Origin of the sequence: Herbiconiux sp. VKM Ac-1786 (assembly GCF_015350805.1) — a bacterium.
Classification (GTDB): Bacteria; Actinomycetota; Actinomycetes; order Actinomycetales; family Microbacteriaceae; genus Herbiconiux.
The window spans coordinates 448,998-559,625 of sequence record NZ_JADKSG010000001.1; the positions used below are offsets into that span (position 1 = coordinate 448,998).

113 protein-coding genes, 1 tRNA gene and 1 riboswitch (2 of these 115 running past the window's edge) are annotated in these 110,628 nt (G+C 70.6%); of the genes, 26 read left to right on the top strand and 88 right to left on the bottom strand.

Annotated elements, in window-relative coordinates:
- On the top strand, positions 1-558 hold the 3' portion of the coding sequence (gene pstB / locus ITJ64_RS02165) for a phosphate ABC transporter ATP-binding protein PstB (protein ID WP_194679184.1). It extends 222 nt beyond the left edge of the window; only the last 558 of its 780 coding nucleotides appear in the window; its start codon lies beyond the left edge, outside the window; the stop codon is at positions 556-558.
- Between the two features lie 94 nt (positions 559-652).
- Here the strand turns inward: pstB and ITJ64_RS02170 are convergent, their stop codons facing one another.
- From ITJ64_RS02170 to ITJ64_RS02180, 3 genes are all read right to left on the bottom strand, one after another.
- Positions 653-1,558, bottom strand: a complete 906-nt coding sequence (locus ITJ64_RS02170; RefSeq protein WP_194679185.1) for an anti-sigma factor domain-containing protein — start codon at positions 1,556-1,558, stop codon at positions 653-655.
- Positions 1,555-2,160, bottom strand: a complete 606-nt coding sequence (sigK, locus tag ITJ64_RS02175) for an ECF RNA polymerase sigma factor SigK (protein ID WP_194679186.1) — start codon at positions 2,158-2,160, stop codon at positions 1,555-1,557. The genes ITJ64_RS02170 and sigK overlap by 4 nt, the downstream gene beginning before the upstream one ends.
- Positions 2,161-2,456: 296 nt before the next feature.
- Positions 2,457-3,086, bottom strand: coding sequence for a DNA-directed RNA polymerase subunit beta (locus tag ITJ64_RS02180; RefSeq protein WP_194679187.1), 630 nt, complete (start codon positions 3,084-3,086; stop codon positions 2,457-2,459).
- 115 nt (positions 3,087-3,201) lie between these two features.
- Here ITJ64_RS02180 and ITJ64_RS02185 point away from each other — a divergent pair.
- Positions 3,202-3,274 (top strand) — tRNA-Lys (locus tag ITJ64_RS02185).
- A 9-nt stretch (positions 3,275-3,283) separates the two neighbouring features.
- Here ITJ64_RS02185 and ITJ64_RS02190 read toward each other — a convergent pair.
- On the bottom strand, positions 3,284-3,661 hold the full coding sequence (locus ITJ64_RS02190; protein ID WP_194679188.1) for a DUF6264 family protein: 378 nt from the start codon (positions 3,659-3,661) through the stop codon (positions 3,284-3,286).
- Positions 3,662-3,745: 84 nt separating this feature from the next.
- Between ITJ64_RS02190 and ITJ64_RS02195 the strand changes: the two genes are divergently transcribed.
- Positions 3,746-4,453 carry a M50 family metallopeptidase gene (locus tag ITJ64_RS02195; RefSeq protein ID WP_194679189.1) on the top strand — a complete coding sequence of 236 codons (708 nt, stop codon included), beginning with the start codon at positions 3,746-3,748 and terminating at the stop codon, positions 4,451-4,453.
- Here the strand turns inward: ITJ64_RS02195 and ITJ64_RS02200 are convergent.
- The 6 genes from ITJ64_RS02200 to ITJ64_RS02225 all read right to left on the bottom strand — a co-directional run bounded on the left by ITJ64_RS02200 (position 4,421) and on the right by ITJ64_RS02225 (position 10,266).
- Positions 4,421-5,356: a DUF4436 family protein gene (locus tag ITJ64_RS02200; protein ID WP_194679190.1), complete on the bottom strand. Its 936-nt coding sequence runs from the start codon at positions 5,354-5,356 to the stop codon at positions 4,421-4,423. The genes ITJ64_RS02195 and ITJ64_RS02200 overlap by 33 nt on opposite strands.
- A gap of 27 nt (positions 5,357-5,383) precedes the next feature.
- Positions 5,384-5,671: a hypothetical protein gene (locus ITJ64_RS02205; RefSeq protein WP_194679191.1), complete on the bottom strand. Its 288-nt coding sequence runs from the start codon at positions 5,669-5,671 to the stop codon at positions 5,384-5,386.
- Positions 5,672-5,805: 134 nt separating this feature from the next.
- Positions 5,806-6,672 (bottom strand): aldose 1-epimerase family protein, encoded by an 867-nt coding sequence (locus ITJ64_RS02210; RefSeq protein ID WP_370544995.1) that lies wholly within the window; start codon positions 6,670-6,672, stop codon positions 5,806-5,808.
- A 77-nt stretch (positions 6,673-6,749) separates the two neighbouring features.
- Complete coding sequence (locus tag ITJ64_RS02215) at positions 6,750-7,631, bottom strand: bifunctional methylenetetrahydrofolate dehydrogenase/methenyltetrahydrofolate cyclohydrolase (RefSeq protein WP_194679192.1); 882 nt, start codon at positions 7,629-7,631, stop codon at positions 6,750-6,752.
- Positions 7,625-8,899, bottom strand: coding sequence for a serine hydroxymethyltransferase (glyA, locus tag ITJ64_RS02220; protein WP_194679193.1), 1,275 nt, complete (start codon positions 8,897-8,899; stop codon positions 7,625-7,627). The genes ITJ64_RS02215 and glyA overlap by 7 nt, the downstream gene beginning before the upstream one ends.
- 42 nt (positions 8,900-8,941) lie before the next feature.
- Positions 8,942-9,023, bottom strand: a riboswitch (ZMP/ZTP riboswitch).
- Positions 9,024-9,030: 7 nt separating this feature from the next.
- Positions 9,031-10,266, bottom strand: a complete 1,236-nt coding sequence (locus ITJ64_RS02225) for an MFS transporter (RefSeq protein WP_370544996.1) — start codon at positions 10,264-10,266, stop codon at positions 9,031-9,033.
- Between the two features lie 218 nt (positions 10,267-10,484).
- Between ITJ64_RS02225 and purU the strand changes: the two genes are divergently transcribed.
- Positions 10,485-11,342: a formyltetrahydrofolate deformylase gene (gene purU, locus ITJ64_RS02230; RefSeq protein WP_194679195.1), complete on the top strand. Its 858-nt coding sequence runs from the start codon at positions 10,485-10,487 to the stop codon at positions 11,340-11,342.
- A 37-nt stretch (positions 11,343-11,379) separates the two neighbouring features.
- Here the strand turns inward: purU and ITJ64_RS02235 are convergent, their stop codons facing one another.
- The 14 genes from ITJ64_RS02235 to ITJ64_RS02300 form a co-directional block, all read right to left on the bottom strand.
- Entirely contained in the window at positions 11,380-12,129 is a 750-nt protein-coding gene (locus tag ITJ64_RS02235) for an SDR family NAD(P)-dependent oxidoreductase (protein WP_194679196.1), read from the bottom strand.
- A complete protein-coding gene (locus ITJ64_RS02240; RefSeq protein ID WP_194679197.1) occupies positions 12,126-12,968 on the bottom strand; it encodes a fumarylacetoacetate hydrolase family protein in 843 nt (280 codons plus the stop codon). Before ITJ64_RS02240 ends, ITJ64_RS02235 begins: the two co-directional genes overlap by 4 nt.
- Positions 12,965-13,984: an aldo/keto reductase gene (locus ITJ64_RS02245; protein ID WP_194679198.1), complete on the bottom strand. Its 1,020-nt coding sequence runs from the start codon at positions 13,982-13,984 to the stop codon at positions 12,965-12,967. The genes ITJ64_RS02240 and ITJ64_RS02245 overlap by 4 nt, the downstream gene beginning before the upstream one ends.
- Positions 13,981-15,318, bottom strand: coding sequence for an L-fuconate dehydratase (locus tag ITJ64_RS02250; RefSeq protein WP_194679199.1), 1,338 nt, complete (start codon positions 15,316-15,318; stop codon positions 13,981-13,983). The genes ITJ64_RS02245 and ITJ64_RS02250 overlap by 4 nt, the downstream gene beginning before the upstream one ends.
- Before the next feature lie 49 nt (positions 15,319-15,367).
- Complete coding sequence (locus ITJ64_RS02255) at positions 15,368-15,691, bottom strand: L-rhamnose mutarotase (protein ID WP_194679200.1); 324 nt, start codon at positions 15,689-15,691, stop codon at positions 15,368-15,370.
- Complete coding sequence (locus tag ITJ64_RS02260) at positions 15,688-16,821, bottom strand: Gfo/Idh/MocA family protein (protein WP_228507624.1); 1,134 nt, start codon at positions 16,819-16,821, stop codon at positions 15,688-15,690. The genes ITJ64_RS02255 and ITJ64_RS02260 overlap by 4 nt, the downstream gene beginning before the upstream one ends.
- Positions 16,818-17,768, bottom strand: coding sequence for a carbohydrate ABC transporter permease (locus ITJ64_RS02265; RefSeq protein WP_194679201.1), 951 nt, complete (start codon positions 17,766-17,768; stop codon positions 16,818-16,820). The genes ITJ64_RS02260 and ITJ64_RS02265 overlap by 4 nt, the downstream gene beginning before the upstream one ends.
- On the bottom strand, positions 17,765-18,790 hold the full coding sequence (locus ITJ64_RS02270) for a carbohydrate ABC transporter permease (protein WP_370544998.1): 1,026 nt from the start codon (positions 18,788-18,790) through the stop codon (positions 17,765-17,767). The genes ITJ64_RS02265 and ITJ64_RS02270 overlap by 4 nt, the downstream gene beginning before the upstream one ends.
- Positions 18,791-18,848: 58 nt before the next feature.
- A complete protein-coding gene (locus tag ITJ64_RS02275) occupies positions 18,849-20,168 on the bottom strand; it encodes an ABC transporter substrate-binding protein (protein WP_194679202.1) in 1,320 nt (439 codons plus the stop codon).
- 131 nt (positions 20,169-20,299) lie between these two features.
- Positions 20,300-21,184: an amidohydrolase gene (locus ITJ64_RS02280; RefSeq protein WP_194679203.1), complete on the bottom strand. Its 885-nt coding sequence runs from the start codon at positions 21,182-21,184 to the stop codon at positions 20,300-20,302.
- Positions 21,185-21,299: 115 nt separating this feature from the next.
- On the bottom strand, positions 21,300-22,310 hold the full coding sequence (locus tag ITJ64_RS02285; protein WP_194679204.1) for a LacI family DNA-binding transcriptional regulator: 1,011 nt from the start codon (positions 22,308-22,310) through the stop codon (positions 21,300-21,302).
- A 33-nt stretch (positions 22,311-22,343) separates the two neighbouring features.
- Entirely contained in the window at positions 22,344-22,799 is a 456-nt protein-coding gene (locus ITJ64_RS02290) for a MaoC/PaaZ C-terminal domain-containing protein (protein ID WP_194679205.1), read from the bottom strand.
- Positions 22,796-23,944, bottom strand: a complete 1,149-nt coding sequence (locus ITJ64_RS02295; RefSeq protein ID WP_194679206.1) for an extracellular solute-binding protein — start codon at positions 23,942-23,944, stop codon at positions 22,796-22,798. The genes ITJ64_RS02290 and ITJ64_RS02295 overlap by 4 nt, the downstream gene beginning before the upstream one ends.
- On the bottom strand, positions 23,941-25,179 hold the full coding sequence (locus tag ITJ64_RS02300) for a CaiB/BaiF CoA-transferase family protein (protein WP_194679207.1): 1,239 nt from the start codon (positions 25,177-25,179) through the stop codon (positions 23,941-23,943). Before ITJ64_RS02300 ends, ITJ64_RS02295 begins: the two co-directional genes overlap by 4 nt.
- 137 nt (positions 25,180-25,316) lie before the next feature.
- Here ITJ64_RS02300 and ITJ64_RS02305 point away from each other — a divergent pair, with 137 nt between their 5' ends.
- From ITJ64_RS02305 to ITJ64_RS02320, 4 genes are read left to right on the top strand one after another with little or no spacing between them, the layout of a single operon-like run.
- Positions 25,317-26,342 carry a zinc-binding dehydrogenase gene (locus tag ITJ64_RS02305; RefSeq protein ID WP_370544999.1) on the top strand — a complete coding sequence of 342 codons (1,026 nt, stop codon included), beginning with the start codon at positions 25,317-25,319 and terminating at the stop codon, positions 26,340-26,342.
- On the top strand, positions 26,339-27,112 hold the full coding sequence (locus ITJ64_RS02310; RefSeq protein ID WP_228507625.1) for an SDR family oxidoreductase: 774 nt from the start codon (positions 26,339-26,341) through the stop codon (positions 27,110-27,112). Before ITJ64_RS02305 ends, ITJ64_RS02310 begins: the two co-directional genes overlap by 4 nt.
- Complete coding sequence (gene eda, locus ITJ64_RS02315) at positions 27,109-27,744, top strand: bifunctional 4-hydroxy-2-oxoglutarate aldolase/2-dehydro-3-deoxy-phosphogluconate aldolase (RefSeq protein ID WP_194679209.1); 636 nt, start codon at positions 27,109-27,111, stop codon at positions 27,742-27,744. The genes ITJ64_RS02310 and eda overlap by 4 nt, the downstream gene beginning before the upstream one ends.
- Positions 27,741-28,712 carry a sugar kinase gene (locus ITJ64_RS02320; RefSeq protein WP_194679210.1) on the top strand — a complete coding sequence of 324 codons (972 nt, stop codon included), beginning with the start codon at positions 27,741-27,743 and terminating at the stop codon, positions 28,710-28,712. Before eda ends, ITJ64_RS02320 begins: the two co-directional genes overlap by 4 nt.
- Before the next feature lie 37 nt (positions 28,713-28,749).
- Here ITJ64_RS02320 and ITJ64_RS02325 read toward each other — a convergent pair whose 3' ends face one another.
- From ITJ64_RS02325 to ITJ64_RS02355, 7 genes are all read right to left on the bottom strand, one after another.
- Entirely contained in the window at positions 28,750-29,538 is a 789-nt protein-coding gene (locus ITJ64_RS02325; RefSeq protein ID WP_194679211.1) for a glucosamine-6-phosphate deaminase, read from the bottom strand.
- Positions 29,526-30,485 (bottom strand): ROK family protein, encoded by a 960-nt coding sequence (locus ITJ64_RS02330; protein ID WP_194679212.1) that lies wholly within the window; start codon positions 30,483-30,485, stop codon positions 29,526-29,528. Before ITJ64_RS02330 ends, ITJ64_RS02325 begins: the two co-directional genes overlap by 13 nt.
- Positions 30,482-31,957: a glycoside hydrolase family 3 protein gene (locus ITJ64_RS02335; RefSeq protein WP_194679213.1), complete on the bottom strand. Its 1,476-nt coding sequence runs from the start codon at positions 31,955-31,957 to the stop codon at positions 30,482-30,484. Before ITJ64_RS02335 ends, ITJ64_RS02330 begins: the two co-directional genes overlap by 4 nt.
- Positions 31,954-32,805: a carbohydrate ABC transporter permease gene (locus ITJ64_RS02340; RefSeq protein WP_194679214.1), complete on the bottom strand. Its 852-nt coding sequence runs from the start codon at positions 32,803-32,805 to the stop codon at positions 31,954-31,956. Before ITJ64_RS02340 ends, ITJ64_RS02335 begins: the two co-directional genes overlap by 4 nt.
- Positions 32,802-33,773 (bottom strand): carbohydrate ABC transporter permease, encoded by a 972-nt coding sequence (locus ITJ64_RS02345; RefSeq protein WP_194679215.1) that lies wholly within the window; start codon positions 33,771-33,773, stop codon positions 32,802-32,804. The genes ITJ64_RS02340 and ITJ64_RS02345 overlap by 4 nt, the downstream gene beginning before the upstream one ends.
- Positions 33,774-33,906: 133 nt before the next feature.
- Positions 33,907-35,184 (bottom strand): extracellular solute-binding protein, encoded by a 1,278-nt coding sequence (locus tag ITJ64_RS02350; protein ID WP_194679216.1) that lies wholly within the window; start codon positions 35,182-35,184, stop codon positions 33,907-33,909.
- A gap of 47 nt (positions 35,185-35,231) precedes the next feature.
- Positions 35,232-36,356: an ROK family transcriptional regulator gene (locus tag ITJ64_RS02355; RefSeq protein ID WP_194679217.1), complete on the bottom strand. Its 1,125-nt coding sequence runs from the start codon at positions 36,354-36,356 to the stop codon at positions 35,232-35,234.
- Between the two features lie 99 nt (positions 36,357-36,455).
- Here ITJ64_RS02355 and ITJ64_RS02360 point away from each other — a divergent pair, with 99 nt between their 5' ends.
- Together ITJ64_RS02360 and ITJ64_RS02365 are read left to right on the top strand one after the other, a co-directional pair.
- Positions 36,456-36,809, top strand: coding sequence for a YrdB family protein (locus tag ITJ64_RS02360; RefSeq protein WP_173183408.1), 354 nt, complete (start codon positions 36,456-36,458; stop codon positions 36,807-36,809).
- Positions 36,806-38,056 carry an N-acetylglucosamine-6-phosphate deacetylase gene (locus tag ITJ64_RS02365; RefSeq protein WP_194679218.1) on the top strand — a complete coding sequence of 417 codons (1,251 nt, stop codon included), beginning with the start codon at positions 36,806-36,808 and terminating at the stop codon, positions 38,054-38,056. Before ITJ64_RS02360 ends, ITJ64_RS02365 begins: the two co-directional genes overlap by 4 nt.
- Positions 38,057-38,133: 77 nt before the next feature.
- On the opposite strand, the gene ITJ64_RS02370 is transcribed toward ITJ64_RS02365, so the two are convergent.
- A complete protein-coding gene (locus tag ITJ64_RS02370) occupies positions 38,134-39,351 on the bottom strand; it encodes an NADP-dependent isocitrate dehydrogenase (protein ID WP_173183406.1) in 1,218 nt (405 codons plus the stop codon).
- Between the two features lie 163 nt (positions 39,352-39,514).
- Between ITJ64_RS02370 and ITJ64_RS02375 the strand changes: the two genes are divergently transcribed.
- Genes ITJ64_RS02375 through ITJ64_RS02390 form a run of 4 tightly spaced genes read left to right on the top strand, consistent with a single transcriptional unit; the run spans position 39,515 to position 42,167 of the window.
- Positions 39,515-39,967 (top strand): GNAT family N-acetyltransferase, encoded by a 453-nt coding sequence (locus ITJ64_RS02375; protein WP_194679219.1) that lies wholly within the window; start codon positions 39,515-39,517, stop codon positions 39,965-39,967.
- Between the two features lie 16 nt (positions 39,968-39,983).
- Complete coding sequence (locus ITJ64_RS02380; protein ID WP_173183404.1) at positions 39,984-40,298, top strand: MGMT family protein; 315 nt, start codon at positions 39,984-39,986, stop codon at positions 40,296-40,298.
- A gap of 53 nt (positions 40,299-40,351) precedes the next feature.
- Positions 40,352-40,732 carry a hypothetical protein gene (locus ITJ64_RS02385; protein ID WP_194679220.1) on the top strand — a complete coding sequence of 127 codons (381 nt, stop codon included), beginning with the start codon at positions 40,352-40,354 and terminating at the stop codon, positions 40,730-40,732.
- Positions 40,733-40,781: 49 nt separating this feature from the next.
- Positions 40,782-42,167 (top strand): HNH endonuclease signature motif containing protein, encoded by a 1,386-nt coding sequence (locus ITJ64_RS02390; RefSeq protein WP_194679221.1) that lies wholly within the window; start codon positions 40,782-40,784, stop codon positions 42,165-42,167.
- A gap of 146 nt (positions 42,168-42,313) precedes the next feature.
- Here the strand turns inward: ITJ64_RS02390 and ITJ64_RS02395 are convergent, their stop codons facing one another.
- From ITJ64_RS02395 to sucC, 9 genes are all read right to left on the bottom strand, one after another.
- Positions 42,314-44,128: an ABC transporter ATP-binding protein gene (locus ITJ64_RS02395; RefSeq protein WP_194679222.1), complete on the bottom strand. Its 1,815-nt coding sequence runs from the start codon at positions 44,126-44,128 to the stop codon at positions 42,314-42,316.
- Positions 44,125-45,924 carry an ABC transporter ATP-binding protein gene (locus tag ITJ64_RS02400; RefSeq protein WP_194679223.1) on the bottom strand — a complete coding sequence of 600 codons (1,800 nt, stop codon included), beginning with the start codon at positions 45,922-45,924 and terminating at the stop codon, positions 44,125-44,127. Before ITJ64_RS02400 ends, ITJ64_RS02395 begins: the two co-directional genes overlap by 4 nt.
- Before the next feature lie 213 nt (positions 45,925-46,137).
- Positions 46,138-47,343: a dimethylargininase gene (gene ddaH, locus ITJ64_RS19180; RefSeq protein ID WP_194679224.1), complete on the bottom strand. Its 1,206-nt coding sequence runs from the start codon at positions 47,341-47,343 to the stop codon at positions 46,138-46,140.
- A 69-nt stretch (positions 47,344-47,412) separates the two neighbouring features.
- Positions 47,413-49,071 (bottom strand): bifunctional phosphoribosylaminoimidazolecarboxamide formyltransferase/IMP cyclohydrolase, encoded by a 1,659-nt coding sequence (gene purH / locus ITJ64_RS02410; protein ID WP_194679225.1) that lies wholly within the window; start codon positions 49,069-49,071, stop codon positions 47,413-47,415.
- Entirely contained in the window at positions 49,068-49,661 is a 594-nt protein-coding gene (purN, locus tag ITJ64_RS02415) for a phosphoribosylglycinamide formyltransferase (protein WP_194679226.1), read from the bottom strand. The genes purH and purN overlap by 4 nt, the downstream gene beginning before the upstream one ends.
- A gap of 2 nt (positions 49,662-49,663) precedes the next feature.
- On the bottom strand, positions 49,664-50,995 hold the full coding sequence (locus ITJ64_RS02420; protein WP_194679227.1) for a DUF6350 family protein: 1,332 nt from the start codon (positions 50,993-50,995) through the stop codon (positions 49,664-49,666).
- A 46-nt stretch (positions 50,996-51,041) separates the two neighbouring features.
- A complete protein-coding gene (locus ITJ64_RS02425; protein ID WP_194679228.1) occupies positions 51,042-51,575 on the bottom strand; it encodes a hypothetical protein in 534 nt (177 codons plus the stop codon).
- 110 nt (positions 51,576-51,685) lie between these two features.
- A complete protein-coding gene (sucD, locus tag ITJ64_RS02430) occupies positions 51,686-52,588 on the bottom strand; it encodes a succinate--CoA ligase subunit alpha (protein ID WP_194679229.1) in 903 nt (300 codons plus the stop codon).
- Positions 52,589-52,616: 28 nt separating this feature from the next.
- Positions 52,617-53,789, bottom strand: a complete 1,173-nt coding sequence (sucC, locus tag ITJ64_RS02435) for an ADP-forming succinate--CoA ligase subunit beta (protein WP_194679230.1) — start codon at positions 53,787-53,789, stop codon at positions 52,617-52,619.
- Positions 53,790-54,060: 271 nt separating this feature from the next.
- Between sucC and ITJ64_RS02440 the strand changes: the two genes are divergently transcribed.
- Positions 54,061-56,292: a hypothetical protein gene (locus ITJ64_RS02440; protein WP_194679231.1), complete on the top strand. Its 2,232-nt coding sequence runs from the start codon at positions 54,061-54,063 to the stop codon at positions 56,290-56,292.
- Between the two features lie 222 nt (positions 56,293-56,514).
- Here the strand turns inward: ITJ64_RS02440 and ITJ64_RS02445 are convergent, their stop codons facing one another.
- The gene (locus ITJ64_RS02445) at positions 56,515-58,977 is read right to left on the bottom strand and encodes an ATP-dependent helicase (RefSeq protein ID WP_194679232.1); all 2,463 of its coding nucleotides are present in this window, start codon (positions 58,975-58,977) and stop codon (positions 56,515-56,517) included.
- Between the two features lie 32 nt (positions 58,978-59,009).
- On the bottom strand, positions 59,010-60,068 hold the full coding sequence (locus ITJ64_RS02450) for a glycerophosphodiester phosphodiesterase family protein (protein ID WP_370545000.1): 1,059 nt from the start codon (positions 60,066-60,068) through the stop codon (positions 59,010-59,012).
- Between the two features lie 160 nt (positions 60,069-60,228).
- Between ITJ64_RS02450 and ITJ64_RS02455 the strand changes: the two genes are divergently transcribed.
- A complete protein-coding gene (locus ITJ64_RS02455; RefSeq protein WP_194679234.1) occupies positions 60,229-61,038 on the top strand; it encodes a Bax inhibitor-1/YccA family protein in 810 nt (269 codons plus the stop codon).
- A 161-nt stretch (positions 61,039-61,199) separates the two neighbouring features.
- On the top strand, positions 61,200-62,207 hold the full coding sequence (locus tag ITJ64_RS02460; protein ID WP_194679235.1) for a DUF418 domain-containing protein: 1,008 nt from the start codon (positions 61,200-61,202) through the stop codon (positions 62,205-62,207).
- A gap of 69 nt (positions 62,208-62,276) precedes the next feature.
- Here ITJ64_RS02460 and guaA read toward each other — a convergent pair whose 3' ends face one another.
- The 7 genes from guaA to ITJ64_RS02495 form a co-directional block, all read right to left on the bottom strand.
- Entirely contained in the window at positions 62,277-63,842 is a 1,566-nt protein-coding gene (guaA, locus tag ITJ64_RS02465) for a glutamine-hydrolyzing GMP synthase (RefSeq protein WP_194680686.1), read from the bottom strand.
- A gap of 73 nt (positions 63,843-63,915) precedes the next feature.
- Complete coding sequence (locus ITJ64_RS02470) at positions 63,916-64,365, bottom strand: DUF3817 domain-containing protein (protein ID WP_194679236.1); 450 nt, start codon at positions 64,363-64,365, stop codon at positions 63,916-63,918.
- Between the two features lie 9 nt (positions 64,366-64,374).
- Positions 64,375-65,226 (bottom strand): SURF1 family cytochrome oxidase biogenesis protein, encoded by an 852-nt coding sequence (locus tag ITJ64_RS02475; RefSeq protein ID WP_194679237.1) that lies wholly within the window; start codon positions 65,224-65,226, stop codon positions 64,375-64,377.
- A complete protein-coding gene (locus ITJ64_RS02480) occupies positions 65,223-66,920 on the bottom strand; it encodes a cation:proton antiporter (protein WP_370545001.1) in 1,698 nt (565 codons plus the stop codon). The genes ITJ64_RS02475 and ITJ64_RS02480 overlap by 4 nt, the downstream gene beginning before the upstream one ends.
- Positions 66,921-66,928: 8 nt before the next feature.
- Positions 66,929-67,459, bottom strand: a complete 531-nt coding sequence (locus ITJ64_RS02485; protein WP_173183386.1) for a cation:proton antiporter regulatory subunit — start codon at positions 67,457-67,459, stop codon at positions 66,929-66,931.
- A 159-nt stretch (positions 67,460-67,618) separates the two neighbouring features.
- Entirely contained in the window at positions 67,619-69,349 is a 1,731-nt protein-coding gene (locus tag ITJ64_RS02490) for a glycerol-3-phosphate dehydrogenase/oxidase (protein ID WP_194679238.1), read from the bottom strand.
- Between the two features lie 49 nt (positions 69,350-69,398).
- Positions 69,399-70,517: a GuaB3 family IMP dehydrogenase-related protein gene (locus tag ITJ64_RS02495; protein ID WP_173183384.1), complete on the bottom strand. Its 1,119-nt coding sequence runs from the start codon at positions 70,515-70,517 to the stop codon at positions 69,399-69,401.
- A 44-nt stretch (positions 70,518-70,561) separates the two neighbouring features.
- Between ITJ64_RS02495 and ITJ64_RS02500 the strand changes: the two genes are divergently transcribed.
- Positions 70,562-70,897 carry a hypothetical protein gene (locus ITJ64_RS02500; protein ID WP_194679239.1) on the top strand — a complete coding sequence of 112 codons (336 nt, stop codon included), beginning with the start codon at positions 70,562-70,564 and terminating at the stop codon, positions 70,895-70,897.
- Positions 70,898-70,927: 30 nt separating this feature from the next.
- Here ITJ64_RS02500 and guaB read toward each other — a convergent pair whose 3' ends face one another.
- Positions 70,928-72,430 (bottom strand): IMP dehydrogenase, encoded by a 1,503-nt coding sequence (gene guaB, locus ITJ64_RS02505; RefSeq protein WP_194679240.1) that lies wholly within the window; start codon positions 72,428-72,430, stop codon positions 70,928-70,930.
- Positions 72,431-72,688: 258 nt separating this feature from the next.
- Here guaB and ITJ64_RS02510 point away from each other — a divergent pair, with 258 nt between their 5' ends.
- From ITJ64_RS02510 to ITJ64_RS02530, 5 genes are read left to right on the top strand one after another with little or no spacing between them, the layout of a single operon-like run.
- Positions 72,689-73,972, top strand: coding sequence for a branched-chain amino acid ABC transporter permease (locus ITJ64_RS02510; RefSeq protein WP_370545002.1), 1,284 nt, complete (start codon positions 72,689-72,691; stop codon positions 73,970-73,972).
- 14 nt (positions 73,973-73,986) lie between these two features.
- Positions 73,987-74,964 carry a branched-chain amino acid ABC transporter permease gene (locus ITJ64_RS02515; RefSeq protein ID WP_194679242.1) on the top strand — a complete coding sequence of 326 codons (978 nt, stop codon included), beginning with the start codon at positions 73,987-73,989 and terminating at the stop codon, positions 74,962-74,964.
- Positions 74,965-74,995: 31 nt separating this feature from the next.
- Positions 74,996-75,955 (top strand): ABC transporter ATP-binding protein, encoded by a 960-nt coding sequence (locus tag ITJ64_RS02520; protein ID WP_194680687.1) that lies wholly within the window; start codon positions 74,996-74,998, stop codon positions 75,953-75,955.
- Complete coding sequence (locus ITJ64_RS02525; protein ID WP_194679243.1) at positions 75,952-76,776, top strand: ABC transporter ATP-binding protein; 825 nt, start codon at positions 75,952-75,954, stop codon at positions 76,774-76,776. Before ITJ64_RS02520 ends, ITJ64_RS02525 begins: the two co-directional genes overlap by 4 nt.
- A gap of 57 nt (positions 76,777-76,833) precedes the next feature.
- On the top strand, positions 76,834-77,304 hold the full coding sequence (locus ITJ64_RS02530) for a hypothetical protein (RefSeq protein ID WP_194679244.1): 471 nt from the start codon (positions 76,834-76,836) through the stop codon (positions 77,302-77,304).
- 100 nt (positions 77,305-77,404) lie between these two features.
- Here ITJ64_RS02530 and ITJ64_RS02535 read toward each other — a convergent pair whose 3' ends face one another.
- The 3 genes from ITJ64_RS02535 to groES form a co-directional block, all read right to left on the bottom strand.
- Positions 77,405-78,763 (bottom strand): ABC transporter substrate-binding protein, encoded by a 1,359-nt coding sequence (locus ITJ64_RS02535; protein WP_194679245.1) that lies wholly within the window; start codon positions 78,761-78,763, stop codon positions 77,405-77,407.
- 155 nt (positions 78,764-78,918) lie between these two features.
- Entirely contained in the window at positions 78,919-79,824 is a 906-nt protein-coding gene (gene rarD, locus ITJ64_RS02540; protein WP_194679246.1) for an EamA family transporter RarD, read from the bottom strand.
- 123 nt (positions 79,825-79,947) lie between these two features.
- Positions 79,948-80,244: a co-chaperone GroES gene (groES, locus tag ITJ64_RS02545; RefSeq protein WP_173183376.1), complete on the bottom strand. Its 297-nt coding sequence runs from the start codon at positions 80,242-80,244 to the stop codon at positions 79,948-79,950.
- A gap of 139 nt (positions 80,245-80,383) precedes the next feature.
- Between groES and ITJ64_RS02550 the strand changes: the two genes are divergently transcribed.
- Complete coding sequence (locus tag ITJ64_RS02550) at positions 80,384-81,571, top strand: class I SAM-dependent methyltransferase (RefSeq protein ID WP_194679247.1); 1,188 nt, start codon at positions 80,384-80,386, stop codon at positions 81,569-81,571.
- Positions 81,572-81,610: 39 nt separating this feature from the next.
- Here ITJ64_RS02550 and ITJ64_RS19240 read toward each other — a convergent pair whose 3' ends face one another.
- The 10 genes from ITJ64_RS19240 to glmS form a co-directional block, all read right to left on the bottom strand.
- Positions 81,611-82,135, bottom strand: coding sequence for a DUF4190 domain-containing protein (locus tag ITJ64_RS19240; protein ID WP_194679248.1), 525 nt, complete (start codon positions 82,133-82,135; stop codon positions 81,611-81,613).
- Between the two features lie 95 nt (positions 82,136-82,230).
- The gene (locus ITJ64_RS02560; protein ID WP_173183373.1) at positions 82,231-82,515 is read right to left on the bottom strand and encodes a DUF4190 domain-containing protein; all 285 of its coding nucleotides are present in this window, start codon (positions 82,513-82,515) and stop codon (positions 82,231-82,233) included.
- A 130-nt stretch (positions 82,516-82,645) separates the two neighbouring features.
- The gene (tsaD, locus tag ITJ64_RS02565) at positions 82,646-83,713 is read right to left on the bottom strand and encodes a tRNA (adenosine(37)-N6)-threonylcarbamoyltransferase complex transferase subunit TsaD (RefSeq protein WP_194679249.1); all 1,068 of its coding nucleotides are present in this window, start codon (positions 83,711-83,713) and stop codon (positions 82,646-82,648) included.
- A complete protein-coding gene (gene rimI, locus ITJ64_RS02570; protein ID WP_194679250.1) occupies positions 83,710-84,198 on the bottom strand; it encodes a ribosomal protein S18-alanine N-acetyltransferase in 489 nt (162 codons plus the stop codon). The genes tsaD and rimI overlap by 4 nt, the downstream gene beginning before the upstream one ends.
- Positions 84,195-84,806 (bottom strand): tRNA (adenosine(37)-N6)-threonylcarbamoyltransferase complex dimerization subunit type 1 TsaB, encoded by a 612-nt coding sequence (gene tsaB / locus ITJ64_RS02575; RefSeq protein ID WP_194679251.1) that lies wholly within the window; start codon positions 84,804-84,806, stop codon positions 84,195-84,197. Before tsaB ends, rimI begins: the two co-directional genes overlap by 4 nt.
- A gap of 65 nt (positions 84,807-84,871) precedes the next feature.
- A complete protein-coding gene (tsaE, locus tag ITJ64_RS02580; protein ID WP_228507964.1) occupies positions 84,872-85,360 on the bottom strand; it encodes a tRNA (adenosine(37)-N6)-threonylcarbamoyltransferase complex ATPase subunit type 1 TsaE in 489 nt (162 codons plus the stop codon).
- A 104-nt stretch (positions 85,361-85,464) separates the two neighbouring features.
- Entirely contained in the window at positions 85,465-86,613 is a 1,149-nt protein-coding gene (alr, locus tag ITJ64_RS02585) for an alanine racemase (RefSeq protein WP_194679253.1), read from the bottom strand.
- Positions 86,610-87,749, bottom strand: coding sequence for an alanine racemase (alr, locus tag ITJ64_RS02590; protein WP_370545003.1), 1,140 nt, complete (start codon positions 87,747-87,749; stop codon positions 86,610-86,612). The genes alr (ITJ64_RS02585) and alr (ITJ64_RS02590) overlap by 4 nt, the downstream gene beginning before the upstream one ends.
- A complete protein-coding gene (locus tag ITJ64_RS02595) occupies positions 87,746-88,105 on the bottom strand; it encodes a holo-ACP synthase (RefSeq protein WP_173183368.1) in 360 nt (119 codons plus the stop codon). Before ITJ64_RS02595 ends, alr (ITJ64_RS02590) begins: the two co-directional genes overlap by 4 nt.
- A gap of 6 nt (positions 88,106-88,111) precedes the next feature.
- A complete protein-coding gene (gene glmS, locus ITJ64_RS02600) occupies positions 88,112-89,959 on the bottom strand; it encodes a glutamine--fructose-6-phosphate transaminase (isomerizing) (RefSeq protein ID WP_194679254.1) in 1,848 nt (615 codons plus the stop codon).
- 68 nt (positions 89,960-90,027) lie between these two features.
- Between glmS and coaA the strand changes: the two genes are divergently transcribed.
- The gene (gene coaA, locus ITJ64_RS02605; protein ID WP_194679255.1) at positions 90,028-90,975 is read left to right on the top strand and encodes a type I pantothenate kinase; all 948 of its coding nucleotides are present in this window, start codon (positions 90,028-90,030) and stop codon (positions 90,973-90,975) included.
- Between the two features lie 16 nt (positions 90,976-90,991).
- Here coaA and glmM read toward each other — a convergent pair whose 3' ends face one another.
- The 16 genes from glmM to ITJ64_RS02685 form a co-directional block, all read right to left on the bottom strand.
- Positions 90,992-92,356 (bottom strand): phosphoglucosamine mutase, encoded by a 1,365-nt coding sequence (gene glmM / locus ITJ64_RS02610; RefSeq protein ID WP_194679256.1) that lies wholly within the window; start codon positions 92,354-92,356, stop codon positions 90,992-90,994.
- 26 nt (positions 92,357-92,382) lie between these two features.
- Positions 92,383-92,868: a 30S ribosomal protein S9 gene (gene rpsI, locus ITJ64_RS02615; RefSeq protein ID WP_173183364.1), complete on the bottom strand. Its 486-nt coding sequence runs from the start codon at positions 92,866-92,868 to the stop codon at positions 92,383-92,385.
- Between the two features lie 47 nt (positions 92,869-92,915).
- A complete protein-coding gene (rplM, locus tag ITJ64_RS02620; RefSeq protein WP_194679257.1) occupies positions 92,916-93,362 on the bottom strand; it encodes a 50S ribosomal protein L13 in 447 nt (148 codons plus the stop codon).
- Positions 93,363-93,525: 163 nt separating this feature from the next.
- Complete coding sequence (locus ITJ64_RS02625) at positions 93,526-94,410, bottom strand: tRNA pseudouridine synthase A (RefSeq protein WP_194679258.1); 885 nt, start codon at positions 94,408-94,410, stop codon at positions 93,526-93,528.
- A 68-nt stretch (positions 94,411-94,478) separates the two neighbouring features.
- Positions 94,479-95,039 (bottom strand): 50S ribosomal protein L17, encoded by a 561-nt coding sequence (rplQ, locus tag ITJ64_RS02630; protein WP_194679259.1) that lies wholly within the window; start codon positions 95,037-95,039, stop codon positions 94,479-94,481.
- Positions 95,040-95,098: 59 nt separating this feature from the next.
- On the bottom strand, positions 95,099-96,088 hold the full coding sequence (locus tag ITJ64_RS02635; protein ID WP_194679260.1) for a DNA-directed RNA polymerase subunit alpha: 990 nt from the start codon (positions 96,086-96,088) through the stop codon (positions 95,099-95,101).
- Positions 96,089-96,212: 124 nt separating this feature from the next.
- Complete coding sequence (gene rpsK, locus ITJ64_RS02640) at positions 96,213-96,611, bottom strand: 30S ribosomal protein S11 (RefSeq protein ID WP_173183359.1); 399 nt, start codon at positions 96,609-96,611, stop codon at positions 96,213-96,215.
- 31 nt (positions 96,612-96,642) lie between these two features.
- Positions 96,643-97,020 carry a 30S ribosomal protein S13 gene (gene rpsM, locus ITJ64_RS02645; protein WP_171703640.1) on the bottom strand — a complete coding sequence of 126 codons (378 nt, stop codon included), beginning with the start codon at positions 97,018-97,020 and terminating at the stop codon, positions 96,643-96,645.
- 162 nt (positions 97,021-97,182) lie between these two features.
- Positions 97,183-97,299 (bottom strand): 50S ribosomal protein L36, encoded by a 117-nt coding sequence (gene rpmJ / locus ITJ64_RS02650; RefSeq protein WP_066041129.1) that lies wholly within the window; start codon positions 97,297-97,299, stop codon positions 97,183-97,185.
- Positions 97,300-97,382: 83 nt separating this feature from the next.
- The gene (infA, locus tag ITJ64_RS02655; protein ID WP_022883252.1) at positions 97,383-97,604 is read right to left on the bottom strand and encodes a translation initiation factor IF-1; all 222 of its coding nucleotides are present in this window, start codon (positions 97,602-97,604) and stop codon (positions 97,383-97,385) included.
- Positions 97,605-97,721: 117 nt separating this feature from the next.
- Positions 97,722-98,882 carry a mannitol-1-phosphate 5-dehydrogenase gene (locus ITJ64_RS02660; protein ID WP_194679261.1) on the bottom strand — a complete coding sequence of 387 codons (1,161 nt, stop codon included), beginning with the start codon at positions 98,880-98,882 and terminating at the stop codon, positions 97,722-97,724.
- A gap of 18 nt (positions 98,883-98,900) precedes the next feature.
- A complete protein-coding gene (locus ITJ64_RS02665; protein ID WP_194679262.1) occupies positions 98,901-99,332 on the bottom strand; it encodes a PTS sugar transporter subunit IIA in 432 nt (143 codons plus the stop codon).
- Between the two features lie 28 nt (positions 99,333-99,360).
- Positions 99,361-100,953, bottom strand: a complete 1,593-nt coding sequence (locus ITJ64_RS02670; RefSeq protein WP_194679263.1) for a PTS mannitol transporter subunit IICB — start codon at positions 100,951-100,953, stop codon at positions 99,361-99,363.
- Between the two features lie 34 nt (positions 100,954-100,987).
- Positions 100,988-102,586, bottom strand: coding sequence for a phosphoenolpyruvate--protein phosphotransferase (gene ptsP, locus ITJ64_RS02675; RefSeq protein ID WP_370545143.1), 1,599 nt, complete (start codon positions 102,584-102,586; stop codon positions 100,988-100,990).
- Between the two features lie 62 nt (positions 102,587-102,648).
- A complete protein-coding gene (locus ITJ64_RS02680; protein ID WP_173183354.1) occupies positions 102,649-102,915 on the bottom strand; it encodes an HPr family phosphocarrier protein in 267 nt (88 codons plus the stop codon).
- Positions 102,908-103,273, bottom strand: coding sequence for a PTS sugar transporter (locus ITJ64_RS02685; RefSeq protein ID WP_194679264.1), 366 nt, complete (start codon positions 103,271-103,273; stop codon positions 102,908-102,910). The genes ITJ64_RS02680 and ITJ64_RS02685 overlap by 8 nt, the downstream gene beginning before the upstream one ends.
- Before the next feature lie 124 nt (positions 103,274-103,397).
- Between ITJ64_RS02685 and ITJ64_RS02690 the strand changes: the two genes are divergently transcribed.
- The gene (locus ITJ64_RS02690; protein WP_194679265.1) at positions 103,398-105,326 is read left to right on the top strand and encodes a transcription antiterminator; all 1,929 of its coding nucleotides are present in this window, start codon (positions 103,398-103,400) and stop codon (positions 105,324-105,326) included.
- A gap of 15 nt (positions 105,327-105,341) precedes the next feature.
- Here ITJ64_RS02690 and map read toward each other — a convergent pair whose 3' ends face one another.
- From map to rplF, 8 genes are all read right to left on the bottom strand, one after another.
- Positions 105,342-106,196, bottom strand: a complete 855-nt coding sequence (gene map / locus ITJ64_RS02695) for a type I methionyl aminopeptidase (protein WP_194679266.1) — start codon at positions 106,194-106,196, stop codon at positions 105,342-105,344.
- A 4-nt stretch (positions 106,197-106,200) separates the two neighbouring features.
- Complete coding sequence (locus ITJ64_RS02700; RefSeq protein ID WP_194679267.1) at positions 106,201-106,794, bottom strand: adenylate kinase; 594 nt, start codon at positions 106,792-106,794, stop codon at positions 106,201-106,203.
- Positions 106,791-108,113: a preprotein translocase subunit SecY gene (secY, locus tag ITJ64_RS02705; protein WP_173183349.1), complete on the bottom strand. Its 1,323-nt coding sequence runs from the start codon at positions 108,111-108,113 to the stop codon at positions 106,791-106,793. The genes ITJ64_RS02700 and secY overlap by 4 nt, the downstream gene beginning before the upstream one ends.
- Before the next feature lie 133 nt (positions 108,114-108,246).
- Positions 108,247-108,969, bottom strand: a complete 723-nt coding sequence (gene rplO / locus ITJ64_RS18770; RefSeq protein WP_228507627.1) for a 50S ribosomal protein L15 — start codon at positions 108,967-108,969, stop codon at positions 108,247-108,249.
- Positions 108,969-109,154, bottom strand: coding sequence for a 50S ribosomal protein L30 (gene rpmD, locus ITJ64_RS02715; protein WP_022897975.1), 186 nt, complete (start codon positions 109,152-109,154; stop codon positions 108,969-108,971). The genes rplO and rpmD overlap by 1 nt, the downstream gene beginning before the upstream one ends.
- Positions 109,154-109,810, bottom strand: coding sequence for a 30S ribosomal protein S5 (gene rpsE / locus ITJ64_RS02720; RefSeq protein WP_259486479.1), 657 nt, complete (start codon positions 109,808-109,810; stop codon positions 109,154-109,156). Before rpsE ends, rpmD begins: the two co-directional genes overlap by 1 nt.
- Before the next feature lie 35 nt (positions 109,811-109,845).
- Positions 109,846-110,217, bottom strand: a complete 372-nt coding sequence (gene rplR / locus ITJ64_RS02725) for a 50S ribosomal protein L18 (protein ID WP_173183347.1) — start codon at positions 110,215-110,217, stop codon at positions 109,846-109,848.
- A gap of 3 nt (positions 110,218-110,220) precedes the next feature.
- A protein-coding gene (gene rplF / locus ITJ64_RS02730) for a 50S ribosomal protein L6 (RefSeq protein ID WP_173183346.1) crosses the window boundary here: on the bottom strand, positions 110,221-110,628 show its 3' portion. 129 nt of this gene lie beyond the right edge of the window; 408 of the gene's 537 nt are visible here — the last part of the coding sequence; the start codon falls outside the window, past its right edge; the stop codon is at positions 110,221-110,223.

Below are 110,628 nucleotides of genomic sequence, written 5' to 3' on the forward strand. Positions count from 1 at the left end.
GGCCAGGGCGTCGACCCGGTGCTCGTCCGCCGCCAGGTGGGCATGGTGTTCCAGCGCCCTAACCCGTTCCCGACGATGTCGATCGGCGAGAACGTGCTGGCCGGCGTGAAGCTGAACAACAAGCGCATGTCCAAGAGCGACTCCGACGCGCTGATCGAGAAGTCGCTGCGCGGCGCCAACCTCTGGAACGAGGTCAAGGACCGCCTGAACGCCCCCGGCTCCGGCCTCTCGGGCGGCCAGCAGCAGCGCCTCTGCATCGCCCGCGCGATCGCGGTCTCCCCCGACGTCATCCTGATGGACGAGCCCTGCTCGGCCCTCGACCCGATCTCGACCCTCGCCATCGAGGACCTGATCGAGGAGCTCAAGTCGGAGTACACGGTCGTCATCGTGACCCACAACATGCAGCAGGCCTCGCGTGTCAGCGACCGCACCGCCTTCTTCAACATCGCGGGCACCGGCAAGCCCGGCAAGCTGATCGAGTACGACGACACCACGACGATCTTCTCGAACCCGACGGTCAAGGACACCGAGGACTACGTCTCGGGCCGCTTCGGTTGAGCTGACGTCGTCCCGCTTCCACGACGAAGCCCCCTCCCGATCGGATCGGGAGGGGGCTTCGTCGTGTGCGGGCCCGGTGCCGGGTGCGCGGCGGCTAGGCCGACTCGACCGCGAAGATGGGCTCGGTGGTGGGCTGCTGTGAGCCGCCGGCCGGTTCGACCGTGACGCCGACCGTGTCGCCGGCGCTCATCGTGCCCTCGAGCACGTGCCACGAGGTGCCGGACTCGGCGGCGGTGAAGGTGCCGGCCGCGACCGGGCCCTTGGCGTCGATGTACCAGGCCTCGTAGACCTTGCCCTCGGGCAGCTCGGGCAGGCCCTCGGCGAGCACGGCCGAGCGGCCCAGCTCGTTCGACCAGACCACCGTGGCGTCGCCGCCGCCGGCGACCGGCACGGAGGCCCGCTGCACGTCGGACGCCGCGGTGATGCGGGCGAGCTCGGAGGCCGAGGAGTCGGCCACGTCTGTCGTGGTGGAGCTGTTCACGAGCGCACTGCCGACGAAGCCGCCGCCCACGAAGAGGGCCGCGGCCGCGGCGACGGCCGCCACCAGGGTCGTGGGGCGGGCGAACCAGCGCAGGCGGGCCCGGTTCTCGGCCCCTCCGGCGGAGCGCGCCTCGACGGGGGCGGACTGGCCCACGGCGGTCGGCAGGCCCTCGTCGGCGCGGGCCGCGGGGGTCATCTCGGGGAGGTCGGCTCGAGCATCCGTCGCCGTCTCGGAGCGGGACGACTCGGTAGGCAGTGCGGGCAGCTGCGGGGTGAGCAGCAGCTTGGCCATGAGCTCGCGCTTGAGCTCGGGCGAGGGGTCGACGGGTGCGACCGAGAGCCCGATCAGGGCTGCGGTCTCGCGGAGCTCGTCGCTCTCCTCCCGCAGCGAGGCGGAGGAGCGGACGGCCCGCTCGAACTCGGCGGTCTCGGCGGCGGTGAGAGCATCGAGGGCGTAGGCGCCGGTAGAGACGCGGGGGTCGAAGCCCTCGCCGCTCGTGTCGTCGGTGCGGTCGGTCATGATGTCACCCCCAGGGCGTCTCGAAGTCGGATCATTCCATCGCGCAATCGTGTCTTGACCGTGCCCACGGGCACGGAGAGCAGGGCGGCGACCTCGGTGTGGCTGTAGCCGCCGTAGTAGGCGAGCGAGATGGCCTCGCGCTGGAGGGCGGTGAGCTGTGTCATGGCTCGCTTCACCCTCTCGTGCTCGATTCGGATCTCGACGGTCTCGCTGACGCTGTCGTAGTCGGCCTCGATGTCGCGGAGGCCGATCTTCTCGTCGCGGTCGTGACTGGACTGCGACGAGCGCACCCGGTCGACCGCGCGGCGGTGGGCCATCGTGAGGATCCACGACATCGCACTGCCGCGTGCCTGCTCGAAGCGCGGCGCGGTGCGCCAGACCTCGAGCAGCACCTCCTGGGTGACCTCCTCGGACTGCGAGTGGTCGATCAGGACGCGCCTGACGAGGCCGAGCACCCGGGCCGCTGTGCGGTCGTAGAGCTCGGAGAACGACTGGGCGTCGCCCTGGGCCACCTGCAGCAGCAGGCTCTCGAGGGTCGCGGCGGTCTCGACGCCTTCGGCGTCATCGCGCTGCCCTCTGTCTGTCGTCACGAGCTCAAGCATGACAGGTCACGCCTGGGTTCGTGCCGTTGGCACCTCGTCTGGTCACGATCGTTATTCGGAACCGAGCGTGCGGCGGATTGGCCGGGTCTTCTCAGGACTTCCCGGACGAGGAGGTGTCAGGCCGCAGAAACGCCTCTCGGCGGAAGGCCGCTCGTAGCGGCGAATTTTGGAGCCCGGGGTTACTGCGACCCGACGCTCCTATTTTACAACGGCCGTCCGGTGACGCGAATCGGGTCGGGTGACTCGGGCGAGTCGGGGCGGCCGGGCGGGTCGGCCGGGCGGGTCGGCCGGGCGGGTCAGTCGAGGCCGTCGTGCCGCCAGAGCGCGGCCGACTCGGCCAGCTCGTCGCCGATCGTCTCGAAGCGCAGGGCCCGCGTGGTGAGCGTGGTCGCCGTCTCGGGCGCCCCGATCTCGGCGTCGTCGGCGATGCTCACGCAGCCCTGCGCCATGATGCGGCAGAAGGCGGCGGCCCGGTCGAGCGCCACCGCGAAGTCGCCGGTGAACAGCCCGCGCAGGATGCGGTCGGCCAGCTCGGTGATCTCCTTCGGCCCGGTGGGCGACTCGGCGCCCGCGACCACCGGGTCGATGCCCTGGGTCATGGTGGTGCCGCGTTCGAAGAAGTAGCTGGCGAGCTCCGGGTCCTGCCTGATCAGCACGCGCAGCAGGTAGATGCGCCAGAGGCTGCCGGGCAGAGAATGAGCGGATGCTCGCGCCCACAGCTCGGCGATCGCATCGATCCCGTGGTCGTCGGTGAACGCCAGCAGGCGCTCGATCACCTCGGGCTGGGGGTCGTCGCGCACCCGGCTCAGCAGCGCGCCGGCCGTCTCGTGCGCCACCCGGTTCACGGTCGCGGGGTCGTCGCCGCCCTGGAAGGCCTCGAAGGCGGAGTTGCTGAAGAGCGCGGGGCGGTGGAAGTCGTCTGCCATGCGGTGATGTCCTGCCGGTCGGCGGTATGCGGTCGGAGTCTCCAACGCTAACCACCCTCCCGGCCTTCCCGCACCCGCCCGACGGCCCAGGATTTCGCGCTACCCTTGACCCCGAGGGCCTGTAGCTCAGTTGGCAGAGCATCGGACTTTTAATCCGCGGGTCGAGGGTTCGAGCCCCTCCGGGCCCACCCTCCCCCTCAGCGGCCCAGGCTGGCCATCAGGAGTCCGTAGCCGGCGCCCCACACGGCCAAGGCGGCGAGCGCCCCTACGACGGGCACCCACCACGAGCGCCGGCGGCGGGTCAGCCGCACGATCGTCCAGACGATCGCCGCGAGGTAGACGAGGGGCGGGCCCCCGAGGGCGATGAAGTAGCCGACGCCCATCAGGGTGAAGTCGCAGTCCGAGGCGAAGCCGCACCCGTCCGACACCATCGCCAGGAACAGCGACACGAAGGCGAGCATCGCGATCCCGATCGCGCCCAGCACGAGCAGCACGACCGCCGCCACGACGTCCCCCATCCGCGACGGCGCCGCCCGTCCCGTCCCGACCTCGAAGGCCGGCGGATACCCGCTCATCCCGCGCCCCTCCCCACCCGTCCGAACGCTCCGATCCTAAGACACGGGGCCGCGGCGCTCAGGGGGGCGGGGTAGCGTTCGGGGGTGGACGGGGTGTGGGAGGTCGTGGTGGCGCGGGCGGCCGCGCCGTCCGTGGTGGGGGTCGTCGTGGCGGTGGGGATCGCCGTGGGGGTCGTGGGGGTGACGCCCGCGTGGCGGGTGGCGCGGTTCGTCGTGACGTTGGCGCACGAAGGCGGGCACGCTCTGGCGGCGGTGCTGACGGGAAGGCGGCTGGCGGGCATCCGGGTGCACTCGGACACCAGCGGGCTGACCCTGTCACGCGGCCGACCGCGAGGGCCCGGGATGGTGCTGACCGCCGCCGCCGGGTACCCCGCGCCGGGGCTGCTCGGGCTGGCCGGGGTGTGGCTGACGGTCGAGGGGCACGCGGTCGCCGTGGCGGCCGGGCTCGGGGTGCTGCTGCTCGTGGCGCTGGTGCTCGTGCGCAACGTCGTCGGGGCGCTCGTGGTGCTCGGCACGGCCGCGGTGCTGGTGGGCGGCCTGCTGCTGCTCCCGAGCGGCGTCGGCTCGGCGCTGCCGCTCGTGCTGTGCCTCGTGCTCGTGGCGGGCGCTGTGCGGTCGGCCGTCGAACTGGGGGCGACCAGGCGGCGCGGGCGGGGCACGTCCGACGCGGATGCTCTGGCCCGCCTCACCCACGTGCCCGCCGCCCTCTGGGTGGCCGCCTTCGTGGCCGTCACCGCCGCCGCGGCCGTGGCGACGGCGCTAGTGCTGGGGCTGCTCGGTCTCGTGCGGTGAGCGGGGCTCGGCCCGGGTGCCCCAGCGGTTCCAGGCGAGGATGTAGATGGTCAGGCCGGTGACGAGGCCGACGATCACCCAGAGCACGACGAGATAGTCGATCCACGAGCCGACCGGCGGCGAGCCGGGGAGGAAGTTGCGGAGCGGGATCGTGGCGAAGATCATCGCGCCGATCCAGCTGGTGAGGGTGGCCTCGACCTTGCGGCGGCCGGTGTAGGCGCTGATCGCCACGAAGAGCACGAGCACGGGCACGACCGCCATCAGGCCGAGCAGCACGATGCCGAACGCCACCGTACTGGCCGAGCGGGTGGCGGTGATGACGACGGACGGGAGCGGGGTCTCCCCCTGTGCCGTGATGACGGAGTGATCGGTGTCGTCGAGGCGGTGGATCTCGAGCTGCCAGCCCGGAACCGAGTCGTGCAGGCAGACGGCCGTGGGCACGGCCACTCGCTCCGCGCCCTCGCCGGTGAACGCGAAAGTGGTCAGTTCGGAGCGGTAGCTGTCGAACGGCCACTCCTCCACCACACCCTCGGCATAGTCGGACTGCAGCGAGCTCGCCAGCGCCTCACCTTCGGCGAAGGACTGCACACGGGTGCCGTCGACCGGGAAGGTCAGGAGGCTGATCCGATGCCGGGGCGTGTAGTTGTCGTCGGACATCAGGCTGTCTGCCGGGTCGAGCGAGACCTGGAACTCCAGGCGCTGGTTCGCCGCCTGCACGGCCGCCGGCTGCAAGAGCACCGTCACGCCGTCGTCACCCTCGATCACCGTCTCGCACCCGTTGCTCGACGAGCGGAGCCCCGAGGCGTACAGCAGCACGACCACCGCATAGACCACCACGGCCACCACCGCGACGACCACCGTCAGCCACCGCCGCCGTCGCGGCCGGGGGCTCAGCTCAGTCATAGGCCGAGCATATCGATCGGCGGCGGCTCAGTTGTCCACGTCGGACGCCGGTTCGGGCATGATGCGCAGATCGCCGCGATTGGCCGCCTGCACCATCAGCTCGATCCACGCCCGGTTGATGGCGGCGGGCCGGCTGCCGTAGAAGCGGAAGCGCAGCGGGATCGACGGATGCACCCACAGCGTCTCGCGCCCGCTGCCCTGCCCGGGCTCCATCGTCCACGACAGCGAGAAGGCCTCGTGGTTGCGCATCTTCGTGAGGATCACGAGGCGCAGATGGGCGAGAAGACGGTCGTCCATCTCGATCTCCGCCGACATCGGCCCATAGATCAACAGGCCCAAGCCACGCTCCCAAACAGTTCAGGAGCCCACAGCCGTACTCCCGAAAACGAGCCTAACGCGGCGATATTTACTCCCCAAAACAGAGGGAAGGGGCTTGACAACGCCCCCGGTCATCCGATGAAACGGATTCCCCAGCTCAGCTCCCAGCGCTCCCCCGGCGCCAGCCAGCGCAGGCCCTGACCGCTGTTCAGCGCGTTCGCCGGCGCGGTCATCGGCTCGATGGCCAGGGCCCGTCGCGGCCCGTCGATCGACGCGAACGCCGGAGGGGTGAACACCTGCGCGTAGCCGAACGAGGCGTCGGCCCAGAGCTCGACCGCCCGGCCGTCGGGGGCCTCGACGCGATGGCGGCTGCGGCCATCCGTCACCCGCACCCCGCCGTACCCCTGGTCCATCGTGAGGTCGCCGATGCGCCGCCCGGCCGTCAGGTCGTGCTCGGTGCCGGCGACGGGCTCCTCCGACACGGGGATCTGCCCGTCGTCGGTGACGAAGCGCGTGCTCGCGTCGACCGTGAGGGTCAGCTCCTCGACCGGCACGTCGCCCACCCTGAGATACGGATGCGCGCCCACCGCCACGGGCGCCGCCGTCGCCGAGGCGTTCGAGAGCGTGTGCGTCACCGTCATCCCGTCGCCCGTCAGGCGGTGCCCGACCGTGGTGTCGACGAGGAACGGGTAGCCGTGCTGCGGGTGCACGGTGGCCGCCTGCAGCACCCGGTGCGCCTCCTGCTCGAGCACCCGGTACGCGGTGTTGCGCAGCAGCCCGTGGATGGCGTTGCCCGCTTTGGGCTCCGTCAGGTCGAGCTGCTGCGGCTCGCCGTCGAGCGTCCACCGGCCCTTCGCGACCCGGTTCGGCCAGGGCACCAGCACGATGCCCGCACCGCCCGGCGGGATGGCCGACTCGGCGAAGGGCTCGACCAGGTCGACGCCGTCGATCGAGAGCGAGCGGATGCCCGCTGCCACCTCGGTGACGACGCCGACCACGCGGCGCCCCTCGGCCTCGAGCGACAGGTGCTACTGCTCTCCGGTGGGTGCGCGCATGGCTCCACCCTAGGACGGCGTCAGCGCGCCCGGCGCTCCGCCTCGTCGATCACGTTCGCCAGCAGCATCGCGCGCGTCATCGGCCCGACGCCGCCGGGGACCGGCGAGAGGTGACCGGCGACCGACGCGACCCCGGGGTCGACGTCACCGATCAGCCGCGCCTTGCCCGTCTCCTCGTTCACCACGCGCGTGATGCCCACGTCGAGCACGGCGGCGCCGGGCTTCACCCAGTCGGGCTGGATGAGACCGGGCACACCCACGGCGGCGACCACCACATCCGCCCGCCGCACCTCGGCGGCCAGGTCGGTGGTGCGCGAGTGCGTGAGGGTGACGGTGGCGTCGACGCCCTTGCGGGTCAGCAGCAGCCCTAGCGGGCGCCCGACGGTGAGACCGCGGCCGACGACCACGACGTGCTTGCCCGCGAGCGGCACGTCGTAGCGGCCGAGCATCTCGACGATGCCGGCGGGCGTGCAGGGCAGGGGCGAGTCGAGCTCGCCGCCGACGCCCAGCACCAGGTGGCCGAGGTTCGTGGGGTGCAGGCCGTCGGCGTCCTTCGCGGGGTCGATCAGCTCGAGCATCGCGTTCTCGTCGATGCCGTTCGGCAGCGGGAGCTGCACGATGTAGCCCGTGACGGAATCGTCGGCGTTGAGCTGCTCGATGGCCGCGCGCACGTCGGCCTCGGTGGCCGTGTCGGGCAGGTCGACCCGCACCGACTCGATGCCGACCTCGGCGCAGTCGCGGTGCTTGCCGGCGACGTAGGAGATCGACCCGGGATCGGAGCCGACGAGCAGCGTGCCGAGCCCCGGGTGGATGCCGCGCGAGCGCAGGGCGTCGACCCGAGCGCGGATCTCGTCCTTCAGCGCGGTCGCGGTGGCGACCCCGTCGAGGCGCTCGGCTACCACTGCTCGAGGCCCGGGTAGAGCGGGAAGCCGTCGGTGAGCGTCAGCACGCGGGCGCGCAGCGACTCGACGTCGGGCTCGGGCTTCAGCGCGGTGGCGATGATGTCGGCCACCTCGGTGAACTCGACGTCGCCGAAGCCGCGGGTGGCGAGGGCGGGCGTTCCGATGCGGAGGCCTGAGGTGACCATCGGCGGGCGCGGGTCGAAGGGCACCGAGTTGCGGTTCACGGTGATGCCCACCTCGTGCAGGATGTCCTCGGCCTGCTGGCCGTTCAGCTCGGAGGTGCGGAGGTCGGCGAGCACGAGGTGCACGTCGGTGCCCCCGGTGAGCACGTCGACACCGGCACCGCGGGTGTCTTCGGCGGTGAGGCGCTCGGCCAGGATGCGCGCACCGCTGATGGTGCGCACCTGCCGGTCCTTGAACTCCGGCTCGGCCGCGAGCTTGAACGCGGTGGCCTTGGCGGCGATGACGTGCATCAGCGGGCCGCCCTGCTGGCCCGGGAAGACGTTGGAGTTGAGCTTCTTGGCCAGCTCGGTGTCGCGGCTGATGATGAAGCCGGAGCGCGGGCCGCCGATGGTCTTGTGCACGGTCGAGGAGACCACGTCGGCGAAGGGCACGGGCGACGGGTGCAGGCCCGCGGCCACGAGGCCGGCGAAGTGCGCCATGTCGACCCAGAGCTTGGCGCCGACCTCGTCGGCGATGGCGCGGAAGGCGGCGAAGTCGAGCTGACGGGGGTAGGCCGACCAGCCGGCGATGATGACCTGCGGCTTGTGCTCGAGGGCCTTGTCGCGCACCACGTTCATGTCGACCAGGAAGGTCTCGGGGTCGACGCCGTAGGAGACGGCGTTGTAGAGCTTGCCCGAGAAGTTGAGCTTCATGCCGTGGGTGAGGTGACCGCCGTGCGCGAGCTCGAGGCCGAGGATGGTGTCGCCCGGGGTCGCGATGGCCGAGAGCACGGCCGCGTTGGCGGTGGCGCCGGAGTGGGGCTGCACGTTGGCGTACTCGGCGCCGAACAGTGACTTGGCGCGGGCGATGGCCAGCTCCTCCGCGATGTCGACGAACTCGCAGCCGCCGTAGTAGCGACGGCCCGGGTAGCCCTCGGCGTACTTGTTGGTGAGCACGGAGCCCTGCGACTCGAGCACGGCGCGGGGCACGAAGTTCTCGGAGGCGATCATCTCGAGGGTGCCGCGCTGACGGCCGAGCTCGAGCTTCAGCACCTCGGCGATCTCGGGATCGACCTCGGCCAGGGGCAGGTTGAAGGTGTCGGACATGACGGGCTCCTTTTCGGCGTGACGGACTTGAAGGGGAGGATTCGTATCGACCCAGGCGCGCGGCCGAATCCCTGTCCGTCGCTTCCCGATGGTGACCATCTGAACGCCAGTTGCGACGGGGTCAGCCTACCTCAGGACCGGGCCGCGCGGCGAGTGATCATCGGGGTCGCGAGCAGCAGCGAGGCGCCGATCACGATGGCCACGAGGTCGACCCAGGGCAGCACCTCGAGCCCGAAGGTGTCGAGGAAGAGGGCTCCCGCGACGGCGCCGAGGCCGATGCCGACGTTGAAGGCGGTGGAGTAGAAGGCGCTCGAGGCGTCACGGATGGCCGGGTCGGCGACGTGCATCAACCGGGTCGCCATGAGCGTCGGGATGATGCCGAAGACGACACCCCAGATCGCGAAGGAGCCGATCGCGATGACGGGGTTCGCGGTGAAGACCGCGAGCACCAGCACCGAGGCCGCGGTGACGGCGAGCGAGACCAGCAGGCCGGTCGAGGGGCGCTTGCCGAACACCGAGCCGGCGATGACGAGACCGATGGCGCCGGCCACGCCGTAGACGAGCAGCAGCAGGCCGACGTCGCCCGCGGCGACGCCCATGCGGTCGATCATGAACGGCGCGATGTAGGTGTAGAAGGAGTAGTGCCCGACGGTGACGACGGCCGCGAAGATGCAGACCAGCGCCACGGCGGGGATGCTGTCGTTCCAGACGAAACGGCGGCGGCGGCCGGAGTCGGTGAGCCGCGCATCCTGAACCGCGTGCTTGAGGTGGTCGACCCGGGGCAGCATGAACCAGAGCAGCACGGCACCGAGGAGCGCGAGCAGGCCCACGGCGAGGAACGGGATGCGCCAGCCGAAGGCGTGACCCACGGTGGTGGCCAGCGGCACGCCGAGCACGAACGCGAGGGTGCCGCCGCCGGTGGTGAGGGCGACGGCGCGACCGATCTGCTCCTTGGGGACGAGGTGCGCGGAGTAGGCGCCGACGACGCCCCAGAACACGCCGTGCGCCATGCCGCCGATGATGCGCACGACCACGAGGAACTCGTAGCTCGGCGCCATCGAGGCGAGCACGCTGGTGACGGCGACCACGACGAGCACGCCGACGAGCAGCAGGTGCCGGGGAACGCGGCGGAAGAGGAGGCTGAGCGGCACGCTGGTGAGCACGACCGCGAAGGCGAAGAAGCTGATGAGCAGGCCGGTCTGGGACTCGGTGACGCCGAGGCTCGAGCTCATCTCGGGCAGGAGGCCCGTCGGGATCATCTCGGCGGTGACCGAGAGGAAGACGGCGGTCGCGAGGACGATCAGGCCGCCCCAGGGGAAGCGCTTGACGACCGGGATCGACCCGGTCTGCGGCAGAAATGTGGTCACAGCAGTGCGCACCATTCGAAGACTTCTCGAAATTCGGCGGACAGAGGAGGCTCGAGTGCCTGTTCCTGACGACCTGAAGCGCCGTGGCCAGGTCGAATCGGGGCGAATCGACTTCTCTCGCAGACGGCGACGACTTCGTACATGCCCGTGGCCGGACGATGACCGCGCGACCATTCACTATTCTAGCGGAGAGCCCGTTCCAGGCAAGAGGAGATCCGATGTCGATGCCGAGAAACCACTGGGTGCTGACGTTCGTCTGCGCCGACCTCCCCGGGATCGTGCACGCGGTCAGCGGCGCGGTGGTCGAGTCGGGCGGCAACATCACCGAGAGCCAGCAGTTCTCCTCCTCCGACACGGGCCGCTTCTTCATGCGCCTGCAGGTCGAGTCGGAGGCGGGCCGTGAGGTGTTCGAGGCCGCCCTCGCCCCGGTCGTCGAGCGCTACGAGATGGACTGGCGGCTCGACACGGTCGGCCGGCCGCTCCGCACCCTCGTGCTCGCGTCGACGGCGGCGCACTGCGTCAACGACCTGCTGTTCCGCCGCCGCGCGGGGCAGCTCCCCGTCGAGATCCCGCTGGTGCTGTCGAACCACGGGGTGCTGCGCGACCTGGCCGGCTTCTACGACGTGCCCTTCGAGTCGCTGCCGGTGACCTCCCCCGAGTCGAAGGCCGCCTTCGAGCGCCGGGTGCTCGAGGTCGTCGAGGAGCACGACATCGAGCTCGTCGTGCTGGCCCGCTACATGCAGATCGTCTCGCCCGAGCTCTGCGAGCAGCTGGCGGGGCGGATGATCAACATCCACCACTCCTTCCTGCCGGGCTTCAAGGGGGCGAACCCCTACAAGCAGGCGCACGCCCGCGGGGTGAAGCTCATCGGCGCCACCGCCCACTTCGTCACGAGCGACCTCGACGAGGGCCCGATCATCGAGCAGAACGTCGTGCGCGTCGACCACACCCGCACCACCGCCGAGCTGGTGGCCATCGGGCAGGACGAGGAGAGCCGCACCCTGACCACCGCGGTGACCTGGTTCGCCGAGCACCGGGTGCTGCTCGACGGCGCCCGCACCATCATCTTCCGCTAGGCGTGAGCCGGAGCGGGGACCGTGCGGGCGCCGCGGCTCAGCGGCGGACGCGGAGGTGCGTGACGCCGCCGTCGACCTCGAGGGCCGTGCCCGTCGTGGACGCCGACAGCGGGCTCGCGAGGTAGAGGATCGCCTGGGCGACCTCGTCGGGGCTCACCATGCGGCCGGTGGCCTGGCGGGCGTCGAGGGCGGCGCGCTCGGCGACCGGGTCATCGAAGCCCTGCAGCATCCGCTCGACGAACGGGGTCGCGACCGTGCCGGGGCTGACCGCGTTGACGCGCACGCCCTCGGCCACGTGGTCGGTGGCCATCGCGTAGGTGAGCGCCAGCACGGCGCCCTTCGAGGCCGCGTAGAGCGCGCGGTCGGGCAGCCCGTTGAGCGCGGCGATCGAGCAGAGGTTGACGATCGCGGCGTGCTCGGAACGGCGCAGCCACGGCAGCGCGGCCGCCGAGACGCGGGCCATGCCGACGACGTTGACGTCGAGCACGCGGGCCCACTGCTCGTCGTCATTCTGCTCCACGGTGCCCACCGCGCTGATGCCCGCGTTGTTCACCACGATGTCGATGCCCCCAAGGGCCTCGGCCGCGGCGTCGACGGCCTGCTGCACCGAGGCGCGGTCGGTGACGTCGGCGGTGACGAGCACGGCCCCTTCGGGGGCGCCCTCGGTGGCGCGGTCGAGCACGGCCACGCGGGCGCCGGCGGCGAGCAGCGCGGTCGCGGTGGCGGCCCCGATCCCGGATGCGCCTCCCGTGACGATCGCGGTCAGGCCGTCGAAGACGCCGCTCATGCCTGCACCAGCGTCTGCTCGGCGCGGCCGAGGCCGTCGATCTCGAGGGCCACGGTCGAGCCTGCGCGGAGGTACGGGTTGCCCGGGATGCCGAGGGCGACCCCGGCGGGGGTGCCGGTGTTGATCAGGTCGCCGGGGCGGAGCACCATGAACTGGCTGAGGTACCAGATGACGTGGTCGATGCCGAAGATCATGTTCGCGGTCGACCCGTTCTGGCGCTGCACGCCGTCGACCCAGAGCCGCAGACCGAGATTCTGCGGGTCGTCGACCTCGTCGGCGGTGACGAGCACCGGGCCGAGGGGGTTGAAGGTCTCGCAGCTCTTGCCCTTGTCCCACTGGCCGCCGCGCTCGAGCTGGAACTCCCGCTCGGACACGTCGTGCGAGAGCACGTAGCCGGCGATGTGGGCGCGGGCGTCGGCGGGCGAGTCGAGGTAGCGGGCGGTCTCGCCGATGACGACACCGAGCTCGACCTCCCAGTCGGTCTTGGTCGAGCCGCGCGGGATGAGCACCTCGTCGAAGGGCCCCACGATGGTCGAGGGGTCCTTCATGAACACGACGGGTTCGGCCGGGTAGGCCGCCCCGGTCTCGTCGGCGTGGTCGCGGTAGTTCAGGCCGATGCAGACGATCTTGCCGGGCGCCGCCAACGGGGCACCGACGCGGCCGCCGGCGGGCAGCTCGGGCAGCGAGCCCGCGGCCACAGCAGCGGCGGCCGCCTCGAGCCCTCCGGTGAGGAAGGCCCCGTCGATGTCACGGGTGACCGTCGAGAGGTCGTAGTGGATCCCGTCGATCTCGACCGCGGGGGTCTCGTGTCCGGGGGCGCCGATACGGCTGAATCTCATCGCGTGCTGTCCTTCGTCGTGGCGGGGGTGGTCGGTGCTGCGGGCGGGCGCGGGGCGAGCCCCGCCTCGTCGAGCTCGCTCCAGAGCTCGTCGGGGATCGTCACGGCGAAGCGCTCGGCGGTCGAGGCGGCCTGCGCTCCGGTGCGCACGCCGGCGACGACGCTGACGACGCCGGGGAAGCCGAGCGGGTACTGCAGCGCGGCGGCCGGGAGGGAGACTCCGTGCCGCGCGCAGACCTCGGCGATCTCGCGGGCCTTCTGCAGCAGCTCGGCGGGGGCCTGGGCGTAGTCGAAGGTCGCGGCCTCCGGAACCCGGTCGCTGCTGAGCAGCCCCGAGTTGAACGGGGCGGCGGCGACCACGCCCACCCCGCGCGCGACCGCGAGCGGCAGCAGCTCGTCGGCGGCGCCCTGGTCGAGCAGCGTCAGCCGGCCCGCGGCCATCACCACGTCGACGTCGGTGCGGCGCACGAACTCGGTCAGCATCGCCGAATGGTTCATGCCGGCGCCGATGGCTCCGACGACGCCCTGCTCGCGCAGCTCGACGAGGGTGTCGACGCCGGTGGTCGACGCGGCCTCCCAGTGCTCGTCGGGGTCGTGCAGGTAGGCGATGTCGAGCCGGTCGGTGCCGAGCCGGACGAGGCTCGCCTCGACCGAGCGCAGGATGCCGTCGCGGCTGTAGTCCCAGACCCGCCGGGTGGAGGCGGGCACCACGAAGCCCTCGTCGTCCAGCCGGTCGGCCGTCTCGGGGCTGTCGACGAGCAGCTTGCCGACCTTGGAGGAGAGCACGATCTCGTCGCGGGTGCCGGTGGCGGCGAGCGCCGCCCCGAGACGCCGCTCGGAGAGCCCGAGGCCGTAGTGCGGCGCGGTGTCGAAGTAGCGCACGCCGGCGGCGAAGCCGGCGTCGTAGGCGCCCGCCGCCTCCTCGTCGGTGGTCTCCTTGAACAGGTTTCCGAACTGGGCGGTGCCGAGGCCGAGCTCGGTCAGCGCGAGGCCGGTGCGGAGGGTGCGGGTCTTCACCGCACCGCCTCCACTGCCTCGGCTTCGGCCGGTGCCAGGGCGCGGCTCCAGTAGCCGCCGTCGGGGAAGGAGTACTCGGCCACGGACTGCTCGTACATCTCCGCAGAGTACCCCGGGAGGGCCGGGAGCACGTAGTTCCCGTCGACGACGATGCAGGGGTCGGTGAAGTGCTCGTGCAGGTGGTCGACGTACTCGGTCACCCGGCCCTCGAGCGAGCCCGAGACGGCGACGAAGTCGAAGATCGACAGGTGCTGCACGAGCTCGCAGAGGCCGACGCCGCCGGCGTGGGGGCAGACCGGCACCCCGAACTTCTTGGCCATCAGGTACACGGCGAGGATCTCGTTGATCGACGCCAGCCGGGCCGAGTCGAGCTGGCAGAAGTCGATGGCCTCGGCCTGGAACATCTGCTTGAACAGCACCCGGTTCATGCCGTGCTCGCCCGTGGCGACACCGATCGGGGCGACCGCGCGGCGCACGGCGGCGTGGCCGAGCACGTCGTCGGGGCTCGTGGGCTCCTCGATCCAGAGCGGCTTGAACTCGGCCAGGCGGTTCACCCACTCGATCGCCTCCGGCACGTCCCAGACCTGGTTCGCGTCGATCATCAGGTTCGCGTCCCAGCCGATCACCTCGCGGGCGATGCCGAGGCGGCGGATGTCGTCCTCGAGGTTCGCGCCGACCTTCAGCTTCAGGTGGCGGTAGCCCTCGTCGACCGACTCCTGCAGCAGACGGCGCAGCTTGTCGTCGCTGTAGCCGAGCCAGCCGGCGCTCGTGGTGTAGCACGGGTAGCCGCCACGCTGCTCGAGCTCGGCGATCCGCTGCCCGCGGGTCGACTCCATCTCGCGCAGCATCTCCAACGCCTCGTCGCGGGTCAGCGCATCCGAGAGGTACTGCAGGTCGGCGACGTCGACGAGCTCCTCGGGGCTCATCTCGGCGAGCATCCGCCACAGGGGCTTGCCCGCCTTGCGCGCCGCGAGGTCCCAGACGGCGTTCATCACGGCCGCCATCGCCAGGTGCTCGACGCCCTTCTCCGGGCCGAGCCAGCGCAGCTGCGAGTCGGACTTCAATGAGCGGTAGGTGCCGCCGAGGTCGCCCACCATCTCGTCGACGTCGCGGCCGATCAGCGGCAGGGCACGCTGGCGGGAGGCCTCGACGCAGAGGTCGTTGCCGCGGCCGATGGTGAAGGTGAAGCCGTGGCCGCGCAGATCGCCGTCGGTGCGCAGCACCACGTAGGCGGCGGAGTAGTCGCCGTCCTTGTTCATGGCGTCGGAGCCGTCCTGGCTGAGCGAGGTGGGGAAGCGGACGTCGTAGACGTCCACGCCGGTGATGATCGTCATCAGTGTGAACCGTTCGGTCGAAGGGGTGGAGAAAGTAGGGGTGTGCGGGTCAGTCGGTGTGGAAGATCTCGGGGAGCTCCTGCCACCACTCCCCCGGCGCCCGGCTCTCGAGCGGACGCTGCAGCGGCTCCTGCACGGCCCACCAGCGCTTCGTCGCCTCGTCGGCGGCGATCGCGGCCATGTCGGTCTCGTAGTCGTCGCCGGTGTACTCGAAGTAGGAGAAGAGCATCGCCCCGAAGCGGTAGATCGAGTAGTTGTGCACGTTGCTCTCCGCGAGCCGGGCGAGCACCTCGGGCCAGACGGCCGCGTGATAGGCCTCGTACTCCTCGCGGTTCTCGGGCGGCAGCCCGATCACCGACGCGACGCGCTTCACGAGGCCACCGCCACGCGGAGCGGCACGCCCTCGCGCTCGTCCGACTCGTAGGCGGCCTCGACGACCGCCATGGTGTGCAGCACGTCCTCCACCGAGGTGGGCAGCGCGTCGACCGAGCCCTCGACGTAGCGCTGAAGGGCGCCCATCGAGCCGATGAAGGCGTCGGGGAACCACGAGCCCTCGAACGGCAGCGGCGTCCAGCCCTTCTCGCCGGCGACGGCGAGCTCCAGCGCGTCCTCGCGGCCCCGCGGGTAGTCGAGCAGCAGGCCGAGCTGCGCGCGGATCGCGCCTTTCGTGCCCTCCCACTTGATGAAGCTCTCCTCGTGGGAGGGCCCGTAGTCGTGGTCGTGGTTCGTGCTCACGACGGCCCGCAGCTCGCGGCCGCGATAGCGCAGGATGATCGTGGACCGCGTCGTGGCGACGTCGGGCTTCGCGGGGTGGCGTCTCGTCACGGCGCTGACGCCGTCGGGGTCGCCGAAGAACGAGCGCACGAGGTCGAGGTAGTGCACGCTGTGCATGGTCAGCTCGAGCCGCTCCATCCCGAACACGTGCGGGAAGAGGTGCCATGGGGTGTCGACGGACACGCGCACCTCCATGTCGTGCACCTCGCCGATGGCGCCCGCGGCGATCAGCCGCCTGGCCTCGGCGACGTAGGGCGCGAAGCGGAGCTGGGTGTTGACCGCGGCCACGAGACCCTTCCGCCGGCAGAGCGCGGCGAGCGCCTCCCCCTGCTCGAGGCTGTGGCCGAGCGGCTTCTGGATGAGCACGGGGGCCCCGTCGGGCAGGGCCTCGAGGGCTGCCTCGTACTGCTCCGGCATCAGCGCGATGTCGTAGACCGCGTCGGCCGGGGCCTCGGCGACGGCCGCCTCGACGGTGCCGAAGACGTGCTCGATGCCGAACTCGGCGGCGAGGGCATCCGCTCTCTGCACCGTGCGGTTGACGATGCCCCAGACCGGGTAGCCCGCCTTGCGGTAGGCCGGGAGGTGGGCGTCCTTGACGATGCCGCCGGCGCCGATGACCACGATGGGTCTCGGATGCTCGGGCAGCCGGAGCGTGTAGGCCGCGGCCGGGTGGCGCTCGGGCAGGTCGTCGCGGTCGGGCAGGTCGCCGTGCATCCGCTCGTCGCTCATCCCTTCACCGCCCCGATGGTCTGGCCCCGCACCAGGAAGCGCTGGGCCCCGATGAACATCGCCAGCAGCGGCACCATCGAGATGACCGTCGCCAGCGCGAGCTGCGGCAGGTAGAGCTTCACGTCGAGGCCGGCCGCCACGGTGGCGTTGAACAGGGGGCTGGCGCCGATGAGCTCCTGGATGCCGATCGAGATGGTCTTGTTCTGCTGGCTCGAGGTGAGCAGCGCGAGCGGCAGGAAGAAGTTCGTCCAGTTCGCCACGAAGCTGAAGAACGCGACCAGCGCGATGGCCTGCTTCGAGATGGGCAGCGCGATCTCGAAGAAGGTGCGCAGCTCGCTCAGCCCGTCGATGCGCGCCGCCTCGACCAGCTCGTGCGGCATCGTCGTCATGAAGTGGATGTACGACAGGTAGACGCCGAACGGGTAGAAGCCCATGATCACGGCGACCGGCCAGAGCTGGCCCACCGCGTTGATGGCGTTCACCTCGAGGAAGATCGGGATGACCAGCACGGTGTTCGGCATCACCATGGCGAGCAGCGTCGCCATCAGGAAGGCCTTGCGGAAGCGGAAGCGCAGCCGGGCGAACGCGTAGCCCGCCGGGATGGCCGCGACCAGCGCGAGCGCCGCGCCGCCGACCGAGACGATGGCGGAGTTGATCATCCACTGCTGGAAGAGCCCGCCGTTGCCGGGGCCGAAGCCGGTGATCTGGTTCCAGCTGTAGACGATGTTCTCCCACGACATGCCGCCGAGGTTGAGGAAGCCGCTGGTGCCGGACTCGATGTTCTCCTGGCTGCCGAAGGCGAGGGCGATGAAGCCGATGATCGGCAGCAGGAAGGCCGCCGCGATCACGACCATCACGACGATGCGGGCGATGCGGCCGGCGTTCCACCGGTGGGAGCCGACGACGCGGGTGACGTCGCTGACGCGGTTCGGGCTGACGCGGGTCATGCGGTTCTCCTCGCCTTGCGCTGGGCGCGGGTCGTGCGGGTGCGCGCCTCGTCGCCGAACAGGCCGCTGCGGGTCACGATGATCAGGCCGATGCCGAGCGTGATCAGCAGCAGGATGATCGACAGCGCGGCCGCGGCGGGGAAGTTGCGGTTGGTGAACGCGAACGCGTAGCCCAGCTGCGTGGGCGCCCATTCGGCGACCACCGAGCCCGAGGAGATCTGCCTCAGCAGATAGGGCTCGAGGAAGAGCTGGAAGCCGTAGGCCAGGTTCATCAGGGCGGCGTAGCCGACCCAGGGGCGGATCAGCGGGAGCTTGACGTGCCAGGCGAGCTGCCAGGCGTTCGCCCCGTCGATCCGGGCCGCCTCGAGCACCTCGTCGGAGATGCCGTTCAGGCCGCCGTTGACGACCACGATCCAGGTGCCGATGCCCTGGAAGAAGAGCATCGCGGTGAGGATGAAGGGCATGTTGCCCGGGGTGATGACCTCTTTGTAGGTGCTCGCGCCGAGCCCCTGCCAGAGGAACGCGATGGGCGAGTTGACCGGGTCGATCAGGTACACCCAGAGCACGAAGTTGGCGATGCCGCCGAGGGCGCCCGGGATGTAGTAGACGAAGCGCATGGCCCCGCCGAAGCGGCCGGGGCTGGCGTGGATGAGCAGCGCCAGGGCGACGATGCCGACGATCATGATCGGCAGCCAGATCGCCATCAGCGTGAAGATGTTGATGAACGTCGACCAGAAGCGGTAGTCGCCCACCACGGTGGCGAACGACTCGAAGCCGCCGAAGCCCGAGGTCGGGTTCACCAGCGACGGTGCCCGCTGCAGGCTGATGACGAAGGCGTAGCCGATCGGGATGGCCGCGGCGACGAGGAAGAGCACGGTGTAGGGCGCCAGCAGCACCCAGGCCCCGAGGGTCTCGTCGCGGCGGAGCCACGAGCTGCGGCGGCGGCGGGCGGCCGGGCCCGCGCCGCTGGTGTCGGAGGGCGTCGCGGTTCTCGCGCGCTCCTCCAGGAGGTGATTGGTCACGTTGTTCCCCTGTGGCGGGCGCCGGCACGTGGCCGGCGCCCGCCCGCTCGGTGTTCGGCTACTCGGCCACGACCGTGTAGCCGACGGACTTGGCCTGGTTGACGAGCTCGTCGCCGAACGCCTTGATCGCCTCGGTGGCGGAACCGCCGCCGATCAGCGTCGAGGGCACCGTCTGGGTCCAGACCGAACCGGTGTCGTACAGCATGTACGAGTAGGGCTGAACCACGCCGAGGGCGCTCTTGAACGCGTCCTGGGTGGTCGCGACGTCGGCGAAGTAGGCGTCGTCGGCGATCTTCGCCAGCCAGTCCTCCTGCACCGGGCCGTAGCCGGGCAGGCCCGTGCTCAGGTCGACCTGCCAACGCGGGTCGGTGGCGACGAACTTCGCGAAGGTGAGCGTGTTCTCGAGCTGCTTGCCGGTGATGTGCGAGGAGACGCCCCAGAGGCCGCCGCCCTCGTTGCCGGTCGAGGGCTTCGAGTCGCCGTCCCACTTCAGCGGGGCGACCGCGGTCATCTGACCGGCCGGGATCTTCCAGGTGTCACGGAAGAGGTAGTTGCCCCACCACACGGCCCCGGGGCTCATCACCAGGTTGGCGCCGGCCTCGGCGGCGTCGCCGTCGAAGATGCCCTGGGTGGAGAGGGCTCCGCCGGCCTGCATCTGGTCGAGCAGCTCGGTGGCGCGCACGCAGTTCGGGTCGGAGAGGTCGATGTGCGCCTCCGACTCCGAGACGCGGTCGTTCGTGGGGCAGCCCGCGGCCTGCAGATAGCGGTTGACCGCGTAGGCGTCACCGAGGAAGCCCGAGATCTTGCCCGGGTTCTCCTGGGCGATCTTCACGGACAGCTCGCCGTACTCCTCCCACGTGGTGGGCACGGTGTAGCCCTTCTCGTCGAAGAAGGCCTTGTTGTACCAGAACACGTCGGGGGCGGCGTCGTTGCGCAGGCAGCGGATGGCTCCGTCGATGTCGCAGAACGAGATGACCGCGGGGTCGTAGCCCTCGATCGTGTCGGGCATCAGCTCGCCGAGGTCGGCGGCGTAGTTGCTCGTGGAGTTGGTCGCCCAGGCGATGTCGTCGTTCGAGGGGAAGAAGATGGCGTCGGGCCAGCCCTTTCCGGCCGAGTCGAAGTTCGCGAAGGCCTGACGCACGGTCTGGCCTCCGACCGTTCCATCGATCTGCACGATGTCGATCTCGATGTCGGGGTAGGCCTCCTTGAAGGCCTCGGCCGCGGGCACCCGGGGCGGGTCGACCCAGACCGTGATCTTGCCGCCGGAGTCGGTCTGAGCGCCCCCGGTCGTCGTGGTTCCACCACTCGCGCAGCCCGCCATCAGAAGGGCGGTTGCGGCAAGGGCGACACCTGCTGTGAGGAATCTTGTTGTCTTCATTGACACTCCCTGTTGAGAGCAGTGCGGGCAAGGGGCCGAACACTGCGGTTTGCCTGGCGAACGGGATTCCCCGCTTGGTGCCGGTGTCACGTTATCCCGATCGAGGGGCCCTAGTCAAACGTTTGCTCAAATCAATTCGGTGCGTCGCCCGTCAGGCCGATCCTGGCCGGGTCGAGGGCGTAGAACCGCGCCGCGGTGCGGCCCAGGAGCTGCTCCCGATCGCCCTCGGCGAGCTCGGCGAACAGCGGCTGCAGACCCTGCCAGACCCGCGTGTAGCCGCCGGCGAGCACCGAGATCGGCCAGTCGCCGCCGTACATCAGGCGCTCGACGCCGAACACCTCGAGCGCCCGCTCGAACGCGGGCCGCACGGTGTCGGTCGTCCACGCCCCCTCGTCACCGGTCGCCGAGTAGAGACCGCTCACCTTGCCGAAGACGGTCGGCACGGCGGCAGCCTCGGCGATCAGGGTCGACCACGGCTCCCACGAGTCGAGCCCGATCGGCGGCTTCGAGAGGTGATCGATCACCATCCGCAGCCGCGGGTGCCGCTCGGCGATGATCGGGACCAGCTCCAGATGGCGCGGCAGCACGGCCACCACGTCGAACGGCAGCCCCGCCTGCTCCAGCACGCCGAGGCCCTCGTCGACCTCGGGGCGCAGCAGCCAGTCGGCGTCGGCGCGGTCGTGGATGAGGTTCCGCACCCCCACCATCAGGCTGTCCCCGCGCCACCCCTCGAGCATCGCGGCGGCCTCCTCGGGCCGGTCGAGCGGCACCCAGCCGACGATGCCGGCGACCTCCGGATGCGCGGCCGCCGACTCCCGCATCACCGCCGTGTCGGCGCTGTTGTCGGCCGACTGCACCTGCACCGTGTACGCGACGCCGGCCGCCTCCAGCTCGGGCTGCAGCTGCTCGAAGGACATGGCGCCGTCGATCGGCGCGTGCTGCGGACCGAGCCAGCCGTACTCCGCGCGGGCCGGGTCCCAGACGTGCTGGTGGGCGTCGATGACGGGAAAGGTCATGGGGGTTCCTCCTCGAACTCCTCCGGGCAGCGACTGCGGCCCGGATCTGCACAATCGATTGTTCACGACACTCGGCACCGCGTCGAGTGCCACGCGGCGATAGACGGCGCGACGGTCAGGGCCGCGGCGCGACCGTCGACTCGCGGATGATCAGCTGCGGCGCCGGGTCGGAGACCACGAGCCGCGGCACCGTGCCCCCGTGGATGCGGTCGTAGAGCGCCGCCATCGCCCGCCGGCCGAGCTCGTACCGCGGCATCTTCACGGTCGTCAGCGGCGGCCAGGAGTTGTCGGCCGTCCACGCGTCGTGGATCGCCACCACGGAGATGTCGTGCGGCACACTCACGCCGCGACTGCGCAGTTCGAGCAGCACGCCGAAGCCCGCGTTGATGTTGGCCACGACGATGGCGGTGGGCCGCGCATCCGCGTCGAGCAGGGGGCCGACCGCCGCCCGGCCCACGACGAGCTCGTAGCCGAGGGAGGTGACGAAGCGCTCGTCGACGGGCAGCCGGGCGCTCGCCATCTCGTCGCGGAAGCCCTGCTCCCGGCGCCGGCCGGTGACCGAGGAGGGCAGGCCGCCCACGAAGGCGATGCGCTTGTGCCCCTGCCCGATCAGGTGCCGGGTGGCGATGCGGGTGCCGAGCTCGTCCTCGAGGTCGACGTAGCCGCCGTCGGCGGGGTGGTTGGAGTTGACGTAGACGACGGGCAGGCGGCTGTCGATCTGCTCGCTCAGCTCGGCGGGCTCCATCGCGTCGGCGGCCTGCACGAGGGCTCCGTCGATGCGGCCCTCCTTGATCAGGCGGGGCAGCGCGTACTCCTCGAGCTCGCTCTCGGCGCGGGCGAGCAGCACCATGTACTTCTTGTCGTAGCCCTCGTCCTCGACGCCGCGCATCAGCTCGCTGACGATGGCGTTCGTGAGGTCGGGCACCACGAGGGCGACCACGTTGGTGCGCGAGAACTTCAGCGCGCGGGCGGCGTAGTTGGGGCGGTAGTCGAGCTCGCGGGCGGCGTCGGTGATGCGCTTGCGGGTCGCGTCGCTGACCCGGGCATCCGCCGCCCCGGTGAGCACGCGCGAGACGGCCGAGACGGAGACCCCCGCCATGGTCGCCACGTCGCTGAGGGTCGCCATGCGCTCAGTCTAGGTTCAGCCCGCGCGGCCGCCTCAGGCGGACGCGCGCACCGACACCAGGTAGAGGTGCGTGAGCACGAGCACGGTCTCCTGCCGCTGGTTCGTGACGGTGACCAGCTCGTGCACGTAGCCGAACTCCTCGGGCCGCTTCGCGTGCGGGGCCTTCTCGACGATCTCGGCGCTGACGCGGATGGTGTCGCCGATGAACACCGGCTTGATGAAGCGGATGCGGTCGTAGCCGTAGCTCATCGCCTGCGGGTTGATGTCGCCCGCCGTCATGCCCACCGCGACCGAGAGGATCAGCGTGCCGTGGGCGATGCGCTGCCCGGCCGGCTGGGTGGCCATCCACTCGGCGTCCATGTGGTGCGGGAAGAAGTCGCCGGTCTGGCCGGCGTGCAGCACGATGTCGGCCTCGGTGATGGTGCGGCCGGTGGTGTCGCGGCGTTCGCCGATCGCGATGTCGTCGTAGTAGCGGTCGACGGTGCTCATGCGGGGGTCTCCTGCTCAGGGGTCAGATGGCGCACGACGGCCTCGTCGAGGAGGCGGCGCAGCTCGTCGTCGTCGAGCTCGCCGAGGAGGGCAGCGGTGACGTGCTCCGACGCCTCGTTCTGCAGCTCGATGTAGTGCGGGTGCTGGGGGCGCAGGTACGCGCCCTCGAGGGTGGCCCGGGTGCCGCGGAAGAAGTCGAGGCTGTCGGCGTTGGTGCGCTCGCTCTCCCAGGCGACGGCGTTGCCGGGCTGGCCGCCGCCGTCGTAGTAGACGCCCTCCTGCACCGCGGCCGAGGCGAGCCAGAAGGCGTGGGCGATGGCTTCGACCGGATGCTCGGTCGAGGCCGACACCGCGATGCCGGCGCCGCCGAGCAGCGAACCCCGCACCCCGTTCCGCGAGCGGGGGATGTCGGCGTACGTCAGTCGGTGCATCCGGAAGCCGGCGCGGCTGTAGTTCGTGTAGCCGAACAGCAGCGGCGAGTAGGCCCAGCGGTCGCCCTCGCTCAGGGCGTCGGCGACCTGGATCGGGTTCCAGCCGGCGTTCTCGCGCGGCACGAGGGCGGCGAGTCGGCGGAGCACCCCCATCGCGGCACCCAGCGTCTCGGCGCCGAGGAACACGCCGGGCGTGCGCATCGGCTCCTCCCCCAGGCCGGAGGCGACGGTGACGAGGCTCGAGAACGCGTCGACCGGCTTGTAGGGCCAGAGCACGCGGCCCTCCTCGGCGAGCGCGAGCACGGCGTCCCAGTCCTCGGGCGGGCCGTCGATCAGGTCGGGACGGTAGGCCGAGACCTGGGCGGCGGCGTCGCTCGCGAGCCCCCACTGGCGTCCGGCGTAGGAGTAGGAGCGGTGGGAGGCGCCGACGGACTGCCGGGCGAGCAGCTCGAGCTCGTCGTCGTGGCCGGTTCCGTCGAGCGGGGCGAACAGGCCCTCGACCGCGGCGATCGGGATGTGCGGGTGGTCGATCACCAGGAGGTCGTAGCGGTCGGTCAGCTTGTCGAGCGGATAGTCAGCGAAGGCCTGGAGGGAGCGGTACTCCCAGACGACCTCGACGTCGGGGGCGATGGCGCGGTAGGCCTCGGCGGCCGCGACGACGCTGCCGTGTCCGCGGGCGTGCTCCCAGGTCATGCCGCGGAGGGTGACGGTCATGCGGTGGCCTCGGGCGCCACGGCGCGGGCGGCGTCGAGGTCGGCGGTGCTGCTCGCGTCGCGTGCCGGGGCGCGCCCGGCGTCGGGGAACTCGGCGCGCACCCGCTCGTCGTCCTCGCCGAGCAGCGGGGCGGCCTTGCGGCTGCTGAGGATCTGGCCGTCCACGCGCAGCGGGCTGCGGGTCGTGGTCAGGGTGGTGCCGCGCCGCTCCACCTCCTGCGTCATCCGGATGGCGGCGAACCCCTCGCTGTCGAGCAGCTCGTCGAGCGTCAGCACCGGTGCGCACCACACGTCGGCCGCGTCGAGGATGCCGAGCCAGTGCTCGGTGCTGCCGGTCGCGAAGCGCTCGGCGAGCAGCGCCTCGATGCGCTCCTGCTCGTCCCACGCCTGCTGCGGATCGACCATGCCGGTCAGCTCGGGCAGCTCGAGCAGCTCACCCAGCTTCGGGATGGGGTTCATCGCGAGCGCGATGTACCCGTCGAGCGTGGGGTAGGTGCCGTAGGGCGCCGCGAGGAACGCGTGCGCCGAGTGCTCGCCGTGGCGCTTCACCGCGATGGAGTCGTCGTTCAGCCGCACGCTCAGCAGCTCGAACTGCAGGTCGAGCATCGCCTCGAGCAGGCTCGACTCGACGAGGCCGCCCTCGCCGGTGCGGAACCGCCGCACGAGCAGCGCGGTCGCCCCCTGCGCGATGTGGCAGCTCAGCAGGTGGTCGGCGATCGAGAGGCCGACCGGCACGGGCCCGTCGGCGGCCGAACCGCTCAGCCACGGCAGCCCCGAGACCGACTGGGCCAGCAGGTCCTGACCGGGGCGCGTCGCCCAGGGTCCCTCGGAGCCGTAGCCCGTGGCGCTCGCGTAGACGATCGAGGGGTTGAGCTCGCGCACCGACTCGTAGTCGAGCCCGATCCGCTCCATCACCCCCGGCCGGAAGTTCTGGATGAGCACGTCGGCCTTCGCCACCAGCTCCTTGACGTAGGCGAGGTCGTCCGACTTCTTCAGGTCGGCGGTGATCGACTCCTTGTTGCGGTTCATCGCGTGGAACGAGACGGTGTCGCCGTCGGCCGTGCGGCCCGCGAAGGCGAGCGTGCGGCCGATGTCGCCGGAGCCCGGCCGCTCCACCTTGATCACCCGGGCGCCGAGGTCGGCGAGCCTCATTGCCGCCACCGGCCCCGCCAGGAACTGGCTGAAATCGAGAACGAGAATGCCGTCCAGCGGCAGTGCTCCTCGTGCAGTCGTCACGTCGTCTCCCTGTCCGCATCGTTGCGGCGAGCCCTTTGCTCAATCGTTTGCTCATGCTAGTGTCGCGAGGTGTCGTTGCGCAAGGCGAGGCTCCAGGGCCCGCGGCGCACGACCTCCGACGACGGAAGGACGAGTCAGTGCTGACTGCCAGGTACGTGCGCAACCGCACCATCGAGATCGCCGAGGCGGAGACCACTCCTCCCCCGCCGCCCGGCTCCGTGCAGATCGCGGTCTCGCACGTCGGCCTCTGCGGCACCGACCTGCACATCTTCCACGGGTCGATGGATGCGCGGGTCGGCACCCCGCTGGTGTTCGGGCACGAGATGAGCGGGGAGATCGCCGCGCTCGGCGAGGGCGTCACCGGCTGGTCGATCGGCGACCCCGTCACCGTCATGCCCCTGGACTGGGACGGCACCTGCCCCGCCTGCCTCGCGGGCAACGAGCACATCTGCCAGAACCTCGACTTCATCGGCATCGACTCGCCCGGTGCGCTGCAGCCGCTCTGGAACGTGCCGGCGTCGACGCTCGTGGCGCTGCCGGCGGGCATCCGGCTCGACCATGCGGCCCTCGTCGAGCCCGTCGCCGTCGCCGTGCACGACGTGCGCCGCGCCGAGCTGAAGGCCGGCGAGAAGGCGGTCGTCATCGGCGGCGGCCCGATCGGCGTGCTGATCGCCACGGTCGCCCGCTCGATCGGGGCCGAGGTCGCCGTGATCGAGCTCGACGGCGGGCGCCGGGAGCAGGTCGCGGCCCTCGGCTTCACCACCGTCGACCCGCGCGCGGTCGAACAGACCGCCTGGGTCGAGGAGTGGACGGACGGCGTCGGCGCCGACGTCGTGTTCGAGGTCTCCGGCGCGGCCGCCGCGGTACTCGGCGCGACCGCGCTTGCGAAGGTGCGGGGCACGCTCGTGGTCGTCGCCATCCACCCGACCCCGCGCGAGATCGACCTGCAGCGGGTGTTCTGGCGCGAACTGACCATCCGGGGCGCGCGCGTCTACCAGCGCACCGACTTCGAGCGCGCCGTCGAGCTGGTGGCCGACGGAACCGTGCCGGCCGAGGTGCTCATCACGAGCCGCGTGCCGCTCGCCGAGACCCAGGCCGCGCTCGAGGAGCTCGAGAGCGGCCGGGCCATGAAGATCCTCGTCGACGTGGCGGGCAAGGCATGAGCGGGCCGGGCCTGAGCGGGCTGTTCTCCCTCGAAGGAACCACCTCCGTCGTCACCGGAGCGAGCCGGGGCATCGGCCGCGCGATGGCGGTGGCCCTCGCCGAGGCCGGCTCGGACATCATCGGCGTGAGCACGACGCTGCCGGCTTCCGGCAGCGAGGTCGGCGCCGCCGTCGAGGCGACCGGGCGGCGGTTCGAGGGGCTCGCGTGCGACTTCGCCGACCCGTCCGCGGTCGACGCCCTCGGGGCAGCCCTCGCCGAGCGCGACATCGACGTGCTGGTGAACAACGCGGGCACCATCGAGCGATCGCCGGCGGCCGAGCATCCGCTCGACTCGTGGTACCGGGTGCTCGAGATCAACCTGTCGAGCCAGTTCCGGCTGACGCAGGCGGTGGGGCGACGGATGCTCGACCGCGGCCGCGGCAAGGTGATCTTCACGGCGTCCCTGCTCAGTTTCCAGGGCGGCATCAACGTGCCGGGCTACACCGCGGCCAAGTCCGGCATCGCCGGACTGACCAAGGCGCTGTCGAACGAGTGGTCGGCGCGGGGCGTCAACGTGAACGCCATCGCTCCCGGCTACATCGCGACCGACAACACCGCGGCGCTGCGGGCCGACCCGTCGCGCTCGCAGTCGATCCTCGACCGCATCCCGGCCGGGCGTTGGGGCGAGGCCTCCGACCTGGCCGGCGCCACGGTGTTCCTGGCCTCCCGCGCGTCCGACTACGTCGACGGCATCACGCTGCCCGTCGACGGCGGCTGGCTCGGCCGATGAGCGGCGCTCCGGCGTCGCTCGCCGGGCAGCGGATCGTGCCGGTCGTCGTCATCGACGACGCCGCGCACGCGGTGGGGCTCGCCGAGGCGCTGCTGTCGGGCGGGATCGGCTGCGCGGAGTTCACCCTGCGCACCCCGGCGGCGCTCGACGCCCTCGCCGCGGCCTCGGCGGTGCCGGGGTTCGTCGCGGGGGTCGGCACGGTGATCACGCCGTCGCAGCTGCACGCGGCCGCCGACGCCGGGGCTCGCTTCGCGGTCGCGCCCGGGTTCGACGAGGAGATCGTGACCCTCGGCACCGACCGTGGGCTCGACGTCGTGCCGGGCGTCGCGACGCCCACCGAGATCTCGCGGGCGCTCCGCGCGGGCGTCGACCACGTGAAGCTCTATCCCGCCGGCGCGCTCGGCGGCACCGACTACCTCGACGCGCTGGTGGGGCCGTTCCCCGGGGTTCGGTTCCTGCCGAGCGGTGGGGTGAGTGCAGCCTCGGCTGCGGCGTGGGCCGCGCATCCGGCCGTCTTCGCGATCAGCGGCAGCTGGATGGTGCCCCGCGACGCGATCGCGGCGGGCGACTTCGGCCGCATCGCCGAGCTGTCGCGCGCCGCCGTCGACTCGCTGGACGGGGTGGCGCGATGACGCGGGGAGTGGTGACGCGCGGAGTGGTGACGCTCGGGGAGAGCATGGCGCTGATCCGGGGCGACGGGGTCGCCGGGCTGGAGCACCTCGCGACCGCACGGATCGAGACCGGCGGCGCCGAGGGCAACGTCGCCGTGGGGCTGACGCGCCTCGGGGTCGACGCCACGTGGCTCGGCCGGGTCGGCGACGACGCCCTCGGGAGGCGGGTCGCGGGCGAGCTGCGCGCCGAGGGCGTGCACGTCGTGGCGATCGTGGACGCGGCCGCCCCCACCGGGCTGATGATCAAGAACACCCCGCACGCCGGCCGCACGGCCGTGACCTACTACCGGGCGGGGAGCGCGGGCAGCCGCCTGACCCCGGCCGACCTCGACCGGATCGACTTCGCCCAGCACGCGCTGCTGCACCTGACGGGGATCACCCCGGCGCTCTCGGCGTCGGCGCGCGAGACCGCCTTCGCGGCCGTCGAGCTCGCCCGGGCGGCGGGCTGCGCCGTGTCGTTCGACGTGAACCTGCGCGCGTCGCTCTGGCCGGCCGAGGATCCGGCGCCGGTGCTGCGATCGCTGGCCGCCCGGTGCGACATCGTGATCGCGGGTGACGACGAGGCACGGCTGATCACCGGATCGCCGACCGCCGTCGACGACCCGACGGCGCTGCTCGAGGCCCTGCGCGACCTCGGTCCGCGCGAGGCGGTCGTCAAGCGCGGTCCGCTCGGTGCCAGCGCCTCGGCCGGTGGCGAGGTCGTGCACCAGGCCGCCTTCGCGGTGCCGGTGGTCGACACGGTCGGCGCGGGCGATGCGTTCACGGCCGCCTACCTGGCCCGCCGACTCGAGGGCGCGCCCTTGGCCGACGCGGTGCGCACCGCGGCGATCGCCGGCGCGATCGCCTGCACCCACCCGAGCGACTGGCTCGGCTACGCCCGGCCGGCCGACCTCGCGGCCTTCGACGCCGTCGACCCGGTGCGGCGCTGACGCGTCCGCGCATCCACCCGCTCGCCCTCGCGGGCGGTCACAGGATGACCGGGTCCCAGATGGGCTTCTGCGCGAACGCTTCCCGGTAGTACTCGAGCTCGCTGAGCTCGGCCGCCGCCTCCTCGTCGACCACGACGGTGGCGCGCGGGTGCAGCTGGATCGCCGACGCGGGCACGCTCGCCGTCAGCGGCCCCTCGACCGCGGCGGCCACCGCCCGCGCCTTGCCGCGCCCGAAGGCGAGCAGCACGAGACGCCGTGCCCGCAGGATCGTGCCGAGCCCCTGCGTGATGCTGTGCACCGGAACCTCGTCGACTGTGTCAAAGAAGCGGGCGTTGTCCTCCCGGGTCTGCCGGGTGAGCGTCTTCACCCGGGTCAGCGAGGCGAACGACGAGCCGGGCTCGTTGAAGCCGATGTGCCCGTCGGTGCCGATGCCGAGCAGCTGCAGGTCGACGCCGCCGGCCGCCAGGATGGCGTCCTCGTAGCGCTCCCCCGCCGTCTCGATGCCGAGCGGTCGGCCGTCGGGCACGTGCACGGCCGCCGGCTCGAGCCCGAGCGGACCGGTCACCTGCGTGGCGATCACGGAGTGGTAGCTCTGCGGGTGCGTCACCGGGATGCCGACGTACTCGTCGAGCGCGAACCCGCGCACCCCCGAGAGGTCGAGCCCCGCCCGCACCCGCTCGGCGAGCGCCCGGTACACCGGCAGGGGGGTGTCGCCGGTCGCGAGGCCGAGCACGGTCTCCGGCCGCTGCTGCACCAGTCGCTCGATCGCCTCGGCGACCAGCGCCCCGGCGGCGCGGCGGCTGCCGACCACGATCACTTCTGCCACGTCGGCACCCTCTCGTCAGCGGTGAGCGCCGGCGCTCCGACCAGGGCCGCTCCGACGGCGGCCGCCGGGAACCCGGCCGGCACGAGCAGCACCCGGCTCTCGAGCCCGAGCGATGCCAGGAACGGCGACTCCTCGGCCCAGGATGCCAGAACCCGCCGCACCTCGTCGAGCAGCCACTCCCCCAGGTTCGACAGGCCGCCGCCGATCATCACGATCTCCACGTCCACCGTCAGCACGAGCACCCGCACCGCGGCGGCCACGTTGTCGACGAGCAGCGAGCGGATGGCCACGGCCTCCGCGTCACCGGCGTCCGCAGCGGCCATCAGCGACCGCGCCGGGATCGGGTCGGCCGCGCCGGGCGAGGACCATTGCCGCGCGATCGCGCTCCCCGACGCCACCGTCTCGAGGCATCCGCGCTGCCCGCACGGGCAGAGCACCCCGTTCGGGTCGACCGGGATGTGCCCGATCTCCCCGGCCGCCCCGCGGGCACCCCGCCAGAGCCGGCCGTCGATGACCAGCCCGGCCGCGAGCCCGGTGCCGAGATTCAGGTAGGCCATGGATCGCGCGGTCAGCTGCGGCTGCGCCGTCATCAGGTGGTAGGCGCCGAGAGCGGCAGCCTTCACGTCGTTCTCGACCTTCACCGGGCAGCCGAGCCGCTCGCCGAGCAGCGCACCGAGCGAGAGCTCGTCGAAGCCGAGGTTCACCGCGTGCGACACCGTTCCGGCGACGACGTCGACCTGCCCCGGGATGCCCACCCCGATCGACTCGAAGTCGGTCGGCGCCCGCCCGGTGAGCTCGGCGACCCGGGCGATCCCGGCGAGCGCCGTGGCGACCACCGCCTCGGGCCCGAAGCCCGTGGCGAGCCGCACCCGCTCGACCACCTCGCCCTCGTCGTCGACCGCGACGACGTCGGTCTTGGTGCCGCCGATGTCCAGGCCGAGCCTCACGAGCGCACCCCCCGCTCGGCGAGCACCCCGGCGAGCGCCTCGCCCACGAGCGCCGAGGCGCCGTAGGTCGCCACACCGGCGTACCGGGGGTCGGCGCCCGGCCAGCCCATGTCGACCGTCACGACCCGCGGATGGCGGGCCCGAAGGGTGTCGATCAGGGCGACGACCTCCGGCCGCCGCTCGTTGTCCTTACCGATCACGAGCACGTATGCCTCCGCGGGAATGTCCTCGATCTCGTCGCGCCAGGACGCCTCCACGACCTCGTGCCCGAGGAGGTGCACGCCCGCCCCGGCGAGCGCGGAGAACGGCCCCCACGGCACCACGCCGATGGCGCTGTTCGCCGCGGTGTCGACCCGCACGACCGTCCAGCCGGGGCCGGTCAGCGCCTCGTCGGCCTCGGGGGTCCAGCCGAACGTGGAGGCGACGGCACGGGCATCCGGCATCGCGGCACCCGACGAGGATGGCGACTGCGACGCTGCGCGCGCCCAGGAGGCCAGCGCACGGTTCCGCCCGGCCGCCTCCTCGACCCGCGCCGACGGCAGCGAGCCGTCGTCGATCGCGGCCTGCACGGCGTCGACGATCCCGTCGAGCTGCGGCCCGGTGTTCTTCGTCCCGATGCAGAGCAGGTCGCAGCCCGCGGCGAGCGCCGCGACGGCGGCCGCCGGGATGCCGATCGACCCGCTCGCGCCCGCCATGTCGAGTGCGTCGGTGACGATCACCCCGTCGAACCCGAGTTCGTCACGCAGGATGCCCTCGAGGATCGGCCGCGAGAACGTCGCCGGTGTGCCCGGATCGAGCTGCGACAGCACGATGTGGCTCGTCATCACGCTGCGGGCCCCGGACGCGCCGGCCGCCACGGCCGCGGCGAACGGCACGAGCTCGCGCGAGCGCAGCACCTCGGCGGGCGCGTCCACGGTCGGCAGCGCGAGGTGCGAGTCCTGCGCGGTGTCCCCATGCCCGGGGAAGTGCTTCAGGCATGCGGCGACGCCCTGGGCCTGCAGTCCCTCCGTCCAGGCGACCGCGTGCCGCGCGGCGAGCTCGGGATCCGCGCCGAAACTCCGCACCCCGATCACCGGATTCAGCGGGTTCGAATTCACGTCGGCGTCCGGCGCGAAGTCGAGGTTCACGCCGGCCGCGGCGAGCGCCCGCCCGACCGCGGCGCCGACCGCGCGGGTGGCGCCGAGGTCGTCGAGGCGGCCGAGCACGGCGTTGCCCGGGTAGGGCGCTCCGCGGTCGTAGAACAGCCGCGTGACGTCGCCGCCCTCCTCGTCGATGGCGATCAACGCCGAAGGGTTGGCCGCGCGGATCGCGTCCGTCAGGGCCTTCAGCTGCGCCGGCGAGACGATGTTCTCGCCGAACAGGCACACGCCCGCGAGGCCCTCGCCGAGCATCCGCTCGACCCACTCGGGCAGCGTCGTGCCCTCGAACCCGGGCAGCAGCGTGCCCAGGATGCTCGAGCGGAGCCCGCTCATCCCTTCACCGCCCCGCTCACGAGGCCCGAGGTCATGCGCCCCTGCACCAGCAGGAAGAACACGATCACCGGGATGGCCATCAGCGTCGACCCCGCCATGATCGCCGCCCAGTTCGTGGTGCCGGTGACCTGCTGGAAGGTGCGCAGCCACACGGGCAGCGTCATCATCTCGGGCCGCGAGTTCACCACGAGCGCGAGCAGGAACTCGTTCCACGCCTGGATGAAACCGAAGACGCCGGTCGCGACGAGGCCCGGCGCCAGCAGGGGGAAGGTGATCCGCCAGAACGCGCCGGTGCGCGAGCATCCGTCGATCATCGCCGACTCCTCGAGCTCGACGGGCACGCCGTTGACGAAGCCGCGCAGGGTCCAGATGGTGAACGGCAGCACGGTCGCGACGTAGACGAGGGTGAGGCCGGCGATGGTGTTGAGCAGGTTCCAGCCGTCGAGCACCCGGTAGGTCGAGACGATCATCGCCTCGGCCGGGATCATCTGGATGATCAGGATCGCGAAGATGAACGTCTTGCGGCTGCGGAAGCGGTAGCGCGTCACCGCCAGCGAAGCGAGGAAGGCGAAGACCAGCGCGATCACCACGGTCGAGATCGTGACCATCAGCGAGTTGCCGAGGGCCGGCAGGAACGGCGCGCGACCCGGGTCGAAGATGACGGTCTCGTAGTTCGCCGTGGTGAGGCGCTGCGGGAAGAAGTTCGGCACGCTGCCGCGGATCTCGTTGTTGGGCTGCAGGGAAGTGTTGACCATCCAGTAGACCGGGAACACCGAGAAGACGAAGACCACGATCGACGCGGCCCCGAGCAGGATGCTCGTGCTGCGCTTGGTGCGCACGCCGCTCACTGCTCCTCCTCCCTCAGGCTCCGCCGAACGTAGAACACCGAGATCGCCACCATCAGGATGACCATGATCACCGCGATGGCGCCGCCCGTGCCGTAGTCGCCGCCGCCGATGGACGTCTGGTAGATGTACACGCCGAGCGTCGAGGTCTGCTCCTTGATGCCGCCGATGCCCTGGAGGGCGAAGATCTGCGTGAAGACGCGCAGGTCCCAGATGACCTGCAGGATGATCACGACCACGAAGATCGAGCGGAGGTAGGGGAACACGATCAGGCGGAAGCGCTGCCACGCCCCCGCGCCGTCGAGCTGGGAGGCCTCGAGCACCTCGTCGGGCACCTGGGTCAGGCCGGCGAAGATCGTGAACGCTACGAACGGCACGGCGCCCCAGGTGACGATGATCGTGGCGACCACGAAGAAGGAGAACGGGTCGATCAGCCAGGAGTGGTTGGTGAAGTCCTGCCCGCTGACGGCTTCCATCAGGAAGTTGACGACGCCGTACTGGGTGTCGAACATCCAGCCCCAGACGATCGTCGCGGTCAGCGCCGGCATCGCCCAGGCGAGCAGCAGGCCCACCGAGACGAGGGTCTTGAAGAAGCGGTTCACGCGATTCATCAGCAGCGCCACGGCCGTGCCGAGCACCATCGCCGTCACGACGTTCGCGACGCAGAACAGGATGCTGCGGCCGAGCACCGCCCAGAACTGCGGGTCGCCGAGCACCCGGGCGTAGTTGTCGAGGCCCACGAACGGGGCGTCGGCACCGAACACCTGCGCGCGGCCGAACTCCTGGAACGACATAACGAACAGCTGCACGAGCGGCCAGCCGATCACGGCGGCGAGAATGATCAGGGCCGGCACCAGCAGCACGATCGGCGTGAACCGGGCGCGCTTCCGCCGGGTCGTGCCGGGGTCGGGCGGCAGCTCCTGCACACCCCCGGATTCGTGCTCGCGCACGAGCAGCACGGACGAGGTCATAGACGGTACTCCCACTACGATTGCGGTTGTGCCCCCACCTTCCTAGGGCGATGGGCATCGGGCCGACGGGGGCCGGACGCGGTGTTCGCGCACCGCGCCGGCCACCGTCCGGTTGGGCTGGTCGAAGCCCCTTCTAGGAGTTCAGGATCCCGTCGATCTTCTCGTCGAGGGCCTTCGCGAGCTGCTCGACGTCACCGCCCTGGGCGATGCTGACGAAGAAGTCCTGCAGAGCGCCCGAGGCCTCGACGTCGGCCCACTTGGGCGAGGCCGGGGTGAGCTTGGCGTTGGCCGCGGCCTCGGCGATGGCCGTGGCGACCTCGTCGGTGCCGAGGGTCGACGCGAGCGAGATCTTGGCCGGCACGAGGCCGTTCTCCCCGAGGATCGACTGGTACTCGTCGCTCAGCATGATCTCGAGCGCATCCGTGGCGAGCTCGGGGTGGGCAGACTTCGCGGCGACGGCGATGTTCGAGCCTCCGGCGAAGACGTGGGCGGCTCCGCCGTCCATGCCGGGGAGGGCGTAGACGCCGAGGTTGGCCTCCTGGTCGGGGCAGCCGGGCGCATCCGCGTCGGCCGGAGCGAGGATCGAGCCCTTCACCCAGCTGGGCGCGGAGAGGTTCGCGACGACGCCCTCGCAGAACGGCACCTGCGGGTCGGTCTCGTTGCCGTCCTTCGGGGCGACGCTGGCCTTGGTCATGACCTCCTGCACCTGCTTCAGGCCGGCGATCGACTCGGGGCTCGAGAAGCTCGAGGTCCAGGTGTCGCCGTCCTGGGTGGCGATCTCGCCGCCGTTCTCCCAGATGTAGGGCAGCGCGTTGTACCAGTCCTGGCCGGGGAAGTAGATGCCCGAGACGCCGGGGTTCGCCGCGGCGAGCGCGACACCGTTCGAGACGTACTCGTCGAGGGTCGTCGGCACGGTGAGTCCGGCGTTCGCGAGCAGGTCCTTCTTGTAGAACACCAGGCGCGCACCCGAGTAGTAGGGAGCGGCGTAGAGCTTGCCGTCGTAGCTGCCCGCCTCGACGAAGCCGGGCAGCAGGTCGTCGCCGCCGAGCTCCTCCTGCACGTCGGAGAGGTCGAGGAACGCGCCGGCCGAGGTGAAGGCGGCCGCCTGGGTGTTGCCGACCTCCACGACATCGGGGCTGTCGGAACCCGAGAGGTTCGTCGTCAGCTTGTCGACGAGGCCGGTCCAGGCCTGCTCCTCGATGGTGAGGGTGCTGCCCGGGTGGTCCTTCTCGAAGGTGCTGACCAGGTAGTCGCGGGCCTCCTGCGGGGTGTCGGTGCCGTTCAGCCAGACGCGGAGGTCGGCGGTGCCGTCGCCTCCCGCGCTGTCGTCCGACGAGCCTCCGGCGCAGCCGGCGAGCGCGAGCGCCGCGGTGACGCCGAGGGCGGTGACGGCGAGTGTCGTCTTCCTCATGGTGTTCTGCCTTTCCTAGGGCGATGGGATGTGCGTGCTGTTGTACTTCAGGAGACGCCGAGCTGGCCCGAGAGCACCATCACGGCCGCCCCGCGCAGGACGATGTCCGGCCCGAGGGTCGTCATGCGCAGCGTCAGAGAGCCGTGGAACTCGGCCATCGTGCGGCTGCGCAGGGTCTCGACGGTGGCCGCCATCAGCGGTCCGTCGAGCAGATCGGTGGGCCCGCTCAGGATGACCTCGCTGAGGTCGAGCGCTCCCACCACCGGCGCGAGGGCGATGCCGAGCCGCTGGCCCGCCTCCTGGAGCACGGCCGTTCGCGCGGCACCCTGCTCCCCCTCCAACCGGTCGATCAGGTTCGGGATGCTCAGCCACGTCTCGAGGCAACCGCGCTTCCCGCAGGCGCAGACCGCGCCCCCGTCCGTTCCCACCACGACGTGGCCGATCTCCCCCGCGGCGAACCGGCTGCCGAACAGCGGGGTGCCGCCGAGCAGCAGGCCGGCGCCGACGCCGTGGCCGATCGTGATGAGCATCGCGTCGCTGTCGGCGCCGCCGAAGCTGTGCTCGGCGAGCACCGCCGCGTTGGCGTCGTTGGCGACGAGCACCGGCACCCCGAAGCGGTCGGCCAGGATGCTCTGCAGCGGCATCCCGTTCCAGCCGAGGTTCGGCGCGCTAAGCACCACGCCGCCGAGGTCGACGACGCCGGGTGAGCCCACGCCGATGCCGAGCACCGGCGCGGTGGCCTGCCCGATCAGCTGCTCGGCCAGCGCCACGACCTTGGCGACCGCCTCGTCGCCGGTGCTGCCGTCGAGCGCGACCTCGGCCCGGGCGCTGATGGCCCCGTCGAGGTCGAGCAGCGCACCGGTGAACACCGAGTGCTCGGACAGGTCGAGCCCCACGATCACGAACGCCGAGCGGTCGAGGTCGAGCAGCGTCGCCGGCTTGCCGGGGCGGGTCTCCTCGCGCTGGCCGAGCTCCACGACGAGTCCGTCGGAGATCAGCTCGGCGACGAGAGCGCTGACGGTGACCCGGGTCAGCGCGGTCTCGCGGGCGATGTCGGCGCGGCTCCGGCTGCCCTCGCGGTACAGGGTCTGGAGCACCAGGGAGCGGTTGTGGCCCCGGGCGTCGACCGGGAGCACCTTGGAGGAGGGTCTCAGGGGCCGCAGTGCCGTCATGTTTGTTAGTAAAGCTTACGAACTTATCCCGATCAAGCCTTTCGTCCGATTCGTTCGCGATCTTTACAAACCCGAAACACGGGCGTCTAGCATTGCTGTGTGTCCGATGTCCCCGCCCAGCCCCGTATCCGCGTGAACGATGTCGTCCGCCTGCTCGTCGAGCTGTTCGCCTTCTTCACCTTCGGCTTCTGGGGCTTCGTGGCCTGGCCCTTCCCGTGGAACCTGGGGCTCGGCATCGCCACTCCCCTCTTCGCCATCCTCATCTGGGCGTTCTTCCTCTCGCCCAAGGCCGTCATCCACATCGACGCCTTCGGCCGCGCGCTGGTCGAGATCGTGCTGCTGGGCTCGGCGGCGCTCGCCTGGCTGATGCTGGGGCAGCCGCTCGTCGCACTCGTCTTCGGACTCGTGGCGGTGGCCAGCGGAGTCGTGGCCGGCCGGCGGAACCTGCAATGAGCGTGCTCGTCCACGGCGCCCGCAAGCTCGACGCCGACGGCATCGTGGACGACTTCTGGCTGCTCACCGCGGGCCCGACGATCGTCGCCACGGGTACGGGCGACTCGTGGCGCGCGCCCGGTGTGGTGCCGCCCGACGCCGACGTGCTCGACGCCGGTGGGGCCTGGCTGACGCCCGGCCTCATCGACCTGCACGCGCACGGCGGCGGCGGCTTCTCGTTCGACGACGGAGCCGACGCCATCCGCTCGGCACTCGCCGTGCACCGCGCCCACGGCACCACCCGCTCGGTCATCTCGCTCGTCGCCAACCCGCCGCACGTGCTCACCGCCTCGCTCGACGCGATCGCCCGCATCGCCGCCGACGACCCGCTCGTGCTCGGCTCGCACCTCGAGGGCCCGTTCCTCGCCCCGTCCCGCAAGGGCGCGCACGACGTCGACTTCCTCGGCGTGCCCACGCACCACGTGCTGAAGCAGCTGCTCGAGGCCTCCGAGGGCCGGCTCGTGCAGATCACCATCGCCCCCGAGCTCCCCGGCGCCCTCGAGGCGATCGACACCTTCGTCTCGGCCGGCACCGTCGTCGCGATCGGGCACACGGATGCGGGCTACGACCTCACCCGCGAGGCCTTCGACCGCGGCGCCACCCTGCTCACCCACGCCTTCAACGCGATGCCGGGCATCCACCACCGCGACCCCGGACCGGTCACCGCCGCCCTCGACGACCCCCGCATCACCCTCGAGCTCATCGCCGACGGCGTGCACGTGCACCCGGCGGTGCTGGCGCTCGCCTTCGCGGCGGCCCCCTGGCGCATCGCCCTCGTCACCGACGCGATGGCGGCGGCCGGCGCACCCGACGGCGCCTACCACCTCGGCACCCTCCCGGTCACGGTCCGCGACGGCGTCGCGACCCTCACCCCCACGGACGCCCCGGCCGCCGCCGCCACCGACCCCGCCAGCACCCCGCACGCCGCCGCCGCCGCGACCGGTACCTCCGCGGAGGGTGCGGGCCGAGCATCCGTCGCCCCCACCATCGCAGGCTCGACCCTGACCCAGGACGCAGCCCTGCGCACCGCCCTCGCGGCCGGCGTCGACCCCGTCGCGGCAGTCACCGCCCTCACGGCGACCCCCGCCCGCGTGCTCGGCCGCCCCGACCTGGGCCGCCTCACCGCAGGCCACGCGGCCGACCTCGTCCTCCTCACCCCCACCTTCGAGGTCACCCACGTCTGGGCCGCCGGCCGCCCCCTCCCCTGAACCCGACTCCACGCCCACCGGCGAACGACGACGGCCCCCACCCCGGAGGGTGAGGGCCGTCGCGAGAGGCGCGGAGGCTAGGCCGCCATGCGCTCCTGCAGGTTCGCGTCGAGCGTCGCGAGGAACTCCTCGGTCGTCTGGTACGGCTGGTCGGGGCCGACGAGCAGCGCCAGGTCCTTCGTCATCTTGCCCGACTCGACCGTCTTGATCACGACGTCTTCGAGGGCCAGCGAGAAGTCGATCAGCTCCTGGTTGCCGTCGAGCTTGCCGCGGTGGGCGAGCCCACGGGTCCAGGCGAAGATCGAGGCGATCGGGTTGGTCGAGGTCGGCTTGCCGGCCTGGTGCTGGCGGTAGTGCCGCGTGACCGTGCCGTGCGCCGCCTCGGCCTCGACGACCTTGCCGTCGGGCGTGGCCAGCACAGAGGTCATGAGGCCCAGCGAGCCGAAGCCCTGCGCCACGGTGTCGCTCTGCACGTCGCCGTCGTAGTTCTTGCAGGCCCAGACGTAGCCGCCCTCCCACTTCATGGCCGAGGCGACCATGTCGTCGATGAGGCGGTGCTCGTAGGTGAGGCCGGCGGCCTCGAACTGCTCCTTGAACTCCGTGTCGAAGATCTCCTGGAAGATGTCCTTGAAGCGACCGTCGTAGGCCTTCAGGATGGTGTTCTTCGTCGAGAGGTAGACCGGGTAGTTGCGGGTCAGGCCGTAGTTCAGCGAGGCGCGCGCGAAGTCGCGGATCGAGGCGTCCTGGTTGTACTGCACCTGCGCGATGCCGTCGTCGGGGGCGTCGTAGACCTCGAACTTCATCGGCTCGGAGCCGTCTTCGGGGGTGAACTCGACCGTGAGCTTGCCCTTGCCCTTGAAGACGAAGTCGGTGGCGCGGTACTGGTCGCCGAAGGCGTGACGGCCGATGATGATCGGCTTGTTCCAGCCCGGCACCAGGCGCGGGATGTTCGAGATGATGATCGGCTCGCGGAAGATGACGCCGCCGAGGATGTTGCGGATCGTGCCGTTCGGCGACTTCCACATCTTCTTCAGGCCGAACTCCTCGACGCGAGCCTCGTCGGGGGTGATGGTGGCGCACTTGACGCCGACACCGTGCTTCTGGATGGCATGCGCCGCGTCGATCGTCACCTGGTCGTCGGTGGCGTCGCGGTGCTCGATGCCGAGGTCGTAGTACTCGAGGTTCACATCGAGGTACGGGTGGATCAGCGTGTCTTTGATGGCCTGCCAGATGATGCGGGTCATCTCGTCGCCGTCGAGTTCGACGACCGTGCCTTCAACCTTGATCTTGGACAATTCAGCTCCTCATCAGCCGCCGGAAATGGGCCGCTCACCAGTTTACGCGATCCTCGAGATATCTCGACGTCGAGATAGTTCCGGATGCTCGTACCGCCCTCTCCCTCGCGCCCCCGCCCGCCCAGGCTGGCGCCCCGCGCCCGCCACCCGATACCCTGATCGCATGAGTGAACTGAGGCTCGAAGAGCTTGCGGCATCCAACATCGTCGCGGCGAACACCCTGTCGCTCAAGCCGGGGCAGGAGCAGTTCGTCGCCCCCGTCTCGCACTCGATCGCCGAGGCGTACGTGAACCCGGCCACCGCCTGGCCGCGCGTGGTGCTCGAAGACGACGAGGTCGTCGGCTTCATCATGGGCAACTTCGACCCCGATGCGCATGAAGACGAGTTCAAGGCCTGCATCTGGCGCATCAACGTTGCCGCCGACGCCCAGGGGCACGGCGTGGGCCGCTTCGCCGTGCTGGCGGTCGCCGACGAGGCCCGCCGCCGCGGGCTCGAGCGCATCACCGTCATCTACGAGCCCGGCGAGGCCGGCCCGGCCGCCTTCTTCGAGAAGATCGGCTTCACGCCCTACGGCGAGACCCCTTACGGCGAGACCGTCGCGGCCCTCGAGCTCTGACGGCAGCCGCGTCACGGTGGCCTTCGCCGACGACGTCCTCGAGGTCGTCGACTCCATCCCGCCCGGGCAGGTGCTGAGCTACGGCGACGTCGCCGCCCTGCTCGGCTCCCGCGCGGCACGGGCCGTCGGCACGACGCTCCGGATGTCCGGCGGCAGCCACCCGTGGTGGAGAGTAGTGCGTTCCGGCGGACTCCCCCCGGTCGGGCACGAGCAGCGGGCCCGCGAGCACTACGAAGCGGAGGGAACCCCGCTCCGGGTGATCTCGCGGGAACCGGGCTACGCCGTCGAGTACGCTGTAGCACGGTGGCGGCCGTCGCACCCGGCCGCCTGACTCGGAAGGACCTCCCACAGCAGATGAAAAGACGCGCTCTCCTCGCTGCGGTCATGGCCACGGGCCTCGCAGCGGCGCTGTCGGGCTGCACGCTCGCCAATGCGATCACCCCGCCGATCGAATCCCAGCTCTACCCGACGATCACCGAGGCCCGAGGCTCCGACGCCACCATCGACATCCCGAGCTGGGTGCCGGATGACGCGACGCTCATCCGCATCAAGGAGAACTCCGAGACCGGCGCCAAGATCATGCAGTTCGGCGACCCGGCTCCCGAGCCCATCGGCGGCCCCTGTGACGCGTCGATCATCGACAACGCACCTCCGATGCAGGACACCTGGTGGCCCCAGAACCTCCCGGTCAACGAGGCCACCTGCCAGGACGGCTGGCACATCGTCTTCATGTACGGCTCGCAGTACTTCGCCTGGACTCCGTAAACCTGCACTAAAACGAGATTTCATCAGCTCTTTCTGATAGAATCTCAGTATGCTTTCAGCCGCTCGCCTCTCCGAGATCGTCACCGATCTCTGCGGCGATGGCGGTGGTGATCACGGTGGCGATCATGCCTCGCACGAGGCCGGCTTGACCGATGACGAGCTGCTCGAGATCGTTGCCGTTGGCGAAGCCGTGGTGCGCGCGATGCTGGCCCAGCAGGTGCGGCTCGCCGGAGAGATCAGCATGCGGTCTCGCACCGAGCTCGGCGATGAGGGCCTGAGCCGGTCGCAGAACTTCACCAGCCCCGTGAAGCTGCTCTCACACGTCACGGGTGCGTCGGCACGCGAGTGCAAGTCGCGCCTCGACTTCGGCCGCACGCTCCGGGGTGCCGTGCTGCTGGGCGGCGGCGAGGGCCCGGCCCCGTTCCCGCTCGTCACCCAAAGGCTGCGGGAAGGTGCGCTCGGCGTTGAAGCAGCGTCGGCCATCGTCAAGCAGTGCACCGTGCTCGCCGACCGCGGATGCTCAGCCGATGTCGTCACCGTCGCCGAGGAGACCCTCGTCGACCAGACCATCTCGTGCCGGCTGTCTGCCGACGAGACGTTCAGGGCCGCAATTCATCTGCGCGAGGTGCTCGACCCCGACGGTGCGGAGCCTCGCGACGAGGTGCTGCAGATGCAGCGATCACTGACGATCACGCAATCGGCGGATGGGATGTATCGGGGGAAGTTCGCGCTCACGCCCGAGCAGGGCGGAGTGTGGTCTGCAAGCATCCGGGCGATGCAGAGCCCGCGCGTGGCCGGGCCGCGGTTCGTCGATGGAGACGAATACACGACCGCCGACGGCCGCACCCAGGCACAGAAGAACGCCGACACGGTGACTGAGCTCATCGCTCGCGCTGCCGGCGCCGAAGACATGCCCCGCATCAACGGGGCGATCGCCACCGTGAACGTCCACATGACCCTCGACGATCTCGAGAAGGGCCGCGGCGTCGGATGGATCGACGGCATCGACCAGCCCGTCCCCGCCTCAACCGTCGAGCAGCTCCGGTGCTCATCACCCGTCGCCACCACACTGTTCGGCGACAAGGGCGAGGTGCTCTATCACGGCAAGGCGAAGCGGCTCTTCACCGCGGCGCAGAACCGGGCCCTCGCTGCTCGGGACGGCGGATGCGTGTGGCCCAGCTGCGACCGACCACCGTCATTCTGCGAGACACATCACGCGAACGAGTGGGTGTCGGACGATCATCCGCCCGGACGCACCGATATCGACAATGGCGTCCTGCTCTGCCACTTCCACCATTCCCACCTGCACAAATCACCATGGAAACTGACCATGCGCGAGGGCACCCCTCACCTGATTCCGCCGAGATGGGTCGACACGGAACAGAAGCCGATCCCGACCACCCGCCGACGCACCATCCAGCGACCCGCCGCTTAGCCAGCCACCGCATCCGTAGGCAAGCGCGAAGCGCGCGGCAGCACACCCGGCTGCCGCGCGCTGACGCGCTTGCCCACGATGGACATGGATGGGTTGGTCACGGCCGCATCGGTTGGGATCGACACGACCAGACCGGTTGTCTGCGGCTAGACCAAAGAGCTGCGCCAGGAGGCATGCAGCTGCGAGAAGCGTCCGTCGCCGGCGATGAGCTCCGCGGGGGTGCCGTCCTCGACGATGCGGCCCTTCTCCATCACCAGCACGCGGTCGGCGATCGAGACCGTCGACAGGCGGTGGGCGATGATGACCGCGGTGCGGTCGGCGAGCAGGGTCTGCAGCGCATCCTGAACCAGGCGCTCGCTCGGGATGTCGAGCGATGCCGTCGCCTCGTCGAGGATGAGCACCGCCGGGTCGGCGAGGAACGCCCGCGCGAACGAGATCAGCTGACGCTGCCCCGCCGAGACGCGGCCGCCACGCTTGTTGACGTCGGTCTCGTAGCCGTTCGGCAGGCCCTCGATGAAGCCGGCCGCGCCGACCGCACGCGCCGCGGCGATGATCTCGTCGCGGCTCGCGTCGGGCTTGCCGATCGCGATGTTGTCGGCGACCGTGCCCGAAAACAGGTAGGCCTCCTGGGTGACCATGACGATGGCGCGACGAAGGTCTTTCGGGTGGAGGTCTCGAAGGTCGATGCCGTCGAGCGTCACGCGACCGGCGCTGGGGTCGTAGAAGCGCGAGATCAGCTTGGCGAGCGTGGTCTTGCCCGCACCCGTCGACCCGACGAGCGCGATGGTCTGCCCGGCCGGGATGTCGAGGTCGAAGTGCGGCAGGATGGGGCGATCCGCCGTGTAGCCGAACTCGACGCCCTCGAACGCCACGTGCCCCGCGGAGTGCCAGAGGTCGACCGGCTTCTCGGGGTCGGCGACGCTCGGCCGCTCCTCGAGCACACCGGAGATCTTCTCGAGAGCCGCCGTGGCGCTCTGGTAGCCGTTGTAGAACATCGCCATGTCCTCCATCGGGTCGAAGAAGCGGCGCGTGTAGAGCACGGCGGCCAGCAGCACACCGATCTCGAGCCCGCCGTCGATCACCCGGAAGCCGCCGACGAGCAGCACGACCGCGACCGCCACGTTGCCGATCAGCACGAGTCCCGGGTCGTAGACGCCGAACAGGCGGATGACCTTCGCGTTCGACTCGCGGTAGTGCTCCACCAGCTCGCCGAACTCGTCCTCGTTGCGCTTCTCGGTGCGGAACGCCTTGACCGCGCGGATGCCCGTCATCGTCTCGACGAACTGCACGATCAACCGCGCCGACGCCACGCGGGTGCGGCGGTAGAGCCGCTGCGAGCGCAGCTGGAACCACCGCGTGAGCACGAGCAGCGGCACCAGCGAGGCGAGCAGGATGAAGCCCGACTCGACGTCGAGCAGGAACAGCGCGATCGCGGTGAAGAGCATGTACAGCACGCCCTGCACCAGCTGGTTGATGCCCGAGTCGAGCAGCTCGCGGATGGCGTCGAGGTCGCTCGTCTGCCGCGAGATGATGCGCCCCGAGGTGTAGCTCTCGTGGAACTCCAGGCTCAGCCGCTGGGTGTGCAGGAACACCCGGCGGCGCAGGTCGAACAGGATGGCCTGGCTGATGCGTGCGGAGAGGATCGTGAACCAGGCGATCAGCAGGGCTCCGGTGACGCCGGCCAGCAGGTACGCGAGGCCGGCGAGCGCGACGGGCATCCAGTCCTGCGCGAGCAGGGCGGGCAGCCCGGTGTCGATGCCGTAGGCGATGATCGACGGGCCCGCGACCTGCGAGATCGTGCTGATCACGACGACCACCACGGCGAGCGCCAGCTTGCCGCGCATCGGATGCACGAGCGAACCCAGGAGCCGAACCGACCGTGCCCGGATCTGCCGGCTCTCGGCCTTGTTCAGGTCGTCGCGCTCTTCGCCCTCGACGCCCTGCACGGACTGGTCGCTCATGAGCTCACCTCCTCGGAGAGTTCGTCGCGGGTCTCGGCCTCGAGGCTCGAGATCACGAAGCGGTAGTGCTCGCTCGTGGCGAGCAGTTCGGAGTGGGTGCCGACGGCGGTGATGCGGCCGTCCTCTAGCAGGGCGACCCGGTCGGCGAGCGCGACCGTCGACGGACGGTGCGCCACGATCAGCGCGGTCGTCGTGGCCAGCACCCGGCGGAGCGCCGCCTCGACCAGCGCCTCGGTGTCGACGTCGAGCGCCGACAGCGGGTCATCGAGCACGAGCACGCTCGGCTTGGCCGCGATCGCCCGCGCGAGCGCGAGCCGCTGCCGCTGACCGCCTGAGAGGCTGAGCCCCTCCTCGCCCACCTTGGTGTCGAGCCCGTGCGGCAGCTCGTCGACGAACGACGCCTGCGCGATGTCGAGCGCTTCGCGCAGCTCGGCGTCCGACGCGTCGGGCCGCCCGAGCAGCACGTTCTCGCGCACGGTCTTGCTGAACAGCGTGGCCTCCTCGAAGGCCATCGCCACGCGCGAGCGCAGCTCCTCCCGGGTGAGGTCGCGCACGTCGACGCCGTCGACCCGCACCGCTCCCCCGGTCACGTCGTAGAGCCGGGTGGTCAGCGCCGTCAGCGTCGACTTGCCCGAGCCGGTCAGCCCGACGAGCGCCATGGTCTCACCGGGTCGCACCATGAGCGAGACCCCGTCGACCAGGTCGGGGAACGACTCCGGGGAGTCCTGGTAGCGGAAGTGCACGTCGTCGAAGCGCAGCTCGCCGGCGCCACCCTCGATGGTCGCGGGAGTCGCCGGGTCGCGGATGGTGTTCGGCGCATCCATCACCTCGAAGAAGCGCAGCGTCGCCGTCTTGGCGTCGAGCGTCATGGCGAGGAAGTAGCCCATCGACCAGATCGGGAACAGCAGCACCGTGCCCGTGGCGAAGAACGCGACCAGCTCGCCCACCGACGACTGCCCCACCGAGGCCAGCCACACGCCGACCACGAGGCAGACCCCGAAGGCGAGGTCGGGGATGAGCGTCAGGTACAGCCAGATGCCCGCGATCGCCTTGGCCTTCTCGATCTCGGTGCCGCGCAGCTCCTCGGCCTGCGACTCGAAGCGCTTGAGCGCGTAGCGCGACCGCCCGAAGGCCTTCAGCACCCGGATGCCGTGCACCGACTCCTCGACGCTCGTCGCCAGGTCACCCGCCTGATCCTGGCTGCGGCGCGCCACCGAGGAGTACTTGCGCTCGAAGGCGAAGCCGTAGGCGATCACCGGCAGCGCGGCGGCGGCGAAGATCAGCCCCAGCACCCAGTTCATGACGATCAGGATGATCAGACCGCCGACGAGGGTCAGCACGTTCACCACCAGCAGCACCAGCCCGAACGACAACCAGCGGCGGATGAGGTTCAGGTCGCTGACGGCGCGCGACAGCAGCTGACCGCTGGGCCAGCGGTCGTGGAAGTTCACCGGCAGATCCTGCAGCTTGGCGTACAGCGCGTTGCGCATGCGCGACTCGACGTGCGTTCCCGGCGTGAGCACCAGGGCGCGGCGCAGCCCGATCAGCACGGCCTCGAGCACGCCGAGACCCAGCACGATGCCGGCCGCGACCCAGACCTGGGAGGCGTCGCCGTCGGCGAGCGGCCCGTCGACCATCCACTGCAGCACCTGCGGGATGGCGAGCGCGACGAGACTGGCGAGGAGGGACGCGACCATCGCGGTGTAGATGCGCGGCAGGGCGGCCGCCGCGTAGGGGCGCAGCCGCGCGAGCGTCGCCACCGTTCCGGCGGGCCGCGTCTCGTTCTGGTTCTGCATGTCTCGTCCTCGTCTGCTGCGCGCCGTGCTCGTGACACAACGCATCGCTGCGCGCGCTGATTCCCCCGCTCGATGGGCAGGGAAGGGATTGCCGCCCCCCCGCTCAGGGGTTCCGGCGTCGCGACAGCCTTACAGACTAGCCCCGGGGTTCGGCGGGGCGCAAGACGCAGTTCCGGGCATCCGGAATCATCGTCGACCGCGCAGAGGCGCGGCTCAGCGCACGCGCACCGAGAGGCAGGTGACGCAGCCCTCGAGCTTCTCGAACTCGGAGATGTCGACGGCGATGACGCGGTAGCCGAGCCCCTCGATCAGCCGCACCGACTCGGGCGCCGAGGCGGAGACGAGCACCGTGTCGTCGGAGAGCACCACGACGTGGGCCCCGCTCGGCTCGGGCACCTCGAGGAAGCGGTCGTAGACGAACGGGTCGTCGACGAGCGGGCGGTAGCCGATCACGGTGCCGTCGGGCAGCGCGGTGACGGTGCTCTTCAGATGCAGCGCTTTGGTGACGGGCACCGCGACAACGGAGTAGCCGCGGGGAGCGAGCAGCTTGCGCAGCTGACGGATGCCCTCGGCGTTCGTGCGGCCGCCCTTGCCGACGAAGACCGTCATGCCGACCTTGAGCACGTCGCCGCCGTCGAGGGTGCCGGGCTTCTCGATGCGGGTGACCTCGAGGCCGAGGGCGCGCACGCTCTCCTCGACCGCGGCGATCTCGCCCTCGCGTGACTCGGCGCCGGGGCTCGCGAGCACCGCGAGGGCGCCGAACATGACCACCGAGTCCTCGACGAAGACGGAGTCGGGGAGGTCGTCGGCGACGGGCACCTCGATGGGCTCCCAACCGCCGCCGGTGAGGGCGGCGACGTAGGCCTCCCACTGCTCCTCGGCGAGGTCGACGTCGACGCTCTCGCGCTCGATGTGCGTGACGATGCCGTCGGCGAGGCTCTCGGCGGGGCGCCGCACGAGCACGTACTTCTTGCGCAGCACCTCCTGCTGCTCGGTGATCGCGATGCGCGAGTGGATGCGCGGCGCCAGCAGCACGGACGCCAGAACGGCCGCGAGCACGAAGATCAGGTTGTTGCCCACCAGCGTGACCACGAGCGGGGCGATCATGTCGCCGAACGGCACGCCCGCCACCAGCGCCGAGATGCCGGTGCCGACGAGCGCGGCCACCGCGCCCGACACGACCCCCGCGATCAGCGCCGTGTACCAGCGCCGGAACGCCCCGACCAGGCCGAACACCGCCGTGAACACGAACAGCAGCAGCGTCGAGTTCAGGAAGTACTCGCTGTAGACGGGGAAGACCTGCGGGTTCTGCTGGTTGGCCACGAAGTAGGCGAGGTCGGCGACCACGATCGCGATCAGGGCCACCGCCGCAGCGGCGACGACCGACGCGATGAGCGACCGGAGGCGGAACGAAGTCATGCAGAGAACCTTAGGTGACGGAGGCTGAACGCTTTCGGCGAGCGGCCTGACTGCCGCCCGAGGCGGTGGCTAGTGGAAGAAGTGCCGCTCTCCCGTGAAGTACATGGTGACACCGGCCTTCTCGGCCGCTTCGATCACCTCGGCGTCGCGCACCGAGCCGCCCGGCTGCACGATCGCCTTCACGCCGCCGGCGATCAGGATCTCGGCCCCGTCGGCGAAGGGGAAGAACGCGTCGGACGCCGCGACCGAGCCCTCGGCGCGGTCACCGGCACGGGTGACGGCGAGGCGGCAGGAGTCGACCCGGTTGACCTGGCCCATGCCGACGCCGACCGAGGCGCCGCCGGAGGCGAGCAGGATGGCGTTCGACTTCACCGAGCGGCAGGCCTTCCAGGCGAACTCGAGGTCGGCGAGCGTCGCCGCGTCGGCGGGCTCACCGGCGGCCAGCGTCCACGACGCCGTGTCGAGGCCCTCGAAGCCGTCGGGGGTCTGCGCGAGGAAGCCGCCCGAGATCTGGCGCAACTCGAGCGCCTCACGCCCGAAGCCCTCGGGCAGCGTGAGCAGACGGAGGTTCTTCTTGGTCTTCAGCACCTCGAGCGCCTCGCCCTCGAAGGCGGGGGCGATGAGCACCTCGGTGAAGATGTCCTTCACCGACTCGGCCATGGCGAGGGTGACGGTGCGGTTCGCCGCGATGACGCCGCCGAACGCCGAGAGCGGGTCGCAGGCGTGCGCATTGGCGTGGGCGTTGGCGATCGGGTCGGGCGCGCTCGCGTCGGCGACCGCGATGCCGCACGGGTTCGCGTGCTTGATGATCGCGACGGCCGGCTCGGCGAAGTCGTAGGCGGCGCGCACGGCGGCGTCGGCGTCGACGTAGTTGTTGAACGACATCTCCTTGCCGTGCAGCTGGGTCGCCTGGGCGATGCCGTGTCCGTCCTCGAGCGCGTAGACGGCTGCCTGCTGGTGGGAGTTCTCGCCGTAGCGGAGGGTGGAGGCCTTCGCCGCCGAGACGTGGAGGGTGTCGGGGAAGCCCGGCTGAGCATCCGTCGCCGTCTCGCTCTGCTCGGCCTGTTCGGCCTCGGCCAGGGCCTCGCTCGCGCCGCCGCCCAGCTGCTCGGCGAACCAGGCCGCCACCGCGGTGTCGTAGGAGGCGGTGTGCGCGAAGGCGTCGGCGGCGAGCGCGCGACGCAGCGACAGGGTGGTGCCGTCGGTCGCCGCGGCGGCGATGACGTCGTCGTAGCGGTTCGGCGAGACCACGATGGCGACGTTGGCGAAGTTCTTCGCCGAGGCGCGCACGAGGGCGGGGCCGCCGATGTCGATCTGCTCGATCACGGTGTCGGGAGCGGCGCCCGAGGCGACCGTCTCGCGGAACGGGTAGAGGTTCACCACGACGAGGTCGAACGGCCGGATGCCCAGCTCGTCGAGCTGGTGCCGGTGCGACTCGAGCCGCAGATCGGCGAGGATGCCCGCGTGCACGCCCGGGTGCAGGGTCTTCACCCGGCCGTCGAGCGACTCGGGGAAGCCCGTGATCTCGCTCACCTCGGTGACCGCGACGCCCTCGGCCGCGATGGCCTTGGCGGTGGAGCCGGTCGAGACGATCTCGACGCCCGAGGCGGCGAGCGCGCCCACCAGGTCGGCGAGTCCGGTCTTGTCGCTGACCGAGATCAGTGCCCGGCGCACCGGGACGGTGTCGCGGTGGCTGTAGAGGCTCGGGTCGTGCTGCGGTCCGCTCATCGTGCTGCTGTCTCCTCGAGATCGACTCGTGCGGTGGCGATATCGAGCACGGCCTGCACCAGCAGCTCGCGTTCGACGGTCTTGATGCGTTCGTGCAGGGTGTGCTCGGTGTCGCCCGGCCGCACGGCGACCTCGCGCTGCACGATCACGGGCCCGGTGTCGACGCCCTCGTCGATCACGTGCACGGTGACCCCCGTGACCTGGGCGCCGGCGGCGAGCGCGTCGCGCACGGCATGGGCGCCGGGGAAGGCGGGCAGCAGGGCGGGGTGGGTGTTGATCAGCCGCGGGGTGAGGGCGGCGACGACCCCGGGCGGCAGGATGCGCATGAAGCCGGCGCACACCACGAGGTCGGGCTGCCAGCGCTCGATCTGCTCGAGCAGCTCCTCACCCCAAGCGGCACGGTTCTCGAACGAGGAGGGGATGACGGTGAACGTCGGAACGCCGAACTCCTCGGCGTGGGCCAGCCCCGGGGCGTCGGTGTCGGCGCCGACGGCGATGACGTGCGCGGGGTAGTCGGCCGAGCGGCAGGCCTCGAGCAGGGCCCTGAGGTTGGAGCCCCCTCCGGAGATCAGAACCAGGAGGGAGAGCACGGTCACAGTGTATCGGCAGGCGGGCGGGCGGCGCGTGCCGTCTTGTCGGTGGTGCCGGGGCGCGCGGCGGTGGCCCCGGGGCGCCCTGCGGTGGTGCCAGGGCGCCAGGACGCCCCGCCGAGCAGGCCGAGCAGCAGCGCCAGGGTGAGCTCGACGAACGCCCAGAGCAGCACGGCTCCCGGGTCGGCGCCGACGTCGGCGAGACGTCCGGGCCCGGCCGCTCCCCCGGCCCACAGGGTCAGCAGGGCCAGGATGCCCGCCCCCACCAGTCCCCCACCGGCCGACGTCGCGGCGAGCCGCACGATCCGGCCGCGCGGGCTCGACCCGCGCACGTGGTCGAGGTACACCGGCCGCAGCAGGGCCGCGGTGGCGAAGCCGATCACGATCGGCACCAGCAGGCCGACGAACGCGAACACCGGCGTGCTCTCGGGGAGGGCGCCGAACACCGGCAGCGAGGGCACGAGCCCGAGCTGGGTGCCCAACGGCGACACCGAGCTGCCGGTGCCGAGCGCGAAGCCGGGGCCGACGAACCACGCCGCGGTCCACAGCACGATGTTCGGCAGCAGCGCCAGCTGACCGAGCGTCAGCGTCACTCCGCCCAGGATGCCCGCCTGCAGGCTCTCGTACAGCCCCACGATCGAGCTGAAGTTGACCACCAGCACAACGGCCATCGCCAGCGCGGCGAAGCCGACGACGCCCGCGGCCGCGATGGTGCCGGCCCGCAGGGCGAGCGCGGCGAGCGCCCGGTCGCCGGCGTCGACGCGGTCGACGAGCCGGGCGAGCGCCTGCCGCGGCGCCGAGCCCTGCGCGAGCTCGAGCGAGGCGACCCGCCGCTGCGCGGTGGCGTAGCCGAGCGCGAGGCCGATGGCCCACACCCCGGCGGGGAAGAGGATGCTCTGCGGCACCGAGGGCAGCGCCGCCGCGTCACGGGCGCTCAGCGAGACCAGAAGGGCGAGGGCGGCCACCGAGACGACACCGACCGTCGCTCCCGTGAGCGGGTACGGCGTCTGACCGAGCCGGCGGCCGGAGCGCAGCCCGAGCAGCACCGTAACCACCGCGAGTCCGAGCGGAGCGATGCCGATCTCGAACGGCAGTTCGGCCCCGGCGACGCCGAGTCTCAGCGCCAGCGCCGGGTCGATCGTGAGCAGCAGGTCGACGCCGTTGCCGAGCAGCCAGAGGTCGCCGGACGCGCGCCAGAACGCGAGCCAGTCGACGGCGAGACCGAACTGGGCGGCCCAGAGGATCGTCAGCGGGATGAGCGGGATGCCCACCCCGATGGCTACGGCGATGACCGCGTCGAGGGCGGCGAGGAGGGCGGTGGCTGGGCGATTCATGCGGAGCCGAGCCTACCGGCAGGGTCGGCCGATCAGCTGACGACGCTCAGTGGAAGACGGCTTTGAGCACGATCACGGCGACGCCCAGCAGGGCCGTCGCCATGCCGCCCGCGAGGCAGGAGTACCAGCGGGCGCCGCGCTCGACGAACGCGAGCAATCCGAGCAGGAAGAGCACGATCACGCCCACGAACAGCGACGCCAGGTAGGCCGACACCTCGTCGACGACCCCGATGGCGCCGAGGCCCAGCACCCCGACCGGCACCACCGCTGCGAGCAGCAGCCCGGTCGAGTGGGTGAGCGCGCGGCCGAGCGCCTCGCCGACGCCGATCTGGGTGTCGCCCCGGCGGCCGTGGTGGGCCACCGTGAAGGCGAAGACGTGGGCGAGCCAGAACACGAGCACCGTGCTCGCGACGCCGACCATCAGGTCGAAGTCGCTCTCGCCGTCGTCGACCACCACGATCAGGGCACTCACGATGATGGTGCCGTAGATCGACTCGGGGGTGACCAGTTCGTGGCGCAGGCGTCGTCGCAGCGACAATCGGGCGGCGGGAGCATCCGTCGTCGCGTCGTGGTCGGTCACGGCCGGCCTCCTCATCGCCTCGGGGTCGTTGTGCACATTCTGGCAGGTCGGCGGGGACGACGACGGCCCGCCCCCGGGAAGGGACGGGCCGTCGTGCAGGGGGCTCGTGGCTAGAGGGCCGCGTAGACCTCGCGCAGCAGTGCCGCGGTCTCGCTCGGGGTCTTGCCGACGCGCACGCCGGCGGCCTCGAGGGCCTCCTTCTTCGCCTGGGCGGTGCCGGCCGAACCGGACACGATGGCGCCCGCGTGGCCCATCGTCTTGCCCTCGGGAGCCGTGAAGCCCGCGACGTAGCCGACGACCGGCTTGGTGACGTTGGCCTTGATGAAGTCGGCCGCGCGCTCCTCGGCGTCGCCGCCGATCTCGCCGATCATCACGATCGCCTTGGTCTCGGGGTCGGCCTCGAACGCGGCGAGCGCGTCGATGTGCGTCGTGCCGATGATGGGGTCGCCGCCGATGCCGATGGCGGTCGAGAAGCCCAGGTCACGCAGCTCGTACATCATCTGGTAGGTCAGCGTGCCCGACTTCGACACGAGGCCGATCGGGCCCTTGCCGGTGATGTTCGCCGGGGTGATGCCGACCAGCGACTCGCCGGGCGTGATGATGCCGGGGCAGTTCGGGCCGATGATGCGGGTCGTATTGCCCTTCTGCTTGGCGTAGGCCCAGGCCTCGGCCGAGTCCTGCACCGGGATGCCCTCGGTGATCACGACGAGCAGCGGGATCTCGGCGTCGATGGCCTCGATGATCGCGTCCTTCGAGAAGGCCGGGGGCACGAACGCGATCGACACGTCGGCGCCGGTGGCCTCGATGGCCTCCTTCACCGTGGCGAAGACCGGCAGCTCGACGGCGTTGCCGTCCTTGTCGGTGTGGTTGACGACGGTGCCGGCCTTGCGGGCGTTGACACCGCCGACGACCTGGGTGCCGGCCTTCAGCATGAGGGCGGTGTGCTTGGTGCCCTCACCGCCGGTGATGCCCTGCACGATGACCTTGGAATCCTTGTTCAGAAAAATCGACATGTCTCTCGTCCTCTACTTCGCTCGCCGCTTACTTGCTCGCCGCAGCGGCCAGCTCGGCGGCCTTGTCGGCGCCGTCGTCCATCGTCAGGGCCAGGGTCACCAGCGGGTGCGCGGCCTTCTCGAGGATGGCGCGGCCCTCCTCGACCTTGTTGCCGTCGAGCCGCACCACGAGCGGCTTGGTCGCCGTGTCGCCGAGCACCTCGAGGGCGCCGACGATGCCGTTGGCCACCGCGTCGCACGCGGTGATGCCGCCGAAGACGTTCACGAACACGCTCTTGACCTGCTCGTCGCCGAGGATGACGTCGAGCCCGTTGGCCATCACCTGGGCCGAGGCTCCGCCGCCGATGTCGAGGAAGTTCGCCGGCTTCACGCCGTCGTGCTTCTCACCCGCATAGCTCACCACGTCGAGCGTCGACATCACGAGGCCCGCGCCGTTGCCGATCACGCCGACCTGGCCGTCGAGCTTGACGTAGTTGAGGCCGAGCTTCTTGGCCTTGGCCTCGAGCGGGTCGGCCGCCTCGGCGTCTTCGAGGGCCTCGTGGCCCGGGTGACGGAAGTCGGCGTTCTCGTCGAGGCTCACCTTGCCGTCGAGCGCGATGATCTCGTCCTCCTCGGTGAGCACCAGCGGGTTCACCTCGACCAGCGTGGCGTCCTCGCCCTTGTAGACCTCCCACAGCTTCACGAACACGGGGGCGACCTTGTCGACCAGCTCGGCCGGGAAGTTCGCCTGCACGGCGATCGCCTTCGCGGTCTCGAGGTCGATGCCCGCGATGGGGTCGACCTCGATGCGGGCGAGCGCCTCGGGGCGCTCGACGGCGAGCTGCTCGATCTCCATGCCGCCCTCGTAGCTCGTCAGCGAGAGGTAGGAGCGGTTGGCTCGGTCGAGCAGCACCGAGAAGTAGAACTCCTCGGCGATCCGGGCGCCACCGGCGATCATGACGCGCTTGACCACGTGGCCCTTGATGTCGAGGCCGAGGATGGCCTTCGCCGCCTCTTCGGCCTCGTCGGGCGTCTTCGCCACCTTGACGCCGCCGGCCTTGCCGCGACCGCCGACCTTGACCTGGGCCTTGACGACGGTGACGCCGCCGAGCTTCTCGGCCGCCGCGCGCACCTCCTCAGGGGTGTCGGCGACGATTCCGGGGAGCACGGGCACGCCGTAGCTCTCGAAGAGGTCTCTGGCCTGGTATTCGAATAGATCCACGCTGGTCTTCCAATCCGTTCAACTCGTCGTCCTGGCAGTCACTCAGGACATGACTCACGGCGCGACGGAGGGCAAGTTCCGCTTCGTCGCTCCGGACACCACCTAGAACATTACCCCCGCCCGCCGACGCTCTCCTTCGTGGGCCGTCGCGGTGCCCGCTTGGGGCCTCCCGTCCTGCACAGCCTCCTGCACTGTCTCCTGCCGCCCGGGGTTCTCCACAGATCCCGCCCCCGGCCTCGGGCTCCGGATGCCCGCCCGGCACGCTGGCCGCATGAACCCACGCCTCCGCCTCCTCTCGTTCCTCCTCGCCACCGCCCTCCTGGCGCTCGGCGGCCTCCTGGCCGCCGGCCCCGCCCTCGCGGCCCGGGCCGTCGCCCATGGCCAGGGGGTGATGTGGGCGGGCGACCACGCGTCGTGGATCGGGTCATACGACCTCGACGACGGCACGACGGGCTACTGCCTCGACGTCGAGAAGCCGCAGCCGGCCGGCACCGACGTCACCTACGTCGACGGCTCGACGACCGGCCGGTACTCGGCGGCCGACTCCGCCCGGCTCGCGTACATCTCGCGCAACTTCGGCTCGCCGGCCGACCCGCTGTCGGCGGCGTCGGCGCAGCTGGCGACCTGGACGGTCGCGGGCCTCGGCGGCCACGACCAGGCCTACTTCGCCCGACGGGCCAACGACTCGGCGGCCGACGTCGTGATCGCGGCGAACCACATCCTGTCCCGGGCCGACGAGCCGGGCGGCGCCTCCACCGGCGTCACGGCATCGGTCGCACTCGACCTCGAGGGGCCGGGCGGCTCGGTGCGCTCGGAGCTCGTCGTCGACTACCTCGCCGGCCGCGCCACCGTGCCCGCCGGCTCCTTCCCCGGACGGTTCACGCTGACCGGGGCCACCTTCGACGACGGCAGCCGCACCCGCACGGTGCCGAACGGCACCTCGGCCGCGATCCTGCCGGCGCAGCAGGGCACGACCGAGACGGTCTCGGTCACCGTCGAGTACCGCGAGCTCCCGTTCGGCCCGGGCTTCCGTCTGGGGCAGAACACCGGCCCGAGCCAGAGCCTGCTCGTCGATCGCCCTTACCCGCGCGACGCCCGCGCGAACACCCGCGCCACCGCCCCGAGCGAGCTGCCGTTCGCACCCCGCGTGCAGACCCGAACCAGCGCCGCCGTCGTTCAGCCCGGAGACCTGCTGACCGACGCCCTCCACCTCTCCACCCACCCCTCCTCTCCGGCGGGCCCCGACTGGGGCGTCTACACGAGCCCCGACGGCACCCTGGCCCCCATCCCGGTCACCATCACGAGCGTCCTCCACGGCCCCTTCCCCGTCCCTCCCGTCGAGGCCGAGGCCCCACCCGCCGGAGGTCCCGTCGTCTGCACGGTCGAGACCCTCGCAGCAGCCGGACCGCGCCGCTACGACTCCCCGCCCTGCACCGTCCCGTCCCCCGGCTTCTACGTCTGGACCGACTCCATCGACCCCTCCCGCACCCCACCCGCCCACGGCGGCACCCGCCTCCGCCCCTGGGCCTCCCCCTTCGGCGCCGCCCCCGAAACCACCCTCGCCCCGGCGTCCCCCACCCTCACCACCACGGTCACCCCCAGGACCGGCCCGGCTCCCATCACCGCGACCCCCACCACCGGGCCCGCCCGCCCCACCTCCTCGACGCTGCCCCGCCCCGGCCCTCACGACCTGGACGCTCTCTCCTCCACGAATGCCATCGCTCTCCCCGATACCGGCTCCGTCGTCTCCGTGGTCGCGCCGTCCTGCATCGCCGACACGCTCCACATCGAGGGCCTTCCCGCCGGAATCGAGCCGATCGAGGTGCGCTCCACGCTGCTGGGACCGCTCCCGAAGCTGCCCGAGCTCGAGTCGGTCCCGGACGACTGGGGCGACTTCCCGGTCGCCGGACGCACCACGACGTCCGTCTCCGCCGACGGCGATCACCCCTCCGCCTGCCTCCCCGTGACGAAGCCCGGCCACTACTACTTCGTCACCGAGTCCGACGGCTCCACCCCCGCCACGCTGCCCGCCGACACCGCCGAGCCGACGTCAGACGTCGATGACGAGCCCACCTCCGCCCCCGGCCCGACGGGTGGGACCGTCGACGGCGAGCACGCCTCCACCCCCGCACCGACGGGTGAGACCGTCGACGGCGAGTACCCCTCAGCCGCCCGACCGACGGGTGGAACCGTCGACGGCGAGTCCGTCGAGGCATCGCTGGTGCCGGCGTTCGCCGATCACCGCGTTCATGCCTCGGAAGCCATCTCCCTCACCGCGCCACCGCTGGCTCCCCCGGCCGCCACCCCGCCGCCCACGGCCCCGACTCCGCCAGCCCCGACTTCCCCGGCTCCACCGGCGGCGACCGGCCGCCTTCCGCTTACCGGCGCACCGGCCGGACCCACCGCGATGGCCACCGCCACGGCGGTCGGCGCACTCATCCTCGGCCTGGCCCTGGCCGGCCTCGCGGGCGCCACCATCCCCACCCGCCGACGCCGGGGTTGACGCCGACCGCCCCTCGCGTCGCATGCGGCGCGCGCCCCAGCACGGACGTGCAGCTCACCAATGGTCGAGTCGTGGGGCGTACACCGCCGATGAAACGGCCCCGCCGCTCACCTCGGTGACGCGGCGGGGCCAGGCGCGCCCGCCACGATCGACCGCGGGGCGAGACGCGTCAGCCGCGACCGGTGGACAGCGGCCATCGCATGCCCGGGAGCTGGCCGGAGGTCAGAGCTTCTCGATGGGGGCGATCTTGATGAGGAGCTTCTTGGCGCCGACCGCCTCGAAGGTGACGTGCGCGACGCGCTTGGCGCCCTCGCCCGTGACCTGGTTGACGCGGCCCTCGCCGAAGTCGGCGTGCTTGATGCGGTCGCCCGGCACGAGCGTGAGGTCGCCGTTGTCACGCACCTGCCCCGTCACGCGGTTCGCCCACTCGGTCTTCGGGCGAGGCGGCCCGGGCGGCAACCCGTAGCCGCCGTCGGCACCGAAGCGCGGCGAGCCCGACCCCGACCCCGACGACGACCCCGAGCCCGAGCGCGACCCGTAGGCCCCGCCGTAGCTCCCACCCCGCGACCCGTTCAGCGCCCGACCGTCACTCCCGCCGCGCGATGCCATGCCCGGCGACTGGATCCACTCCACCAGCTCCGCCGGGATCTCCTGCAGGTACCGGCTCGGCATCGCCACCGCGGTCTCACCGAACTGCGCCCGCGTCATGGCCAGCGAGATGAACAGCCGCTTCCGCGCCCGCGTGATGCCCACGTAGAACAGCCGCCGCTCCTCCGCCGGCCCGCCGGGCTCCCCGGCCGACATGCGGTGCGGCAGCAGGTCCTCCTCGACCCCCGTGAGGAAGACCGCGTCGTACTCCAGCCCCTTCGCGGTGTGCAGGGTCATCAGCGACACCGTTCCGCTCGAGTCGTCGAGATCGTCGACCGCGGCCACGAGCGACACCTCGGTGAGGAAGTCGAGCAGCGTGCCGTCGGGGTTGTTGCGGTTGAACTCCTTGGTCACCGCCAGAAGCTCCTCGACGTTCTCGGCGCGCGCCTCGTCCTGCGGGTCGCGGCTGGCGCGCAGCGTGGCGACGTAGGCGCTCCGCTCCATCAGCACCTGCAGCACCTCGCTCACGGGAGCCTCCCCGCCGGGCCGCGCGGGGTCGACGAGCTCGCTCGCCTCGTCGAGCAGCCCCGCGAGCTGCAGGATCGCCCCGGTCACCTTCGGCCCGAGACTCAGCTCCTTCGCCCGCCGCATCGCCTCGCGGTAGCTGACCTCGTTGCGCTCGGCGAACCCGGCGAGCGCCGTCTCGGTCGCCGGCCCGATGCCGCGCTTCGGGGTGTTCAGGATGCGCCTGAGCGCCAGCCCGTCGAAGGGGTTCGCGACGGCCGAGAGGTAGGCCATCGCATCCTTGATCTCGGCCCGTTCGTAGAACTTGGTGCCACCCAGCACCCGGTACGGCAGCGCAGAGCGGATGAAGATCTCCTCCAGTGCTCGCGTCTGCGAGTTGGTGCGGTAGAACACGGCGATGTCGTTGTACGCCATGCCGCCCTCGTGCAGCTTCGCGATCTCGTCGGCCACGAACTGGGCCTCGTCGTGCCCCGAGTAGCCCGTGAACCCGACGATCTTCTCGCCGTCGCCGACGGCCGTCCAGAGCTTCTTGTCCTTGCGGTCGAAGTTGTTCGAGATGACCGCGTTGGCGGCCGAGAGGATGTTCTGGGTCGACCGGTAGTTCTGCTCGAGCAGAACCACGCGGGCCCCTGGGAAGTCGCGCTCGAACTCCACGATGTTGCGGATGTCCGCCCCGCGGAACGCGTAGATCGACTGGTCGGAGTCACCGACGACGGTCAGCGACGCCCCGCCCCCTCCGAACGACGCGAGCCCCGACAGCTCGTTCGACTCCGGGGCCTTGGTGAGCTCGCGGATGAGCGAGTACTGCGCGTGGTTCGTGTCCTGGTACTCGTCGACGAGGATGTGCCGGAACCGCCGCTGGTACTTCTCGGCCACCTGCGGGAAGGCCCGGAACAGGAACACCGTCTGGCTGATCAGGTCGTCGAAGTCGAAGGCGTTCGCCTCGCGCAGCGCCCGGCTGTAGGCGCGGAAGCACTCGACGAACATCGCCTCCTGCGGGTCGTTGAAGTTCGCCTGCCGCGCGTAGCTGTCGGCGTCGGCCAGCTCGTTCTTGAGCTTCGAGATTTTCGCCGTCACCTGCGAGACCGTGAAGCCGAAGGTGTCGGCCTGCAGGTCTTTGATGATGCGCTTGACCAGCGCCCGCGAGTCGGCGGAGTCGTAGATGGTGAAGCTCTTGGTGAAGCCGAAGTTCTCGGCCTCGCGGCGGAGGATGCGCACGCAGGCCGAGTGGAACGTCGAGATCCACATGCCCTCGGCGACCTGCCCCAGCAGGTGCCCGACGCGCTCGCGCATCTCGGCGGCGGCCTTGTTGGTGAACGTGATCGCGAGGATCTGGCTCGGCCACGCCTCCCCGCTCTTGATCAGCCCGGCGATGCGGTGCGTCAGCACCCGCGTCTTGCCACTGCCGGCGCCCGCGACGATCAGCAGCGCCTGCCCGCGGTAGACGACCGCCTCGCGCTGCTCGGGGTTGAGCCCGGCGAGCAGTTCGTCGTCCTCCGAGGCACCACCGGCGGCGCCGCCCGAGGGGTCGACGACAACCGGCTGAAGACGGGGAGTAGTGGTGTCGCTCATGCTCCTCCAAGTCTAGGTCGCACCACCGACGCTCATCCCCGGAGCGCCACCAGCTCCCGCGCCCGCACCGCCAGATCCGGCTGATCCGCGAAGACGCCGTCGACACCCGACGACAGGATCGCCGCGAACTCGTCCTCCCACGCCCCGAACGCCGCCTTGTCCCGCCCGAGCCGGAAGTTCCGCGGCAGGAACCGGTTCTCCGCCCGCAGCGTCCACGTGAACACCGACAGTCCCGCGGCGTGCGCCCGCTCGACCACGTCGCTCACCCCGTGCGCCGAGCCCTTCACGTCCCGGGGCATGATCGTCGCCTTGTCCAGGCTGATCCCGTCGATTTCGCCGGCCAGCCCCGCCAGCCCCGCGGGCGTGAGGAACGACGCGTAGTCCGGCGCCCCGGCCCCCTGCGCCGCCACCAGATCGGCGGGCGACCCCGAGTCCTCGAGCAGGTAGATCCACTGCGCCGACACCCCCTGAGCACGCAGCCCGGCGAGCGCCGTCTTCTCGAACGACTCCACCACGAGCTGCGACGGCCGCGCATCCCACCCCGCAGCAGCGAGCTCCGCAGCCACGATCTCGGCGTAGGGCATCCCGATCGACTCGTAGAACGCCACGTGCTTCAGCTCGACCACGGCCCGCCGCAGCCCCGAAGAAGAAGACGAAGAAGAAGAAGAAGGCGAAGAAGACGCCTCGTCCACGATCCGCAGCACATCCGCCAGCCGAAGGATGCCGAACCGCCCGTCGAAGCTCCGACTCGCCGGCCGCACCTCGGGCAGCCGCTCCCGCGCCCGAAGCGTCTGCAGCTCCGCCCAGGTGAAGTCCTCGGTGAACCACCCGGTCAGCTCGTGCCCGTCGATCCGCTTCGTGGTGCGGCGGTCGGCGAACTCCGGATGCGCGGCCACATCGGTCGTGCCCGAGATCTCGTTCTCGTGCCGCACGACTGCGACCCCATCGCGCGTCAGCACGACGTCGGGCTCCACCGCATCGGCGCCGAGCGCGAACGCCAGCTCGTAGGCCGACGCGGTGTGCTCGGGCCGGTAGCCGCTGGCGCCGCGATGGCCGATGACGAGGGGCCGGGCATCCGCTTCTCTGATCACGCCCCACACGCTACGCCCCGCCACCGGCAGGCCGCCCTGCGCCCTCGGCGAACAACCGCGTTCAGGGCGCGGATCGAGCCGATGTCCAGGCATTTCCTGTAAACGGTGCACTACGTTTATAGCAACCACGATCACCCTCACAGCACAGAATGAGACTGACATGGCAGCGTCCTCCAGCAACCCCGCCTTCGCCCGGAATCCGGTGTTCAACGGCAAGGCGGTGGCACAGACCCCCACGATGACCGCAGACGGTCTCCAGCAGCTCTACGAGCGCCCGGCCGCCGGCCCCGCCGAGACCGACCGCATGAGCTACGACGACGTCATCATGAAGACCGCGGGCCTGTTCGCGATCTTCCTGGTCACCGGTGTCGTCGGCTTCCTCGTCAACTGGCCCGTCCCCACGGTGCTCGGCCTCGGCGTCATGATCGTCGGCGTGCTCGTCGGCTTCGTGCTCGGCCTCGTCAACGCCTTCAAGCGCGAGCCGTCCGTTCCGCTGATCCTCGCCTACGCGGCCTTCGAGGGTCTCGCGATCGGCGCCATCTCGAGCTTCTTCGAGTACCAGTGGTCGGGCATCGTCATCCAGGCCGTGCTCGCCACGGTCGCCGTCTTCGGTGTCACCCTCGCCCTGTTCGCGAGCGGCAAGATCCGCGCCTCGAAGCGCGCCACCAAGGTCTTCCTGATCGCGATGGTCGGCTACGGCGTCTTCTCGCTGCTGAACCTCGTGCTCATGCTCACCGGCGTGGTCACCGACCCGTTCGGCCTGCGCAGCGGCTGGATCGGCCTGGTCATCGGCGTCGTCGTCGTCATCATGGCCGCCTACTCGCTGGTGCTCGACTTCGACATGATCCAGCGCGGCGTGAAGTCGGGCGCCCCCCGCAAGTACGGGTGGACCGGCGCGTTCGGCCTGATGACCACCATCGTCTGGCTGTACCTGGAGCTGCTCCGCATGATCGCCATCTTCCGCAACTAGCCGTCTCCCGCGAAGAACCGGAGCCGGTCATCAGCGAAACGAACGGGGTCGTCCGAGAGGGCGGCCCCGTTCGCCGTTCCCGGGCAGCCGTCGCCGGCCTCCGCACGGCCGCCGGACGGCTCACCGGCCTCGACGCGGCGCGCGGACTGGCCCTGCTCGGCATGCTCGCGGCCCACACCGTGCCCGAGGGCGACGGCGACTTCGTCTGGGACGGGCGCTCCTCCATCCTCTTCGCCACCATCGCGGGCGTCTCCCTGGGCCTCATGTCGGGCGGTTCGCGGCGACCGGCTCCGGATGCCCGTGCCCGCGTCGCCCGCGTCGTGCTCCTGCGCGGCCTGCTGCTCATCGTCCTCGGCGTGCTGCTGACCTTCCTCGAGACGCCGATCGCGATCATCCTCGACACCTACGGCTTCCTCTTCATCGTGGCGCTGCCGTTGCTCTACGCCCCCCGCTGGCTCGTCGCCCTGGTGGCCGCGGGAGCCGCCCTCGCGGGGCCCTGGCTGGTCGAGACGATCGGCACGGCCATCGAGGGCACGACCGGCGCGACCGCCACCGCGTTCGACAGCCCGTGGGCGTACTTCCCGGTGCGCTGGCTGATCGACGCGTACCCGGCGCCCGTCTGGCTCGCCTACCTGGCCGTCGGCATCCTGATCGCCCGCTCGGATCTGCGGAAGCGCCGCACCCAGTACGTGCTCGTCGCCGCGGGCGGGCTCGCGGCGGTGCTCGGCTACACCCTGCCGGATGCGCTCGGCTCGCCGGTGCTCGCCCACGACGACACCACCGCGGAGGTCATCGCCTCGGGCGGGCTCGCGGTCGCGGTGATCGGGCTGCTCGTCTGGTTGACCGACTCGGCGGCGGCAGGCGTCCGGCGCATCTCGCGGGGCGTGCTGTGGCCGCTCCGGGCGGTCGGCTCGATGCCGCTGACCATCTACACGGCGCAGATCATCGGCATCGCGGTGGCGGTCGAGGTCATCCCGCACGAGGAGTGGCTCGGCTGGCAGTCGGTGCCGCTGTTCTTCGTGTTCGCGATCCCGTCGCTGGTGCTGGCCTGCCTGTGGAAGCTCGTCTTCACGCAGGGGCCGCTGGAGTGGGTGTTCAGCCGCCTGACCACGCACCGGCCGTGGCCCCGACGACGAAAGAGCCCCTCCGGCGACCCGGCCGGGGCCTGAGGCCTGGCGGATCGTCCGGAGGGGCTCTCGTCGAGCGGGATCACTCCCGCTCGTCGGCTCCCGGTGGGATCACTCCCACTCGATGGTTCCCGGCGGCTTCGACGTGACGTCGAGCACGACGCGGTTCACGCCGCTCACCTCGTTGGTGATGCGGTTCGAGATGCGGGCCAGCACGTCGTAGGGCAACCGTGTCCAGTCGGCGGTCATCGCGTCTTCGCTCGAGACGGGCCGCAGCACGATCGGATGCCCGTAGGTGCGCCCGTCGCCCTGCACGCCGACCGACCGCACGTCGGCCAGCAGCACGACCGGGCACTGCCAGATCTCGGCGTCGAGCCCGGCGGCCGTGAGCTCGGCGCGCACGATCGCGTCGGCCTGGCGGAGCAGCTCGAGGCGCTCGGCCGTGACCTCGCCGACGATGCGGATACCGAGGCCGGGGCCGGGGAACGGCTGGCGCGAGACGATCTCGTCGGGCAGGCCGAGCTGGCGGCCGATGGCGCGCACCTCGTCCTTGAACAGGGCGCGCAGCGGCTCGACGAGCTCGAACTGGAGGTCTTCCGGAAGGCCGCCCACGTTGTGGTGGCTCTTGATGTTCGCCGTGCCGCTGCCGCCGCCCGACTCGACCACGTCGGGGTAGAGCGTGCCCTGCACGAGGAAGCGGATCGGGTCGCCGTCGGCCGCGGCCTCGGCGATCAGGTCGGCCTGCGCCTGCTCGAAGGTGCGGATGAACTCGCGCCCGATGATCTTGCGCTTCTGCTCGGGGTCGCTGACGCCGGCGAGGGCCGAGATGAACTGCTCGCGCGCGTCGATCGTGACGAGGCGCACGCCGGTGGACTTGACGTAGTCCTCCTCGACCTGCCGCCGCTCGTCCTGTCGCAGCAGACCGTGGTCGACGAAGACGCAGACCAGCTGGTCGCCGACGGCCTTGTGGACGAGGGCCGCGGCCACCGCGGAGTCGACGCCGCCCGAGAGGCCGCAGATGACGCGGCCGGAGCCGACCTGCGCCTGGATGGCGGCGACCTGGTCGGCGATGACGTTGCCCGGGTTCCAGTCGGCGGGGATGCCGGCGGCCCGGTGCAGGAAGTTGACGATGACGTCCTGCCCGTACTGGGTGTGCTTGACCTCGGGGTGCCACTGCACGCCGTAGAGACCGCGCTCCTTGTTCGCGAAGGCGGCGACCGGGGTGGACGAGGTGCGCGCGAGCACCTCGAAGCCCTCGGGGGCCTTGACGACGGAGTCGCCGTGGCTCATCCACACCGTCTGCGCGTCAGGCTGCTCGGCGAGGAGCTCGCCGCCGCCCTGGCCGTCGACGGCCATGTCGGTCGAGCCGTACTCGCGGGCGCCGGTCTTCGCGACCTCGCCGCCGAGCGCCTTGGCCATCACCTGGAAGCCGTAGCAGATGCCCATGGTCGGCACGCCGAGGTCGAAGATCGCGGAGTCGAACGCCGGGGCGCCCTCCTCGTAGACGCTGGAGGGCCCGCCGCTCAGCACGATGCCGGACGGGTTCTTCGCGGCGACCTCCGCGGCGGTGATGGTGTGCGGCACGATCTCGGAGTAGACGCTCGCCTCGCGCACGCGGCGCGCGATCAGCTGGGCGTACTGGGCGCCGAAGTCGACGACGAGGACCGGGCGGGTCAGCTCGTCGTGGTCGGGGGTCTCTGCTGTGCCGGACTCGGCTGCGCCGTTCTCTGCTGTGCCGGACTCTGCTCCGCTAATGGGATGCCTCCACGGTGTCGTTTTTCGCCAGCTCGGCTTCCCGGGTGGCGAGGTAGGTCTTCACCTCGCGGGCGATGCGCCCCTCGAGGAAGAAGGAGAGGAAGGGGATGACGCCGCCGAGCGCGATCAGGATGAACCGCAGGAACGGCCAGCGCATGAGGCTCCACAGGCGGAAGTCGGAGAAGAGGTAGACGACGTAGAACCAGCCGTGCACGATCAGGATGCCCGTGCTCAGGTTCACCGCGGTGACCGTGCCGTCGGGCACCAGCGCGAGCAGCCCGTTGCGCCCGCCGAGCTCGACCTCGAGGCCGAGCGGGGTGTACTTCAGCAGCATCTCGACGCAGAGCAGCAGCAGCAGCACACCGGTGATGATGGAGGCGACCTGGTAGAACTTCAGCGCCCCGCGGATGCGGGGGAAGTCCTTCGGTTTGGGTGCGAGTGCCATGGATCCAGCCTACCCGCGCCCGTCTGGGGCGAGCGACTCGTCGAGCTCCTCCAGCTCGCGCTCCCAGGCGTCTCGCACCAGGCGGTACCAGAGGTAGATCGCGAAGCCGGCGAACACCACCCACTCGGCCGCGTAGAAGATGTTCAGCCAGTTCAGCTGCACCGAACGGTCGGGCTCCGGGGAGTCGATCAGGGTGAGCGGCTGCGGGGCGGCGTCGAGCACGAGGTAGCCGCCGTAGACCTCGGCCGACTCGTCGAACTGCGTCCACCGGTTGATCAGCTCCGACACCGACATCGTGGTGGAGAGCGGGCCGCCGTCGAGCGAGGTGCCGGCCGACGGCTGCGGGGCGACCGGGCCCTCGGTCGGCAGGTAGCGGCCGACGATCTGCTCGGGCGTCGTCGCTCCCGACTCGGCGAGCGCCGTCGCGGTGGCGCGCGCCTCGTCCTCGGAGGCGGTCCAGCCGAGCGCGACCGCGAGATAGGTGTCGGCCTCGTCGGCGACCTGCACCTGCCCGATCACCCAGTAGCCGGGGGCGCCGTCGTTCAGCCGGTCGGCGATGTAGTCGAAGCCCGATGGCACGAACGTCCCGGTCACCTCGGCGCGCTGGGCGGCCTGCTTCTCGATCACCGCCTGCTGCGGGGTGGCCACCTGCTCGAGCGGGAGCACCGTCTCGGTCGCGTCGTTGACCGAGGTGCCGGTCGACACCGCGCGGTCGAGCTGCCACTGTCCGAGGGCCGCGAAGCCGGCCGCGACCGCGAGGGCGAGCAGCAGGGTCGCGATCCATCGCGGGCGCCGCATGACGCCGCCGAGCGTGGGGCGGGCGGGGGTTCCGGTGCTGGCCGGGGTGCCGGTGGTGCTCACTGCTCGCCGTCTCTCGCTCGGGGGGTCTCGTCGTCGGACTGCAGCATCGCCTGCTCGATCAGCCGGTCGATCTCGGGGTCGCCGCCGCCGTCACCGCTCCGACCGCCGTCGCGATCTCCGCGGCCGGGCCGGAGCGACGTGTCGTAGTCGTCGTAGTCGCTGTCGACGGCGTTGGCCGCCGCCCGGTCGTCGTCGAACTGCACGTCGCCCGCCGACTCGACGGCGGTTCCGGATGCGCGGCCCGCCGACCCCGCTGCGGTGACGCCGCTCGCACCGACCTCGATGCCGCCACCCGCACCGCCGCCCGCGCCCCCGGCGCTCCCGGCCGCCCCGCCGCCACCAGCCCCGCCGCCCGCGGTCCCGCCGCCACCGGCCGTCGCCGCCTCCATCAGGGCGATCGCCTCGTCCCGCTCGAGGTCGCCTGTCGCGCGCCCGGCACCCGCCGCGCTGCCGACCGGCCCTGCACCGAGCGACGCCCCAGACCCAGCCCCGGCGAGCGCCGCGGCCGCCGCCCGCGCCTTCTTGCGCTTCGTCCCGAGCACCGCCGACCCGATCCGCTCGGAGTTCACCGCGAGGATCGGCCCCATGATCGCCATGATCAGCACGTACAGACCGGCGAACGGCTGGATGCGCTCATCGAGCCCCGCCCCCAGCGCGAGCGTCGCCAGGATCAGCGCGAACTCCCCCCGGTTCTGCAGGATCGCGGTGGTGTTGATGCCCGCCTGCGGCCCCAGCCCGTTCAGCCAGGCCACGAACTGCCCGGCCACGATGTTGAGGGCCACCGTCATGCCCACCGCGGCGAGCACCGGCACGATCACGTCGGGGAACTTCGACGGATCGAGCCCCAGCCCGAAGTTGAGGAAGAAGAACGCGCCGAACACGTCGCGCAGCGGGATCGCGATGTGCTCGATCCGGTTGCGGTACCGGGTCGCACCCAGCACGAGCCCGATCAGGAACGCACCGATCGCATCCGTCACCCCGAGGATCTCGCCGAGCCCGCCGAACATGATCGCCAGCCCGAAGAACAGGATCGTGAAGAGCTCGTCGTCCTTCGTGCGGAAGATGCGCGAGACGAACCGCCCGCCCCAGCGCGCGGCCGTGAACATCACGACGAGGAAGAGGAACGAGATGCCGAGCTTGCCGACCACCGGCCAGATCTCGGTCTCGCCCGAGAGCACGACCGAGACGATGGCGAGGTAGATCGCGATGAAGACGTCCTCGACGACCGTGACGCCCAGGATCATCGGCGTCTCGCGGTTCGCCAACCGGTTCAGCTCGATCAGCAGCTTGGTGACGATGGCGCTCGAGGAGGTCGCCGTGATGCCGGCGATGATCAGCGCCTCACGGGTGCCCCAGCCCACGAGGAAGCCGAACGCGAACCCGACCACCATGTTGATGGCGATGTACGAGCCGCCCGAGACGATCAGCTTGCCCGCGTTGCCCACGAACTCGTCGAGATCGAACTCGAGGCCCAGGTTGAACAGCAGCAGGATCAGCCCGAAGACCGCGATCAGCTCGATGTACTCCCCGTGCACGAAGTCGATCGGGAACCAGCCGAAGTACGGGCTCGCGAGAAGACCCACGACCATGTAGATCGGGATGGCCGGCAGACCGATCTGCTTGCCGAGCCTCCCGAGGACGTAGGCGAGGACGAAGAGGACGCCGAGGACCAGGAGGTCGGGACCGAGATGCACGCGCCCGCTCAGCTTCCGGGCGGACCGTCGACGACTCCTGCTTTCGCCTTCAGCTCACCGGTGCGGAAGAAGGCGAACGCCTTGGCGACCTTCTCCGGGGAGCCGGCGACCACGAGGGTGTCGCCGGGGAAGACCTTGAAGTCGGGGGCGGGGGCGGGGTTCGCGGAGTCTCCGCGCACGACGGCGACGACCGTGAGGCCGGCGATGCCGCGATCGGCCGGGCTGCCGAGGGGCTGGCCGGCGATGTGGTCCTCGTAGTCGACCGTGAACCAGTCGATGCTGAGGCCCGGGATCTGGTCGAGCGCCGTCAGCGACTCGGTGATCTGGGTGCCGCCGAGCAGCTCGGCGAGGGTGTGCGCCTCGTCGTCGGACAGACGAAGCGACACTTTCGTGGCGTCGCCGTCTTCGTCGTCGCTGAAGCTGATCAGGTCGCTGTGGCCCGAGCGGTGCGCGATGACGCCGACCTTGCCGCCGTCGCTCGTCACGAAGGTGTGCAGCACTCCGACTCCGGGAAGCTTCACGCGCTTCACGTCGACCATGGCCGTCTCCTCCTGGGATCACCGCGGACGAGTGCCCGTCGGTGATCCCAGTTTAGTGGAGGGGCATCCGGAGCCCGTCGCCTGGGGAGACTGTTCGCACAGGGCGCACCTGTGCAGGAGAGGACGGCCCAGAAGCCGCCAGCGACGGAAGACCGGACCTCAGTCGGTCTTCACGATGTCCGGCGCCTCGAGCCGCACCCGCTCGGCCGACTCGTCGTCGGGCTGCAGCTGGCTGGCCCGCTCGGCCTCGACCCGCTCGAGGTACACCGCGATCTCCTTCTCGACCTGCTCGTCGCTCCAGCCGAGCACCCCGGCCATCAGGCGCGCGGCGACCGGCGCGGCCGATACCCCGCGGTCCCAGGCCTCGATCGAGATGCGGGTGCGCCGGGCGAGCACGTCGTCCAGGTGCAGCGCGCTCTCGTGGGAGGCGGCGTAGACCACCTCGGCCGCGATGTAGTCGTCGGCGCCGGGCAGCGGTTCGGCGAGCGACGGGTCCTCGGCGATGAGGGCGAGCAGCTCATCCGTCAGCGTGCCGTAGCGGTTCAGCAGGTGCTCGATGCGCACCGGATGCACGCCGAACCGGCGCGCGATCTTCTCGCGCTTGTTCCAGGCCGCCTTGTACCCCTCGGCGCCGAGCAGCGCGATGTCCTGCGTGACCGACGGCGAGATCTTCCCGTCGAGCGCGGAGACGGCGGCGTCGATGGCGTCCTTCGCCATCACGCGGTACGTCGTCCACTTGCCGCCCGCGATCACCACGAGACCGGGCACCGAGTGCGCGACGAGGTGCTCGCGCGACAGCTTCGAGGTCTGGTCGCTCTCGCCGGCGAGCAGCGGGCGGAGGCCCGCGAACACGCCCTCGACGTCCTCCCGGGTGAGCGGCACGGCGAGCACCTTGTTGACGTGCTCGAGCAGGTAGTCGATGTCGGCGGCGGTCGCGGCCGGGTGCGCCTTGTCGAGGTTCCAGTCGGTGTCGGTGGTGCCGATCAGCCAGTGCCGGCCCCACGGGATGACGAACAGCACGCTCTTCTCGGTGCGGAGCAGGAGCCCCGATTTGCCCTGGAAGCGGTCGCGCGGCACGACGAGGTGGATGCCCTTCGAGGCCCGCACCTTGAACTGCCCGCGCTCCCCCACCATCGCCTGGGTCTCGTCGGTCCAGACGCCGGTGGCGTTCACGACCTGCTTGGCGCGGATGTCGAACTTCTCGCCCGTCTCGAGGTCGTGCGCGTGCACGCCGACGACCCGCTCGCCGACCTTGATGAAGCCCTCGACCTGCACGCGGCTGGCCACGTGCGCGCCGTAGGAGGCGGCGGTGCGGGCGAGGCTCGAGACGTAGCGGGCGTCGTCGACCTGGGCGTCGTAGTACGTGATGCCGCCGATCAGAGCATCCTTCGCCAGGCTCGGCATCAGCTCCTGCACCTGCTTGCGCGAGAGGTGGCGGTGGTGCGGCACCCCGGGCGGGCGGCCGCCGGAGTAGCTGAAGATGTCGTAGAGCAGCATGCCGGCGCCGATGTAGGCGCGCTCGATCACGCGCTTGTTCAGCGGGTAGAGGAAGCGCACGGGCTTGACGAGGTGCGGCGCGATGCGCTGCAGCAGCAGCCCGCGCTCGATCAGGGCCTCGCGCACGAGCCGGAAGTCGAGCTGCTCGAGGTAGCGGATGCCGCCGTGCACGAGCTTCGACGACCGGCTCGAGGTTCCGGATGCCCAGTCCCGCGCCTCGACGAGGCCGGTGCGGAGCCCGCGGGTCACGGCATCGAGCGCGGCACCCGTGCCGACGATGCCGCCGCCGACCACGAGGATGTCGAGCTCTTTGTCCTTCAGCGAGGCGATCGCGTCCCGACGTTCGTCGGGACCGATCTTGGTGGAGTGCGAAACCGACGTCGTCGTGGCCATGGGACTCTCCTTGGTGCCGAGCTAGTCGCTCGTAGCGTCCCTCTTCACGCTAGTCAACGCGGTACGGGGCGACAACCACTTCGACCCGCTGGAATTCCTTGAGGTCGCTGTAGCCGGTGGTCGCCATCGAGCGCCGAAGGGCTCCCATCAGGTTCGCCGTGCCGTCGGAGACGGGCGACGGGCCGTACAGGATCTGCTCGAGCGGGGCGACCTGGCCCACGTGCACGCGCTGGCCGCGGGGCAGCTGCGCGTGGTGCGCCTCGGCTCCCCAGTGCCAGCCGGCTCCGGGCGCGTCGGATGCACGCGCGAGCGCACTGCCGAGCATGACTGCGTCGGCGCCGACCGAGATGGCCTTCACGATGTCGCCGCTCGTGCCGAGGCCGCCGTCGGCGATGACGTGCACGTAGCGGCCGCCCGACTCGTCCATATAGTCGCGGCGGGCGCCGGCCACGTCGGCGACGGCGGTCGCCATCGGGGCGTGGATGCCGAGCGTCGCACGGGTGGTCGACGCCGCGCCGCCGCCGAAGCCGACCAGCACGCCGGCCGCGCCGGTGCGCATGAGGTGCAGGGCCGCGGTGTAGGTGGCGGCGCCGCCGACGATCACGGGCACGTCGAGCTCGTAGATGAACTTCTTCAGGTTCAGCGGCTCGGAGTTCTTCGAGACGTGCTCGGCCGAGACGGTCGTGCCGCGGATGACGAACAGGTCGACGCCGGCGGCGACCACGGTCTCGTAGAGCTCCTGGGTGCGCTGCGGCGAGAGGGCGCCGGCGACGGTGACTCCGGATGCCCGGATCTCCGCCAGCCGCGCGGTGACGAGCTCGGGCTTGATCGGCTCGGCGTAGATCTCCTGCATGCGCTCCGTGGACCCGCCCTCGGGCAGGTTGCGGATCTCCTCGAGCAGCGGCTCGGGGTTCTCGTACCGCGTCCACACGCCCTCGAGGTCGAGCACGCCGACGCCGCCGAGCTGGCCGATCATGATGGCGGTCTGGGGCGAGACCACCGAGTCCATCGGCGCGGCGAGCACCGGGATGTCGAAGTGGTACGCGTCGATCGACCACGTCGTCGACACGTCCTCGGGATCGCGCGTGCGCCGCGACGGCACCACCGCGATGTCGTCGAACGAGTACACGCGGCGCCCGCGCTTGGCGCGCCCAATCTCAATTTCCATCACACCCCATCCTATCGACACCGCTCGGTGCGATATGATGAGCCATGCTCATTAACGAAACCCACTCGCCCACCCGTCCCGCCGGCACCGCTCTCGGCCTCGCGATCGCGGCCCCGATCGCCTCGGTCGTGGTCGCCCTGCTCTCCCTGGCCCTCGGGGCAGACGGCGCACCGGCCGGCGGCTTCGCCGCACCGGTCCTCCAGCTCGTGCTCGTGGTCGCACTGCTCGCCGTCAGCACCCACCTCGCGGTGCGCACCCTCCGCGGTCGCGTGGTCGGTCGGCCACGAACCCTGGCCGTCGTGGCACTGGTCGTCGACGCGCTCGTCGTGCTGACGTTCGTGGCCCCGCTCGCCTACTCCCTCGCGACCCTCAACCAGTAGCCGAGGGCCGCGAGCGGTCAGCGAGGCGGGTCAGCGGCGGTAGTTGGGGGCCTCGACGACCATCTGCACGTCGTGCGGGTGCGACTCCTTCAGGCCCGCCGCCGTGATGCGCACGAACTTGCCCTTCTGCTTCAGCTCGGGGATGGTGCGCGCGCCGACGTAGAACATCGACTGGCGCAGGCCGCCGGCCAGCTGGTAGGCCACGTTCGCGAGCGGGCCGCGGTAGGGCACCTGGCCCTCGATGCCCTCGGCGATCAGCTTGTCGTCGGAGGGCACGTCGGACTGGAAGTAGCGGTCCTTCGAGTACGAGGTCTTCTCGCCCCGGGTCTGCAGCGCGCCGAGCGAGCCCATGCCCCGGTAGTTCTTGAACTGCTTGCCGTTGACGAAGACGAGGTCGCCCGGGCTCTCGTCGCAGCCGGCGAGCAGCGAGCCGAGCATGACGGTGTCGGCGCCGGCCACCAAGGCCTTCGCGATGTCGCCCGAGTACTGCAGACCGCCGTCGGCGATCACCGGCACCCCGGCCTCGCGCGCGGCGAGCGACGCCTCGTAGACGGCGGTCACCTGCGGCACGCCCACACCGGCGACGACGCGCGTGGTGCAGATCGAGCCCGGCCCGACGCCCACCTTGATGGCGTCGGCTCCCGCGTCCACGAGCGCCTGGGCGCCGGAACGGGTGGCCACGTTGCCGCCGATGATGTCGACGTCGGCGAACGCCGAGTCGCTCTTCAGCCGGCGGATGATCTCGAGCACGCCCGCGCTGTCGCCGTTGGCCGTGTCGACCACGATCACGTCGACGCCCGCGTCGAGCAGGTTGGTGGCGCGCTGCCAGGCGTCGCCGAAGAAGCCGATGGCGGCGCCCACGCGCAGCCGGCCGGCCGAGTCCTTGGTGGCGTTGGGGTACTTCTCGCTCTTGTCGAAGTCCTTCACCGTGATCAGACCCGAGAGCCGGCCCGCGTCGTCGACGATGGGCAGCTTCTCGATCTTGTGCTGCGCGAAGATCGCGACGGCGTCATCGGGGTCGACCCCGACGCGCGCAGTGATCAGCGGCATCTTCGTCATCACGTCGCGCACGAACGTGGTCTGCTTCTCGAACGGCGAGACGAATCGCATGTCGCGGTTGGTGACGATGCCGACGAGCACGCCCTGGCCGTCGACCACGGGAAGGCCGCTGACGCGGTACATGCCGCAGAGCGCGTCGACCTCGGCGACCGTCGCATCCGGAGTCGTCGTCACCGGGTCGGTGACCATGCCCGACTCGCTGCGCTTCACGCGGTCGACCTGCTCGGCCTGATCGATGATCGACAGGTTGCGGTGCAGGATGCCCAGACCGCCCTGACGCGCCATGGCCACCGCCATGCGCGACTCCGTGACGGTGTCCATCGCCGCCGACAGCAGCGGGGTGGCGACCTCGATGCGCTTGGTCAGTCGCGAGGAGGTGTCGGCCTCACTCGGGATGACGTCGGTATGACCCGGCAGAAGCATCACGTCGTCGTACGTCAATCCGACAAATCCGAACGGATCCGGCTGGTCCATCGTTCTCCCTCGCGCGCAGTGTAGGTCAATCGTAACCGTTAGGCACGCACCGATATTCCGTGTAGAAATGACGGGCACGACGGAATGTCCACCTGAAACACCGTGGACACAAATCGTCTGTATGGTCTAGCAGAGTCGCTACGACCATAGGCGCGGAGAACCCACCACTGCACATGGGGTTCTCCTTCAGGAGGTGCTGTCTTGATCGCAGGAATCCGTACCGGACACGGGGTACGTCTCGTCACGATGCTGTTGGCGGTGGTCTCCCTCTGTCTCGGCATCGTGCTGGGCTCGGGGGCCCTGTCGACTTCGGCGACCGAGACCCCCGCTCCGACCCCGACCCCCACGAGCGACTTCACGAACACGCTCACCATCAATGGTGTGCTCCGTGACGGCGACAACCTCGTCGAGGGGGCCGAGATCACCGTCGCGGGCGGGTCCGGTTTCGAGGAGACCGCGACCACCGACGACACGGGCCGCTGGGCCGTCGTCGTGCCGGAGAAGGGCGAGTACACGGTCACGCTCGACCCCGACACGCTGCCCGACGGCGTCGAGCTGCGCGACCCCGACAAGGCGACGTCCACCGTCGCGGCCGACGAGTGGCTGACGAACACGCTGACCCGCTCGTTCCCGCTCGGTGCCGACACCCGGCAGACGACGGGCTTCTTCGAGCAGTTCCTGCAGCGTCTCGCGGCCGGCCTGAACTTCGGCCTGCTGATCGCCCTCGCGGCCATCGGCATCACGCTGATCTTCGGCACGACCGGCCTGAACAACTTCGCGCACGGCGAGATGGTGACCTTCGGGGCCATCGTCGCCTGGATCTTCGCGGTGCTTCTCGGCCTCAACATCTTCATCGCGATGGTCATCGCGCTGGTGCTCGGCGGTGTGTTCGGCTACCTGAACGACTGGCTGCTCTGGCGGCCCCTCAGACGGAAGGGCGTGAAGCTCGTCCAGGCGATGATCGTCTCGATCGGTCTCGCCATCGCCCTGCGCTACTTCTACCTGATGAACATCGGCGGCGACACCAAGACCATGAGCGTCGGGCTGTCGGATGCGGTCGTGCTCGGCCCGGTGCGCATCACCACCGGCTCGCTGCTCAGCATGGTGATCTCGGTCGTGGTGCTGCTGCTCGTCGGCCTCTTCCTCACCCGCACCCGCATCGGCAAGGCGACCCGGGCGGTGTCGGACAACCCGTCGCTCGCCGCCGCATCCGGAATCGACGTCGACCGCATCATCCGCATCGTCTGGGTGATCGCCGGAGCCCTCGCGGCCCTGGCCGGCGTGATGCTGGCCCTGTACCGCCAGGTCTCGTGGGACATGGGCTTCCAGGTGCTGCTGCTGATGTTCGCCGCGGTCACCCTCGGCGGGCTCGGCTCCGCCTACGGCGCCCTCGTCGGCTCCATCGTCGTCGGGCTGTTCGTCGAGCTGTCGACGCTGTTCATCCCGCCGGACCTCAAATACGCCGCCGCCCTGGTGGTGCTCATCGTCGTGCTGCTCGTGCGACCGCAGGGCATCCTCGGGCGCAAAGAACGAATCGGTTAAGGAAGGAGAGACTCATGGACTGGGGAAACATCTTCGGCAACGCCGTCGGCGAGCTGATCAGCCCGACGACCGCCGCCTACGCGCTGGCGGCCATCGGCCTGGGCATCCACTTCGGCTACACGGGCCTCCTGAACTTCGGTCAGGCGGCATTCCTCCTGATCGGGGCCTACGGCTTCGCGATCCCGACCCTCGCGGGCGCCCCGCTCGTGGTGGCGGTGCTCTGCGCCATCCTCTGCTCGGTGATCTTCGCGTTCATCCTGGGCATACCGACGCTGCGACTGAGGGCCGACTATCTGGCCATCGTCACGATCGCGGCCGCAGAAGTCGTGAGATACGTGGTCACCACCACGGGCCTGACCGACTTCACCGGTGCGGCGAACGGCCTCTCGGGCTTCAAGGGCACCTTCGCGGCGATCAACCCGATCCCGCAGGGCACCTACGGCTTCGGTCCGTTCACCTACTCGGCCTACGACTGGTGGGTGCGCATCGTCGGCTGGGTGATCGTCATCCTCGCCAGCGTGCTCGTCTTCCTGCTCATGCGCAGCCCCTGGGGCCGTGTCGTCAAGGGCATCCGCGAGGACGAGGATGCGGTGCGCAGCCTCGGCAAGAACGTCTACTCCTACAAGATGCAGTCGCTGGTGCTCGGTGGCGTGCTCGGCTCGGTCGCGGGAATCATCTTCATCCTGCCCCGCGCCGTGCAGCCCGCGAACTACACCACGGGCCTGACGTTCTTCATCTGGACGATCATGCTCCTCGGTGGAGCGGCCACGATCTTCGGCCCGATCATCGGCTCGATGATCTTCTGGGTCGTGCTGTCGCTGACGCAGGGCATCCTGTACGGCGCCATCGAGTCGGGGGCCATCGGCTTCCTCTCGACCACCCAGGCGGGCCAGGTGCGATTCATCCTCGTGGGTGTCGCCCTGATGCTGCTCGTCATCTTCAGACCGCAAGGTATCTTCGGAAACAAGAAGGAGCTGTCCTTCAGTGTCTAATCTCCCCGCCTCCACCGCGCCGGCCTCCGGCATCCCGACCACGCACCCGCTCGTCAAGGGCGAGGTCGGTCCCGGATGCGCGAAGGTCGACCCCATCGTGATCGCCGACAGCGTGACGCGGCAGTTCGGCGGCCTCAAGGCGGTCGACGTCGATCACCTCGAGATCCCGCGCGGCAAGATCACCGCCCTGATCGGCCCGAACGGCGCCGGCAAGACGACCATGTTCAACCTGCTGACCGGCTTCGACAAGCCGAACACGGGCACGTGGGAGTTCGACGGCAAGTCGCTCGCGGGCGTTCCGGCCTTCAAGGTCGCCCGCTCGGGCATGGTGCGCACCTTCCAGCTGACGAAGTCGCTCGGCCGGCTGAGCGTGCTGCAGAACATGCTGCTCGGCGCCACGGGCCAGAAGGGCGAGAAGCTGTTCGCCTCGCTCATCCGCCCGATCTGGAAGAAGCAGGAGGAGGAGAACACGGCCCGCGCCGACGACCTCCTCGCCCGCTTCAAGCTCGACGCCAAGCGCGAGGACTACGCGGCCTCCCTCTCGGGCGGTCAGCGCAAGCTCCTCGAGATGGCGCGCGCGCTGATGTCGAAGCCGCAGCTGATCATGCTCGACGAGCCGATGGCCGGTGTGAACCCGGCCCTCACGCAGTCGCTGCTCGGGCACATCAAGAACCTCAAGGAGGACGGCACCTCGGTGCTGTTCGTCGAGCACGACATGCACATGGTCATGCACATCTCCGACTGGGTGGTCGTGATGGCCGAGGGCCGCGTCGTGGCCGAGGGCCCGCCCGAGACCGTGATGAAGGACCCGGCCGTGATCGACGCCTACCTCGGCGCCCACCACGACACCGACCTGGGCGATCTGATGGAGGACGGCCCGAACCCGGTGCTCGAGGCGGAGCGCAAGGCGCACGAGGCGCATCCCGAGGCAGAGACGAGCGGCTACGGGGACACCCCGCCGGCCGCGGGAGTCGAGGAGACCAAGCGATGAGCGATCTGAACCCGAACGAGGTCAACGACCAGGTCGACGAGCTCTCGTCCGAGCCCTCGCGCGGCCACACGCTGGCCCCGACCGACCGCGGCGAGGCCGTGCTGCGCACCGAAGACCTCGTGGGCGGCTACCTGCCCGGCGTGAACATCCTGAACGGATGCACGATCGAGGCGTTCCCCGGAGAGCTGATCGGCATCATCGGCCCGAACGGCGCCGGCAAGTCGACCGTGCTGAAGGCGATCTTCGGTCAGATCAAGATCCGCGGCGGACGCGTGGTGCTGAAGGGCGAGGACATCACGGGCCTCAAGGCCAACAAGCTCGTCTCCAAGGGCGTCGGCATGGTGCCCCAGAACAACAACGTGTTCCCGTCGCTGACGATCGAGGAGAACCTCGAGATGGGCCTGTTCCAGAAGCCCACGATCTTCTCGGAGCGGTTCGACTTCGTCACCACGCTCTTCCCGGAGCTCGGCAAGCGGCGCAAGCAGCGTGCCGGCTCGCTCTCGGGCGGTGAGCGCCAGATGGTCGCCATGGGCCGCGCACTGATGATGGAGCCGTCGGTGCTGCTGCTCGACGAGCCCTCGGCGGGCCTGTCCCCCGTGCGTCAGGACGAGACGTTCATGCGGGTGCACCAGATCAACCGCGCGGGTGTCTCCGTGATCATGGTCGAGCAGAACGCACGCCGCTGCCTGCAGATCTGCGACCGCGCGTACGTGCTCGATCAGGGCAAGGACGCGTACACCGGCACCGGTCGCGAGCTGATGAAGGACCCCAAGGTGATCGAGCTCTACCTCGGCACCCTGGCGGCCGACCAGGGCCACTGATCGTTAGGTAGCAACTGCTCACGAGGGTGGGCATCGACCCGGACGTAGTCTCGGTCGGTGCCCACCCTTCTCGTTCCCCCGCTCGTCGTCGCGCCCCTGGTCGCCCGTGGTCGCCGGGAGGCCCGTCTCCGTGCCTTCGCGGCCGCCAACGGGCTCGTGTACGAGCGGCGGGCGCCCGGTGCGCCGGCACAGGGGGCGCTGTTCCAGCTCGGCCACGAGCCGCGCACGCTGCGGCGCTTCCGGGGCTCGTGGGCCGGCCGGCGCTTCGAGGTGGGCAACTTCGTGCTGCGCACGCAGCCGGGGCGGCGGTGCTGCGAGGTGACGACGGGGTACCTCATCCTGGGGCCGCTGCCGATGCCGGGCGCGCCGGCGTCGTGGTGCCGGCAGGCGCCGCCGTGCGCCCTTCCGACGACCCATGTGGAGCGCAGTGGCGAGACCATCATCGCCCACACGCTCGACCCGCTCGACTTCGCCGATCCCGGCACGTGGGAGCTCGTGCAGACGCTCCGGACGCAGCTGGCCGGCTGACCGGGCTGACCCGGCTTCGCCGCCGGCAGCGAGGCCGAGCCCCCCGGAACGCCGAAAGGCCCGGCCCCCTGAGGGGAGCCGGGCCTTCGGTGTGGTGGGACTAGCCTGCCAGCGAGCCGAACTCGACGTTCAGCGGCGAGTAGGTGCTGTCCTTGCCGTACTGGTAGATGCCGATGTACGCCTCGGTCGGGTCGCCGTTCTCATCGAAGGTGATGGGGCCGGAGACACCGTCGTAGTCGATGTCGGTTCCTGCAGCGAGCAGGTCGGCGCACTCGGAGAAGCTGGTGCACTTCGTGCCGCCCTCCGAGACCGCCTGCATGTTCGCCTGGATGACCGGACCGGTGGCGGAGCCGCCCGCGACGGCCGCGAGGGCCATCAGGTTGACCGCGTCGTAGGACTCGGCGCCGTAGCTGAAGTCCTTCAGGTCGGGGTTCACACCGAGCAGCTTCGCCTTGAAGGCGTCGTCGGCCAGCACGCCGGGCAGGGTGCCCTTCGCGCAGTTCAGCACGCCCTCTTCGAAGTCGGCCGAGTAGTCGGCGAGGTTGCCGTCGACGAAGTAGACCTTGCTGCCGTCGAAGCCCTTGGTTCCGACGAGCTCGGGGATGATGACCTTGGTCTGGTCGAAGGCGATCAGCGCGATGGCGTCGGGGTCTTCGGCCACGACGGCGTCGATCTGGGCGCTGAACTGGCTGTCACCCTCGTTGAACGCCTCGGAGGCGACGACGGTGCCGCCGGCGGCCTCGACGGCCTTGGAGACGTTCTCCTCCAGGCCCGAGCCGTAGGCGTCGTTCAGGTAGATGATGCCGACGTTGGTCGCGCCGTCGTTGACGATCAGGTTGCCGAGCACGCGGCCCTGCAGCACGTCGGACGGGGCGGTGCGGAAGTAGTACCCGCCGTCGGCGTAGGTCGAGAAGTCGGGCGAGGTGTTCGCCGGCGACACCTGGACGACCTGCGCACCGGTGACCTGGTCGATGAAGGTGAACGAGACACCCGACGACGCGGCACCGACGATGCCGGAGACCCCCTGGCTGAGCAGGTCGGTGGCCGACTGGGTCGCGATGTCGGTGGTGGTGTCACCCGAGTCGCGGTGGATGACCTCGGCGTTGCCGCCCAGGACGCCCGACGCGGACGCGTTGATCTCGTCGATGGCGAGGTCGACACCGGCGATCTCGGGCGGGCCGAGGTAGGCCAGCGAGCCCGTGGTCGGCAGGATCGAGCCGAGCTTCAGCTTGGTCTCGCGGGTCTGCGCCGTCTCGGGCGCGACGGGCGTGATGTCGGCCGCTGCGGTGGCCGCATCGGGGCCGCAGAGTGCTGCCGCCGCGGTGGTCTCTCCGCCGTCGCTCGCGGGCGTCGACGCGCACGAGGCCAGCAGCAGGGCCGTGGCGCTGAACGCGGCTACGCCGGCAACGATCGAGAGGGGCTTCGAGCGCGAGGCCGTGGCCTTCGCAAATACGCTCATGGTGCTCCTTATGTGAATGTGTGCAGTTTCTCGGCAGACTCGAAGAATCGGCCGTTCCATCACGCTATGCGCTGATCGGCACCGGAACAATACGCTCGTGTTACAGCCGTGTAACACGGGACAATCGTTATCTCGCGGTGACCTGGGGAGCGCTCTCAGCGCCGGGCCGCCCGGGCCATGTCGATGATCAGCACCAGCACGGCGACCCAGACGACGGCGAATCCGGCCCAGCGCTCGGGCGGCATGGGCTCGTGCAGCACGAACACCCCGATGGCGAACTGGAGCAGGGGCGCGACGAACTGGATGAAGCCCACGTAGGCCAGCGGCAGCCGGCGGGTGGCCGAGGCGAACATCAGGAGCGGCACGGCGGTGGCGACGCCCGAGATCAGGATGAGCCCGGTGTGGAACGGGCTGATCGTGCCGAACACGATCCCGCCGGGCAGGGTGGCGACCACGATCAGCTGCACGGTCGCGAGCGGCGCGAGCCACGCCGTCTCCAGGGACAGGCCGCTCACGGCGTCCACCCGGGGGCCGACGTGCTTCTTCACGAGACCGTAGGTGCCGAAGGAGCCGGCCAGCACGAGGGCGAGCCACGGCACCGAGCCGTGCCCGACGGCCAGCACCAGCACGGCGACGAGGCTGATGCCGATGGCGGCCCATTGCAGCATCCTGAGCCGCTCGTGCAGCACGAGCACGCTGAGCAGCACGGTGACGATCGGGTTGATGAAGTAGCCGAGCGACGTCTCGACGACCTGCCCCGAGAGCGTGCCGAGGATGTAGGTCTGCCAGTTGATGTAGATCAACAGGCCCGCCAGCGCCATCAGGAACAGCAGCCGGGGCTGCCGGGCGATCGCGAGGAAGGGGCGCCAGCCGCGGGTGACGGTCAGCAGCAGTGCGCAGAAGACCAGCGAGAACAGGATGCGCCAGGCGACGATCTCGAACGCCCCCGCCGGCTGCATGAGCAGGAAGTACAGCGGGAGCACGCCCCACAGCACGTACGCGCCGACGGCGTAGAGCAGCCCGGAGCGGAAGGCCTTCGTGGGGGCGGAGCGGTCGGGCACCGCGTCAGCCTACCCCCGTGCCGCCACCAGGCGGCGCGAGTGCCCCCGGGAACGACAGAACCCCGGGAACGACAGAACCCCGGGCGGCCAGGCCACCCGGGGTTCTGCGTGAAGAAGGATGCGTCAGCGGACGACGACCGCGAGCACGTCGCGGGCCGAGAGCACGAGCAGGTCTTCTCCGCCGTACTTCACCTCGGTTCCGCCGTACTTGGAGTAGATGACCTTGTCGCCGACGGCGACGTCGAGCGGGATGCGGTTGCCGTTGTCGTCGATGCGGCCGGGGCCCACCGCGACGACCTCGCCCTCCTGGGGCTTCTCCTTGGCGGTGTCAGGGATGACGAGACCGGAAGCAGTGGTCTGCTCAGCTTCGACCTGCTTGATGACGATGCGATCCTCGAGCGGCTTGATGGAGACCGACACGGTTGACCTCTTCTTTCTCAGTTACAAAACGTCTGGTTAGCACCCTCACTCCGAGAGTGCTAAGTCGAGTTTAGAGGCTTCATTGGCACTCCCGCAACGCGAGTGCCAACAATCGCGCCGCGCTTGGTAGCGTGGCCGGATGGACTCCGCCGAGCTGTCGCTGCTGCTGACCACGGAGGGGCTCCGGCTCGTCGACTCGCTGCCCGAGTACTCCTCGGCGAAGGCCGTGCAGCAGGTCGCGGCCCTGCGCAAGGCCGGCCACTCCCCCGAGCTCGTCGCCGTGGCGCTCACCCAGTCCCGGCTGCGGCAGAAGGCCCGGGCGAAGTTCGGCGCCTTCGCCGACCGGCTGCTGTACACCCAGGCCGGCCTCGAACAGGCCACCCGACTGAAGGTCGCCGCCCTGCACGCGGGCCGCTTCCGCGACGCCGGTGTGCGGCGGGTGGCCGACCTCGGCTGCGGTCTGGGGGCGGATGCCCTCGCCATCGCCGCTCTCGGCATCCCCGTCCTGGCGGTCGAGCGTGACGAGGTCACCGCCGCGCTGGCCGCCTACAACCTCGCCGCGTTCCCCGACGTCGAGGTCGTGCACGCCGACGCCGAGAGCGTCTCGCTCGAGGGCGTCGACGCGGTCTACCTCGACCCCGCCCGGCGCACCGCCGGCACCGGCGAGACCTCCCGCCTCACCCGTCCCGACGACTACTCGCCCTCGGTCGGCTTCGCGTTCGGCCTCGGCGAGCGGATGCCCGTGGGCGTCAAGCTCGGACCGGGCTTCGATCGCGAGCAGATCCCGGGCTCCGCCGAGGCGCAGTGGGTCTCGGTCGACGGGCAGCTGGTCGAGATGGGGCTGTGGTTCGGTGCGCTCGCCCGGTCGGGGGTGCGCCGCTCCGCGCTCGTGGTGCGGGAGGGTGGGGCCGCCGAGCTCACCGCGGCCGCCGACAGCGACGACGCGGAGGTGCGACCGCTCGGGGAGTACGTCTACGAGCCGGACGGCTCGATCATCCGCGCCCGCCTGATCGGGGCGCTGGCCGAGCGCCTCGACGCCGGCATGCTCTCGGCCGGCATCGCCTATCTCACGGCCGACTCGGTCGTCGAGACCCCGTTCGCCGCGGCGTTCCGGGTGCGCGAGCGACTGCCCGCGAGCGAGGCCGCGCTCAAGCGGGCGCTGCGCGAGCGCCGGATCGGCACGCTCGAGATCAAGAAACGCGGCATCGACGTCGACCCCGCCGCGCTCCGCACGCGCCTGGCGCTGAAGGGGCCCGAGTCGGCGACCCTCATCCTCACCCGGGTCGACGGCGCGCACGAGGCGCTGCTCGTCGACCGGGTGGGCTGAGGGCCGCCGCGGCGCTCGAGGGGAACCGGACCTGACGGCCTAGTAGTAGGTGCTCGAGGTGCCCGCGATCGCGATCGCCAGCACCACGAAGACGACGTAGAAGATCACGAGCAGCACGCCGAGCCCGGTGAAGACATAGCTCAGGATGAGGCCCGCCTTCGCGAGCCCCCGGCCCTGCTCGCCGGTGCGGTCGATCTGCTTCAGCGCGATGTGCCCGGTGACGATGCCCGCGATCGAGAACACGAACGCCAGGATGATCGTGATGATCGCCAGCGTGTTCATCGGCGGGGTCGCCGGTGCCTGGTAGCCGTAGTACGGCTGCTGCTGCTGCGGCGGGTAGCCGGGCGGCGGGGTCTGCTGCTGGCCGTAGCCCTGCTGCGGCGCCTGACCGTACGCGGGCGGCGGGGTCTGGCCGTAGCCCTGCTGCGGCGGCTGCTGCTGGGGCGCCTGAGGTGGCGGCGCCGACTGGTAGCCGCCGACAGGGGGCTGCGGAGGCTGCGGGGCCTGCGGGGTGACGGGCGGGACGGGCGGTTCTCCGGCGGCCGGAGGGGTGGTGTCGCTCACGGAGTGACCCTTTCCTGTGGCGGCAGGCCGGCGGCGCTGCCTCGATCGTTAACAGCGTAGGCGCAGGCAGCCGGGAGCCGCCTGCGCCCGACGGCTCAGTAGGTGGTGACCGTGCCCTGGCTCGCCGCGACCGCGAAGATCACGATGAACAGCACGATGTAGAACACGATGGTGACCGCACCGATGATGATGGCGGCGAGCGCCAGGCCGCGACCCTTCTCACCGGTCTTCTTGATCTGGCTGAGGGCGATGGCGCCGAGCACGATGGCGATGACGTTGAACGACAGCAGCGAGATCACGAAGGCGACGATCGCGAGGACGTTCCACTTCTGCTCGGCGACGGGGCCGGCGGCGTAGGCGGGAGGGGTGGGGTTCGTCACGAGGGGGCTCCAAGGTTGCCGGTAGACAGGGACGGCACCTATCGTGGCGTGGCCGTGAGAATCTGTCAATCTCAGCGACGCTCCGTGACCCGACGAGCGGCGCCGCGACCCGACGCGGCGCGACGCGGCCTCAGGCCTCCGCCGGCAGCTCGTCGACCTGGATCTCGGTGACCGGCAGCGTCGAGTCGGCCCCGAAGCCGAGCCCGCTCGGCCGGTGCCCCGCCGCCACGAGCTGGGCGCCGAGGGCGGCGATCATGGCACCGTTGTCGGTGCACAGCGACAGCGGGGGGATGCGCAGCTGCACCCCCTGGGCCGCCGCCCGCTCGGCGGCCGCCTCCCGCACGCGGGCATTGGCGACCACACCGCCGCCGAGCAGCAGCCGCGGGATGCCGAGGTCGGCGCAGGCCCGGAACGCCTTGGTCAGCAGCACGTCGACCACGGCCTCGCGGAAGCTCGCGGCGACGTCGGCCACCGGCACCTCCTCGCCCGCGTCCTGGGCCTTCTCGACCCAGCGCGCCACGGCGGTCTTCAGCCCCGAGAACGAGAAGTCGTACCGGTGCCGCTCCAGATCCTTCGGCAGCATCAGTCCGCGGGGGAAGCGGATGGCCGTCGGGTCGCCGCCCACGGCCGCGCGGTCGATCTGCGGCCCGCCCGGGTAGGGCAGCCCCAGGATGCGCGCGACCTTGTCGAAGGCCTCCCCCGCGGCGTCGTCGATGGTCTCGCCGAGCAGCTCGACGTCGCCGACGAGATCACGCACGACGAGCAGCGAGGTGTGCCCGCCCGAGACGAGCAGCGCCACGGTCGGGTACTCCAGCGGCTCGGCGTCGAGCACGTCGGCGCCGACGTGGCCCACGAGGTGGTTCACGGCGTACAGCGGCTTCCCGGTCGCGACCGCGAGCGCCTTGGCCGCGCCGACCCCCACCATCAGAGCGCCCGAGAGACCGGGGCCGCTGGTGACGGCGATCGCGTCGAGCTCGTCGAAGCCGACCCCCGCCTCGGCGAGCGCCGCCTCGAGCGCGGGGTTCATCGCCTCGAGGTGGGCGCGGGCCGCGACCTCGGGCACGACGCCCCCGTAGCGGGCGTGCTCGTCCATCGACGAGGAGATCACGTTGGCCAGCAGCGTGCGCCCCCGCACGATGCCGATGCCGGTCTCGTCGCAGGAGGTCTCGATGCCGAGCACCAGGGGCTCGCGGGTCATGCGCTGGTCCTTCCGGCGGGGCGGCCGAGCTCGGCCCGCATCACGACGGCGTCGACACCGTCGGGCTGGTAGTAGTTCGGGCGCACGGCGATGTCGTCGAAGCCGAGCGAGCGGTAGAGGCCGTGGGCGACGGGGTTGTCGGCGCGCACCTCGAGGAAGATCTGCCGTGCCCGGCGCCGGGCGGCCTCGGCCATCAGCTCGGTCATCAGCGCGCGTCCGAGGCCGTGGCCACGATCGGCGGGGTCGACGGCGATGGTCTGGATGTCCGCGTCGGAGGATCCCTCCGGGCAGAGCAGCCCGGCGTAGCCGGCGAGCCCGCCGTCCGCGCGCACCGCGACGAGGTAGTGGCAGAACGGGCTGACGATCTCGCGCTGCATCGAGTCACGCGACCAGGCGTCGGAGGTGAACGACGACTCCTCGAGCGCCATGATCGCATCGAGGTCGGCCTCGGTCGCAGCGCGCAGCACGGGTGCCGCGTCGGTCATCGGGTCACCCGCTTGCGCGCCCCCGGCACGGTCACGTCGGGCGAGCGCAGGTAGAGCGGCTCGGTGTACTCCACCGGCAGCCCGGCCGCGCGGCGGATGAGCGCGGCGCGGCCGAGCGCTCCGGCCGAGACCTGGGTGGCGTCGATCCGCTCGAAGTCGGGGTAGGGCAGCTCGTCGGGGCGGCAGAGTCCGGGTCCGTCGGTGCGGGAGGCCCCGTCGGCGCCGAGGTCGTAGCTCGACCAGTAGAGCTCGCGGCGGCGAGCATCCGTCACCACCAGGAGCGGCCCCCGGGTGCCGGCCGACCACTCGTCGAGCGCCACCGCGTCGTGACTGACGGCGGGCGTCAGGGGGCGGCCGATGCCGAGCGCGAAGGCGCGGGCGGCGGCGATACCGACCCGCAGCCCGGTGAACGGCCCCGGCCCCATTCCGGCGACGACCTCGTCGAGCCGCGCGGGCTCGACGCCGGCCTCGTCGAGCACCTCGGCGATCATCTCGCCGATCACCTCGGCGTGGCGCATGGTGTCCTCGGTGGAGCGCTCGGCGAGCACCAGATCGCCGTCGACCACGGCGACGGACGTCCCGGCTGAGGTGTCGATGGCGAGAAGCACCTCACGAGCCTAACGCGCCTCGACGAGGCGGCGGCCGGATGCCCGCCCGGCACCCGAGCCCGGGCCTACGCCCAGCGCCCGCCCACCGCGATCAGCGCGACCTGCCGCGGCTCGATGGGCTCGACGCCCTCGTCGGGGTCGTCCGCCGAGTCGGCCTCGCCACCCGCGCCGTCAGCCGCCCCGTCACCCGCCCCCTCGCCCGCCCCGTGCGGCCGGTCGATCGTGATCGACAGCCACGACTCCGCCAGCGCCTCGATCAGCCCGGCGCCCCACTCCACGACGACGACCGAGTGGTCGAAGTCGATGTCGAGGTCGTCGAGCTCGAGCGCGCTGCCGAGCCGGTACGCGTCGACGTGCACCAGCGGCGCCCCGCCCACCAGCGACGGATGCGTGCGCGCCAGCACGAACGTCGGGCTGGTCACCGGTCCGCGCACGCCGAGGCCCTCGCCGAGACCGCGGGTGAACGTGGTCTTGCCCGCCCCGAGGTCGCCGGTGAGCAGCACCAGGTCGCCCGCGCCGAGACGTCGCCCGACCTCGACGCCGAACCCGTGCATCCGCTCGGGATCGTCGACGGTGAGGGCAGCCGAACCCGGGCCGGAACCCGCCGGAACCGATGCGCCGACCGCGGCCGCCAGCTCGGCGAACCGCCCCGCCCCGCTCATCGCCCGGCTCCGCCCGGTGCGCCCTCCACGTGCACCCGCTCGACGCGGGCGCCGATGCGCGCCACGATCTCGTCGCCGATGGTGTCGGCGAAGCCCGCCCACTCCTCGGCGGTGGGCTCACCGCGGTCGCCCTCGCCGAACACGACGACCTCGTCGCCCGGCTCGACCGGGTGGTCGCCCACGTCGACCACGAACTGGTCCATCGCGATGCGCCCGGCGATCGGGTGCCGCTGCCCGTCGATCCACACCGAGGCGCGCCCGCTCGCGATGCGCGGGATGCCGTCGGCATAACCCAGCGGCACGAGCGCCAGCGTCGTCTCGCCCTCGGTGCGATACGCGAAGCCGTACGAGACGCCGTGCCCCGCGGGCACCCGCTTCACCGACGCCACGGGGGCGGTCAGCGTCATGACGGGCCGCAGCCCCAGGTCGCGCGCGCTCTCGTCGTCGAACGGCGACACCCCGTAGGCCGCGATGCCGAACCGCACCATGTCGAGCCGCGCCTCGGGCATCCGGATGCCCGCCGAGCTCGCCGCGAGGTGCAGCTTCTCGAACCGCGCCCCGAGCCCCTCGGCGACCTCGACCGCGCGGCGCAGCTTGCCGAGCGCGACCTCGTCGTCTTCGGGCGAGGCGTCGGCGAGGTGCGACCAGGCCGCGTAGAGCTTCACGGCCCCCGCCCGGTCGTGCTCGAGCGCCGACGTGACGAGCAGAGGCCAGTCGGCCTCGGTGGCCCCGTTGCGGCTGAGCCCGGTGTCGATCTTGAGGTGCACGCGGGGGGCGACGGATGCGCGGGCCGCCGCGATGGCGTCGAGCTGCCACACCGCCGAGATGCCGAGGTCGATGTCGGCCTCGGCCGCCTCGCCGAACAGGGCGTCGGGGTCGTGCATCCAGGCGAAGATCGGCGCCGTGATGCCGGCCTCACGCAGCGCCAGCGCGGCCGGGATGTCGAGCACGGCCAGCGAGCTCGCGCCCGACTCCAGCGCGGCACGGGCGAGCGGCACCATGCCGTGACCGTAGGCGTCGGCTTTGACGGCGAGCATCGTCTCGGCCGGCTTCGCCAGCTCGGACAGCGTGCGCACGTTGTGCCGGAACGCGTCGAGGTCGATCACCGCGCGTCGCGCCGGAACGGCTCCGGAGTGCTCGCTCATGACTCCACCCTCTGCACGCGCCGGCCGAGCCGGGTGACGATCTCGTAGTTGATGGTCGAGGCGGCCTCGGCCCAGTCGTCGGCCGAGGGGAAGCCCTCCGCCGGGTCGCCGAACAGCACGACCCGGTCGCCGACGGCGGCCTCGTGCTCGCCGAGGTCGACGACGAACTGGTCCATCGCCACCCTCCCGACGATCGGATGCACCCGGCCGTCGACCCAGACGCTGCCCGTGTTCGAGACGTGCCGCGGGATGCCGTCGGCGTAGCCGAGCGGCACCAGGCCGAGCCACGAATCGGCACTCGGCCGGTAGGTGTAGCCGTACGACACCCCCGTGCCGGCGGCCACCCGCTTCACCGAGATGAGCCGGCTCTCCACCCGCATCGCGGGCACGAGCCCGAGCGCGGCCGAGTCGGCGTCGTCGTAGGGCGACAGCCCGTAGAGCCCGATGCCGAGCCGCACCAGGTCGAGTCGCGTCTCGGGCAGCCGCAGCGCCCCGGCGGTCGAGGCGAGGTGACGGATGCGCGGCTGCAGTCCCGCCGCCCGCGCCAGCGCGGTCGCCTCCTCGAACGCCGCCAGCTGGGCGCGGTCGTCGCCCGGCCCCGTGTTCGAGAGGTGGCTGAACAGGCCCTCGACCCGCACCCGCCCCTCGGTCTCGAAGGCCCGAGCCGTGTCGAAGAACTCCGCCCAGTCGGCACGCGCGGCACCGTTCCGGCCGAGCCCCGTGTCGATCTTGAGGTGCAGCACCGCGGGCGACCCGGCGGATCCCGCCTCGGCGGCCCGCTCGAGCTGCCACCCCGTGCTGATGCCGAGCGTCACACCGCCGTCTACGGCGCTGCGGAAATCGGGGTCGGCGTCGTGCAGCCATGCCAGCACGGGCGCGTCGATGCCGGAGGCCCGTAGCGCGAGCGCCTCGGCCACGTCGGCGACCCCGAGCATCGTCGCTCCCCCGGCCAGCGCGGCGCGGGCGGCGCGCTCGGCGCCGTGCCCGTAGCCGTCGGCCTTCACGACGGCCATCACCGCGGCCGGAGCCACGAGCTGCGCCACCGTCTCGGTGTTGCGCCGCAGCGCAGCCACGCCGACGTGCGCGCGCCGGAGTGCGGGCACGGGCACGCCCGACCCGTCAGCCGGCCCGCTCACGCGGCACCGCTCTCGGCGACGACGAACGCCATCGCGTTGCCGCCGTCGTGCGTCATGCTCAGGTGCAGGTGCGCCGCTCCGAGCTCGGCGAGCGCCGCCGCCACCCCGCCGGCCACGGCGAAGGCCGGGTTGCGGTCGTCGTTCGAGACGATCTCCATGTCGTGCCAGCGGAACTCGGTCGAGTGCCCGACGGCCTTGATCAGCGCCTCCTTGGCGGCGAACCGTGCCGCCAGCGAGCGCACCGGAAGCCCGCGCTCCCCCTCGGTGAACAGCCGCTCGCGCAGTCGCGGAGTCTTCTCGAGGGCGCGCTCGAAGCGGGCCACGTCGACCAGGTCGACTCCGACACCGACGATCACGCGGGCCTACTCGACCGTGACCGACTTGGCGAGGTTGCGCGGCTGGTCGACGTCGAGCCCCTTCGCCGTGGCGAGCTCCATCGCGAACAGCTGCAGCGGGATGACCGTCAGCAGCGGCTCGAACAGCGGGGCCGCGAGCGGGATGCGGATGACCTCGTCGGCGAACGGCAGCACGGCCACATCGCCCTCCTCGGCGATCGCGAGGATGCGGGCGCCGCGGGCGCGGATCTCCTGGATGTTCGAGACGACCTTGGCGTGCAGCGAGTTCGGGTCGCGCGGGCTCGGCACGATGACGAACACGGGCTGGCCGGGCTCGATCAGCGCGATCGGGCCGTGCTTCAGCTCGCCGGCGGCGAAGCCCTCGGCGTGGATGTACGCCAGCTCCTTGAGCTTGAGTGCTCCCTCGAGCGCGATCGGGTAGCCCACGTGGCGGCCGAGGAAGAGCACGGCACGGCTGTCGGACATCCACTTCGCCAGCTGCGTGATCTCGGCGCCGTTGCCGAGCACCTGCTCGATCTTGGCGGGGATGCTCTGCAGCTCGGCGAGCTGGTGCGCCGACACCTCGGGGTCGAGCGAGCCGCGCACTCGGGCGAGGTGCAGCCCGAAGAGGTAGAGCGCGGTGATCTGCGCGACGAAGGCCTTGGTCGAGGCGACCGCGACCTCGGGGCCGGCGTGCGTGTAGACCACGGCGTCGGACTCGCGGGCGATCGTGGCGCCCTGTGTGTTGCAGATGGAGAGCGTACGGGCCCCGTTCGCGATGGCGTACTTGACGGCCATCAGCGTGTCCATGGTCTCGCCCGACTGGCTGATCGACACCACGAGGGTGCGCTCGTTCAGCACCGGCTCGCGGTAGCGGAACTCGTGCGAGAGCTCGACCTCGACGGGCACACGGGCCCACTTCTCGATGGCGTACTTGCCGACGAGACCGGAGTAGCTGGCGGTGCCGCAGGCGATCACGATCACGCGGTCGATGCCGGCGAGCATCTCGTCGAGGCCCTCGAGCTCGGGCAGCACGGCCTGGCCGTCGACCACGCGGCCGAGGATCGTGTTGGCGACGGCCTCCGGCTCCTCGCTGATCTCCTTGGCCATGAAGCTCGACCAGCCGCCCTTCTCGGCGGCCGACGCGTCCCACGACACCTCGAACTCGTGCGTCTCGACGGGCTCGCCGTCGAAGTCGGTGACGGTGACGTCGGCGGCGGTGATGACCACGATCTGGTCCTGGCCGATGGCGAGCGCGCGGTGCGTGTGCTCGACGAAGGCGGCGACGTCGCTGCCGAGGAAGTTCTCGCCCTCGCCCAGCCCGATCACGAGCGGGGAGTTGCGGCGGGCGCCCACCACGACGCCGGGCTCGTCCTGGTGCACGGCGAGCAGGGTGAAGGCGCCGTCGAGGCGCGAGACCACGCGGCCGAGCGCTGCGGCGAGGCCGCCGCCGGCCTCGTACTCGCGGCCGAGCATCTTGGCCGCGACCTCGGTGTCGGTCTCGCTCTCGAACTCGAAGCCGTCGTCGAGGAGCTCCTGCTTCAGGACGGCGAAGTTCTCGATGATGCCGTTGTGGATGAGCGCGATGCGACCGTCGGCCGAGAGGTGCGGATGCGCGTTGCCGTCGGTCGGGCCGCCATGCGTCGCCCAGCGGGTGTGCCCGATGCCCGTCTGGCCGTCGGCCATCGGCGAGGCCTCGAGGTCGTCGGCCAGTACGGCGAGCTTGCCCGCGCGCTTACGGGTCGAGAGCGTTCCGTCGGTGCCGATGACGGCCACCCCGGCCGAGTCGTAGCCGCGGTACTCCAGTCGACGCAGCCCGCCGAGGAGCACCTCGAGACTGCTGTTGCTGCCGACGTAACCCACGATTCCACACATGGGCCCGAGTCTATCCGAGGCCACTGACGCCACCCTGACAGCGCCGCCCGGTGCAGAATAGGAGTCCTATGCCCGATTCCGCTCCGAACGGCCTCGCGCAGTTCAGCCCCTTCACCGAGTTCGATCGGGCGCACTGGGCGGCTCTGGCGCCGTCGACCCCGCTGCCCCTGTCCGAGACCGAGATCGTGCAGCTGCGAGGCCTCAGCAACCCCCTCAACCTGCGAGAGGTCGACGAGGTCTACCTGCCGCTGGCGCGCCTGATCAACCTCTACGCCACCAGCGCGAAGCAGCTGCACCGCTCGACCACCGACTACCTCGGCGAGACCTCGAAGAGCACGCCCTTCGTGATCGGCATCGCCGGCTCGGTCGCGGTCGGCAAGTCGACGACCGCCCGTCTGCTCCGCGAGCTCCTCGCCCGCTGGTCGGACACGCCCCGGGTCGAGCTCGTCACCACCGACGGCTTCCTGCTGCCCAACGCCGAGCTCGAGCGGCGCGGGCTGATGCAGCGCAAGGGGTTCCCCGAGTCGTACGACCGACGCGCGCTCCTCCGCTTCGTCACCGCCGTCAAGAGCGGCAACCCCGAGGTGCGCGCCCCCTTCTACTCCCACCTCAGCTACGACATCGTGCCCGAGGCGCAGATCGTCGTGCGCCAGCCCGACATCCTCATCGTCGAGGGCCTGAACGTGTTGCAGCCGCCGGCGAGCAACCGGCTTGCGGTGAGCGACCTGTTCGACTTCTCGGTCTACGTGGATGCCCGCACCAACGACATCGCCGACTGGTACGAGACCCGTTTCATGGCCTTGAAGGACGGTGCCTTCGCGAACCCGAAGTCGTACTTCCACCGGTACGCCAGCCTGTCCGACGACGAGGCGCGTCAGACGGCCCGGTCGATCTGGCGCTCGATCAACCTGCCGAACCTGCTCGAGAACGTGCTCCCGACGCGCTCCCGCGCCACCCTCGTGCTGCGCAAGGACGCCGACCACCGCGTCAGCAAGGTGCTCCTCCGCAAGCTCTGACCCGCGGGGTCGAGCGCTAGAGCGAGCGCTCGACGCCCGTGGAGAGGCGCTGGCGCACGACCTCGGCGAGCGACTCCGCGATGCGGTCGGCCGTGGCCTGGTCACCGGCCTCGACCATGACGCGCACGAGCGGCTCGGTGCCCGACGGGCGCAGCAGCACGCGGCCGGTCTCCCCGAGGTCGGCCTCGGCCTCGGCCACGGCGTTCGCGAGCACGGCGTCGTTCTGCACCCCGTCGCGGTCGACGCCGCGCACGTTCACGAGGGTCTGCGGGTAGACCTTCATGACGGCCGCCAGCTCGGCGAGGGTCTTGCCGGTCGCGGCCATCCGACTCACCAGCTGCAGGCCGGTGAGGATGCCGTCGCCGGTCGTGGCGTGGTCGGCGAAGATGATGTGGCCCGACTGCTCGCCGCCGAGGCTGAGACCGCGCTCGTTGATGGCCTCGAGCACGTAGCGGTCGCCCACCCGCGTCTCGAGCATCTCGATGCCGTGGTGCGCCATGGCGACCTTGAGCCCCAGGTTCGACATGACCGTGGCGACGAGGGTGTTCTCGCGCAGCTGGCCACGGTCGGACTGGGCGAGCGCCAGGATCGCCATGATCTGGTCGCCGTCGATGACGTTGCCGTCGGCGTCGACCGCGAGGCAGCGGTCGGCGTCGCCGTCGTGCGCGATGCCGACGTCGGCGCCCGCCGCCACGACCGCCTCGGCGAGCTGGCCGAGGTGCGTCGAGCCGACGCCGTCGTTGATGTTCATGCCGTCGGGATCGTTGCCGATCACCGTGATGCGTGCCCCGGCCTGGTTGAAGGCCTCGGGCGAGACGCCGGCGGCCGCGCCGTGGGCGCAGTCGAGCACGACGTGCAGGCCGTCGAGCCGGTGCGGCAGCGTGGTCAGCAGGTGCAGCACGTACCGGTCTTCGGCATCGGCGAAGCGCCTGATGCGACCGATGTCGCCGCCGAGCGGGGTGAGCTGCGGATGCTCGAGAGCCGCCTCGATGGCGATCTCGACGTCATCGGGCAGCTTCTTGCCCCCGGCGGCGAAGAACTTGATGCCGTTGTCGGGAGCCGGGTTGTGCGACGCCGAGATGACGACGCCGAAGTCGGCGCCGATGTCGGCGATCAGGAACGCGGCCGCCGGGGTCGGCAGCACTCCGGCGTCGAGCACGTCGACGCCGGAGCTCGCGAACCCCGCCGAGACGGCGGCCGCGATGAAGTCACCGGACTGACGGGGGTCGCGGGCGACCACGGCGACCGGTCGTCGACCGGCATCCCGGGCCGCGGCACCAAGGACACGGGCGCCTGCCTGCGCGATGCGCAGGGACAGGTCGGCCGTGACGTCTTGGTTCGCGAGCCCACGCACCCCATCGGTGCCGAAAAGGCGAGCCATAGGCTAAGCGTAGAGCCGAAGAGCGATCAGCGCTTCGAGAACTGCGACGCCTTACGGGCCTTCTTGAGACCGGCCTTCTTGCGCTCGATGACGCGGGCGTCACGAGTGAGGAAGCCGGACTTCTTGAGCTGAGCGCGGTTGTTCTCGCGGTCGATCTCGTTGAGCGCACGCGCGATGGCGAGGCGCAGGGCGCCGGCCTGGCCGGAGGGGCCACCGCCGGTGATCTTCGCGACGACGTCGTAGGAGCCGATCAGGTCGAGCACCTTGAAGGGGTCGGTGATCAGCTGCTGGTGCAGCTTGTTCGGGAAGTAGTCCGCGAACTCGCGGCCGTTCACCACGAGGGTGCCGGCGCCGGGAACGAGGCGCACGCGGGCGATGGCCTGCTTGCGACGGCCCACGGCTGCGCCGGAGACGTTGAGGACGGCACGGGGGGCGCGGGGCGCCTCGTCGGCCGGGGTTTCGGTGGAGTAGCTCTCGGGAGCCACGTCAATCTGGTCTGCGATCTTCGCCACGGTACTGATGAGTCCTTTGTCTGAGTCTGCTGAACGAACGCGGGACGCTACTGGGCGACCTGGTCGAGGATGAAGGGGGTCGGCTGCTGTGCCGCGTGGGGGTGCTCGGGGCCTGCGTAGACCTTGAGCTTGCGGAACTGGTCACGACCGAGGGAGGTCTTCGGCAGCATGCCGCGGATCGCCTTCTCGACGGCGCGCTCGGGGTTCTTCTCGAGCAGCTCGGCGTAGCCGACGGCGCGCAGGCCGCCCGGGTAGCCGGAGTGACGGTAGGCCTTCTTCTGGGCCAGCTTGGAACCGGTGAGCGCGACCTTGTCGGCGTTCACGATGATGACGAAGTCACCCATGTCCATGTGCGGGGTGAAGGTGGCCTTGTTCTTGCCACGGAGGATGGCGGCCGCGTGGGTGGCCAGTCGACCGAGGACCACGTCGGTGGCGTCGATGACGACCCAGCCGCGCTGGACCTCGCTTGCCTTGGGGGTGTAAGTGCGCGTCACAGTAGTGCTGCTTTCTTGTTCGAGTGAGGAGTTCGTGAATCCCGCTCCGGTGGGTCTTGCGAACTGGATCAGACGCAAGGCAGCCGATGGAGGGCTCAACTTCGGGTGAACGGCACGAGGCGCAGACACCAAAGATCAAGAATAGGCGATACCACCCACCCGGTCAAATGAGCTCGCGACGCGCCCTCGTCCGTTCGGCCCGGCCGGCCAGCTCGGCGGCCTCCGGATAGCCCACCTCGGTGAGCACGAGCCCCTTGGCCGGCATCACGAGGAAGGCGCCGGTGCGCATCCGCTCGTCGCGCAGCCGCACCAGTTCCTCGCCCGTCAGCGAGCCGTCGCCGACCGACACCGTGCCGCCCACGAGCGAGCGCACCATGCTGTGGCAGAACGCGTCGGCCTGCAGCGACGCCACCAGCACCCCGTCGGGGTCGCGCCGCCAGCTGAACGACTGCAGCGTGCGGATCGTCGTCGAGCCCGCCCGCGGCTTGCAGAAGGTCGCGTAGTCGTGCAGCCCGAGCAGGGCCCGCGCGGCCGTGTCCATGGCCTCGAGGTCGAGGGCGACCGGATGCCGCACCGTCGTCCTCCGCAGCAACGGGTCCCGGCGGCCGTCCACGTCGCTGACGCGGTACTCGTACCGTCGCCACACCGCGGAGAACCGCGCGTCGAACCCGGACGGGGCGACCGTCGACCCCAGCACCACCACGTCGCTGTCCGCGCCGAGGATGCCGTTCATCCGCTGTCCGAGGAGGGCGGCGAGGGTCGCGGGCTCCATGCTGCGGGCGTCGTCGCCGCGGCGGCGGAGGCTGCGGAGCTGGGCGTCGTTCAGGTCGAGATGCGCCACCTGCCCACTGGCGTGCACCCCCGCATCCGTTCGCCCGGCGACCCAGAGGTGCGGCGCGGGCGGGTACCGGCGGAACAGCGTGGCGAGCACCTCCTCGAGCACGCCCTGCACGGTGCGGAGCCCGGGCTGTCGCGCCCAGCCGGAGAAGTCGGTGCCGTCATAGGCGATGTCGAGGCGGAGCCGCCACTCCCCCGTCGTCGAATCCACGGCAGCCAGTCTACGACGAAGGCCCCGCCACCCTTGCGGGGTGCGGGGCCTTCGAGAGGGGTCGGAGCCTACTTGGCGTCCTTCTCCTCGGCAGCGGGCGCCTCGTCGGCAGCGGCCTCGGTCGACTCCTCGGCCGGAGCCTCGGTGGTCTCCTCGGCAGCGGCGTCGGTGGTGGTCTCCTCGGCGGGAGCCTCCTCGACGACCTCGGCCTCGGGCTCGGGCTCGGCCGGAGCAGCGGCGGCAGCCGACTTGTTCGAGCGCTTCGGGGTGACGGGCTCGAGCACGAGCTCGATCTGCACCATCGAGGCGTTGTCGCCCTTGCGGAAGCCGAGCTTGGTGATGCGGGTGTAGCCGCCGTCGCGCTCGGCGACGAGCGGAGCGATCTCGGTGAAGAGCTCGTGCACGACCGACTTGTCGCCGATGACGCCGAGCACGCGACGACGGGCGTGGAGGTCTCCACGCTTCGCGAAGGTGATCAGGCGCTCAGCGACGGGGCGGAGGCGCTTGGCCTTCGTCTCGGTCGTCTTGATGCTCTTGTGCGTGAACAGGGCGGCAGCCAGGTTGGCGAGGAGCAGGCGCTCGTGCGCCGGTCCGCCACCGAGACGGGGTCCCTTGGTTGGCTTGGGCATTTCTTATCTCCAGAGGTGAGTCAGGTGTTCAGGTGAGTCGGAGCGGGCGAACGAGCGTCTCAGACGTTCTCGTCGTCGTAGCCGCCGTAGAAGTGGGCGCCGTCGAAACCGGGGACGGTGTCCTTCAGCGAGAGACCGAGCTCGACGAGCTTGTCCTTCACCTCATCGACCGACTTCTGTCCGAAGTTGCGGATGTTCATCAGCTGCGTCTCGGAGAGGGCGACCAGCTCCGAGACGGTGTTGATGCCCTCGCGCTTGAGGCAGTTGTACGAGCGCACGGAGAGGTCGAGGTCCTCGATCGGAACCGACAGCTCCGAGGAGAGCACGGCGTCGACCGGCGCGGGGCCGATCTCGATGCCTTCGGCGGCGGTGTTCAGCTCGCGGGCGAGGCCGAACAGCTCGGTCAGCGTGCGGCCGGCCGAGGCGATGGCGTCGCGCGGGGTGATCGCCGGCTTGGTCTCGACGTCGACCACGAGGCGGTCGAAGTCGGTGCGCTCACCGGCGCGGGTGGCCTCGACGCGGTAGGTGACCTTGAGCACGGGCGAGTAGATCGAGTCGATCGGGATCTGACCGGCCTCGGAGAACTCGCTGCGGTTCTGGGTCGCCGAGACGTAGCCGCGGCCGCGCTCGATGATGAGCTCGAGCTCGAACTTCGCCTTGTCGTTCAGGGTGGCGATGACCAGCTCGGGGTTGTGGATCTCGACACCGGCCGGAGCCTGGATGTCGGCCGCGGTGACCTCGCCCGACGCGTGCTTGCGCAGGTAGGCGGTGATCGGCTCGTCGTGCTCGCTCGAGACGACGAGGCCCTTCACGTTCAGGATGATCTCGGTGACGTCTTCCTTCACACCGGGGATCGTGCTGAACTCGTGCAGCACGCCGTCGAGGCGGATGCTCGTGACGGCAGCGCCGGGGATCGAGGAGAGAAGCGTGCGGCGGAGCGAGTTGCCGAGGGTGTAGCCGAAGCCGGGCTCGAGCGGCTCGATGATGAACCGCGAACGGAACTCCGAGATGTTCTCTTCGGTGAGAGTGGGGCGCTGTGCAATGAGCACTGTTATTCCTTTCGGCTGAGCGTCCGCTATATGACGCTCATGTGCAGAGGTATTGAGTTGTGAAGAACCACCTCACCGACGGGGCGCCCAGGAGGCGCCCCGTCGGCGATTCAGTGCGAAAGGGCTACACGCGGCGGCGCTTGGGCGGCCGGCAGCCGTTGTGCGCCTGGGGGGTCACGTCGTTGATCGAGCCCACCTCGAGGCCGGCGGCCTGGAGCGAGCGGATCGCGGTCTCGCGGCCGGAGCCGGGGCCCTTGACGAAGACGTCGACCTTCTTCATGCCGTGCTCCTGCGCCTGACGGGCGGCCGACTCGGCGGCGAGCTGTGCGGCGAACGGGGTCGACTTGCGCGAGCCCTTGAAGCCGACGCCACCCGAGGAGGCCCAGCTGATGACGGCACCGGTCGTGTCGGTGATCGACACGATGGTGTTGTTGAAGGTCGACTTGATGTGGGCCTGGCCCACGGCGACGTTCTTCTTCTCTTTCTTGCGCGGCTTGCGAGCAGCCGACTTGGGGGTTGCCATAATTCTCTCCTGGTCCTGTCAGTCGGCGCGCTTAGCGGCCGGCCTTCTTCTTGCCGGCGACGGTGCGCTTCGGGCCCTTGCGGGTACGAGCGTTGGTCTTGGTGCGCTGACCGCGGACGGGCAGACCCTTGCGGTGACGGACACCCTCGTAGGAGCCGATCTCGACCTTGCGGCGGATGTCGGCGGCGACCTCGCGGCGGAGGTCACCCTCTACCTTGTAGTTGCCCTCGATGTAGTCGCGGAGAGCGACGAGCTGGTCGTCGGTGAGGTCTTTGACGCGGATGTCGCCCGAGATCTCGGTGTCGGCGAGGGTCTTCAGCGCGCGCGTGCGGCCGACCCCGTAGATGTACGTGAGGGCAACTTCCACGCGCTTGTCGCGGGGGATGTCAACTCCTGCTAGACGTGCCATTGTGGCTATCTCCTGGTGATGTGTGGAGGTCTGTGACAGTGAATGTGCTTCGGCCTCCGACCGAAGGTGTCCGCCGCCCGGTTCTCACCGGGCGGCTTCTGACACTGCCATTTGATAATCGGGCCTGGGCCCGGCCGGGGGTGTGACCCCCCGAGGTTCTTGCTAGCCCTGGCGCTGCTTGTGGCGCGGGTTGCTCTTGCAGATGTTCATCACTCGGCCGTTGCGGCGGATGATGCGGCAGTGCTCGCAGATGGGCTTGACGCTGGGGTTGACCTTCATCGTTATTTTCTCTCTTCGCTGTCCTCGTACCCGTCGGAATGCCGTCGGGCCGTTACTTTCCAGCGCTCCTCACGAGGAGGGGCCTACTTGTAGCGGTAGACGATCCGGCCACGGGTGAGGTCGTAGGGGCTCAGCTCCACGATCACGCGGTCCTCGGGGAGGATGCGGATGTAGTGCTGGCGCATCTTGCCCGAGATGTGGGCGAGAACCTTGTGGCCGTTCGTCAATTCCACCCGGAACATCGCGTTCGGGAGGGCTTCGACGACTGCGCCCTCGATCTCTATAACACCGTCTTTTTTGGCCATAGCCTCACTGTCGCTAAAAATAGATTCTGCTGGTCGTGCGAAATCGGCCCACGAAAACGGGCCGAAAACACCAAGGATCGAGCTTACGCTACAAGGGCCCTTTCTGCAAGGAGCCCATTACTCCTCGGGCGAGCGAAATGCAACCGCGGCGCGCACGGTCGCCAGGAGTCGCTCGTGCAGCGGATGACCGGGCTCGATGCCCGTCACCTGCGCGGTGAACTCCTCGGGGGTGAGGGTGTCGAGCAGCTCGGCGAGCTCGGCCGACTGGGGATCGGCGGGGGCGTCGAACCGGAGGGCCGCCGCCACGGCGCGCAGCAGCGCATCCGTCGGCAGGCCCCGCTCGGCGAGCTCGGCGGCCGGCCCGATGAAGCGCTCGTGCCGAGAGATCTTGCGCAGCGGCTGGCGCCCGACGCGCTCGGGGGTGTCGGTGAGGTACGGGTTGGCGAAGCGCACCAGGTTCTTCTCGAGGTACGCCTCCTGCGTCGCCGGGTCGAACTCGTGCTTCGCGACGAGGAGCGCCTTGGTCTCCTCGAGCACGGCCTTCACCTCGGTGAACACGCTCGGCACGGCGAGCGCGTCGGCGAGCGTCGTGGCCCCCTCGATCCAGCCGTGGTAGGCGACCGTGGCGTGCCCGGTGTTGACCGTGAAGAGCTTGCGCTCGATGTAGGGCGCGAGATCGGGCACGAAGTGGGCGGCCGGGATGACCGGCGGCGCACCCTCGAACGGGGTCTCCTCGATCGCCCACTCGAAGAAGTCCTCGACCGTGACGTCGAGCCCGCCGCCCGGCTCCTGGTTCGGCACGATGCGGTCGACGGCCGTGTTGGCGAAGACGGCCCGGCCCAGCACGTCGGCGGAGGCATCGCCGAGGCGACCCTCGATCTCGCCCTTCAGCACGTCGGTGGCGTTGATCGCGTTCTCGCAGGCCATCACGGTGAGCGGGGGCAGCGCGGCGTCGCGCGCGTCCAGCGCCCGGGCGATCACGGGGGCCACGAACTTCAGGATGTTCGGGCCCACCGCGGTCGTCACGATCTCGGCGGTCGCGATCTCGGCGACCACCGCATCCTCGTCGGACCCGCTGTTCAGCGCGCGGTAGCCCGTGACCGTGCGGGTGGAGGAGTTCTCCCCCACCGCGTGCACGTCGTAGCTCGTCGAGGCGGCGAGCGCGTCGATCAGCTCGGCGTTCACGTCGGCGAAGACGAGCTCGTAGCCCGCGTCGTGGAGGATCAGCCCCACGAATCCGCGGCCGATATTGCCTGCGCCGAAGTGGACGGCCTTCATCTGGTGCTCCTTGGGTGGTTAGTCGTTGACGTCGCCGAGGATCTGCAGGATCTCCTCGGCGCTCTCGGCCGCGAGCAGCTTCGCGACCTCGTCCTCGTCGCTGAACACGATGGCGATCTTGGTGAGGATGTCCATGTGCCCGCCGTCCTTGCCGGCGATGCCGACGACGAAGCGCACCTGTTCGCCGCCCCAGTCCAGCGCCTCGTCGTACCGCACGAACGAGAGCGCGGAGTCGAGGATCGTGTCCTTGCCCTCGTTCGTGCCGTGCGGGATGGCGAGGAGATTGCCCATGTACGTCGAGACCGTCGCCTCGCGCTGGAGCATGTAGTCCAGGTACCCGGTCTCGACGGCTCCGGCGGCCACCAGGATGTCGGCGGCCTCTCGGATCGCCTCCTCCTTGGTGCGCGCGGTACCGCTCAGCCGGATCTGCGAGGCTTCGATGACGGACATGGGCTCCTCCTTCGTCTGTGCGCGTCGCCTAGCTGGCGGCGTGCTGGTTCTTCAGCTTCTCGACGACCTCGTCGTAACGGGGGCTGTTCATGAAGTTGTCGACCGACACGTGCTCGGCGCTCGGGGTGCGCTCCTGGGCACGCGGCGTGAGCTCGCGCTGCGTGATCACGAGGTCCACGTCGTCGTCGAGGTTCGCGATCGCCTTGTTGACGACGGTCACACCCTCGATGCCGGCCTTCTTGATCTTATTGCGGAGCACCGACGCGCCCATGGCGCTAGAGCCCATTCCGGCGTCGCAGGCGAACACGATGTTGGCGATCGGGCGCTCGTCGGTCAGCAGGGAGGTCTGCTCGGCGACCGTCTCGGCGTCGCGGGCGGGCACGCCCTCGGCGCTCAGGGTGCCGAGCACGCTGGACTCCTTGCCCTTGTTGGCCTGCGTCTTCGCGATGGCGGCCGAGAGGTCGCCCGCGTCCTCGTTCTCGAGGTCGCGCTTGCGGCTCGCCCGGAGGATGACGGCGGTGACGAGGAATGACACGGCGGCGGCGGCGATCACCGAGAGGATGACGCCGATGTAGCTGTCGGGTGCGGTCTGCAGGAGCACCGCGATGATGCTGCCGGGCGAGGCCGGAGCACGCAGGCCCGAGTTGAACAGCACGTTGACGGCGACACCGGTCGCGCCACCGGCGATGGCGGCGAGGATGGTCATCGGCTTCGACAGCACGTACGGGAAGTAGATCTCGTGGATGCCGCCGAAGAACTGGATGATGACGGCGCCGGGGGCGCTCGCCTTGGCCAGGCCGACACCGAAGATCGCGAAGGCGAGCAGGATGCCGAGGCCGGGGCCGGGGTTCGCCTCGATCAGGAACAGGATCGACTTGCCCTGGTCGGCGACCTGCTGCACGCCCAGCGGGGTGAAGACGCCGTGGTTGATGGCGTTGTTCAGGAACAGCACCTTGCCGGGCTCGACGAGGATCGACGCGAGCGGCAGCAGGCCGACCGAGATCAGCCAGTCCACACCGGTCTCCAGCGCCTTCGACAGGCCCTGGATCACCGGGGCGATGCCGAAGAAGCCGGCGATGGCGAGCAGGGCGCCCAGGATGCCCGACGAGAAGTTGTCGATCAGCATCTCGAAGCCGGGCTTCACCTTGCCGGCCCAGAGCTTGTCGAGCTGCTTCAGCAGGTACGCCGCGAGCGGGCCCATGATCATGGCACCGATGAACATCGGGATGTTCGCCCCGACGATCACGCCCATCGTGGCGATGGTGCCGATCACGCCGCCGCGGGCGCCGTAGACCATGCGGCCACCGGTGTTCGCGATCAGGAGCGGCAGCAGGTAGGTGATCATCGGGCCGACGAGACCCAGGTACTGCGGGAAGGTGGTGCCGTCGTCGGCCTGAGCCAGAGCGGTCGCCGCCCCCGACCAGCCGATGACGTCGGCGTTGCCGAAGCCGCCGAGGATGCCGTTCGGCAGCCAGCCGGTCGCGATGAACAGCGAGGTGATCAGGCCCCAGGCGATGAACGCCGGGATGTTGGGCATGACCATGCCCGAGAGGAAGGTGCCGAAGCGCTGGACGCGCACGCGCGCCCCGCCTCCGGTCTTGGCTTCTGACGTCGTTGTCATGACGACTGCTCCAATTCGTGTGGTTGTAGGGGTGTTACTTGGATGCTGCTGCGGTGGTGACCGCGCCACGGGCCTCGACGGCGCTGTTCGCCGAGAGGGCCAATTCGGCGAAGTGCTGGGCTTCGTCGAGCGTGAAGCGGGCGAGCTCCGCGCGCACGTCGGCGAGGGCCGACGGCGACATGGAGAGCGTGGTCGCGCCGAGGCCCACGAGCACGACGGCGAGAAGGGGGTCGGCGGCGGCTTCGCCGCAGATCCCGACGGGCTTGCCGGTCGCGCGGCCGGCCTTGCCGACCTCGCCGACGAGCTTCAGCACTGCTGGGTGCCAGGGGTCCTGGAACGAGGCCACCGAGCCCAGCAGCCGGTCGGCCGCGAGGGTGTACTGCGTCAGGTCGTTGGTGCCGATCGACGCGAAGTCGGCGTCGGCGAGGATGCGGTCGGCCAGCAGCGCTGACGAGGGCACCTCCACCATGACGCCGGCGGTCTTCAGGCCGACCTCGCGGGCGAGGGCGGTGAAGTAGCGGGTCTCCTCCACGGTCGAGACCATCGGCGCCATCACCCAGACGTCGGCGTCGGTCTCGGCGTCGGCGGCCGCGAGGGCGGCGAGCTGGTCGCGCAGGATCGGCTCGTTCGCCCGCAGCGCCCGGAGGCCCCGCAGGCCGAGGGCCGGGTTCTCCTCCGGGGCGTCGTTGAGGAAGCTCAGCGGCTTGTCGGCACCGGCGTCGAGGGCGCGCACGACGACCTTCTTGCCGGCGAAGGCCTCGAGCAGGCGCTTGTACTGCGCCTTCTGCTCCTCGACGCTCGGGGCGCTGGAGGAGTCGAGGAAGAGGAACTCGGTGCGGAAGAGGCCCACGCCCTCGGCGCCCTTCTCGAGCGCGTCGGCGGCGCCGTCGGCCGAGCCGAGGTTCGCCAGCAGCGGCACGAGGGTGCCGTCGGCCAGGGCGCCCGGTCCGGTGGCCGAGCTGCGGGCCGCCTTGATCTCGGCGGCCTTCGCCAGGGCGGCGGAGCGCTCCTCGGCGCTCGGCTCGACGGTCACGGTGCCGGTGGCCGCGTCGACGACGATCTCGGTGCCGTCGGCGAGGGCGAGCGCATCCGCTACCCCCACGATGGCGACGATCGACTTCTCGCGGGCGAGGATCGCGGTGTGCGAGGTCGGGCCGCCGTCGCTCGTGACGAGGGCGAGCACCTTCGACAGGTCGAGCAGCGCGGTGTCGGCCGGTGCCAGGTCGCGGGCGACGAGCACGAACGGATGCTCGGGGTCGGGCACTCCCGGAGCGGGCACGCCGCGGAGGTGCGCCACGACGCGCTGCGAGACGTCGTCGAGGTCGGTGGCGCGCTCCCCCATGTAGCCGCCCATGCTGACGAGCAGGTCGCGGAACGAGGCGAACGCCTCGAAGACGGCGCGCTCGGCGGTCTTGCCGGTGTCGAGGCGGGTGCCGATGTCGTCGATCAGCGTCGGGTCCTCGGCCATGAAGGCCTGCGCCTCGAGCACGTCCTTGGCCGAACCGCCGGCGCGCTCGCCCCGGTGCCGGATGATCGCGGCGGTGGCTGCCAGCGACGCACGGGCGCGCTCCTTCTCGGCGTCGGGGGTGAGCGCCGAGGGGGTGTCCTCGGGCTCGGGCAGCGGGTCGGGCATCCGGAGCACCCCGCCGACGGCGATGCCGCGGCCGATGCCCGTGCCGGAGAGGGCGGCTGCCATCACTCGGCGTCCAGGTCGGTGGCGAGCAGCGTCGCCAGCTCGTCGAGCAGGGCGTCGGCCTCGGGGGCGTCGGAGACGAGGGTCACGGTGTCGCCGTGCTCGATGCCGAGTGAGATGACGCCGAGGATGCTGGCGGCGTTGACGGCCTTGCCGTCCTTCGAGATCTGCACGGGCAGGCCGGACTTCGCGACGGTCTGCGTGAAGAGCGTGGCGGGGCGGGCGTGCAGCCCGTGCTTCGATGCCAGTTCGACGGTTCGTTCAGCCATGGTGGTCTCCTCGGTTCGTTGTTGGTGCCACGTTCAGGTGCGCCGGAGCCCGCAGGCCGGCGAGTTCTTCGATCCGTCCGGCCGCGATCTCGGCGCCGTCCCGCCCGAAGACGGTCTCGGGGAGCAGCTCCGCCACGGCTCCCGCCCGCACGGCCCGTTCGGCCAGATCCGCGTAGCGGTCGGCGAGGTGGGGGCCCACGAGCAGGATGCGCGTCGCCGCGAGCCTGTCGTCGAGATCGGCAGTCGTTCCCGCGTCCACGACCAGGTCGAGATCGCGGTCCCGGATGATCCGGCGCAGTCTCACGGCGAGGAAGGTGCTCGATGCTCCTGCACCGCAGACGATGAGCACTCTGTCCACGCACGCCTCCTCGCGTCCTGATCCGATCTCCTACGATCATCGCCATCTCCCGCACACGTATCCAGCAGGCTTGCTTCCGGCCCCTAGGAAGCCCCTTTCCCAGGAAGCGCCTAGGGTGACAGTGATGACTGCGAAGTACGAGCGCCTGCTGGAGTACCTGGCCGAGACCACCGACTGGGTCACGGCCGGCGAGCTGGCGGACCGGCTCGGCGTCACCACCCGCAGCGTGCGCAGCTACGTCACCAGCGTGAAGACCGCGGCGAAGCCCCTCGAGGTGATCGCGTCGTCGACCAGCGGCTACCGCCTGAATCGCGAGGCGTACGCGAGCTTCCTCGAGGGGCTTCGGGGTCGGGATGCCGAGCCCGGCAGTCCGCGCGACCGGGTGCACGCCCTCATCCGGGGCCTCGGCGACGCGCCCGACGGTCTCGACGTCTACGACCTGGCTGCGACGATGTTCGTCAGCGAGTCGACCGTCGAGGCCGACCTGCGGAAGGCCAAGCTCCTCGTCGAGGACGCGGGACTGGGCCTCAGCCGGCGCGGCAGCGTCGTCGCGCTCACGGGCAGCGAGCTGAACCGGCGGCGGCTGCTCAGCCGGCTCTTCCGCGACGAGAGCGCGCAGGGGTTCCTCGATCTGCAGAACATCCAGCGCGAGTTCCTGTCCGGCGACCTGACGGCGTTCAAGTCGGCGCTGATCGAGATGCTCGACGGCAACGGGTACTTCGTCAACGAGTACTCGATCAACAACGTGCTGCTGCACATCGCCATCGCGGTCGACCGGGTGGCGAAGAAGCAGTCGATCGGTGCGGGCGACGAGGATGCACGTCCTGCCTCCCCCACGGTGCGCGACGTGGCGACGCAGCTCGACGGTCTCGTGCGAACGCACTTCGACGCCGCCCTCAGCCCGCGTGAGCTCGACTACCTCTCGGTGCTCCTGACCACCCGCGTGCTGACGCCCGGCCACGACCAGCCCGCACAGGACGTCGCCGACTCCTATCTCGAGCCCGACGACCTCACAGCCATGCGCCGGATCGTGCGGCTGGCGAGCGAGGAGTACCTCGTCGACCTCGACGACGAGGACTTCATCGTGCGGCTCAGTCTGCACATCCGCAATCTCGTCGCCCGGGCGCAGGAGAAGTCGCTCTCACGGAACCCCATGACCCGCTCGATCAAGAGCACCTTCCCGATGATCTACGAGCTGGCCGTGTTCATCGCCAGCCAGATCCAGCGACGCGAGGGCATCGTCATCAACGACGACGAGATCGCCTACATCGCGCTGCACGTGGGGTCGCACCTCGAGCGGCAGAACCTCCGCGAGGAGCGGGTGACCTGCGCGATCGTCTGCCCGAACTACTACGACATGCACGTCATCCTGCGCCAGCGCCTGGAGGCCGAGCTCGGCTCCGAGCTGCAGGTCGACGTCGTGATCACGCGCGCCGACGTCGACTGGGCGGCGCTGTCCTCCGACATCGTCGTGACCACCATCTCGGTGCCGGCCGCGCGCGACAACGTCGTGGTCATCCAGCCCTTCCTCACGAAGGGCGACCTCGAGGCCGTGCGCCGCGCGATCACCACGGTGCGCCGGCACCGCAGCCGCATGCAGCTGAAGGACGAGCTGCTGCAGTACTTCGACGAGCGGCTGTTCCGGCGCAACCTGCACGCGGGCGACGAGGCGGCGATGATCCGCACCCTCGGCGACTCGATGGTGACGCTCGGCATCATCGACGAGAGCTACGTCGAGGGCGCCATCGAGCGCGAGCGCATGTCGTCGACGGCCTTCACCGACACCATCGCGGTGCCGCACGCCATGGCGATGAGCGCGTCGCGCACCGCGATCGCGATCGTGGTGAACGAGACGCCGATGGCCTGGGGCGAGAACCGCGTCAACGTCATCGCGCTGATCGCCTTCAGCTCCTCGGGGCGGCGCGCCTTCCAGACGGTCTTCGACCAACTCGTCGAGGTCTTCTCCGACCGCGACGACGTGCAGCGCATCGTCCGCCGCGCCACCGACTTCGCGTCCTTCATCGACGAGCTCGTCCACGTCATGGACGCCTGACCCGCCCCAAGACTCCTACGGGATGGGGACGGGCGTGACGCCGAGGGGGGCCAGGGCGGCGGCGCCGCCGTCGGGGGAGGTGAGCACCCAGATGCCGTCGGCGTGCACGGCGACCGAGTGCTCCCAGTGCGACGCCATGCTGCCGTCGGCCGACGCCACGGTCCACTCGTCCTCGCGGGTGTAGGTCTCGGTTGTGCCCGCCGTGATCATCGGCTCGATCGCCACGACGAGGCCGGGCTTCACCTCGGGGCCGCGCTGGCGCACCCGGTAGTTGAACACCGGCGGCGCCTCGTGCATGCTCCGGCCGATGCCGTGGCCGACGTAGTCGGTGAGGATGCCGTAGACCGCTCCCTGACGGGTCGAGGGGTGCTCCTCGACGAACTCCTCGATGGCCTCCCCCACCTCGTTCAGATGGCGAGCGGATGCGAGGCGGGCGATCCCGTGCCACATCGACTGCTCGGTCACCTCCGACAGCAGGCGTCGCGCCGCGACCTCGTCCGGACGCGCCGGGTCGTCGAGCACGATCGTGATCGCGGAGTCGCCGTTCCAGCCGTCGACCTCGGCACCCGAGTCGATGGAGACGATGTCGCCGGGCTCGAGCATCCGCCCACCCGGGATGCCGTGCACGATGTCGTCGTTCACCGAGGTGCAGACGGTGTGCCGGTAGCCGGGCACCATCTGGAAGTTCGAGACGCCGCCGAGCGACCGGATGGTGCGGTCGGCGATCGCGTCGAGCTCGAGGGTGGTCATGCCCGGACGGATGGCCTCGCGCACCGCGGCCAGCGAGGCCGCGGTCACCAGACCGGGCCGCACCATGAGCCGCAGCTCGGCCGGGGTCTTGTAGATGCCCTTGTTCTTGCCGAAGGCCATGGGCTCAGCGGGCGGCGAGGGCGGCGATGATGCGCCCGGTGACGTCGTCGATCTCGCCGAGGCCGTCGACCGTCACCACGAGGCCGCGTGCGTCGTAGACCTCGACGAGGGGCGCGGTCTGCTCGGCGTAGACGTCGAGGCGCTTGCGGATGACCTCTTCGGTGTCGTCGCTGCGGCCCTGCTCCGCGGAGCGCTTGAGCAGGCGGCGGACGACCTCGTCGGTGTCGGCCTCGAGCACGATGACCGCGTCGAGCGAGGCGCCGGAGACACCGAGGATGTCGTCGAGCTCCTCGACCTGCTGGAGCGTGCGCGGGTAGCCGTCGAGCAGGAAGCCGTCGGCCGCGTCGGGCTGCTGGAGCCGGTCGCGTACCAGGTCGTTGGTCAGCGCATCCGGAACGTACTGACCGGCGTCCATGAACGACTTGGCCTTCACGCCGAGCTCGGTGCCGTTCTTGACGTTCTCGCGGAAGATGTCACCGGTCGACACCGCGGGGATGTCGTAGGCCGCCGAGAGGCGGGCCGCCTGGGTGCCCTTGCCGGCGCCGGGCGGGCCGATGAGGAGCAGGCGGAGCGCTGCGGCTCCTCCCGCCTGGGTCATCGGAGCAGCCCCTCGTAGTGACGCTGCTGCAGCTGCGAGTCGATCTGCTTCACGGTCTCGAGGCCGACACCGACGATGATCAGGATCGAGGCGCCGCCGAACGGGAAGTTCTGGTTGGCGCCGACCGCGACCAGCGCGATCAACGGCAGCAGCGCGATCACACCCAGGTAGATCGAGCCGGGCAGGGTGATGCGGGTCAGCACGTAGTCGAGGTACTCGGCCGTCGGGCGGCCCGCGCGGATGCCCGGGATGAACCCGCCGAACTTCTTCATGTTGTCGGCGACCTCTTCGGGGTTGAAGGTGATCGCGACGTAGAAGTAGGTGAAGCCGACGATGAGCAGGAAGTACATCAGCATGTACAGCGGGTGGTCGCCGCGCACGAGGTAGTTGTTGATCCAGGTGACCCAGCCGGCCGGGGCCTGGCCCGCCGCGGGCTGGTTGAACTGGGCGATCAGCGCGGGCAGGTACAGCAGCGACGACGCGAAGATGACCGGCACCACGCCCGCCATGTTCACCTTGATCGGGATGTAGGTGTTGTTGCCGCCGTAGGTTCTGCGGCCGACCACGCGCTTGGCGTACTGCACCGGGATGCGGCGCTGCGACAGCTCGACGAAGACCACACCGAACACCACCGCGACACCGACCGCCAGCACGGCGAGGAAGGTCTCGAAGCCCTGGGTCTGGGCGATCAGCCACAGCGAGGAGGGGAAGGTCGAGGCGATCGAGGTGAAGATCAGCAGCGACATGCCGTTGCCGACGCCGCGCTCGGTGACGAGCTCGCCCATCCACATGATGACGCCGGTGCCGGCGGTCATGGTGATGACCATGAGCAGGATGGCGTACCAGGCGTCGTTGGTGATCAGCTGGCCGCACTCGGCGACGGTCGACGTGCCGAACAGGGCACCGGAGCGGGCCACGGTGATCAGCGTGGTGGACTGCAGCACACCGAGCGCGATCGTGAGGTAGCGCGTGTACTGCGTCAGGCGGCTCTGGCCCGAGGCGCCCTCCTTGTGGAGGGTCTCGAAGTGCGGGATGACCACACGCAGCAGCTGGACGATGATCGATGCCGTGATGTACGGCATGATGCCCAGCGCGAAGATGGAGAGTTGGAGGAGCGCGCCACCCGAGAACAGGTTGACGAGCTCGTAGAGGCCCGAGGTGCCCTGGTTGGCCGCGAGACACGTCTGCACGTTGCCGAAGTCGACGAACGGCGCGGGGATGAACGATCCCAGACGAAACAGCGCGACGATGCCGAGCGTGAAGCCAATCTTTCTGCGGAGATCCGGCGTACGGAAGATCCTCGCGACGGCTTTGAACAAAAAGGGCCTCCTGCGTTCGTGTGGCTCAATGCCAAGAATGCCGGTGACCCGATTCGTGGCCTCGACAGGCTACCTCATTCTGAAGAGGCATCTGTGTGAGGGCCGGGAATCGGGTCACCGGTCAGTGGTCCAGCTACTTGACGGAACCACCCGCGGCGACGATCTTCTGCTCGGCCGAGCCGGAGACCTTGTCGACCGCGACGGTCAGCTTCACGGCGATGTCGCCATCGCCGAGAACCTTGACCTTCTCGTTCTTGCGAACCGCGCCCTTGGCGACCAGGTCGGAGACGGTGACGTCTCCTCCGGCCGGGTAGAGCTCCGCGAGCTTCTCCAGGTTCACGACCTGGTACTCGACGCGGAACGGGTTCTTGAAGCCGCGCAGCTTCGGGGTGCGCATGTGCAGCGGCATCTGGCCACCCTCGAAGCCGACGCGCACGGTGTAGCGGGCCTTGGTGCCCTTGGTGCCACGACCGGCGGTCTTGCCCTTCGAGCCCTCACCACGGCCGACGCGGGTGCGCTCCTTCTTGGAGCCCGGAGCCGGACGGAGGTGGTGGACCTTGAGCACGTGCTCGCGGGGAGCAGCGGTCTCGTCGGCCTTGGGAGCGGCCTTGGCGGCGGGCGCCTTGGCGGCAGGCGCCTTCGCGGCGGCCGGAGCCTTCGCGTCGGCGGCGTCGGCCTTGGCGGCAGCAGCCTTGGGGGCTGCGGCCTTCTTCGGGGCGGCGGCCTTGGCCGGCGCCTTCTCGGCCTTGTCCGCGGCGGCGGCCTTGGGAGCAGCCTTCTCCTTGGGTGCGGCCTTGGGGGCCGCAGCCTTCTTCGGAGCCGCCTTCGCGGTCTCCTTGGCTTCTTCTTCAGCCATTAGTCAATCTCCTCGACCTTCACCAGGTGTGCGACGGTGCGCACGTAGCCCCGGTTCTGGGCGTTGTCTTCGCGCACGACGACATCGCCGATGCGCTTCAGTCCGAGGCTGCGCAGCGTGTCCCGCTGGTTCTGCTTCTCGCTGATCTTGGACTTGATCTGGGTCACCTTCAGGCTCGTCGCCATCATGCACCTGCCTTCGCAGCTAGAGCGTCCTGCTCGGCGCGCACGAGGCGGGCCGGAGCGACGTCGTCGAAGGGGAGGCCACGACGAGCGGCCACGGCACGGGGCTCCTCGAGCTGCTGGAGGGCCTCGACGGTCGCGTGCACGATGTTGATCGTGTTCGACGAGCCGAGCGACTTCGACAGGATGTCGTGGATGCCGGCGCACTCGAGCACGGCGCGCACCGGACCACCGGCGATGACGCCGGTACCGGCAGCGGCCGGGCGCAGGAGCACCACACCGGCTGCGGCCTCACCCTGGACGGGGTGGGGGATGGTGTTGCCGACGCGGGGGACGCGGAAGAAGTTCTTCTTCGCCTCCTCGACGCCCTTGGAGATCGCGGTCGGGACCTCGCGGGCCTTGCCGTAGCCGACGCCCACCAGACCGTTGCCGTCGCCGACGACCACGAGAGCGGTGAAGCTGAAGCGACGACCACCCTTCACGACCTTCGAGACGCGGTTGATGGTGACGACGCGCTCGAGGAAGTTGCTCTTGTCGGAGTCGCGGCTGCCGCGGTCACCGCGGTTGGGGTTGCGCTCGCGCCCACCCCGGCGGGCCTCACGGGGCTCGGTCGCGTTCTGACCGCTCGACGCGGCCGTCTCGACCGGCGCCTCAGCGATTGCTGCCACGTCCGGCTCCTTGTTGGTTTCGGTGCTCACAGGTCCAGACCTCCCTCTCGTGCTCCATCGGCGATCGCGGCGACGCGACCGGCGTAGCGGTTACCTCCACGGTCGAACACGACGGCCTCGACACCGGCGAGCTTGGCGCGCTCGGCGACCAGCTCACCGACCTTCTTGGCCTTCGCGGTCTTGTCACCGTCGAAGGTGCGCAGGTCGGACTCGAGCGTCGATGCCGACGCGAGGGTGTGACCCTTGCTGTCGTCGACGACCTGCACGAACACGTGACGTGCCGAACGGGTGACGACGAGGCGAGGACGCGCTTCGGTGCCCTCGACCTTCTTGCGAAGGCGCAGGTGCCGGCGATCGCGGGCTGCGGACTTCGACTTTCCTCTGATTCCAGTAGCCATGGTCTACTTACCACTCTTTCCGGCCTTGCGGCGAACGACCTCGCCGGCGTACCGCACACCCTTGCCCTTGTAGGGCTCGGGCTTGCGCAGCTTGCGAATGTTGGCGGCAACCTCACCGACGGCCTGCTTGTCGATGCCGTTGACCGTGAGCTTGTTGTTGCCCTCGACGGTGAACGAGATGCCCGCGGGCGGCTCGACCGAGATGGGGTGCGAGTACCCGAGGGCGAACTCCACGCCGCTGCCCTTGGCAGCCACGCGGTAACCGGTTCCGACGACCTCGAGGCTCTTGGAGTAGCCGGTGGTGACGCCGATGATCTGGTTCGCGATCAGGGTACGGGTGAGGCCGTGGAGCGAACGCGACTCGCGCTCGTCGTCGGGACGGGTGACGAGAACCTGGTTCTCCTCGACCGT

Coding starts and splice junctions, on each gene's coding strand:
- ITJ64_RS02170 (WP_194679185.1), bottom strand. CDS start 1,558: ATGACCGACCGCACCGACGACACGAGCGGCGAGGGCTTCGACCCCCGC.
- sigK (WP_194679186.1), bottom strand. CDS start 2,160: ATGCTTGAGCTCGTGACGACAGACAGAGGGCAGCGCGATGACGCCGAA.
- ITJ64_RS02180 (WP_194679187.1), bottom strand. CDS start 3,086: ATGGCAGACGACTTCCACCGCCCCGCGCTCTTCAGCAACTCCGCCTTC.
- ITJ64_RS02190 (WP_194679188.1), bottom strand. CDS start 3,661: ATGAGCGGGTATCCGCCGGCCTTCGAGGTCGGGACGGGACGGGCGGCG.
- ITJ64_RS02200 (WP_194679190.1), bottom strand. CDS start 5,356: ATGACTGAGCTGAGCCCCCGGCCGCGACGGCGGCGGTGGCTGACGGTG.
- ITJ64_RS02205 (WP_194679191.1), bottom strand. CDS start 5,671: ATGTCGGCGGAGATCGAGATGGACGACCGTCTTCTCGCCCATCTGCGC.
- glyA (WP_194679193.1), bottom strand. CDS start 8,899: ATGTCCGACACCTTCAACCTGCCCCTGGCCGAGGTCGATCCCGAGATC.
- purU (WP_194679195.1), top strand. CDS start 10,485: ATGTCGATGCCGAGAAACCACTGGGTGCTGACGTTCGTCTGCGCCGAC.
- ITJ64_RS02235 (WP_194679196.1), bottom strand. CDS start 12,129: ATGAGCGGCGTCTTCGACGGCCTGACCGCGATCGTCACGGGAGGCGCA.
- ITJ64_RS02240 (WP_194679197.1), bottom strand. CDS start 12,968: ATGAGATTCAGCCGTATCGGCGCCCCCGGACACGAGACCCCCGCGGTC.
- ITJ64_RS02250 (WP_194679199.1), bottom strand. CDS start 15,318: ATGACGATCATCACCGGCGTGGACGTCTACGACGTCCGCTTCCCCACC.
- ITJ64_RS02260 (WP_228507624.1), bottom strand. CDS start 16,821: ATGAGCGACGAGCGGATGCACGGCGACCTGCCCGACCGCGACGACCTG.
- ITJ64_RS02265 (WP_194679201.1), bottom strand. CDS start 17,768: ATGACCCGCGTCAGCCCGAACCGCGTCAGCGACGTCACCCGCGTCGTC.
- ITJ64_RS02275 (WP_194679202.1), bottom strand. CDS start 20,168: ATGAAGACAACAAGATTCCTCACAGCAGGTGTCGCCCTTGCCGCAACC.
- ITJ64_RS02280 (WP_194679203.1), bottom strand. CDS start 21,184: ATGACCTTTCCCGTCATCGACGCCCACCAGCACGTCTGGGACCCGGCC.
- ITJ64_RS02285 (WP_194679204.1), bottom strand. CDS start 22,310: ATGGCGACCCTCAGCGACGTGGCGACCATGGCGGGGGTCTCCGTCTCG.
- ITJ64_RS02290 (WP_194679205.1), bottom strand. CDS start 22,799: ATGAGCACCGTCGACCGCTACTACGACGACATCGCGATCGGCGAACGC.
- ITJ64_RS02295 (WP_194679206.1), bottom strand. CDS start 23,944: ATGACCGTCACCCTCCGCGGCATGACCTGGGAGCACGCCCGCGGACAC.
- ITJ64_RS02310 (WP_228507625.1), top strand. CDS start 26,339: ATGAGCGGGCCGGGCCTGAGCGGGCTGTTCTCCCTCGAAGGAACCACC.
- eda (WP_194679209.1), top strand. CDS start 27,109: ATGAGCGGCGCTCCGGCGTCGCTCGCCGGGCAGCGGATCGTGCCGGTC.
- ITJ64_RS02320 (WP_194679210.1), top strand. CDS start 27,741: ATGACGCGGGGAGTGGTGACGCGCGGAGTGGTGACGCTCGGGGAGAGC.
- ITJ64_RS02335 (WP_194679213.1), bottom strand. CDS start 31,957: ATGAGCGGGCTCCGCTCGAGCATCCTGGGCACGCTGCTGCCCGGGTTC.
- ITJ64_RS02345 (WP_194679215.1), bottom strand. CDS start 33,773: ATGACCTCGTCCGTGCTGCTCGTGCGCGAGCACGAATCCGGGGGTGTG.
- ITJ64_RS02350 (WP_194679216.1), bottom strand. CDS start 35,184: ATGAGGAAGACGACACTCGCCGTCACCGCCCTCGGCGTCACCGCGGCG.
- ITJ64_RS02355 (WP_194679217.1), bottom strand. CDS start 36,356: ATGACGGCACTGCGGCCCCTGAGACCCTCCTCCAAGGTGCTCCCGGTC.
- ITJ64_RS02365 (WP_194679218.1), top strand. CDS start 36,806: ATGAGCGTGCTCGTCCACGGCGCCCGCAAGCTCGACGCCGACGGCATC.
- ITJ64_RS02375 (WP_194679219.1), top strand. CDS start 39,515: ATGAGTGAACTGAGGCTCGAAGAGCTTGCGGCATCCAACATCGTCGCG.
- ITJ64_RS02385 (WP_194679220.1), top strand. CDS start 40,352: ATGGCCACGGGCCTCGCAGCGGCGCTGTCGGGCTGCACGCTCGCCAAT.
- ITJ64_RS02390 (WP_194679221.1), top strand. CDS start 40,782: ATGCTTTCAGCCGCTCGCCTCTCCGAGATCGTCACCGATCTCTGCGGC.
- ITJ64_RS02395 (WP_194679222.1), bottom strand. CDS start 44,128: ATGAGCGACCAGTCCGTGCAGGGCGTCGAGGGCGAAGAGCGCGACGAC.
- ITJ64_RS02400 (WP_194679223.1), bottom strand. CDS start 45,924: ATGCAGAACCAGAACGAGACGCGGCCCGCCGGAACGGTGGCGACGCTC.
- ddaH (WP_194679224.1), bottom strand. CDS start 47,343: ATGACTTCGTTCCGCCTCCGGTCGCTCATCGCGTCGGTCGTCGCCGCT.
- purH (WP_194679225.1), bottom strand. CDS start 49,071: ATGAGCGGACCGCAGCACGACCCGAGCCTCTACAGCCACCGCGACACC.
- ITJ64_RS02420 (WP_194679227.1), bottom strand. CDS start 50,995: ATGAATCGCCCAGCCACCGCCCTCCTCGCCGCCCTCGACGCGGTCATC.
- sucD (WP_194679229.1), bottom strand. CDS start 52,588: ATGTCGATTTTTCTGAACAAGGATTCCAAGGTCATCGTGCAGGGCATC.
- ITJ64_RS02440 (WP_194679231.1), top strand. CDS start 54,061: ATGAACCCACGCCTCCGCCTCCTCTCGTTCCTCCTCGCCACCGCCCTC.
- ITJ64_RS02445 (WP_194679232.1), bottom strand. CDS start 58,977: ATGAGCGACACCACTACTCCCCGTCTTCAGCCGGTTGTCGTCGACCCC.
- ITJ64_RS02455 (WP_194679234.1), top strand. CDS start 60,229: ATGGCAGCGTCCTCCAGCAACCCCGCCTTCGCCCGGAATCCGGTGTTC.
- ITJ64_RS02460 (WP_194679235.1), top strand. CDS start 61,200: ATGCTCGCGGCCCACACCGTGCCCGAGGGCGACGGCGACTTCGTCTGG.
- ITJ64_RS02470 (WP_194679236.1), bottom strand. CDS start 64,365: ATGGCACTCGCACCCAAACCGAAGGACTTCCCCCGCATCCGCGGGGCG.
- ITJ64_RS02485 (WP_173183386.1), bottom strand. CDS start 67,459: ATGGTCGACGTGAAGCGCGTGAAGCTTCCCGGAGTCGGAGTGCTGCAC.
- ITJ64_RS02490 (WP_194679238.1), bottom strand. CDS start 69,349: ATGGCCACGACGACGTCGGTTTCGCACTCCACCAAGATCGGTCCCGAC.
- ITJ64_RS02495 (WP_173183384.1), bottom strand. CDS start 70,517: ATGGAAATTGAGATTGGGCGCGCCAAGCGCGGGCGCCGCGTGTACTCG.
- ITJ64_RS02500 (WP_194679239.1), top strand. CDS start 70,562: ATGCTCATTAACGAAACCCACTCGCCCACCCGTCCCGCCGGCACCGCT.
- guaB (WP_194679240.1), bottom strand. CDS start 72,430: ATGGACCAGCCGGATCCGTTCGGATTTGTCGGATTGACGTACGACGAC.
- ITJ64_RS02515 (WP_194679242.1), top strand. CDS start 73,987: ATGGACTGGGGAAACATCTTCGGCAACGCCGTCGGCGAGCTGATCAGC.
- ITJ64_RS02525 (WP_194679243.1), top strand. CDS start 75,952: ATGAGCGATCTGAACCCGAACGAGGTCAACGACCAGGTCGACGAGCTC.
- ITJ64_RS02535 (WP_194679245.1), bottom strand. CDS start 78,763: ATGAGCGTATTTGCGAAGGCCACGGCCTCGCGCTCGAAGCCCCTCTCG.
- ITJ64_RS02550 (WP_194679247.1), top strand. CDS start 80,384: ATGGACTCCGCCGAGCTGTCGCTGCTGCTGACCACGGAGGGGCTCCGG.
- tsaD (WP_194679249.1), bottom strand. CDS start 83,713: ATGACCCGCGAGCCCCTGGTGCTCGGCATCGAGACCTCCTGCGACGAG.
- rimI (WP_194679250.1), bottom strand. CDS start 84,198: ATGACCGACGCGGCACCCGTGCTGCGCGCTGCGACCGAGGCCGACCTC.
- tsaE (WP_228507964.1), bottom strand. CDS start 85,360: ATGCACGGGTTCGGCGTCGAGGTCGGGCGACGTCTCGGCGCGGGCGAC.
- alr (WP_194679253.1), bottom strand. CDS start 86,613: ATGAGCGAGCACTCCGGAGCCGTTCCGGCGCGACGCGCGGTGATCGAC.
- glmS (WP_194679254.1), bottom strand. CDS start 89,959: ATGTGTGGAATCGTGGGTTACGTCGGCAGCAACAGCAGTCTCGAGGTG.
- coaA (WP_194679255.1), top strand. CDS start 90,028: ATGCCCGATTCCGCTCCGAACGGCCTCGCGCAGTTCAGCCCCTTCACC.
- glmM (WP_194679256.1), bottom strand. CDS start 92,356: ATGGCTCGCCTTTTCGGCACCGATGGGGTGCGTGGGCTCGCGAACCAA.
- rplQ (WP_194679259.1), bottom strand. CDS start 95,039: ATGCCCAAGCCAACCAAGGGACCCCGTCTCGGTGGCGGACCGGCGCAC.
- rpsK (WP_173183359.1), bottom strand. CDS start 96,611: ATGGCAACCCCCAAGTCGGCTGCTCGCAAGCCGCGCAAGAAAGAGAAG.
- rpsM (WP_171703640.1), bottom strand. CDS start 97,020: ATGGCACGTCTAGCAGGAGTTGACATCCCCCGCGACAAGCGCGTGGAA.
- rpmJ (WP_066041129.1), bottom strand. CDS start 97,299: ATGAAGGTCAACCCCAGCGTCAAGCCCATCTGCGAGCACTGCCGCATC.
- infA (WP_022883252.1), bottom strand. CDS start 97,604: ATGGCCAAAAAAGACGGTGTTATAGAGATCGAGGGCGCAGTCGTCGAA.
- ITJ64_RS02660 (WP_194679261.1), bottom strand. CDS start 98,882: ATGAAGGCCGTCCACTTCGGCGCAGGCAATATCGGCCGCGGATTCGTG.
- ITJ64_RS02665 (WP_194679262.1), bottom strand. CDS start 99,332: ATGTCCGTCATCGAAGCCTCGCAGATCCGGCTGAGCGGTACCGCGCGC.
- ITJ64_RS02670 (WP_194679263.1), bottom strand. CDS start 100,953: ATGACAACGACGTCAGAAGCCAAGACCGGAGGCGGGGCGCGCGTGCGC.
- ptsP (WP_370545143.1), bottom strand. CDS start 102,586: ATGCCCGACCCGCTGCCCGAGCCCGAGGACACCCCCTCGGCGCTCACC.
- ITJ64_RS02680 (WP_173183354.1), bottom strand. CDS start 102,915: ATGGCTGAACGAACCGTCGAACTGGCATCGAAGCACGGGCTGCACGCC.
- ITJ64_RS02690 (WP_194679265.1), top strand. CDS start 103,398: ATGACTGCGAAGTACGAGCGCCTGCTGGAGTACCTGGCCGAGACCACC.
- map (WP_194679266.1), bottom strand. CDS start 106,196: ATGGCCTTCGGCAAGAACAAGGGCATCTACAAGACCCCGGCCGAGCTG.
- ITJ64_RS02700 (WP_194679267.1), bottom strand. CDS start 106,794: ATGACCCAGGCGGGAGGAGCCGCAGCGCTCCGCCTGCTCCTCATCGGC.
- rplO (WP_228507627.1), bottom strand. CDS start 108,969: ATGGCTGAAGAAGAAGCCAAGGAGACCGCGAAGGCGGCTCCGAAGAAG.
- rpmD (WP_022897975.1), bottom strand. CDS start 109,154: ATGGCGACGAGCCTGAAGGTGACCCAGATCAAGTCCAAGATCAGCGAG.
- rplR (WP_173183347.1), bottom strand. CDS start 110,217: ATGGCTACTGGAATCAGAGGAAAGTCGAAGTCCGCAGCCCGCGATCGC.